This is a genomic window from Robertmurraya sp. FSL R5-0851 (genome assembly GCF_038002965.1).
Classification (GTDB): domain Bacteria; phylum Bacillota; class Bacilli; order Bacillales; family Cytobacillaceae; genus Robertmurraya_A; species Robertmurraya_A beringensis.
This window is the reverse complement of record NZ_JBBOOE010000001.1, coordinates 4,376,827-4,492,169: the sequence shown is the minus strand read 5'-3', so window position 1 is coordinate 4,492,169 and position 115,343 is coordinate 4,376,827. Positions and strand designations below refer to the sequence as shown.

At 39.3% G+C, this 115,343-nt stretch carries 113 protein-coding genes and 1 pseudogene (2 of these 114 only partly in view); 100 read left to right on the top strand and 14 right to left on the bottom strand.

Annotated elements, in window-relative coordinates; genetic code table 11:
* The 5 genes from pulA to MKX65_RS22900 all read left to right on the top strand — a co-directional run.
* Positions 1-4,522: the 3' portion of a type I pullulanase gene (gene pulA, locus MKX65_RS22920; RefSeq protein ID WP_340905830.1), read on the top strand. Its footprint begins 2,789 nt before the window's first position; only the last 4,522 of its 7,311 coding nucleotides appear in the window; its start codon lies off the left edge, out of view; the stop codon is at positions 4,520-4,522.
* Positions 4,523-4,731: 209 nt separating this feature from the next.
* Positions 4,732-5,586: an ROK family protein gene (locus MKX65_RS22915; RefSeq protein WP_340905828.1), complete on the top strand. Its 855-nt coding sequence runs from the start codon at positions 4,732-4,734 to the stop codon at positions 5,584-5,586.
* A gap of 102 nt (positions 5,587-5,688) precedes the next feature.
* Complete coding sequence (locus tag MKX65_RS22910; RefSeq protein WP_340906370.1) at positions 5,689-6,252, top strand: class D sortase; 564 nt, start codon at positions 5,689-5,691, stop codon at positions 6,250-6,252.
* Positions 6,253-6,397: 145 nt separating this feature from the next.
* Positions 6,398-6,697 carry a hypothetical protein gene (locus MKX65_RS22905; protein ID WP_340905826.1) on the top strand — a complete coding sequence of 100 codons (300 nt, stop codon included), beginning with the start codon at positions 6,398-6,400 and terminating at the stop codon, positions 6,695-6,697.
* A gap of 151 nt (positions 6,698-6,848) precedes the next feature.
* Positions 6,849-9,080 carry a cell wall-binding repeat-containing protein gene (locus MKX65_RS22900; protein WP_340905824.1) on the top strand — a complete coding sequence of 744 codons (2,232 nt, stop codon included), beginning with the start codon at positions 6,849-6,851 and terminating at the stop codon, positions 9,078-9,080.
* Between the two features lie 46 nt (positions 9,081-9,126).
* Here MKX65_RS22900 and MKX65_RS22895 read toward each other — a convergent pair whose 3' ends face one another.
* The gene (locus tag MKX65_RS22895; RefSeq protein ID WP_340905822.1) at positions 9,127-9,741 is read right to left on the bottom strand and encodes a PH domain-containing protein; all 615 of its coding nucleotides are present in this window, start codon (positions 9,739-9,741) and stop codon (positions 9,127-9,129) included.
* Between the two features lie 127 nt (positions 9,742-9,868).
* Complete coding sequence (locus tag MKX65_RS22890) at positions 9,869-10,063, bottom strand: hypothetical protein (RefSeq protein ID WP_160545808.1); 195 nt, start codon at positions 10,061-10,063, stop codon at positions 9,869-9,871.
* 480 nt (positions 10,064-10,543) lie between these two features.
* Between MKX65_RS22890 and MKX65_RS22885 the strand changes: the two genes are divergently transcribed.
* The 5 genes from MKX65_RS22885 (at position 10,544) to MKX65_RS22865 (ending at position 15,771) form a co-directional block, all read left to right on the top strand.
* The gene (locus tag MKX65_RS22885) at positions 10,544-11,371 is read left to right on the top strand and encodes an N-acetylmuramoyl-L-alanine amidase family protein (protein WP_340905819.1); all 828 of its coding nucleotides are present in this window, start codon (positions 10,544-10,546) and stop codon (positions 11,369-11,371) included.
* A gap of 425 nt (positions 11,372-11,796) precedes the next feature.
* Positions 11,797-12,453 carry a 5-bromo-4-chloroindolyl phosphate hydrolysis family protein gene (locus MKX65_RS22880; protein ID WP_340905817.1) on the top strand — a complete coding sequence of 219 codons (657 nt, stop codon included), beginning with the start codon at positions 11,797-11,799 and terminating at the stop codon, positions 12,451-12,453.
* Entirely contained in the window at positions 12,450-13,649 is a 1,200-nt protein-coding gene (locus MKX65_RS22875) for a toxic anion resistance protein (RefSeq protein WP_340905815.1), read from the top strand. The genes MKX65_RS22880 and MKX65_RS22875 overlap by 4 nt, the downstream gene beginning before the upstream one ends.
* Positions 13,650-13,892: 243 nt before the next feature.
* Positions 13,893-14,555, top strand: a complete 663-nt coding sequence (locus MKX65_RS22870; RefSeq protein WP_340905813.1) for a hypothetical protein — start codon at positions 13,893-13,895, stop codon at positions 14,553-14,555.
* A 16-nt stretch (positions 14,556-14,571) separates the two neighbouring features.
* Entirely contained in the window at positions 14,572-15,771 is a 1,200-nt protein-coding gene (locus MKX65_RS22865; protein WP_340905811.1) for an efflux RND transporter periplasmic adaptor subunit, read from the top strand.
* A 62-nt stretch (positions 15,772-15,833) separates the two neighbouring features.
* On the opposite strand, the gene MKX65_RS22860 is transcribed toward MKX65_RS22865, so the two are convergent.
* A complete protein-coding gene (locus MKX65_RS22860; protein WP_340905809.1) occupies positions 15,834-16,679 on the bottom strand; it encodes an N-acetylmuramoyl-L-alanine amidase family protein in 846 nt (281 codons plus the stop codon).
* A 135-nt stretch (positions 16,680-16,814) separates the two neighbouring features.
* On the opposite strand from MKX65_RS22860, the gene MKX65_RS22855 reads away from it, so the two are divergent.
* Positions 16,815-18,818, top strand: a complete 2,004-nt coding sequence (locus tag MKX65_RS22855; protein WP_340905807.1) for a penicillin-binding transpeptidase domain-containing protein — start codon at positions 16,815-16,817, stop codon at positions 18,816-18,818.
* A 60-nt stretch (positions 18,819-18,878) separates the two neighbouring features.
* The gene (gene gloA2, locus MKX65_RS22850) at positions 18,879-19,265 is read left to right on the top strand and encodes an SMU1112c/YaeR family gloxylase I-like metalloprotein (RefSeq protein WP_340905806.1); all 387 of its coding nucleotides are present in this window, start codon (positions 18,879-18,881) and stop codon (positions 19,263-19,265) included.
* Positions 19,266-19,304: 39 nt separating this feature from the next.
* On the opposite strand, the gene MKX65_RS22845 is transcribed toward gloA2, so the two are convergent.
* Positions 19,305-19,628, bottom strand: a complete 324-nt coding sequence (locus MKX65_RS22845; protein ID WP_340905804.1) for an 8-amino-7-oxononanoate synthase — start codon at positions 19,626-19,628, stop codon at positions 19,305-19,307.
* A complete protein-coding gene (locus MKX65_RS22840; protein WP_340905803.1) occupies positions 19,625-20,542 on the bottom strand; it encodes an HD-GYP domain-containing protein in 918 nt (305 codons plus the stop codon). Before MKX65_RS22840 ends, MKX65_RS22845 begins: the two co-directional genes overlap by 4 nt.
* A 306-nt stretch (positions 20,543-20,848) precedes the next feature.
* On the opposite strand from MKX65_RS22840, the gene galE (MKX65_RS22835) reads away from it, so the two are divergent.
* On the top strand, positions 20,849-21,838 hold the full coding sequence (galE, locus tag MKX65_RS22835; RefSeq protein WP_340905802.1) for a UDP-glucose 4-epimerase GalE: 990 nt from the start codon (positions 20,849-20,851) through the stop codon (positions 21,836-21,838).
* A gap of 47 nt (positions 21,839-21,885) precedes the next feature.
* On the opposite strand, the gene MKX65_RS22830 is transcribed toward galE (MKX65_RS22835), so the two are convergent.
* On the bottom strand, positions 21,886-22,941 hold the full coding sequence (locus tag MKX65_RS22830; RefSeq protein ID WP_340905800.1) for a C40 family peptidase: 1,056 nt from the start codon (positions 22,939-22,941) through the stop codon (positions 21,886-21,888).
* Between the two features lie 158 nt (positions 22,942-23,099).
* Positions 23,100-23,879, bottom strand: a complete 780-nt coding sequence (locus MKX65_RS22825) for an SGNH/GDSL hydrolase family protein (RefSeq protein ID WP_340905798.1) — start codon at positions 23,877-23,879, stop codon at positions 23,100-23,102.
* Between the two features lie 192 nt (positions 23,880-24,071).
* Between MKX65_RS22825 and MKX65_RS22820 the strand changes: the two genes are divergently transcribed.
* The 18 genes from MKX65_RS22820 to galE (MKX65_RS22735) all read left to right on the top strand — a co-directional run bounded on the left by MKX65_RS22820 (position 24,072) and on the right by galE (MKX65_RS22735) (position 45,135).
* Positions 24,072-24,809 (top strand): YveK family protein, encoded by a 738-nt coding sequence (locus MKX65_RS22820; protein ID WP_340905796.1) that lies wholly within the window; start codon positions 24,072-24,074, stop codon positions 24,807-24,809.
* On the top strand, positions 24,799-25,503 hold the full coding sequence (locus MKX65_RS22815) for a CpsD/CapB family tyrosine-protein kinase (RefSeq protein ID WP_340905795.1): 705 nt from the start codon (positions 24,799-24,801) through the stop codon (positions 25,501-25,503). Before MKX65_RS22820 ends, MKX65_RS22815 begins: the two co-directional genes overlap by 11 nt.
* 90 nt (positions 25,504-25,593) lie before the next feature.
* Positions 25,594-26,358: a tyrosine-protein phosphatase gene (locus MKX65_RS22810; protein ID WP_340905794.1), complete on the top strand. Its 765-nt coding sequence runs from the start codon at positions 25,594-25,596 to the stop codon at positions 26,356-26,358.
* Positions 26,359-26,476: 118 nt separating this feature from the next.
* Positions 26,477-28,297, top strand: coding sequence for a polysaccharide biosynthesis protein (locus tag MKX65_RS22805; RefSeq protein ID WP_340905793.1), 1,821 nt, complete (start codon positions 26,477-26,479; stop codon positions 28,295-28,297).
* A gap of 234 nt (positions 28,298-28,531) precedes the next feature.
* Positions 28,532-28,900, top strand: a complete 369-nt coding sequence (locus MKX65_RS22800) for a type II secretion system protein (RefSeq protein WP_340905792.1) — start codon at positions 28,532-28,534, stop codon at positions 28,898-28,900.
* Positions 28,901-30,062: 1,162 nt separating this feature from the next.
* Positions 30,063-31,073, top strand: a complete 1,011-nt coding sequence (locus tag MKX65_RS22795; RefSeq protein ID WP_340905791.1) for a virulence RhuM family protein — start codon at positions 30,063-30,065, stop codon at positions 31,071-31,073.
* Positions 31,074-31,213: 140 nt separating this feature from the next.
* The gene (locus MKX65_RS22790) at positions 31,214-31,528 is read left to right on the top strand and encodes a DUF6329 domain-containing protein (RefSeq protein WP_340905789.1); all 315 of its coding nucleotides are present in this window, start codon (positions 31,214-31,216) and stop codon (positions 31,526-31,528) included.
* A 929-nt stretch (positions 31,529-32,457) separates the two neighbouring features.
* Positions 32,458-33,573, top strand: coding sequence for a DegT/DnrJ/EryC1/StrS family aminotransferase (locus tag MKX65_RS22785; RefSeq protein WP_340906368.1), 1,116 nt, complete (start codon positions 32,458-32,460; stop codon positions 33,571-33,573).
* Positions 33,573-34,217 carry a sugar transferase gene (locus MKX65_RS22780; RefSeq protein WP_340905788.1) on the top strand — a complete coding sequence of 215 codons (645 nt, stop codon included), beginning with the start codon at positions 33,573-33,575 and terminating at the stop codon, positions 34,215-34,217. The genes MKX65_RS22785 and MKX65_RS22780 overlap by 1 nt, the downstream gene beginning before the upstream one ends.
* Positions 34,214-34,834 carry an acetyltransferase gene (locus tag MKX65_RS22775; protein ID WP_340905787.1) on the top strand — a complete coding sequence of 207 codons (621 nt, stop codon included), beginning with the start codon at positions 34,214-34,216 and terminating at the stop codon, positions 34,832-34,834. Before MKX65_RS22780 ends, MKX65_RS22775 begins: the two co-directional genes overlap by 4 nt.
* The gene (locus tag MKX65_RS22770) at positions 34,834-35,928 is read left to right on the top strand and encodes a glycosyltransferase family 4 protein (protein WP_340905786.1); all 1,095 of its coding nucleotides are present in this window, start codon (positions 34,834-34,836) and stop codon (positions 35,926-35,928) included. The genes MKX65_RS22775 and MKX65_RS22770 overlap by 1 nt, the downstream gene beginning before the upstream one ends.
* A gap of 42 nt (positions 35,929-35,970) precedes the next feature.
* On the top strand, positions 35,971-37,065 hold the full coding sequence (locus MKX65_RS22765; RefSeq protein WP_340905785.1) for a glycosyltransferase family 1 protein: 1,095 nt from the start codon (positions 35,971-35,973) through the stop codon (positions 37,063-37,065).
* 55 nt (positions 37,066-37,120) lie between these two features.
* Complete coding sequence (locus MKX65_RS22760) at positions 37,121-38,335, top strand: glycosyltransferase (RefSeq protein ID WP_340905784.1); 1,215 nt, start codon at positions 37,121-37,123, stop codon at positions 38,333-38,335.
* Positions 38,307-39,416 carry a glycosyltransferase family 1 protein gene (locus MKX65_RS22755; RefSeq protein ID WP_340905783.1) on the top strand — a complete coding sequence of 370 codons (1,110 nt, stop codon included), beginning with the start codon at positions 38,307-38,309 and terminating at the stop codon, positions 39,414-39,416. Before MKX65_RS22760 ends, MKX65_RS22755 begins: the two co-directional genes overlap by 29 nt.
* Before the next feature lie 544 nt (positions 39,417-39,960).
* The gene (locus tag MKX65_RS22750) at positions 39,961-41,223 is read left to right on the top strand and encodes a hypothetical protein (protein WP_340905781.1); all 1,263 of its coding nucleotides are present in this window, start codon (positions 39,961-39,963) and stop codon (positions 41,221-41,223) included.
* Between the two features lie 115 nt (positions 41,224-41,338).
* A complete protein-coding gene (locus tag MKX65_RS22745) occupies positions 41,339-42,349 on the top strand; it encodes a glycosyltransferase family 2 protein (RefSeq protein ID WP_340905779.1) in 1,011 nt (336 codons plus the stop codon).
* Positions 42,350-42,511: 162 nt separating this feature from the next.
* On the top strand, positions 42,512-43,969 hold the full coding sequence (locus MKX65_RS22740; RefSeq protein WP_340905778.1) for a flippase: 1,458 nt from the start codon (positions 42,512-42,514) through the stop codon (positions 43,967-43,969).
* Positions 43,970-44,139: 170 nt separating this feature from the next.
* Positions 44,140-45,135 (top strand): UDP-glucose 4-epimerase GalE, encoded by a 996-nt coding sequence (gene galE, locus MKX65_RS22735; RefSeq protein ID WP_340905776.1) that lies wholly within the window; start codon positions 44,140-44,142, stop codon positions 45,133-45,135.
* Between the two features lie 101 nt (positions 45,136-45,236).
* On the opposite strand, the gene MKX65_RS22730 is transcribed toward galE (MKX65_RS22735), so the two are convergent.
* Together MKX65_RS22730 and MKX65_RS22725 are read right to left on the bottom strand one after the other, a co-directional pair.
* Entirely contained in the window at positions 45,237-45,635 is a 399-nt protein-coding gene (locus MKX65_RS22730) for a hypothetical protein (RefSeq protein ID WP_340905774.1), read from the bottom strand.
* Complete coding sequence (locus MKX65_RS22725; protein ID WP_340905773.1) at positions 45,632-46,291, bottom strand: zinc ribbon domain-containing protein; 660 nt, start codon at positions 46,289-46,291, stop codon at positions 45,632-45,634. The genes MKX65_RS22730 and MKX65_RS22725 overlap by 4 nt, the downstream gene beginning before the upstream one ends.
* 191 nt (positions 46,292-46,482) lie before the next feature.
* Here MKX65_RS22725 and MKX65_RS22720 point away from each other — a divergent pair, with 191 nt between their 5' ends.
* The 4 genes from MKX65_RS22720 to MKX65_RS22705 are packed head-to-tail and all read left to right on the top strand — an operon-like array spanning position 46,483 to position 49,424.
* Positions 46,483-46,998, top strand: coding sequence for a DUF6431 domain-containing protein (locus MKX65_RS22720; RefSeq protein ID WP_160549921.1), 516 nt, complete (start codon positions 46,483-46,485; stop codon positions 46,996-46,998).
* A gap of 44 nt (positions 46,999-47,042) precedes the next feature.
* Positions 47,043-48,398 (top strand): DDE-type integrase/transposase/recombinase, encoded by a 1,356-nt coding sequence (locus tag MKX65_RS22715; protein ID WP_160549919.1) that lies wholly within the window; start codon positions 47,043-47,045, stop codon positions 48,396-48,398.
* Positions 48,391-49,191, top strand: a complete 801-nt coding sequence (locus tag MKX65_RS22710) for an ExeA family protein (protein ID WP_340902837.1) — start codon at positions 48,391-48,393, stop codon at positions 49,189-49,191. Before MKX65_RS22715 ends, MKX65_RS22710 begins: the two co-directional genes overlap by 8 nt.
* The gene (locus MKX65_RS22705) at positions 49,188-49,424 is read left to right on the top strand and encodes a DUF5348 domain-containing protein (RefSeq protein ID WP_169102663.1); all 237 of its coding nucleotides are present in this window, start codon (positions 49,188-49,190) and stop codon (positions 49,422-49,424) included. The genes MKX65_RS22710 and MKX65_RS22705 overlap by 4 nt, the downstream gene beginning before the upstream one ends.
* Before the next feature lie 104 nt (positions 49,425-49,528).
* Here the strand turns inward: MKX65_RS22705 and MKX65_RS22700 are convergent, their stop codons facing one another.
* Both MKX65_RS22700 and MKX65_RS22695 read right to left on the bottom strand, forming a co-directional pair.
* Positions 49,529-50,257, bottom strand: a complete 729-nt coding sequence (locus tag MKX65_RS22700; protein ID WP_340905771.1) for an ImmA/IrrE family metallo-endopeptidase — start codon at positions 50,255-50,257, stop codon at positions 49,529-49,531.
* Positions 50,229-50,636 (bottom strand): helix-turn-helix domain-containing protein, encoded by a 408-nt coding sequence (locus MKX65_RS22695; protein WP_264806988.1) that lies wholly within the window; start codon positions 50,634-50,636, stop codon positions 50,229-50,231. The genes MKX65_RS22700 and MKX65_RS22695 overlap by 29 nt, the downstream gene beginning before the upstream one ends.
* 182 nt (positions 50,637-50,818) lie before the next feature.
* Between MKX65_RS22695 and MKX65_RS22690 the strand changes: the two genes are divergently transcribed.
* The 43 genes from MKX65_RS22690 (at position 50,819) to MKX65_RS22480 (ending at position 89,320) form a co-directional block, all read left to right on the top strand.
* Complete coding sequence (locus tag MKX65_RS22690; protein ID WP_340905769.1) at positions 50,819-51,043, top strand: hypothetical protein; 225 nt, start codon at positions 50,819-50,821, stop codon at positions 51,041-51,043.
* 180 nt (positions 51,044-51,223) lie between these two features.
* A complete protein-coding gene (locus tag MKX65_RS22685; protein ID WP_340905768.1) occupies positions 51,224-51,553 on the top strand; it encodes an rRNA biogenesis protein rrp5 in 330 nt (109 codons plus the stop codon).
* A gap of 49 nt (positions 51,554-51,602) precedes the next feature.
* Complete coding sequence (locus MKX65_RS22680) at positions 51,603-52,766, top strand: DUF2800 domain-containing protein (RefSeq protein WP_340905767.1); 1,164 nt, start codon at positions 51,603-51,605, stop codon at positions 52,764-52,766.
* Positions 52,767-52,783: 17 nt separating this feature from the next.
* Entirely contained in the window at positions 52,784-53,329 is a 546-nt protein-coding gene (locus tag MKX65_RS22675; protein WP_340905766.1) for a DUF2815 family protein, read from the top strand.
* A gap of 5 nt (positions 53,330-53,334) precedes the next feature.
* Entirely contained in the window at positions 53,335-55,287 is a 1,953-nt protein-coding gene (locus MKX65_RS22670; protein WP_340905765.1) for a DNA polymerase, read from the top strand.
* 242 nt (positions 55,288-55,529) lie between these two features.
* Positions 55,530-56,663: an IS110 family transposase gene (locus tag MKX65_RS22665; protein WP_160549954.1), complete on the top strand. Its 1,134-nt coding sequence runs from the start codon at positions 55,530-55,532 to the stop codon at positions 56,661-56,663.
* A gap of 171 nt (positions 56,664-56,834) precedes the next feature.
* Positions 56,835-57,632 (top strand): phage antirepressor, encoded by a 798-nt coding sequence (locus tag MKX65_RS22660; RefSeq protein WP_340905763.1) that lies wholly within the window; start codon positions 56,835-56,837, stop codon positions 57,630-57,632.
* 16 nt (positions 57,633-57,648) lie between these two features.
* On the top strand, positions 57,649-57,828 hold the full coding sequence (locus tag MKX65_RS22655) for a hypothetical protein (protein ID WP_340905761.1): 180 nt from the start codon (positions 57,649-57,651) through the stop codon (positions 57,826-57,828).
* Positions 57,812-60,217, top strand: a complete 2,406-nt coding sequence (locus tag MKX65_RS22650; RefSeq protein WP_340905758.1) for a virulence-associated E family protein — start codon at positions 57,812-57,814, stop codon at positions 60,215-60,217. The genes MKX65_RS22655 and MKX65_RS22650 overlap by 17 nt, the downstream gene beginning before the upstream one ends.
* 252 nt (positions 60,218-60,469) lie before the next feature.
* Positions 60,470-60,748, top strand: coding sequence for a VRR-NUC domain-containing protein (locus MKX65_RS22645; RefSeq protein ID WP_340905757.1), 279 nt, complete (start codon positions 60,470-60,472; stop codon positions 60,746-60,748).
* Entirely contained in the window at positions 60,745-62,124 is a 1,380-nt protein-coding gene (locus tag MKX65_RS22640; RefSeq protein ID WP_340905756.1) for a DEAD/DEAH box helicase, read from the top strand. The genes MKX65_RS22645 and MKX65_RS22640 overlap by 4 nt, the downstream gene beginning before the upstream one ends.
* A 20-nt stretch (positions 62,125-62,144) precedes the next feature.
* Positions 62,145-62,576 (top strand): DUF1492 domain-containing protein, encoded by a 432-nt coding sequence (locus MKX65_RS22635; RefSeq protein ID WP_340905755.1) that lies wholly within the window; start codon positions 62,145-62,147, stop codon positions 62,574-62,576.
* Positions 62,577-62,776: 200 nt separating this feature from the next.
* Positions 62,777-63,130, top strand: coding sequence for an HNH endonuclease (locus MKX65_RS22630; protein ID WP_340905754.1), 354 nt, complete (start codon positions 62,777-62,779; stop codon positions 63,128-63,130).
* Positions 63,131-63,477: 347 nt separating this feature from the next.
* The gene (locus tag MKX65_RS22625) at positions 63,478-63,915 is read left to right on the top strand and encodes a helix-turn-helix domain-containing protein (protein ID WP_136378654.1); all 438 of its coding nucleotides are present in this window, start codon (positions 63,478-63,480) and stop codon (positions 63,913-63,915) included.
* Positions 63,905-65,149 (top strand): site-specific DNA-methyltransferase, encoded by a 1,245-nt coding sequence (locus tag MKX65_RS22620; protein ID WP_340905752.1) that lies wholly within the window; start codon positions 63,905-63,907, stop codon positions 65,147-65,149. The genes MKX65_RS22625 and MKX65_RS22620 overlap by 11 nt, the downstream gene beginning before the upstream one ends.
* Positions 65,150-65,220: 71 nt before the next feature.
* Positions 65,221-65,418 carry a hypothetical protein gene (locus tag MKX65_RS22615; protein ID WP_340905750.1) on the top strand — a complete coding sequence of 66 codons (198 nt, stop codon included), beginning with the start codon at positions 65,221-65,223 and terminating at the stop codon, positions 65,416-65,418.
* Between the two features lie 7 nt (positions 65,419-65,425).
* Entirely contained in the window at positions 65,426-65,740 is a 315-nt protein-coding gene (locus MKX65_RS22610; protein WP_340905749.1) for a DUF6329 domain-containing protein, read from the top strand.
* A gap of 125 nt (positions 65,741-65,865) precedes the next feature.
* Positions 65,866-66,618 (top strand): hypothetical protein, encoded by a 753-nt coding sequence (locus tag MKX65_RS22605; RefSeq protein ID WP_340905748.1) that lies wholly within the window; start codon positions 65,866-65,868, stop codon positions 66,616-66,618.
* Complete coding sequence (locus MKX65_RS22600) at positions 66,611-66,850, top strand: hypothetical protein (RefSeq protein ID WP_340905747.1); 240 nt, start codon at positions 66,611-66,613, stop codon at positions 66,848-66,850. Before MKX65_RS22605 ends, MKX65_RS22600 begins: the two co-directional genes overlap by 8 nt.
* Entirely contained in the window at positions 66,843-67,055 is a 213-nt protein-coding gene (locus MKX65_RS22595) for a hypothetical protein (protein ID WP_340905746.1), read from the top strand. The genes MKX65_RS22600 and MKX65_RS22595 overlap by 8 nt, the downstream gene beginning before the upstream one ends.
* Before the next feature lie 62 nt (positions 67,056-67,117).
* Positions 67,118-67,333, top strand: a complete 216-nt coding sequence (locus tag MKX65_RS22590; RefSeq protein ID WP_340905745.1) for a hypothetical protein — start codon at positions 67,118-67,120, stop codon at positions 67,331-67,333.
* 73 nt (positions 67,334-67,406) lie between these two features.
* Complete coding sequence (locus tag MKX65_RS22585) at positions 67,407-67,880, top strand: phage terminase small subunit P27 family (protein ID WP_340905744.1); 474 nt, start codon at positions 67,407-67,409, stop codon at positions 67,878-67,880.
* 2 nt (positions 67,881-67,882) lie between these two features.
* On the top strand, positions 67,883-69,427 hold the full coding sequence (locus tag MKX65_RS22580) for a terminase large subunit (protein WP_340905743.1): 1,545 nt from the start codon (positions 67,883-67,885) through the stop codon (positions 69,425-69,427).
* A gap of 26 nt (positions 69,428-69,453) precedes the next feature.
* Positions 69,454-70,677, top strand: coding sequence for a phage portal protein (locus MKX65_RS22575; protein WP_340905742.1), 1,224 nt, complete (start codon positions 69,454-69,456; stop codon positions 70,675-70,677).
* A gap of 3 nt (positions 70,678-70,680) precedes the next feature.
* Complete coding sequence (locus MKX65_RS22570; RefSeq protein WP_340905741.1) at positions 70,681-71,367, top strand: head maturation protease, ClpP-related; 687 nt, start codon at positions 70,681-70,683, stop codon at positions 71,365-71,367.
* Between the two features lie 13 nt (positions 71,368-71,380).
* Complete coding sequence (locus tag MKX65_RS22565) at positions 71,381-72,574, top strand: phage major capsid protein (RefSeq protein WP_340905740.1); 1,194 nt, start codon at positions 71,381-71,383, stop codon at positions 72,572-72,574.
* Between the two features lie 9 nt (positions 72,575-72,583).
* Positions 72,584-72,799, top strand: coding sequence for a head fiber protein (locus tag MKX65_RS22560; RefSeq protein WP_340905737.1), 216 nt, complete (start codon positions 72,584-72,586; stop codon positions 72,797-72,799).
* A gap of 13 nt (positions 72,800-72,812) precedes the next feature.
* Positions 72,813-73,124, top strand: a complete 312-nt coding sequence (locus MKX65_RS22555; protein ID WP_340905736.1) for a head-tail connector protein — start codon at positions 72,813-72,815, stop codon at positions 73,122-73,124.
* Entirely contained in the window at positions 73,121-73,456 is a 336-nt protein-coding gene (locus tag MKX65_RS22550) for a head-tail adaptor protein (protein ID WP_340905735.1), read from the top strand. The genes MKX65_RS22555 and MKX65_RS22550 overlap by 4 nt, the downstream gene beginning before the upstream one ends.
* A 4-nt stretch (positions 73,457-73,460) precedes the next feature.
* Positions 73,461-73,895: an HK97 gp10 family phage protein gene (locus MKX65_RS22545; RefSeq protein WP_340905734.1), complete on the top strand. Its 435-nt coding sequence runs from the start codon at positions 73,461-73,463 to the stop codon at positions 73,893-73,895.
* Entirely contained in the window at positions 73,892-74,236 is a 345-nt protein-coding gene (locus tag MKX65_RS22540) for a hypothetical protein (RefSeq protein WP_340905733.1), read from the top strand. The genes MKX65_RS22545 and MKX65_RS22540 overlap by 4 nt, the downstream gene beginning before the upstream one ends.
* On the top strand, positions 74,237-75,118 hold the full coding sequence (locus tag MKX65_RS22535) for a major tail protein (RefSeq protein WP_445677935.1): 882 nt from the start codon (positions 74,237-74,239) through the stop codon (positions 75,116-75,118).
* 14 nt (positions 75,119-75,132) lie between these two features.
* Positions 75,133-75,543, top strand: coding sequence for a hypothetical protein (locus tag MKX65_RS22530; RefSeq protein ID WP_340905732.1), 411 nt, complete (start codon positions 75,133-75,135; stop codon positions 75,541-75,543).
* 11 nt (positions 75,544-75,554) lie between these two features.
* Entirely contained in the window at positions 75,555-75,731 is a 177-nt protein-coding gene (locus MKX65_RS22525) for a hypothetical protein (protein WP_340905731.1), read from the top strand.
* A gap of 34 nt (positions 75,732-75,765) precedes the next feature.
* Positions 75,766-78,366 carry a phage tail tape measure protein gene (locus MKX65_RS22520; RefSeq protein ID WP_340905730.1) on the top strand — a complete coding sequence of 867 codons (2,601 nt, stop codon included), beginning with the start codon at positions 75,766-75,768 and terminating at the stop codon, positions 78,364-78,366.
* Positions 78,367-78,381: 15 nt separating this feature from the next.
* The gene (locus tag MKX65_RS22515; RefSeq protein ID WP_340905728.1) at positions 78,382-79,536 is read left to right on the top strand and encodes a hypothetical protein; all 1,155 of its coding nucleotides are present in this window, start codon (positions 78,382-78,384) and stop codon (positions 79,534-79,536) included.
* A 3-nt stretch (positions 79,537-79,539) separates the two neighbouring features.
* Positions 79,540-80,598 carry a hypothetical protein gene (locus MKX65_RS22510; protein ID WP_340905727.1) on the top strand — a complete coding sequence of 353 codons (1,059 nt, stop codon included), beginning with the start codon at positions 79,540-79,542 and terminating at the stop codon, positions 80,596-80,598.
* Between the two features lie 88 nt (positions 80,599-80,686).
* A complete protein-coding gene (locus tag MKX65_RS22505; RefSeq protein WP_340905726.1) occupies positions 80,687-81,115 on the top strand; it encodes a phage holin family protein in 429 nt (142 codons plus the stop codon).
* The gene (locus MKX65_RS22500) at positions 81,099-82,073 is read left to right on the top strand and encodes an N-acetylmuramoyl-L-alanine amidase (RefSeq protein WP_340905725.1); all 975 of its coding nucleotides are present in this window, start codon (positions 81,099-81,101) and stop codon (positions 82,071-82,073) included. The genes MKX65_RS22505 and MKX65_RS22500 overlap by 17 nt, the downstream gene beginning before the upstream one ends.
* Before the next feature lie 229 nt (positions 82,074-82,302).
* A complete protein-coding gene (locus MKX65_RS22495) occupies positions 82,303-83,919 on the top strand; it encodes a recombinase family protein (protein WP_340905723.1) in 1,617 nt (538 codons plus the stop codon).
* Entirely contained in the window at positions 83,912-85,576 is a 1,665-nt protein-coding gene (locus MKX65_RS22490; protein WP_340905722.1) for a recombinase family protein, read from the top strand. Before MKX65_RS22495 ends, MKX65_RS22490 begins: the two co-directional genes overlap by 8 nt.
* A gap of 121 nt (positions 85,577-85,697) precedes the next feature.
* Positions 85,698-88,880: a recombinase family protein gene (locus MKX65_RS22485; protein WP_340905721.1), complete on the top strand. Its 3,183-nt coding sequence runs from the start codon at positions 85,698-85,700 to the stop codon at positions 88,878-88,880.
* Entirely contained in the window at positions 88,877-89,320 is a 444-nt protein-coding gene (locus MKX65_RS22480; RefSeq protein WP_340905720.1) for a hypothetical protein, read from the top strand. The genes MKX65_RS22485 and MKX65_RS22480 overlap by 4 nt, the downstream gene beginning before the upstream one ends.
* A gap of 259 nt (positions 89,321-89,579) precedes the next feature.
* On the opposite strand, the gene MKX65_RS22475 is transcribed toward MKX65_RS22480, so the two are convergent.
* Entirely contained in the window at positions 89,580-90,554 is a 975-nt protein-coding gene (locus MKX65_RS22475; RefSeq protein ID WP_340905718.1) for an Abi family protein, read from the bottom strand.
* Between the two features lie 304 nt (positions 90,555-90,858).
* On the opposite strand from MKX65_RS22475, the pseudogene MKX65_RS22470 reads away from it, so the two are divergent.
* The 15 genes and pseudogenes from MKX65_RS22470 to MKX65_RS22400 form a co-directional block, all read left to right on the top strand.
* A pseudogene (locus MKX65_RS22470) lies at positions 90,859-92,031 on the top strand (terminase large subunit); the annotation flags it as partial.
* A gap of 145 nt (positions 92,032-92,176) precedes the next feature.
* A complete protein-coding gene (locus tag MKX65_RS22465) occupies positions 92,177-93,271 on the top strand; it encodes a phage portal protein (RefSeq protein ID WP_445677934.1) in 1,095 nt (364 codons plus the stop codon).
* A 3-nt stretch (positions 93,272-93,274) separates the two neighbouring features.
* A complete protein-coding gene (locus MKX65_RS22460; RefSeq protein WP_340905717.1) occupies positions 93,275-93,961 on the top strand; it encodes a head maturation protease, ClpP-related in 687 nt (228 codons plus the stop codon).
* Positions 93,962-93,977: 16 nt separating this feature from the next.
* Positions 93,978-95,171, top strand: coding sequence for a phage major capsid protein (locus tag MKX65_RS22455; protein WP_340905716.1), 1,194 nt, complete (start codon positions 93,978-93,980; stop codon positions 95,169-95,171).
* A gap of 10 nt (positions 95,172-95,181) precedes the next feature.
* Positions 95,182-95,403 (top strand): head fiber protein, encoded by a 222-nt coding sequence (locus tag MKX65_RS22450; RefSeq protein ID WP_307148776.1) that lies wholly within the window; start codon positions 95,182-95,184, stop codon positions 95,401-95,403.
* Between the two features lie 13 nt (positions 95,404-95,416).
* Positions 95,417-95,728, top strand: a complete 312-nt coding sequence (locus MKX65_RS22445; RefSeq protein WP_307148775.1) for a head-tail connector protein — start codon at positions 95,417-95,419, stop codon at positions 95,726-95,728.
* Positions 95,725-96,087, top strand: coding sequence for a head-tail adaptor protein (locus MKX65_RS22440; protein WP_340905715.1), 363 nt, complete (start codon positions 95,725-95,727; stop codon positions 96,085-96,087). The genes MKX65_RS22445 and MKX65_RS22440 overlap by 4 nt, the downstream gene beginning before the upstream one ends.
* Positions 96,088-96,091: 4 nt before the next feature.
* A complete protein-coding gene (locus MKX65_RS22435) occupies positions 96,092-96,526 on the top strand; it encodes an HK97-gp10 family putative phage morphogenesis protein (RefSeq protein WP_340905713.1) in 435 nt (144 codons plus the stop codon).
* Positions 96,523-96,867, top strand: coding sequence for a hypothetical protein (locus tag MKX65_RS22430; protein WP_307148772.1), 345 nt, complete (start codon positions 96,523-96,525; stop codon positions 96,865-96,867). The genes MKX65_RS22435 and MKX65_RS22430 overlap by 4 nt, the downstream gene beginning before the upstream one ends.
* On the top strand, positions 96,868-97,749 hold the full coding sequence (locus MKX65_RS22425; protein ID WP_445677933.1) for a major tail protein: 882 nt from the start codon (positions 96,868-96,870) through the stop codon (positions 97,747-97,749).
* A gap of 20 nt (positions 97,750-97,769) precedes the next feature.
* Positions 97,770-98,195: a hypothetical protein gene (locus MKX65_RS22420; RefSeq protein ID WP_307148771.1), complete on the top strand. Its 426-nt coding sequence runs from the start codon at positions 97,770-97,772 to the stop codon at positions 98,193-98,195.
* 11 nt (positions 98,196-98,206) lie between these two features.
* Entirely contained in the window at positions 98,207-98,383 is a 177-nt protein-coding gene (locus MKX65_RS22415) for a hypothetical protein (protein ID WP_340905710.1), read from the top strand.
* 161 nt (positions 98,384-98,544) lie between these two features.
* Positions 98,545-98,823: a hypothetical protein gene (locus MKX65_RS22410; protein ID WP_340905709.1), complete on the top strand. Its 279-nt coding sequence runs from the start codon at positions 98,545-98,547 to the stop codon at positions 98,821-98,823.
* A gap of 64 nt (positions 98,824-98,887) precedes the next feature.
* On the top strand, positions 98,888-101,488 hold the full coding sequence (locus tag MKX65_RS22405) for a phage tail tape measure protein (protein ID WP_340905708.1): 2,601 nt from the start codon (positions 98,888-98,890) through the stop codon (positions 101,486-101,488).
* 15 nt (positions 101,489-101,503) lie between these two features.
* Positions 101,504-102,655 (top strand): phage tail protein, encoded by a 1,152-nt coding sequence (locus MKX65_RS22400; protein ID WP_340905707.1) that lies wholly within the window; start codon positions 101,504-101,506, stop codon positions 102,653-102,655.
* 163 nt (positions 102,656-102,818) lie between these two features.
* Here the strand turns inward: MKX65_RS22400 and MKX65_RS22395 are convergent, their stop codons facing one another.
* Together MKX65_RS22395 and MKX65_RS22390 are read right to left on the bottom strand one after the other, a co-directional pair.
* A complete protein-coding gene (locus tag MKX65_RS22395) occupies positions 102,819-103,076 on the bottom strand; it encodes a hypothetical protein (protein ID WP_307148767.1) in 258 nt (85 codons plus the stop codon).
* Between the two features lie 30 nt (positions 103,077-103,106).
* Positions 103,107-103,817 carry a hypothetical protein gene (locus MKX65_RS22390; RefSeq protein ID WP_340905705.1) on the bottom strand — a complete coding sequence of 237 codons (711 nt, stop codon included), beginning with the start codon at positions 103,815-103,817 and terminating at the stop codon, positions 103,107-103,109.
* Positions 103,818-104,088: 271 nt separating this feature from the next.
* Between MKX65_RS22390 and MKX65_RS22385 the strand changes: the two genes are divergently transcribed.
* The 7 genes from MKX65_RS22385 to MKX65_RS22355 form a co-directional block, all read left to right on the top strand.
* Positions 104,089-105,150, top strand: a complete 1,062-nt coding sequence (locus tag MKX65_RS22385) for a hypothetical protein (protein WP_340905704.1) — start codon at positions 104,089-104,091, stop codon at positions 105,148-105,150.
* 376 nt (positions 105,151-105,526) lie between these two features.
* Entirely contained in the window at positions 105,527-105,949 is a 423-nt protein-coding gene (locus tag MKX65_RS22380) for a phage holin family protein (RefSeq protein WP_340905703.1), read from the top strand.
* The gene (locus MKX65_RS22375; protein ID WP_340905702.1) at positions 105,933-106,913 is read left to right on the top strand and encodes an N-acetylmuramoyl-L-alanine amidase; all 981 of its coding nucleotides are present in this window, start codon (positions 105,933-105,935) and stop codon (positions 106,911-106,913) included. Before MKX65_RS22380 ends, MKX65_RS22375 begins: the two co-directional genes overlap by 17 nt.
* 238 nt (positions 106,914-107,151) lie before the next feature.
* Positions 107,152-108,759 carry a recombinase family protein gene (locus MKX65_RS22370; RefSeq protein ID WP_340905701.1) on the top strand — a complete coding sequence of 536 codons (1,608 nt, stop codon included), beginning with the start codon at positions 107,152-107,154 and terminating at the stop codon, positions 108,757-108,759.
* A gap of 15 nt (positions 108,760-108,774) precedes the next feature.
* Entirely contained in the window at positions 108,775-110,412 is a 1,638-nt protein-coding gene (locus tag MKX65_RS22365; protein ID WP_340905700.1) for a recombinase family protein, read from the top strand.
* A gap of 114 nt (positions 110,413-110,526) precedes the next feature.
* Positions 110,527-113,901, top strand: coding sequence for a recombinase family protein (locus MKX65_RS22360; protein ID WP_340905699.1), 3,375 nt, complete (start codon positions 110,527-110,529; stop codon positions 113,899-113,901).
* Positions 113,902-114,056: 155 nt separating this feature from the next.
* Positions 114,057-115,343, top strand: the 5' portion of a protein-coding gene (locus MKX65_RS22355; RefSeq protein ID WP_340905698.1) for a hypothetical protein. The gene runs 99 nt beyond the window's last position; the window shows 1,287 of its 1,386 coding nt (coding positions 1-1,287); the start codon lies at positions 114,057-114,059; its stop codon lies beyond the right edge, outside the window.

Here is a 115,343-nt window from a genome sequence, read left to right as displayed (position 1 = left end):
CTTTACGAACCGTCCATCCGAAAGCATTAACTACGTGACCGCGCATGACAATTTGAACCTATGGGATAAAATGATGAAGGTCGCAAATCAAGATATCACGACCGATCCTCACGCGATCATCACGGAAGACAACGCACTGCAAAACGAATGGGTCAAACGCAGCCTACTAGCGAATGGCATCGTGCTTACATCACAAGGGATTCCATTCCTCCATGCAGGGGAAGAAATGCTGAGAAGTAAATACGGTAACCACAATAGCTATAAGAGTCCAGACAGCATCAACCAAATTCGTTGGGAGCTGAAGGACCAATACAAGCCAGTGTTCGATTATTACCAAGGCTTGATTGAGCTACGTAAAGCGCATCCAGCGTTTAAAATGAACACAAAAGCAGCAATTGAGCAAAATCTGCAAGTGTACAAAACTGACGACAATATCGTCGCATTCCAGTTGAAAAACTATGCGAACAACGATTCTTGGAAAAACATCGTCGTCATTTACAATGCAAACAACGCAGCGAAGGAAGTTAGCCTTCCATCCAGCACGTCCTGGAATGTGGTAGTCGACGACCAAGCAGCCGGTGTCGAAACACTTCGCACGATTAATGGTGCAACAGCAACCGTCGCTCCATTATCGATGATGGTGCTGTACGATGAGGCGGAAGGTGAATACACACCAACGGTCACAAGCATTGAAACGAGCACAACCAGCTTTGCGATCAACCCAGGCACAACGAAAACAATTACGGCTTATGTGAAAGACCAAAAGGGCCGCATCATGCTCGACCAAAACATCACATGGACATCTTCCAATCCAGAAGTAGCAAAGGTGGATGGCGGGAAAGTCTCCTCTGTGAAAAATGGGACAGCAACGATTGTTGCCGCAGTGGGTGAGGTGAAGGCGGAAATTGAAGTCACGGTGGCCACACTCGCACCGAAGACGATCACAATCTCAGGTGATAAATCCGTCTATGAAACCTACACGGCTCAGCTATCCGCGCTCGTTCGTGACCAGTTCAACCAAGAAATGCTTGGGGCAAAGGTTACATGGACATCGTCTGATGAAGCAATAGCCATCGTGGATGGAACGGGCAAGGTATCAGGCCTAAAGCCAGGAACCGCAACGATCAAAGCAAAAGCAGGCGACGCAGAAGCAACCCTTGCATTAACGGTAAAGAAAAACGTGAAACGTTATGTGCGCGTAAAATACGTAAGACCAGACAAGGACTTCACGGACTGGAATATCTGGGTATGGAATACAGGCGTGAAGAACGATCAAATCGACTTTACGGAAATCAACGGGGACACAGCGATTGCCAATATTGAAATCGCACCAACAACGGAGTCCATCGGCTTCCTCATCCGAAAAGGAACGGACTGGGCAACTGCGAAAATTTCACCGGACAGTGACGACCATGTGGTGAAAATCGACCGTGATGAAGTGATTACAAAGGTAACGGTGGTCACAGGTGTCGCAGGTCAAACCGTTGTACCAGCAGTCAAAGGACCCATTTTAGAAGATGGAAATGTAACGTTCTACTATCGTGATGAAGAGCTGTACCAAAACGACATGTTGCACACGATTGAAGGAGTGAAGGTGAAAGTCGGAGCGCAGGAATATGTGATGACGTATGACGAGAAGAATGAGTACTTCTACTATACGTTGAAAAACCTCGACCCAGGCACCTACGAGTACAGCTTCCTTGTGACAAAGGACGGCGAAACAACTGAAGTGACCGATCCGAAAAACACGGTTGATGGCAAGTCGGTCATTGTGTATACCGTGCCAAAGGTGACCATAGAAGGTCAAGTCTCACCAGTGAAAATACAGCATAACGAAAATGCCGTTTTAAAAATCAACGTGACAACGGAAGAAGAGGTTACTTTTAAAGAAATGTACGTGGATTTGGCGCCATTGGGTGGAAAATCCAAGCTCATGATTGACCCGCAGCTTCAAGCAGTCACCATCGGAGTGAAGGATTCGGTTGCTGCAGGAATCAAGAATCTGACCGTAACCGCGGTGGACGAATTCGGAAACCGTCACAATCAAACGGTAGCGGTGGAAGTTGCACCACGCACATACCAAGGAGATCTTGACTTTGATTGGGATGAAGCACGAATTTACTTTATGCTCACCGACCGTTTCAAGGATGGAGATTCAAGCAATAACCCGGTTGGTTACGACCCAGAACATAGTGAGGCGTACCATGGCGGGGACTTCCAAGGTATCATTGATAACTTGGATTACTTAGATGACTTAGGCATCAACACCATCTGGATTTCACCAATCGTTGATAATATCGACTTTAATAAGGGTGTCGATTTTACAACAACCGAAGGCTTAGATGCAAAGCAATACGCTTACCATGGCTACTGGGCAAAGGACTTTACATCTCTAGATGAAAGCCTCGGTGACATGGAAACATTCAAAAAGCTAATTGAAAAAGCGCACGACAAAGGCATCAAAATTATGGTGGACGTCGTGTTAAACCACGCTGGTTACGGAATGGATTCCATCGAACCGAACTGGCAGGGAGAAGCAGGTCTACCAACGGCTGAAGAGCAAGCAGTGTTAAAGGATATGCTTCGTACTGAAATGGAGGACCCAACCGTTCGCGGAGAACTAGACGGACTTCCTGACTTCAGAACCGAAGACCCAGCCGTTCGTGCCAAAATCATTGAATGGCAAACCGCTTGGTTGGAAAAAGCAAGAACAGATAGCGGAGAAACGATTGACTACTTCCGTGTCGACACCGTGAAGCACGTCGAAGAAACTACTTGGATGGCGTTTAAAAACGCGCTAACCGAAATCAGACCGAGCTTCAAAATGATCGGCGAATATTGGGGAGCAAGCGTCACGAATGACGGTGGCTACCTACGCTCTGGACAAATGGACTCGTTGTTGGACTTTGATTTTAAAGAAAAAGCAAAGAACTTTGTGAATGGAGACATTAGCGGGGTTGAGTCATATTTAACCGAGCGCGATGCTCATATCGACAACACGTCAACACTTGGACAATTCTTAAGCTCGCATGACCAGGACGGCTTCTTGTCCGAGTATGTGGGTGGCGATGTTGGCAAGCTAATGGTCGCAGCAGCCCTGCAAATTACATCTAAAGGTCAACCAGTGATTTACTACGGAGAAGAGCTTGGCAACTCCGGCAAATCAAGCTGGGAATCTAGCAATGGCGTCGTATCAGCATTTGCACAAAACCGTGACGGAATGCCATGGGAAAAGCTTGAAAGTGGAGACGAAACAGCGGTTAAGCTGCATGACCATTATGCCAAGCTACTAAATATTCGTGGTGACTACTCGAAAATCTTCTCGAAAGGGACCCGAATGATGGTTGCTGGTGGAAACGAGGAGAAGTACTCCATCACGAAGCGTGAGTACCTTGGAAAGAAAGTATATGTTGGATTGAACACAGCAACGGAAGCCACGAAGGTCACTTTTGCAGTGGACTTTGAGCCAGGCACGGTGCTTGTGGATGAGTATAGTGGAGTGAGCTATACGGTTTCTGATGCGAAGGATGTTGCAGTGAATCTTGCAGCTCGTGATGCGGGTGGAACGTTTATTTTAGCTGAGGCTGCATCTACTGGGGAGCCGGGGGATGGCGACGGGGAAGATCCAGGAGATCCTGATGATGGTGAGAATCCGGGTGATGGTGGAAATAATCCAGGAAACCCTGGAAATGGAGGCAATAATCCGGGAATACCGGGCAATCCAGGTAATGGAGGAAATAATCCAGGAACACCGGGTAACCCAGGTAAAAGTGGAAACAATCCAGGCAATCCGAATAACCCAGGAAACCCAAATGTTCCTGGCAACCCTGGAAAGCCAAACAACCCAGGCCAAAACAACCTAGTAACAAAGCCAACAGTGAAAAACGGAGTTGCAACGGTTACAGACGCTGAAGTTACACAGGTAGTTCAAAACGGTACAATTACTGTTGAAGTGAAAGAAAAGAATGCAACAGTAAGCTTTACTGCTGAACAAATTAAAGCGCTCAAGGAAAAAGGGGCAAAGATCGTGTTTGCGAATGGGGAAGCCTTGCTAACCATCCCAGCTTCCATTCTTCCAAACGGTGCAGTAAAGATCGAAATGAAGCAAATGAAAAAGGTCGATGGTGCAGTAAGTGAAGTGTACGATTTTAACATTTACGATGAAAAGGGCAAAAAGTACACGAAGTTCAGTTCACCAATCACGATCACCTTTAATGTAGGAAAACAGTCTAACCCAGAAGGTCTAGAAGTCTACTATTATAATGAAGAGGCGGATAGATGGGAGCTTGTTCCGGGTTCCGAGTACAAAAACGGGCAGGTAAGTGTACCAACAACCCACTTTAGTAAGTTTGCGGTTTTTAATAAAGATGTAACTAAGGTAGCGTCAGCGACGAAAACAGGAAAGGCATTGCCGAATACAGCAACTAATCTATTTAACGTATTGTTGCTAGGAGTGGCTCTACTCTTTATGGGGGTGACCCTGTTGGGAGTTAGCAAAAGAGGTAGATTGAAAAGAAACTAGATTTTAAGAGTAAGGGGGTCCCTCGATTTGAGGGATTCCCTTTTCACTTAAGTGGGAAGCTTGAGGATACTTTGGCTTGGTGAAGAAAAAAATTGAGTACCTTGTTGCTTTGTTAATTCAACATCAGAATTTTTAGCAAATGTTAATGCTTATGTGATACGCTTTCACATAAGAGCTATAGGTTAAAAAACGAAATTGGGAGGAATAGTATGTTAGCTGCTATCGAAGCCGGTGGAACTAAGTTTGTTTGTGCTGTAGGAGATGAGAAAGGGAATATTATCGAGAGAATTCAGATTCCTACCACTGTTCCAGAGGAAACCATTCCTAAGGTTATTGAGTTTTTCCGGAAATTTCAGGTGGATGCAATCGGAATTGGCTCGTTCGGTCCGATTGATGTCAACCAGGACAGCCCAACTTATGGTTATATCACATCCACACCTAAATCGGGTTGGAAGAATTACCCGTTTGTCCAAGCCTTGAAGGATGCGTTCCATGTTCCTGTTGGATTTAATACCGATGTCAATGCTGCTGCATTAGGGGAGGCGACCTTTGGTGCGGCAAAAGGGCTGGATAGCTGTTTGTATATAACGGTCGGGACAGGCATTGGGGCTGGAGCGATTGTTCAGGGGCAACTGCTTCAGGGGATTTCTCATCCTGAAATGGGTCATATTCTGGTGCGACGCCATCCGAATGACCCGTATCAGGGGAAGTGTCCGTACCACCAAGATTGTTTAGAGGGTCTAGCATCTGGTCCGGCAATAGAGGAGCGATGGGGGGCAAAAGGTGCCGAATTGGTTGATCGGATTGAAGTATGGGATTTGGAAGGGTATTATCTGGCCCAATCGATTATGCAATACATTTTGATTCTTTCTCCGAAGAAAATTATCCTTGGAGGAGGCGTAAGTCATCAAGAACAAGTATACACTTCCATCTATAAATATTTACCAGAGCTTATAAATGGTTATGTTTCATTACCGGACCTTACAAGCTACATTGTTCGGCCAGGTCTCGGGGATGATGCAGGGATTGTTGGAGCACTTATGCTGGCACATAAGGCGTTTTAAGAAACTTCTCTACAAGCTGGGTAATCTCTAATTGAGAGATTTCCCTTTTTTTTCAATAGGTTGCTATAATGAAGTTGAAATTCATTAAGGGGGTTTGGCAGAATTAAGTATATCATTTATCTTTTCATTCTCTTAGGACTAGGGATCACTGGATATGCAGGTTATCAGATTTGGCATTCAAATATACAAGCAGACAAATCGCTGGAAGAAGCTAAAGGAATAGTGGAAAAAGCTTCATCAGAAAAAATTGACGATGAAAACTTCAACCCTATTACTGGGGAAGTAGTAGGGTTACTCTCGCTTCCAAAAATAGAATCAGAGTTAGCGATTGTTGAAGGCACAGAACCGGACGAGCTCGAAAAAGGTGTAGGTCACTATAAAGGCTCATTTTTTCCAGGGCAAGGAGGACAAATTGTTTTATCAGGTCACCGTGATACGGTCTTCAAACGTGCAGGGGAGCTCGAGCTTGGTGATGAGCTCGTCATGAAAATGCCGTATGGAAATCTAGCCTATGAGATTGTGAATACAAAAATCGTTGATGCTGACGACACAAGCATTATTACGTTACAGGAAAAGGAAGAGGAGCTTATCCTTACCACTTGTTATCCGTTTGGGTATATTGGGGATGCTCCTGAACGGTATATAATTTATGCCAAAAAGAAATGAACGGAGGATATCTAACTCTCCGTTTTTATTTATGTAAATTATTTATTTAAAAAATATTTACAAAAATCAGGAAAAACCATAATATTTAGACTTGATAATAGAAACCAAATAATAACTATTTCGTCTAATATTATGAGGTGTCGAAATGATGAGATTTATAGTCTTCATATTATTTTGCTTAAGTTTAACTGCTTGTTCAAGTCCAGAGGAAGTATACTTGGAGGGGTACGTTACTGATCGAGGAAAAAAAAGCGTAGATGTTGAACTTGTCGGGGCAACCAGCCACAATTCAAAAAACATTACTGTAAAGGTAAACAATAGCGATATGTTGTCCCATGTAGATAAGGGAGAAAATATATTGGTAAAATGCAATGGAATTAATTGGTGGTCAAATCCTCCGGAAACAGAGGCAATCACTTTAGAAACCATTAGTTTTGATGAATGAGTTTTATAGACGATAAGTAGCCCGCTACAATGGTGCACGGCTTCTTTCCATTGTTGAACATGTCAACTGGTATACCTTCTCTCTTTTAATGATTCTTGAATTCAATTACAATAATACACAGTGAATAAATAAGAAAGAGAGTGTAAATCCATTGAATTTTTTACGTGTCTTAATTTCCTTAACTATTTTGATCTCACTTTTTCCAATAAATAAAACAGAGGCATCTAGTAATACAGGTGTTATTCCCATCAATTGGAGTTCTTTTACTAATGGCAATCCTGCTGATGAAAATTCTCAACGAATCCAACAAATCTTATTAAATACCAACCAGTATGGATTAACCACCTGGTGGAGCACCTCTAAGAATTTTGACGAGCAAACAGGGTCTTATTTAAACTTTGGAGGCAAATCAGAGAATGAGATTCGGCACCCAGCTGCTATGTCACTTGGATTAGCAACTTCATTAGCATTCGATCTTTATGATTCAGGGGTTACCAATATTTCTGAAACAGAAGCACAAGGGAAAACTGTAAAATTAGTATCATCCCTTGCCTATCGTCATAAAGCAAATACAACTGGCGGTTGGGGTGACGAGTGGCAGTCGGCACACTGGGCTTATTTTTCAGGTTTTTCTGCATGGCTCATTTGGGATAACCTATCAGGTACTGACCGTGAATATGTTCGGAAAATGGTTGAATATGAGGCGAATCGTTTTAATGACTATGTGGTTCCTTATATGAATACAATCGATGGAATAATCTTATCTCCAGGGGATACGAAAGCGGAAGAAAATGCGTGGAATGCCCAAATTTTGCAATTGGCCACAGCTATGATGCCCAATCATCCCAACTGGAATATCTGGATGAATAAAAATATCGAGTTGATGGTTACTTCAGCTTCTACACCGTTAGATAGCAATAATAACACGGTCATAAATGGAAAGGCCGTGAAAGACTGGGTAAAAGGAAGCAATATAAATGAAGATGGTACCGTGATAAATCATGGATTTATACATCCTGATTATATGGAGTTTATCGCTTTTAATAATACTTCAGCTTTACAATATACATTAGCTAATATGCCTACACCTGAAGCTGCTTTTTTTAACTCTGATTTAGTATATAAAGGTCTTGTAGAAAAGAATTTCTCGAGTCCGCCCTATGAAATACTAGGAGGAACCATTTATAGAGAAGGTTCTTCCGATATCTATTTCCCTCAAGGTAATGATTGGGGTACTGGACGCAGAATGAACTTTGCTACATTGGATATTTTCGCCAATGTATTTGGTTATGATGATTCGTTAAACAAAGGTGGAGACTATTGGGAGCCTCTACATGCACAAAAAGTATTAGAAATGCAAAGTCGCCATTCAGATGGACACACGTATAGCAATAACAGCGAGGACAACTATCAAGGGAAAGAAGAGTGGATTGCTCACCATGCAGCTTGGGCATGGATGGCGAAATGGGTGGCTCATTCAGGTAAGTTTACTGAGACTAACGAGGCATTTCTTCCTAGCTATACAAGATTAGGTGGTGCTACTCGCTATGAAACAGCTGAAAGAATCTCAAAGGAAGGTTGGTTAGTGGCAAAAACTGTGTATCTTGCTCGCGGAGATGCATTTCCAGATGCATTAGCAGGTTCACCTTTGGCTTATCAGAGCAACTCACCGATCTTACTGACTCAAAAGAGCCAGCTTTCCGATGCCACCAAAAGGGAGATTCAACGACTAAAAGCTGAAAAAGTAGTCATATTAGGTGGGATCGAAGCCGTTGGAAAGGCAGTAGAGGATCAACTGATTAAAATGGGCCTTAAGGTTGAGAGAATTGCTGGTAGCACACGATATGAGACAGCTCGCAAAATCGCAGAGAAAATAAGTAATCCGTCTAAAACAGCCATGATTGTATACGGTTATAACTTTCCAGATGCTTTATCAGCAGCTACGATAGCTGCGAAAAATGGTTATCCTATTCTTTTAACCGATACAAATACTTTACCAGGCGATACGAGACAAGCTCTAAATGGTATAACAAAAACGTATGTCATAGGTGGGAAAAGCGTAATATCGGACAATGTATCAAATGGTGTGCCTGCCTCAAAACGAATTGGTGGAGAAACTAGGTATGAAACAGCAGTGAGTCTAATTAAAGAGTTTAATTTGCAACCAACAGAAATATTTATGACTGATGGTTGGGCATATCCTGATGCACTCACAGGATCTGTGTTGGCGGCAAAGAAAAATGCCAATTTGCTTTTGGTTGAAAAAAACAAAGTACCTACCGCTACACAAACTTTAATGGATCAATATAATATTCAAAGATTAACGATTCTTGGTGGAAACCAAGCTGTATCAGATGCTGTGGTTCAATCACTATTGAAATAAGGAAGAAAGAGGAGGCTCAATGAGTCTCCTCTTTCTTTTGTGAAATTTAGTTATTAATATACTTCTCAAACACATCACCAAAGTCTTTCTCATGATACTGCTCACGAATCGAAGTTAGCCAATTAAAGCCAAACTCAGTTAACTCTTTGTACTGTTCGGAAAGCTTTAGTTCCTCTGTACGAGAGTTTTGTAGAATTGCAACAGCCTTCTCTAGACTCTCGTTTGCTAAGTTAGTTACAACCGAATTCTCATAAGTAGTCTCAGAGATTCGTAGTAAAGCCTTATACAAATCCTTAAGCTTTTCAATTTGATCCTTTTGAACATCAATATCAAATTGAACATCGCCTAATCGGAACTTAATCTCCACATCCATATCAAGCTTTCCGGCAGTTTCTAATGTTACGTTCGAGATCTTGTGTTGAGAATAGGGGTAACGATACAATGTGCGCTTAGAGGAAGCAGCACTTTGACCATCCACATGAATTAATGCCAAATTCGTAAAGCAATATTCATCCGCCTTTGTCTTGATCAAGAAGTAAATTCTTTCATTGTCCTCATGCATGACGTAATCGTCAGCATCTGTCTTGTCAAAATCCTTTGGTTCAATAATTTTTCCAATATCCGATAAACCTAATGCATCAGCAGCTATTTTTTTGAACAACCCCATCATCCTCCTGTAAATTATGTACTATTCCATTTTAATTCCAAATGGAGGAATTATGAATACTTTTTCCATGTGAAAACTAAAAACCAGACCCAATTTGAATTGAGTCTGGTTAGAAATATTATTAAAATTTTTTCTTTCCTGCTAAAAACATCAATCCATGATAGATAAGAGCTAAAGCAAAAATAAGGACAGTTAAAACTCCAATGCCATCGATTAGTGGATCAAGAGGCGCCAAGAAACCGCTTACAGGAACGCGTAACAATCCAAAACCAGCAAGCATAGCAGCTAAGAATAATAAAGGATAACTATTCAACATAAATCCCTCCTTTCAATAGTATGTATATTCATGTAGTGGGACACATGTTAATAAAGTTCACAAAATATTGCTGAAAAGGTGGAATATTTACAGGCTAACTAGCATAGTGAGTAAATGTCATAAGGAAAATAGCTGGTTAATTAAGCTGAGGTATTACTTGAAGTCATTGCCTGTGACCGAAAGCTAATGGCTTTTAAAATAAAGATCTTGTCTTGAGCAGTAAGCATTTTCCAGCTTTTGACCTTAATCTTCATAAGACCACTCCTTTGTATTTGTCACTTCAACCTAGGTATCAAGTACTCTTTATTTACCACCTATCATTTGTAATTAAACAAACAATACTTCTACAAAGTCAGACAAATAGGACAAGTTATCGCCAAAATACCGTATATATTTAAAGGTAATATAATCCGCATTTGCCTAGTTTACTTTCACACCAAGCAAGGGAAAAGTAAACAATAAACTGTTGAGGTGATATATATGGTGAAGATTTTTATTGATCCAGGTCATGGTGGAACAGATCCGGGTGCGGTAGGAAATGGTATTCAAGAAAAAAATATTACTCTACAAATCTCCAATAAATTAAGAGAGATTCTAATAAATGAATATGATGGTGTATCTGTTAGGATGAGTAGGTCTGGAGATGAAACTCTTACCTTAAATCAAAGAACGAACATGGCCAACCAATGGGGAGCAGATTTTCTTTACTCAATCCATATTAACTCTGGTGGTGGCACAGGTTATGAGGACTATATATACAGAGGCCTATCTAGTAGTTCTCGTACTGCTCAAATGCAACGGACAATTCACTCGGAAATTATCGCAAGAAACAATATGAACGACAGAGGCATGAAGAAAGCCGATTTCCATATGCTTCGTGAAACCAATATGGATGCAGTACTTACTGAAAATGGCTTTATTGATAATCCGAGTGATGCTGCAAAAATGAAGAGTACTGCATGGATCGAGTCTGTAGCCAGAGGGCATGCAGTTGGATTAGAAAAAGTTTATAAACTCTCTAAGAAATCTCGAGTTCAATCTCTACCCCAAACAACAGCAACACCTGGAGTAATTAGATATATATATACCGGAGGCTTTGCTCATCAACCCTTACAGGATGTACACACTTACCTATTTACAACAGGTCATAACTTTGATTGTAAAAGGGGTGCAGACGGCTCAATTGTCTTTTTAATTGGTCCCTTTGATACTTCGCAACAAAACTATAGAGAATGTAAATACTTCCTTGATAAAGCTGGCCACTATAACAAATTATTAACAAGAGAAGAGGCCGCTAACTTTAGATGATTTCAAACAGTCTGGTACAAGAGTAAAATTGCAAGAGATTCATAATAAATGTAAGAAGCCCTTCTATTTAATTTATTTGAAGGGCTTTTTTGTATTTAAGAAAGTAAAGTATAGAGAACTAGCTGTCCATTCCACACGGACAAATATGGGGAAGTGTCCACGAGCGGTGACAGACACCCTAAAAAGACAAAACACCCAAAAGTGTCCACGGAGGGTGTCTGTCACCCGGTTTCTCCAGGTTCTCAGTCTTGAGACCTAGATGTAAATACAAAGGAAGTCCATTTTGAATATGGTCAATTTCGGTTATATTGGTTATAGAGAAATTTAATTGGTCAAAAACTAGATTCACGCAAACTTGAAACTTTTTTTACAATTGGTTCGTATTACTTAACATAGAAATTTCGAGAGGTCAGGAGTCGATTACAGTGAACTTCTTAATTGCATTGCTTATTTTTACCTTTGTTTCCATTCCAGCTTCCATTTTGACATGGCTAATTAGCTTTTTCGCTTTGAACAATGGCTTTCTTGCAGCATCAGGAATCTCAGTTGTAGCTGGTATCCTTACTTATATAATTGCTAATGGAATCGTAAAGGCAAAAACATTCAAGAAATATAACATCTCACGTAAAGAGTATGTATACATTAGAAAGAACCTAAAAGAAGCAAAGCCAAAGCTCCAACGTTTGAGAAAAGCATTCTTCCAAGTAAGAGACGTCGCTGCTTTTAAGCAACAGCTTGATACACTTCGAGTAGCAAATAAGATCTACTCCATTACTAAAAAAGAACCAAAGCGCTTTTATCAAGCAGAGCCATTCTATTATTCACACTTAGATTCAATGGTGGAGCTTGCAGAAAAATATGCCTTTCTATCTAGCCAACCAAAAAAGAACTCGGAATTACTTATTTCTCTTCAAGATACAAAAATTGCTCTACGTGACCTTTCAAACGTAATTGAAGAGGATTTAAACCAAGTGCTATCGAATGATATAGATAAACTCAACTTTGAGCTTGATGTGGTAAAGAAGATTACCCTCAAACCGAAGAATCTAGACCCGAATGAAGAAAGTAGGAGAATTAAATGACAGATCGTAACACAGAGCCGCAATTGCAGCGAGCAGCATCTAGCAGCAATATGTTAGACGATTTGCTCGGAAACCCATTTGCTGATCCGATTTCAGCACAGGACCAACCAATCCTAGCTACACAACAATCGGATAAGCCGTTAAAGCTAATTGATGTGATCCCACCGGAGAACAGGGAAAAGGCATTCCAGCTGGCGCAACAAATTGACCCGAAAAATCATCAAGCAATCATCACGTACGGAACACAAGCACAGTCTAAGCTAATGACTTTCTCGAACTCGATGATCGAGCATGTTAAAAAAGAAGACATTGGGGAAGTAGGGGAGATTCTCTCTGACCTGATGAAGAAATTTAATGAGGTAAACCCAGACGAACTAAAGCCGGAGAAACGCTCGATGTTCTCAAGGATGTTTGGGAAAATCCAAAACTCGCTACAAGAGGTGCTCTCGAAATACCAAAAAACAGGTGCGCAGATTGATCGAATCAGTGTAAAGCTAGAGCGCTCGAAAAACACATTAATGAGCGATGTGGTGTTTCTCGAAAAGCTATACGAGCACAACAAGGAGTATTTCCACGCACTAAACGTGTATATTGCAGCCGGGGAATTAAAACTTGATGAACTCAATCAAGCAACCATTCCAAAGCTTAAGCAAAAAGCTGAACAGACTCAAGATCAAATGGCATTCCAGGAAGTCAACGACATGATGCAGTTTGCGGACCGTCTAGACAAGCGTATTTACGACCTGAAGCTAAGCCGTGAAATAACCGTACAAAGTGCACCACAAATTCGCTTGATCCAAAACACCAACCAAGCACTGATTGAAAAAATTCAATCATCCATTATGACAGCAATCCCACTATGGAAAAACCAAGTAGCGATTGCACTGACACTAATCCGTCAACGAAATGCGGTTGAAGCTCAAAAGCAAGTCTCGAAAACAACAAATGAACTCCTTCTCAAAAACGCAGAAATGCTAAAAACAAATACAATCGAAACAGCAAAAGAAAATGAACGTGGCTTAGTCGATATTGAGACACTTAAGAAAACACAAGAAAACCTCATTCAAACGCTTGAGGAAACCATACGCATTCAACAAGAAGGTCGCGTCAAGCGCCGTCAAGCCGAACACGAACTCGCACAAATGGAAGACGAACTCAAACAAAAGCTACTAGATTGGGGTACCAACCCAAGATAATGGGGTGACCGACACCACCAAAAAAGAAAACAACTGTCCACGAAGGGTGTCTGGCACCCTTCGTGGACAAATTACCACATTTTGTACGTGTGGAATGGACACGGAATATTACCTTAACAGGGGATTTGCCACCTCCAAGTCGGAAGTGGTCTTTTTTTGTCGATTCCGTTTCCAAAATATATCAAATCAAGTAAAATAAATTGTAAGATTATCAAAGTATATGGCAAATATTGGAGGGAAAACATGATCTATCGTGTACAGTTGTTCCGTGGATTAAAAGACCCATACATCATCGGACACCAGTTAACAAAAGCAGAAAAGATGGAAGGAACATGGAAGTATACGATCATCCTTACCTTTGCTAGTTTCCTACTCTATTCAATTAGTGCATACCTAGGTATAGGGAGCGAGGGCTTATCAAAACAAATCTATCAGCTAACCAGTTCAGAGTACGAAGCAACAAAGCTTCTCTTTGCTGCTGGCCAAGTACTTATAGGGGTTCTCGGTACCCTTCTCTTTATCTTTATCCCTGCACTTGTCTTCTGGCTCTGTTCAGACAGCTACTATATCAAACTAGTGAATATCCAGCTGATCGTCACGACCATCATTTTACTTGAGAAAGCGATCAGTATACCGTTTCATTTCTATCTCGGTCTTGATGCGGTTTCACTTCCCTACTCTTTAGGAATCATTGCTCAATATATAACAGATTATCAATATATAATCCTGTTTTTAGCCCAAATAACTTTCTTTCAAATATGGGTCATTTTTCTTCAGTATACATACGTGAAAAACATAATTGAGCTAAACAACCGAATCGTACTAGCAATTGTCATCGCAACAAATGTCTTTATCTGGCTAGCACTTGCGCTATTTGCCTACATTGACTTTGAAAAAATACTATAAAGGAGTTGCTAGATTTATGAACTGGAAAAAGTGGACAGTCATCCTAGTTGGCGCTCTATTCATGATCGGCAATTTCTATCTAATATACAAAAAGGATAGTGACATCAAGAGGCTTAGCTACGTGGATTCATGGACAACCATCAAGGAGCAGAACTTAGTAGAATCAAAAACAGACAAAGGTTTAACGAAACCAGTTGAAGAGGAATATATTTATTACGAAGAGAACACAGGTGATTTTGAAGCCTTTCTAGTAAAAGAGGGGGAACAAGTTGAAGAGAATACACCTATTTTAGAGCTTTCATCTGTCAATATTGATGCGGCAATTTCTCAAAAAGAGTTAGAAATATCAAAGCTAGAGGATGAAATTACAGCACTAGAAGACAATATTGACAGTTTAGATAATTTATTAAGTGACATAGAGAGTTCAACGACCGAGGAGAATCAATCCTCTAACAAGATTATGGCGAACTCATTAGAAATTGAAATTTATGAAAAGGAACTACAGTTAAGTAGGCTGGAGGCGGAACTTAACAAGCAAGAAACAACACTAGCGAGTTTTGATGGAAACTTATCGAGTCTTACCATAAACAGCAAAATTTCTGGTACTGTCAAGGAAATTCGTCATGATTTAAATAATCCACTTGTTACGATCACATCTAATGACATACTGGTAGAAGCGACACTGCAGGAAAAAGAAGTTGCTACTATTGATGAGGGAATGAAGGTGTTTGTAACTTCTAAACTACAAAAAGACAAAATAGAAGGAATAATCGCAAGCATATCAACTCTTCCAAAGAACGAGCCAAAGGAAGGGAAAGAAACAGAGTACAAATACCAGATTCAACTGAACGAGCAACCACAGATTCCCCTTGGTTCAAACGTTGACCTGAAAATAATCACAAATGAAGTTACAGATGCCCTTACTGTAACAACAAATGCTATCAAAGAAAAACAAGCAAAATCATACATGTATGTGATGATGGCAAACGGTACGATTGAAAGACGCCAGATTGAAACGGGACTACAACTCAACCATGTAAAAGAAGTCAAAGCAAATGCTGAAGAGGGGGAAAAAGTGGTTCTCAATGCGAACACGCTTATAAACAAAACAAAGTTCTATACCTCACTTCAGCCAAAGAAACTAAAGAAAAAAGATTTCAAGGAAATGGGTAAGAGGAAGGCATTGAAAACAGCATTAAAGGGATTTGTTAGTTAAATGAAGGGGAAAGCTAAGCTTTCCCCAAAAAAATAGCCCCGAACCATTCGAGGCAACTCAGACTATCTAATAACGGCACCCGTGCTAGGATGTCCATAAATTTTCACTCTTCCAAAGTCAGCGGTATCAATGATATAGGTGTCCGGTTCATTTCCGTTGGCCACAATTTGATACGACAGTCCACCAAACTTAGATGGTCTCAGTTGACCGATGGCATTTGTCCTAACAGGTGCATCATTTACTCGATAGATTCTCCAAGTATTTGCTGATGCTGGTAGATTTATTGTTCTGCCAGTTGAAGTAGAAGGGGCTGGTGAGGGTGCTGGTGCCGCAGCAGGAGTAGAGGCTGCTGGAGCATTCCCGTTTCTTGTCAGATTATAGATTCTTTCCAAGCCAACCACATGACCTCTAGCTACTTGCTCAATCCAAGCTGGATCCTTCATTTTTGCCGCATCACCGGCATTATCAATGAACCCGTTCTCTGTTAGTACAGCATCCATATTGGTTTCACGAAGCATATGGAAATCAGCTTTTTTCATGCCTCGGTCATTCATATTGTTTCTAGCTATAATTTCCGAGTGTATGGTCCGTTGCATTTGAGCAGTACGAGAACTGCTAGATAAGCGACTGTAAATATAATCTTCGTAGCCCATTCCTCCACCTGAGTTCACATGAACCGAATAGAGAAAGTCTGCACCCCATGAATTAGCAGCATTTGATCTTTGATTCAATGATACAGTTGTATCTCCCGTACGACTCATTCTTACCGACACATTTGAATACTCTCTTTCAAGAATGTCTCTCATTCTTAGACCGATTTGCAGCGTTACATTCTTTTCTTGAATTCCATTACCAACAGCTCCAGAATCAGACCCACCATGTCCAGGATCAATAAATATTTTGACCATTCATTTCACCTCTTCTTTTTTATAGTGTTCTTTTCCCTTTCAAAGGGTGTTCACAAACTAGACAAGCGCGGATTTATAAGTGAAATTTACAGGAATATGGTAAAATAGAACAATGAGGTTTAAAGGAGGAGAATCATGAAGAAGTCAATATGGCTCATAGCCATAATAGTACTATTTGTCCTGACGAGCTGTAATAAAGAGCCACAGCCAGAGGATCGTTTTGTAACGTATGTAAAGCTTTGGAATGATCAAAAGTTTGAGGAGATGTACAGCTATCTTTCGGCTGAAGCGAAGGAGAGCATTAAGAAGAATGAGTTTGTTGAGAGGTATCAAAAAATATACAATGACCTCGGCATCACCAACTTAAAAGTTTCTTATGAAAAGCCAACCGAAGAAAAGGAACGTGACAAAAAGGTCACAGAAGCAAGTCTTCCTTTTTCGGTTAGTATGGTTAGCATAGCCGGTGAGATCTCCTTTGAACAAGATGCTCGGTTAACAAAGGAAGAGCGAGAAGATAATACAAACTGGTACCTTAACTGGGATACTACATATATATTTCCTGATCTAACAGAAGGTGATAAGGTTGGGATTAACACAACGGCACCCAAGCGAGGAGACATTCTAGATAGAAACGGACTTGAGTTAGCAACAACAGGGACAGCACTTGAGATGGGAGTAGTTCCAAAAGACATTGAAGGACAGGAAGCAGCAGTTATTGAACAACTTGCAGTAGTTCTCGGTATGACGACAGAAAGCATAGAAAAAGCTTTGAATGCAAGCTGGGTTCAACCAGATTATTTTGTACCGCTAAAAACGATCTCTGAAAATGATACGGAGCTCAGAGCGCAGCTTGGCCAAATACCCGGTGTTCAGAGAAAAACTGTCGAAGCTCGCGTGTATCCATTCGGTGAAGCAGCTGCCCACCTGATTGGCTATGTTGGATCGATCACAGCTGAAGAATTGGAAAAACAAGATCCAGGCAAATACTCAGCGAATGATGTAATCGGTAAAAGAGGACTGGAACAGGTTCTGGAAAAACGTCTTAAAGGGGAATCAGGAGTACAGATTTTGATTCAAAAAGAAGATGGAACAGAAACGGTTCTAGCTGAAAAGCCTGTCAAAGAAGGCGAAAATATAAAGCTAACGATTGATGGGGCCGTTCAAAAGGATATGTATATCGAACTCCAAGGAGAGGCGGGAATGGGTTCGGCCATTCATCCAACAACAGGAGAAACACTCGCACTTGTGAGTAGTCCGAGCTTTGACCCTAACAAACTATCCCTTGGAGGAACAGCAGCTGATTGGAAAGCACTAGAGGAAGATCCAAAACAGCCATTGCTCAATCGTTTTAAAGCAAATTATGCGCCTGGATCTGTCATAAAGCCAATTACAGCAGCCATTGCCCTTCAAGCAGGAACAACAGATTGGGAAAAAACCATGCAATTGAGTGGGAAGCAGTGGCAAAAGGATTCCTCATGGGGAAGTTATTATGTCACAAGAGTGACCGATCCGAATGCACCAGTCAATTTAGCTGAAGCGCTTCTTTACTCGGATAATGTGTACTTTGCTCAAACCTCACTAGACCTAGGGAAAGATCAATTTGAACAAGGATTAAAAGCATTTGGATTTGAAGAAGAATCGGAATTCCTATTCCCATTAGAAACATCCACCTATGGAGACATGGGCTCCGAAGTGACACTAGCGGACTCAGGCTATGGACAAGGACAAGTCGAAATGAGTGTCCTTCATCTAGCTAGCACATACACCATGCTAGTAAACAACGGAAATATGATCAAGCCAACTCTTTTACTAGATGACGAAGATAGTCAGGTATGGAAGTCAAATCTTCTTGACCAAGAAAATGTAACAAAATTAAATGAAGCACTAAAGCAAGTAGTTGAGAATCCAAGAGGAACAGCAAATGCTGCCAAGATAGATGGTTACCCGCTAGCAGGGAAAACAGGAACAGCAGAATTTAAAGAAAAACAAAACGAAGCTGGCAAAGAAAATGGCTGGTTCGTAGCCTATAACACTGACAACCCAACTCTACTTGTTGCAATGATGATTGAAAATGTGGAAGGTAGAGGCGGTTCAAAGGTAGTCGTTGAAAAGGTAAAACGAGTGTTTCAAACAGAATAACTAAAATGGCCCCTCAGTAAAAATGGAGGGGCCGAAATTTTGAAAAGGCAGGGACAAGATATGAAACTAAACAAAATTCATCACATTGCCATCATTTGCGGCAACTATGAGAAATCAAAGGAATTTTATACTGAAATCCTCGGACTAACACCAAAAAACGAAGTCTATCGGCAACAGAGAGACTCCTACAAGCTTGACCTAGAGGTGAACGGCCAATACCAAATCGAACTCTTTTCGTTTCCAAATCCTCCAGATAGACCGAGCTTTCCTGAAGCGGCAGGGCTAAGACATTTGGCATTTGAAGTAGAGAATATTGAAGAAGCAGTAGAAGAGTTAGTCAAGAAGAGAATTGAGGTAGAGACGATTAGAGTGGATGAATTTACAGAGAAAAAATTTACGTTTTTTGCGGATCCTGATGGATTGCCTATTGAATTATATGAAAAGTAAAACCTCGGTATTTTTTACCGAGGTTTTACTTACTTTTAATTAAATTAAAACTACAGGAGGATCAATTCCTAAAACTGGTTGTCCGTTAACTGTTAGCCAGATATAATAGTGGTCTATTTCTTTATTAATAATTGTTTCAATCTTAGCAATCATAGCTTCTTGGACTTCAAATGAAATTCTAGCTGTCTCTTCACCAAGTGGAACACCCTTTAATCCTAATAAATCAGCAATGGCACGTGCTTCTTCATAAGAAACTTCTACATACTTATCGTTTTCTGGTAAATAAGCTGCTTTGGCAGGTGAAACTGCAATGCTGATAGTAAAAATTAATAATGCTACAAAAGAAAATAATACTTTTTTCACTTTTCACTCACTCCTAGTATACTATCTTTTAATTCTATAAACTTATCAACAACTTCGGGATGATACATAGTTCCACGACATTGTAATAATTCATTAAATGCATATTCTGGGGATCTTCTTTCTTGGTAGACACGATCGGTTGTCATCGCATCGAAGGAATCAACGACAGAAATAATAGCAGCTTCCATAGAAATTTCATCTCCAGTTAACCCTTTCGGATAGCCCTTTCCGTCAAATCGCTCATGATGCTGTTCTACAATTTTTGCAACTGATGCAAGCACAGGGATATTTGAACCTTCTAATAAATTTCTTCCAATAGTAGGGTGTTTTCGCATGGTAATCCATTCTTCATCTGTTAACTTCCCAGGTTTTTTTAATATATTTTCAGGGATTTCAACCTTTCCAACATCATGAAAAAAGGAAGCTAAATTTAGCTTGAGTATTTGCTCAGAATCCATTCCCATTGCCTCACCAATTATCATAGAAAGACGAGTAATTCTTGTGCAATGATTAAGAGTATATCCATCTTTAGCTTCAATGGACTTTACTAACTCTATCATCTCATTCACAATTTTACTGTAGCGATGGAAAATTGGCTGAGAAGTAACATAAAGGAACTCAGTAGTCCCAACGGCTTGGAAAGTATAAACCTCTTTTACAGGATGTTTAAGGAAAGAATCTCCAGCTTTTAGGTTAGGAACCTTTTCATTATAAGGGAAGGTTTTTAGTTCTCCACTTAAGACAAGAAGATATTCTAGAGCTTCCCAACCCTCCTCAGGCTCCAATGCCCAATTTGCGCCATTATCCAGTTTATGATGAATGATCTCGGTTGAACTGCTTGAGGCAAGTAAGGATACTTGCAAACCCTTTACTTGAACAGTCTCAATAAAATCTTTTTCATTTATATTAATCATTGAGAATCCTCATTTCTAGTAAAAATCTTACTACTTACTATATTACATCGGAGAAGATTCCTATTTTTTAATAGTATAACTTTAAAAAACTTCCAATCTACTAGGAAAAAACAATCATAAATCCATTATATAGAAAATGCATCTTTATTAAAAGCGAGAAATAAGAAATATATCCAAGAAGTTTGTGAATATTCACAAAAAGAGTAGTAATCCCTAAAGGGGTGTAGGTTGCTTCAACTAGAAATAGAGTGTAATATGTCGTTAGGTATTTTATCATAAATTGGAAATTTTAGGAGTTGTGGTGAAATGAAAATTTTAGTGACTGGTGGAGCTGGTTATATCGGTTCCCATACATGTGTGGCATTACTAGAGGCAGGACATGAAGTTATCGTAGCAGATAATTTAAGTAATAGTAAAATAGAGGCGTTAGATAAGATTAAGCAAATTACTAATAAAGAAGTAGTTTTTTACCAAGTGGACGTAACAAATGAATCAGAGGTTGAATCGATTTTTAACAATCATAAAATCGATGGGGTTATTCACTTTGCAGGTTACAAAGCAGTTGGAGAGTCGGTCGAGAAGCCAATTTCCTATTACTACAACAATGTTGTAAGTACATTAGTTTTAAGTAATGCTTGTTTGAAGTATGGAGTACAGCGCTTTGTCTTTAGTTCCTCAGCAACCGTTTACGGCGACAATAAAGTACCATTCGTTGAAACAATGGATCTTTTACCAACAACTAACCCGTATGGGGAAACAAAAGCTATGAGTGAAAGAATTCTAACGGATATTGTAAAAGCAAATCCATCCTTCTCGGTTGCATTACTTAGATACTTTAATCCAGTGGGTGCTCATAAAAGTGGTCTAATTGGTGAGGCTCCAAATGGTATCCCTAATAACCTCATGCCTTATGTAACTCAAGTAGCTAAAGGGAAACTAGATAAATTAAGGGTGTTTGGGAACGATTACCCTACTCCAGATGGTACAGGGGTTCGGGATTATATTCATGTAGTGGACTTAGCTGAAGGACATGTGGCAGCGCTAAACGATTTAACTACAGGGGTTAAAGTATTCAATCTAGGGACTGGTAAAGGTACAAGCGTACTAGAGCTCATTCATGCTTTTGAAAAAGCAAACGAGATCAAAGTTCCGTATGAAATTGTTGATCGAAGAGCTGGTGACATTGCTTCTTTTTATGCAGATACCCAAAAAGCTGAGAAAGAACTAGGTTGGAAAGCAAAGCTTGATGTAATTGATATGTGCAAGGATGCTTGGCACTTTGAAAGAAATCAATGATGAAAAGCCACGAATACCTTCGGGATATTCGTGGCTTTTGTTGCTGTCTAATAAAATCTCTTAAACCCATCAAATCGTTGCTTATAATACGAGTTGTCAAGGCTAGTAATCATAACACCCTTGGTTCCATCTGCGTGAATAAATTCATTGTTTCCGAGATAAATTCCCATATGAGAGATACCAGCTTTGTATGTATTTTCAAAGAATACTAGGTCCCCAACCTGAGGTTGGTCCACATAATAGGAACGACTATAGTAACCATCGGTAGAATAGCGTCCAATCTTCGTTCCAGTCTGATTGAATACATAATGAATAAAGCCGCTGCAGTCAAAGCCAGAAGGAGTGCTTCCTCCCCAAACATAAGGAACTCCCATCAGAGTTTTTGCAAAATCAACCACTGGTGTAGCCGTAGGTGTTGGAGTTGTTACCGCTTCTGTAGGTGGGGTTGAAGCACCCGCCTTACTTACTAGTAATTTTTGACCAACATAAATCCGATCAGAAGTTAGTCCATTAAGTGTTTTTAATTCTTGGACCGTTAGCCCGAACTGTGGAGCAATTTTCCCTAAATAGTCACCGCTTCTTACAATATATTCGCTTACAGATGGAGTAGTTGTTGGGGTCGTAACAACTGGTGTAACTGGCGCTGGTGTAGAAACAACAGGTGCAGTAACAGGTGAACTTACTGTACTAGAAGGGGCTGATACCACAAACTTCTGTCCAGGATAAATTAAATCATTTGTTAGGTTATTCCATTTTCTGAGATCATTTAAAGAAATATTATAGATTCGAGCAATCTTGCTTAAACTATCTCCAGCTACAACAGTATGGGTTTTTACTTCAGTTGTGGTTGGTGTAACAACTGGAGTCTGTACGGTTTGAGTAGGAGATGAAGCTTCGACCACCTTTAAAACCTGGTTAATATAAATCATATCAGTAGATAACTGATTTAAGGATTTTAATGACGAGACAGTGGTGTTGTGTTTCACTGCAATACGAGTCAAGGTATCTCCTTTTTGTACAGTATAGGTGCTAGCAAGTGCTTGAGTGGCAAAGGTAGAAGTTAGTAGAACAGCGGACGTAAGAGATACGACTTTTTTCTTCATTTTTTGACAAATCCTCCTAATCTATGAAAAATAACTACTTCTATCTTACCATATATAAGAGAAAATAGAGGATTTTGTTGGATAAACAGGATAAATGTTCTAGAAATTTTAAAGTGTACAAAAAAAGACAGCAGATAACAATATCTACTGTCTTTCATTTATTGGCTTATAAACCGTTGAACTAAGTAATCTGCCCAAACGCGATGTCCTTTTTCATTCGGTTGATTGTATTCATTTAAATATTCGCGTATTTGCTCAGACATAGGGTCAGGCCAACTTGTCCAGTGATCGAGATAGGGTATTCCTTGTGCCTCAGCGAATGCTTTTAACTCTTCTACTTGTGTTTTATAAAGCTTTGGTTGGTACAAGGGATTTGGAGGCTGGAGAATAAATGTTGTATTCGGATTCGATTCTTTTACCTCATTAATCACAGATGAGATATTCTCTAGGGTAGCTTCAATCGGAACAACCGCATTATCACTTAAGATAAAAGGCTCCCAGATAATCAGGTCTGCTTGATTCGCAATGAATTCTGCTTGCTTTCCAGATTCAACAAACTCTGATGTAGTTTCTGTGTAGGTCCTTGATTCAATAGAAATAACATTTTCTCCATATGTAGCTACCACTTCATTCTGAAATAAAATAGGCCAAGAAGATTCACCTTCACCTAGTTGTTCTGATCCAACAATAAGAATATGATAGGGACGATTTTCAGATAGAGCAGTTTGGAAATGCATTTTTTCTTGCTCAGACCAATTGGTTGTGTAATTTAGGACTGGCTCCACTTGCGCAAATGCTTCCGAACCTTCCTCCGAAACAGTAGCTTGTTGACTTGAACCACTTCCTGTTACTTCGGTTTTCTTTTGCCAATGTAAGTTCCCGAGAATAAGTAGAATCAAACATAAAAGTCCAATCATAGTGGTAAAAAAGGCTCGCAAAATTGATCACTCCTATTGATTTGTTAATTGCTGTAAATTTAAAAAGAGTAGTAGGATTTTATAAAAAAACAGTTATTATTAAGAAAGACGAAAAAATGATTCTACAAAATCATATAAAGTATGACAAAAACCACCAGATTTTACAACATTATATGATATAATACTATGAGTTTTTCATTTTAGGAGGATATGATGGAAGAGACAATAAGTTTAAAAGAACTATTTCTAACGTTAAAAAAACGTCTTAGTTTAATAGCTTTAATTACGATTCTATTTGCAACAATTAGTGGTTTGATTAGTTATTTTTACCTTACTCCGATTTATCAAGCATCAACGCAAATCCTTGTAAACCAATCAAAAAATGAACAAAACACTTACAGTGCTGGTGAAGTTCAGACCAACCTTCAATTAATCAACACGTACAACGTCATTATTAAAAGCCCAGCTATCCTAGATTTAGTCATTAAAGAACTTGATCTAAATATGACAACGGGCCAGCTAAATGGAAAAATTACCGTTCAAAGTGAGCAAAACTCTCAGGTAGTGACCATTTCTGTTCAAGACGCAGATCCAAATTTAGCAGCTGATATAGCGAATGAGACGGCTTCCATTTTCCAAGCAGAAATCAAAGACATTATGAATGTAGACAATGTTAGCATCTTAGCTAAAGCAGTAGTTTTAGACAATCAATCTCCAATTAAGCCGCAGCCATTAATGAATATCGCCATTGCCCTTATCGTAGGGTTGATGATCGGTGTTGGGTTAGCGTTTCTAATGGAGTACCTTGATAACACAATCAAGACAGAACAGGATATAGAGCAAACATTAGGACTACCTGTACTAGGTGCTATCCCAACCATTCAAGAAACCGTGCCAGAAACAAGCCGTTCAAGCAAAACACGTACAAGAGGTGAGAGAGTTGGCGTTTAAAAAAGAAAAAAAATCAAAGGTGTCGGACTTTAAGCGTAAGCTCGTAGTAAAGAACGATCCTAAATCTCCTGTATCAGAGCAATATCGTACGATCCGTACCAATATTCAATTTTCACAAATAGATAATGAAATCCGTACGTTAATGGTTACTTCATCCGGACCTGGAGAAGGGAAATCTACGACTGTAGCCAATTTAGCAACTGTGTTCGCTCAACAGGGAAATAAAGTCCTGCTGGTCGACGCGGATATGAGAAAACCAACCGTTCACTATACTTTTAGCATTACGAATACATTCGGGCTAACAACTGTACTAACCAAGCAATCCGACTTAGATGATGCCGTAACACAAATTGATACATCAAATTTATATGTATTACCTTGTGGGCCAATTCCCCCGAATCCATCCGAACTACTTAGCTCACGTTCTATGGATGAGTTTTTGGAGACAGCTTTAAAAGTGTATGATCTGGTAATATTTGACACTCCTCCTGTGTTAGTGGTGACAGATGCTCAGCTACTAGCGAATAAGTGTGATGGAACGGTGCTAGTTGTTTCATCAGGTTTCACAGAAAAAGAAAATGCGGTAAAAGCGAAAGAACAGCTAACCACATCAAAAGCCAAGTTATTAGGGGTTATTTTAAACAATAAGAAGCAAGACCAATCTCAATACTATTACTATTATGGTGGCAAATAGGAGTTAATTGCCAGTTTAATAGGCAAATGGTATGATATGTATCGGTATTGAATAATCTCAGATTAAAATATTTGGAGAGTAGTGAATGATATGATTGATATCCATTGTCATATCCTCCCATCTCTTGATGATGGAGCGAAGGATATAAGTGAGTCCGTTGCAATGGCAAGAGAAGCGGTAAAGGAAGGCATTGATACAATTATCGCTACTCCCCATCATAAAAACGGGCGTTATGACAACAATAAGCAAACGATTATTGAAGAGGTAACCAAGTTGAATGAGGTACTTCAGAAGGGACAAATCCCCTTGAAGATTCTCCCAGGTCAGGAAACGAGAATCTTTGGTGAATTTCTTGAAGAAGAAGAGCTTATTCATATCCTTCCATTAAATCAAACTCAATATGTATTCGTGGAGCTCCCTTCAGGTCATGTACCTAGATATACCGATCGATTACTATTTGATATTCAGCTAAAAGGATTAACACCGATTATCGTTCACCCAGAACGAAACACAGAAATAATCACGAATCCGGATATTTTATACAACCTCGTCAAGAAAGGGGCTCTTACTCAACTAACAGCTTCAAGTGTAGCAGGATATTTCGGGAAGAAAATCCAGAAGTTTTCCACACAGCTGATCGAGGCAAATCTTACTCATTTTCTAGCATCTGATGCACATAATGTGAATAATCGAACATTTTTGATGATGGATGCGCTAGATATCGTGGAGTCTAAGTTCGGAAATGACATGGTCTACTTCTATACAGAAAATGCAGAACTACTAATTGAAGGAAAGAACGTGATGAAAGAGATTCCAGAAAAAGTGAAAGTAAAGAAGTTTCTAGGAATCTTTTAATTGGAAGTCAATATCTAAGAAAAAATATATGAATTATATGTCTTTTCTTAGATATTTTTATGCTCATAACGCTTTAAAGCGTTACTACGAGCAAATATTTAGAAAGGGGAGGGTACGATTGTCTTTTCAAAAAAGGTTAACATTTTTAACCGTGTTAGACTCACTTATCGTTTTAACAGCCATCTATATAAGCTATATCATACTCCATCCGACAGTCCAGGTCTTTACATACAAGACCCTATTGATTAGTTCCGTTACCTTACTGGTTAGCCATCATATCTTTGCATCATATTATCGTTTATATCAGAAGGCCTGGCAGTATGCGAGTGTCGGAGAACTAGTAGCCATTGTGAAAGCCGTGAGCTTTGCGGTTATGTCAGCAGCAGTTGTTCAATTAGTTCTATTTCAGGACATCTATGTAAGGGCGTTATCTCTTGCATGGATGATGCATGTGTTATTGATCGGTGGCTCAAGGTTTTCATGGAGAGTATACCGAGATCGTTATATTAAGCCGAAAAGTGAACAAGAAAGAGCACTTATCGTTGGAGCAGGAGCAGCAGGAACTCTACTTGCGCGCCAATTATTAAATAATCAAGATGCGGGAATTGTCCCAGTTGCTTTTATCGATGATAATACACACTTACTAAAGCTTGATATACATGGAATACCTGTTGTTGGGACATCAGTGAGTATTCAAGAAGCAGTAGAAGAGTGGAATATTGATAAAGTAATCATTGCCATTCCATCACTTAGTAAAAAAGAAATGAATAGCATTTTTCAGGAATGCGCAAAAACCAAGGCGAAAACAGTGATTATGCCAAAAGTGGAAGATGTGATGATCGGACGAGTTTCTGTAAAACAATTCCGCGATGTTGAAGTGGAAGACTTACTTGGTCGTGATCCAGTCGAGCTTGATATGGATAGTATTTCGAAAAAGATTACTGGTAATACGATTCTTGTAACTGGAGCTGGTGGATCAATCGGTTCAGAGATTTGCCGACAAGTAAGTAAATTTCAGCCGAAAAAGCTTTTGTTATTAGGACATGGCGAAAACTCCATTTATCAGATTGATATGGAGATTAGAAACAAATACAAAAATGATTTTGAAATCATTCCGATTATCGCAGATATTCAAGATCGTCATCGTATCTTCGAGGTGATGGAACTACATCGACCAGATGTGGTTTATCACGCAGCGGCGCATAAGCATGTACCGTTAATGGAGTACAATCCAAAGGAATCTGTAAAGAACAATGTAATTGGAACAAAAAATGTAGCAGAAGCAGCAGATACGTTCTCGATTGGAACGTTCGTGCTTGTTTCTTCAGACAAAGCAGTAAACCCAACGAATGTGATGGGATCCACGAAGCGGATTGCTGAGATGGTCATTCAGCATTTGGCACAACATAGCAAGACGAAGTTTGTGGCTGTTCGATTTGGGAATGTACTCGGTAGTCGTGGAAGTGTAATTCCTTTATTTAAAAAGCAGATTCAAGCTGGTGGCCCAGTAACGGTAACACATCCGGATATGACTCGATACTTTATGACGATTCCGGAAGCTTCTAGATTGGTGATTCAAGCAGGTGCTCTAGCTCGTGGAGGAGAAATCTTTGTTCTTGATATGGGAGAACCGGTTAAGATTGTGGATCTAGCGAAGAACCTTATTAAACTTTCTGGATATACAATAGAAGAAATCGGGATTCAATACTCGGGAATTCGCCCCGGAGAGAAGATGTATGAAGAGCTTCTTGGGGATAATGAAGTGCATAGAGAAGCGGTGTTTCCGAAGATTTTTATCGGGAAGGCTGTTTTGGGTGGATATGAGGAAGTGGAGTATTTAATCCATGAGTTTGTTCAGATGACTTCTATGGAAATTCAGGAGTATGTTCTGGGATTAGCGAATAAGAAAAGTGTACAAGAAAATGAATTTGTAAGTTAAAGTGGTGCTTTTATTCTAGATATACAGACGTGGATTCGTGTATCTAGAAGGTTTTTTGTCATAAGAAGTTTGGTGATGTCTCCTTACCGTTATCAATGGGGGCACTCGGCTATGCTGTGGGTGGAAACGCCTTAGACACGTTGGTTGTCATGGGTATGGTGTGAGGTGGGGTTAGATGCCCTAATTATTTATTTTGAAAAACCTAATTTTAATAGTACATGGAGGTGTTTTTATATGACCTCTAAGAAGAAGACAACTATGCGTTTGTTGAAAGAGAAAGGATTCACATTGATTGAATTGCTGGTCACCATGGTAATATTAGGAATTATTGCAATGATTGCCGTTCCAAGTGTAGTTGAGTTGCTAGAGAAGGCTAAAGTAGAGGTTTGTTTAGCCAATCGGTTAGAGTTGAGAAATAATTATTTAACATATATTCAGCTTGAGGGGATTCAAGACTCGTTGGTTGTGTTTAATGAATATTTTAATAATTATGGTGATGAGATATGTCCTGAACATGGAGTGGTTATCTATAAAGATGGTGAGGTATTGTGTAGCATTCATTCTGAATCTGGTGAAGAGAATGAGGATGTTCCGTTTTTATAGAAATTATTATTCTTTGATGAGGTTAGAGGATTATCTTTGTTTTGTTTATGATTGTTTGCTTGATTTGAGGGAATTGGGTAGGTGGTTAGATCTGCATTAGCTATAGTATGCACAATTTTTGAGGTTATGGGGTTACTTTGAAATAGATCATATGGTTGTTTTTAAAGATATGGGTTCTGAAAAAGATTGAGAGTGTCGGGGTTTTTGGAGACCTGAAATATTGGGGAAAAGATTGAATGGAGAAGTGGAAGTCAGAATGGTCAAGAGATAACCACGACATATTGTGTTAAAAACATTGAAAAATCATGAAAATATACAATATATGGGTTTATCTAAATGACATAGTACTATTTTGTTAGTTTATAAAGATAAAATGGTTAAAATTGGGTGTTTTGATTTTGGAAAACGTTGAATTGACGGGCTTTTTAGTAACCAAAAATATGGAAAAATATTGAATGGAGTTTAGGGAAGTCAGAATGGTCAAGAGATAAACGCAACATATAGTATTAAAATCAGTGAAAAGTCACGAAATTATACAATATATGGGATTTATCTATATAACATAGTACCATTTTGTTAGTATATAAAGATAAAATGGCTAAAATCAGGTGTTTTGAATTTGGAAAACGTTGAATTGACGGGCTTTTTGGTAACCAAAAATAATGAAAAATATTGAATGGAGTTAAGGAAGTCACTATTGTTATTAGATAACCACAATATATAGTATGTTTTTAACGAAAATTCCATCAAATATACAATATATGGATTTTATCTAATCAACATATTACCATTTTGTTAGTATAAAAAGATAAAAAGGTCATTTTTCACCTAATTTTTGGAAGTCTAGAAATTGAAAACGTTGAATTGACGGGCTTTTTAAATTCCTGAAAATGGAAAAATGATTGAATAAACATTGGGAAGTCAGAATGATGGTCAGATAACGTTATAGAATGCTAGATACACCAAGGTTTAAGCCATTTTCTAAACAGTAACTAAGTGTTTAAAAAGGTTTTATGTATTACCGTTCAATCACAATTAACACAAATTGTTGTGATAATAAATGTATATTGAATGGTGATGATTGATTGGGGATTAATACATGAGTATGTATGGCAGGCAGGTAAAATATTAGCTAATCAATCTAAATAAACGGGGTGATCTAATGGATTCGAAAATAATCATGTATCAGACTGAAGACGGATTAACTAAAATAGAAACAAATTTTGATGGTGACACTGTATGGCTTTCAATAGATCAAATGGCAGAGTTATTTCAGAGGGATAAATCTACAATCTCGCGACATATAAAAAATATTTTTACTGAAGGCGAGCTTGAACGTGATTCAGTTGTTGCAAATTATGCAACAACTGCGACGGATGGCAAAACCTATCATGTTGACTACTATAACCTCGATGTTATAATTTCAGTCGGTTATCGGGTAAAGTCGCTTCGTGGCACACAATTTCGTATCTGGGCAAGCAGTATCTTAAAAGAGTATTTGAAAAAAGGTTTTGCTATGAACGATGACCTTCTTAAGAACGCGGGTGGGGGTAATTATTTTCAGGAACTTCTAGAACGCATTAGAGATATTCGTTCAAGTGAGAAAGTCTTTTATCGACAAATACTTGATATTTATGCAACAAGTATTGATTATGATCCCAAGGCATCGGAATCAATGGAGTTTTTTAAAATAGTACAAAATAAAATGCACTATGCAGCTCATGGTTATACAGCTGCAGAAATTGTTTATTTGCGTGCTAATGCAGACAAAGACTTGATGGGAATGACATCTTTTGATGGTAAGAGTTTAAGAAAAGCGGATGCCTCAATTGCCAAGAATTATTTAAGTGAAGATGAGATAAAGATTTTGAATAGATTAGTTACTGCTTATTTAGAATTTGCCGAGCTACAGGCAATTAGACAAAGACCTATGTATATGAAGGATTGGATAGGGAAACTAGATGACTTTATAAAAATGAGTGGAAGCGAATTGCTAAATCATGCCGGAAAAATTAGCCACGAAAAGGCAAAATATAAAGCAGAATTGGAGTATCAAAAATATAAAGAACGAAGCAAAGCTCAATTAACGCAAGTTGAGAGAGATTTTATTGACCATATGAAGACTGCACAGAAGCAGCTTGAACAAGGAAAAGGTAAAAATAGTGGGAGATAAAAACGGTAGGTTCTAAAAACGCTGATTTGATGGCTTTTTGAGTAAGGATATTTTAAAAACGGATTGAATCCAGATACAGAAGAAGAGGGGGAAGTTTAGTATTTATGAGATAGATCGCGATTTGAGGGAGTGATGATTAAATGGAATCTTTGTTTGGAAGAAAAGTTCGTAATCTAGTGGAGTTAAAGGAAATTACTGAAAATACTATGAAACTGGGGCAGCGCGGTCAAAGATATATCATAGTGAAAGAAGTGGAGTTGGATTACAATGATTTTCACAGTTTTGCGAATGACTTTTTTAAGGACCAGCCTTGGATCACTGGGGTAGCAGGTGGGGTGAATGAAAACTGGGAGATCCTCTGCATTAGAGTCGTTAATAAAGATACTGATGATAAAGTTCTGGTTAACAGCGAAGGCTACGATTATCCAAGATATACGGCAATTGAAAATAATTAGGTAGGGCATGGTTACAAACTAAGATGAAGAAGTGAAAATCAAATATAAAATATTACATCAAAATGGCTGTGCTAAATATAGATTCTAAAAAATACAACTTTTATAAACCTAGCCTGCATTCATCAATCGAAAATGTCCATAGTCAAAAGCGGGTCCTTTCTGACTGAGCAAAGCTTAACTGAAGTTGATGTAATTAAAATGTCTATGGGTATGTAGGTTTGTTGGAACATATGGTTTTTTGTGAAATGAGAGAGTATTGAATGGTGAGCGTATGACGATTAGATAAAGATAAAAGGCTGAAATTGAATTTGAAAACGTTGATTTGACGGGCTTTAGGGGCTTGTAAATAATGGTAAATTATTGAATGGTCGTTGGGAAGTCACTATCGTTATTAGATAACCACAACATATAGTATATTTTCCAGAGAAAAACCCTTGAAATATACAATATATGGATTATATCTATTATGCATACTGGTCTTGGGGTCACTATGGGGTAGATAAATTAGATAAAAAACAGCCTTTTGTAAATATATGGATTATGAAAACGTTGATTTGACGGGCTTTTTTAGTTTGAATATTCTGTAAAAGGATTGAGTAAAACTTGGGAACTGAGTATCGTAGTTAGATTGAGTGCTAGAAACCTTGCGGGATAAGGGGCTGAGGCGTTTTTAGTGAGATTTATAGATTGATTGAATGGTTTATATAATAGGAAGAAACTCGGTTAAGAGTGATTTTGAAGTCAATATCTATTTTGTATTTGCTTGGTAGATTGAATAGATATTACGAGGTGGCTATGCTTTATAGATAACAATTTTAGTGGTTTAGAAGTTGGTTGGAGTGATTGCCTTATAGATTCCAAGTAAGTCCTAATCTACTAAAATATTAACTTAACAAGGGAAGGAAGTCTAGAAGATGGAGTCGACAAAAGTGAAAGAAAGAATATTCCTCTCTTCACCACATATGAGTGATGAAGGTTTTGAAATGCAATATATAAAGGAAGCTTTTGATACAAACTGGATTGCACCCCTTGGTGAAAACGTAAATGGATTTGAAAGAGAGCTTGCTGAGAAGGTTGGTTCTAAAGCTGCTGCAGCACTGTCTTCAGGAACAGCTGCTATTCATCTAGCTCTTAAAGCGGCGGGAGTTGGAGAAGGGGATATTGTATTCTGTCCAACACTTACTTTCTCTGCTACTGCAAATCCAATCATCTATCAAAATGCAATTCCTGTTTTTATAGATAGTGATTATGAAACGTGGAACATGAGTCCTAAAGCCTTGGAACAAGCATTTGAAAAATATCCAGAAGTGAAAGCAGTTATTGTTGTTCATTTATATGGCTTATCTGCAGATATGGATAAGATAATGGATCTTTGTAAGAAACATAATGTTGCGGTTATAGAAGATGCAGCGGAGTCATTGGGTACTTACTATAAAGGTAAGCATACCGGGACTTTTGGTGACTATGGCATCTTCTCTTTTAATGGAAACAAGATCATCACTACTTCTGGTGGTGGAATGCTAGTTTCTAATAATGAAGAAAGAATTGCTAAAGTAAGATTTTGGGCAACTCAATCAAGAGATCAAGCAAGGCATTATCAACATAGTGAATTAGGATTTAATTATCGGATGAGTAATGTTGTTGCTGGGATTGGTAGAGGGCAACTTAAGGTGTTAGATCAGAGAGTTGCGAAGAAGAATTATATCTTAGAGTTTTATAAGAAAGAGCTTGGTGGGCTTGAAGGTGTTGAATTCATGCCTAGTAATGAATGGGATGAACCGAATTACTGGCTAAGTTCGATTACTTTGACTAGTAAGGTACGACCAACTGATATATTTAATGCATTGGAAGCAGAGAATATTGAGTCAAGGCCGGTTTGGAAACCGATGCATATGCAGCCTTTCTTTGAGAGGTATGATTTTATTGGAGAAGGTGTTTCGGAGAAGTTGTTTGAGAATGGTGTATGTTTGCCGTCTGATACGAAGATGACGGATGAGGATTTAAAAAGAGTTGTTAAGACTATTAAAGGGTTGTGGTTAGAATAATGAAGAATTCCAAAGGTGGTATTTATAGAAGGTTTGTAAAAAGACCGATGGATTTCACACTTTCTTTAATAGCTATTATTGTCCTTAGTCCGATACTTCTAGTAGTTGCAATTCTTGTAAGAACAAAATTAGGTAGCCCTGTTCTATTCAAGCAAAAGAGACCAGGGCTTAATGAAGAGATTTTTCTGATGTATAAGTTTAGGACTATGACTGATGAAAGAGATGATAAAGGGGAATTACTACCTGACAGTGTTAGGTTGACGAAGTTTGGTAGGTTACTACGTTCTACATCTCTTGATGAACTACCGGAGCTTTTTAATATTTTGAAGGGCGATATGTCCATAATTGGCCCTAGACCGTTATTGGTGCAGTATTTATCCTTGTATAACAATCATCAAAAAAGACGTCATGAAGTCAGACCAGGGCTATCTGGTTTGGCGCAAGTTAGTGGTAGAAATGCGATTAGTTGGGAAGATAAATTTAATCTCGATGTTGAGTATGTGGACAATGTAAAATTCATTGAAGATTGGAAGATAATTTTTTTAACTATAAAAAAGGTTTTCATTAGAGAGGGCATTAACTCAGAAACTGCTGCTACGATTGAGCCTTTTAAGGGAACCAAAAAGGAAAGAATGGAAATATGAAAAACAAACTTTTAATAATTGGTGCTAGCGGCCATGGAAAAGTTGTTGCGGACATTGCAATAAAAATGAATAAATGGAACAGTATTGCTTTTTTGGATGATAATAAAAGCATTAAGTCATCTATGGGTATAGAGGTTATTGGAACTTCGGAAGAGATTTTTACGCATTTAGATGATTACGAAATATTTATTGGTATTGGGAATAATGTTACGAGACAAAAGATTCATGAAATGCTAGAAACAGTTGGTGCTAGTATTCCCGCATTAATTCACCCGAATGCGGTAATCGGAAGTCGAGTGAAAATAGGGAATGGGACAGCTGTAATGGCAGGAGCAGTAGTTAACTGTTGTTCTAGAGTAGGGAAAAGTTGCATTATTAATACCGGCTCTACAATAGATCATGATAATACTATTGGGGATTTTGTTCATGTATCACCAGGAGCCCATCTAGCTGGTAAGGTATCAGTCGGTCAAGGAACATGGCTAGGAATTGGTACTGTGGTAAGTAATAATGTGAACATCACTTATGGTTGCACAATTGGCGCAGGTACTGTAGTTGTTAGGGATATTACTGAGGTTGGAACTTATTTAGGAACTCCAGCAAGGAGAGTTAGATAATGGCAAAAATATTAATTTTGGCTAATCATGATCTTGGATTATATAAGTTTAGAAAGGAACTAATTCAAGATTTAATAAATAGAGGACATAATATATATATTTCATTACCAAATGGGAAAATGGTAGATACAATGATTAATATGGGGTGTGAATTTGTCGATACCGATGTTGATAGGCGTGGGCTAAATCCAATAAAAGATTTGAAACTATTAATATCTTATCTGAAATTATTAAAAAAGGTTAAGCCAGACATGGTTGTAACATACACTATTAAACCCAATATTTATGGGGGTATTGTAAGTACAATTAATAAAATTCCATATGCCGTTAATATTACTGGCTTAGGAACTGCATTTCAAAATCATGGATTTCTAAAAAAAATAATTACTTTGTTATATAAGATATCTTGTAAAAACGCTAAGGTTGTATTTTTTGAAAATCAGGAAAATCAACAACTCTTTATTGAAAATAAAATTGTAAGAGAAGAAAATACATGTAAGTTAAATGGAGCAGGAGTAAATCTAGAGGAATATAGGTTTAGTGAATATCCAGAAGAAAATGGAGAAATTCGTTTTTTATTTATTGGTAGGGTAATGAAAGAAAAAGGTATAGATGAGCTTATAGAAGTGACAAAACGTATTAAGAGGGAATATAAAAATGTGTATTTTGATATAGTGGGTCCTTTAGAAGAAGATTATCAGGATATAATTAAAAATTTAGAGAAACAAAGGATAATTAATTTTTATGGGTTTCAGTCGGATGTAAAACCATTTATTAGAAATGCTCATTGCTTTGTACTTCCATCTCACCATGAGGGGATGGCAAACACTTTGTTGGAAAGCGCTGCTATGGGGAGACCAATAATTACTAGTAATATTCATGGTTGCAAGGAGTCTATTATAAATGAAAAAAGTGGATTTTTATTCACTGTAAAAGATAGTAATGATTTGTATTTAAAAGTAAAAAAATTTATAGAATTGTCATATCAAGAGAAGACGAAAATGGGTGAAGTAGCTAGAGCATACGTTGCTGAGATGTTCGATAAACAAATGGTTGTTCAGATGACTATTAATAAATTAATGAATAAGGAGTGACACTTGAAAAAATTATTCTAATTAAAAGGAGAAATTCATAAGATGACAATTCGTGTACTTCATGTAATACATGGGATGGGGAGTGGCGGAGCAGAATCACTAATAATGAACATTTATAGAAATATTGATAGAACAAAGATACAGTTCGATTTTTTACTCCGTTATGAAGAGAATATGTATTTAGATGAAATTAAAGCTCTTGGTGGTAAAATTTATAGAATGCCACCTTTCCCAAAACATGCATTAAAGAACTATATTGAAACAAAAAAATTTTTTGTAAATAATAAGGAGTATAAAATTATTCATGTACATGCTAATGCATTAATATACATGAGCGCTTTAATAATAGCAAAAAATTCAGGAGTACCATGTAGGATTATGCATAGCCATAGTACAAAAACTGGAAGGAAATTTTATAGAATCGTACATGAGATTAATAAACTTTTTATTGGAAATCTAGCTACAAATTACCTAGCCTGTTCCGGTATTGCTGGAGAATGGATGTTTAAAAATAAAAAGTATAAGGTATTAAAGAATGCAATCGAAACTAGCAAATTTATATATAATAAAAATGTACGTGAAGAGATACAAACAGAATTAAAATTAGAGGGAAAGTTTGTTATTGGACATGTGGGTAGGTTTTTATATACCAAAAATCATGAATTTATTATTGATATATTTAAGGAAATCTATGTTCAAAATAATAAGGCGGTTTTAGTATTAGTAGGTAGCGGTCCATTGGAACAGAAAATAAGAGAAAAAGTTATTAAGTTGGGTCTTAAAGATAACGTAATTTTTACTGGTGTCCGAAGTGATGTATATAGACTATTACAAGCTTTTGATATATTTGTGTTTCCATCTCACTTTGAAGGGCTACCAGTTACTTTAATTGAAGCACAAGCATCTGGATTAAGATGTTTTGTATCTAGTGAAGTATCAAATGAAGCTAAAATATCTGAGTTATTGGAGTTCATAGACTTGCAAAAACCAGCAAAGTATTGGGCAAATAAGATCCTGAAATATTCCGCTGGTTATGATAGAGAGGATATGTATAAACAAATAAAAACTTCAGGATATGATATTAAAGAATTGACTAAAAATCTAGAAGATTTTTATCTAAAACAACAAAACTATTAGTTGAGAGATCCATTTTGATTATGGAGTATAATTAATACTATTATAAGGAGGCAAAATGAAACTTCTGTTTGTGTATGAGTCTCTAAGGGTTTTTGAAGATAAAGAAGGAAATTATTATACCGGATGGAGTCAGAAAATATGGGATAGATACCTTAATACTTTTGATAATATGAGTATGATATGTCGAAAAGATACTAAAATATATGAATACGAGTTTGCTAACAATCATTTTGAACTCCTCGATAAGGATAGGATAAAGTTTATTGAAATTCCTGACTTACATTCATCATTAAAATCTTACTTAAATAAAAAGACACGTTTGAATTTATATAAAAAAATAGAGCAAGAGGTAAAAGCAAGTGATTATATAATTGTGAGGTTGCCTAATAAAATTAGTGTCATGACCATAAATTTGGCAAAAAAATATAATAAACCCTTCCTAGTAGAGGTGGTAGGATGTGCATGGGACTCTCTTTGGAATCATAGCTACAAGGGGAAAATATTAGCATTTTCAAATTATATGTCGATGAAAAAAGCATTAAAAAGTGCACCCTATGCTCTCTATGTAACAAATGAATTTCTACAGCAAAGATATTTGTGTGATGGAAAAACTATTGGTGTTTCAGACGTAACATTGCCTGAATTGGATGAAAGAGTGCTACAAAATCGCATACTAAAAGTTAATACCTTAAAAGATCTTCAACCAATTATAATTGGAACATTAGGAGCAATTAATGTGAAATATAAGGGACAAGAGTATGTCATTAAGGCTATTTCAAAGTTAAAAAAGAAGGGTTATAACTTCGAGTATCACATTGCTGGAGGCGGTGATAACAGTTACCTAAAGTCTATAGCAGAAAAATATGATGTACTTGATCAAGTGAAATTTTTAGGAGCACTTCCCCATGAAGATGTATTCCAATATTTAGATAATTTAGATGTGTATATTCAACCAAGTAAAACTGAAGGTTTGCCACGGGCATTAGTAGAAGCGATGAGTAGGGCTTGTCCTGTGCTTGGGTCGCGAGTTGGAGGTATACCTGAGTTAGTTAATGAAGATTTCACTTTTAATAACGGTAGTGTCAGCGAAATTTGTAAACTGCTCAAGAAAATAGATAAGCAGACTCTAAAAAAAGAAGCATTACGAAGTTTTGAAAAAGCTAAAGTATATGAAAATAGTTATCTTGATAAAAGAAGAACTTCCTTTTTTGAAGAATTTATAGAAAGTGTTGGGATATGCAATGATAAGAGTATTACACGTTGTAAATAAGATGAATAGAGGTGGTATTGAAACATTTTTAATGAATGTTTTTCGAAATATTGATCGAACTAAGGTTCAGTTCGATTTTTTAACCTCAGAAACAAGTACACCAGGTGACTATGATGATGAAATTTACTCTTTAGGAGGACGTATTTATCAAGTACCTAGCAGAAAACAAGGGGTGTTAAATAATATAAAATTATTAAATTCGTTTTTTAGGAACCATCCAGAGTATAAAATAGTGCATGCTCATTTAAGTTCATTAACCAATGTTTCATCATTAAGAGTTGCAAAAAAATATGGAGTTTCACGTAGGATTGTTCACAGTCACAATACAAAAGAAGGTGGAAGTAGCTTACACAAATATATCCATCGGTTTAATCAATTATCGCTTAAATCTTACGCTACAGATTTTTTTGCATGCTCTGACTTGGCGGCAAAGTGGATGTACCCTAATGAACTATTTTTGAATAAGGAGTTCATGGTAATAAATAATGGCATTGAAACAGATAAGTTTAAATTTAATATGAATGTTAGAAACCAAAAGCGTAAAGAATTAGGCGTTGAAAATAATTTTGTTATTGGTCATGTGGGGAGGTTTTTCTCGCAAAAAAATCATGACTTTCTGATTGATATTTTTAAAGAATTTCATGATAAAAATAGTGATAGTGTATTAATGTTAGTTGGTGATGGTGAACTTAGATCCAAAATAGAAAAAAAAGTTGATGCTCTTGGGTTAACTGGGAAAGTAATTTTTACTGGTGTTCGATCCGATATATCTGAATTACTTCAAGCTATGGATATTTTTGTATTTCCATCACTACACGAAGGATTGCCTGTTACTTTAGTTGAAGCACAGGCATCTGGTTTGCCATGTATAGTATCTAACAATATTACTAAACAGGTTAAAATTACTAATAATATACAATATATTGATTTAACAACACCCATATCAACTTGGGTTGAGGAAATTATGGAGAAACGAATAAAACATTCTAGAAGAGACGAAGGTCAGAGTATTATTAATGCTGGGTTTGATATAGAAATAGTTGCTCAAAACCTTCAAGATTATTATTTAAGTTGCAAGTAGTCCTTGGATTGATGACTTTTTATTCTAGAAATTTATTCGACTTTCGAAAACTAAAACAAGCAAGCTTTTACTTGATGTGACTGAATTGATATGAAATTTAGTTCAATGTTTGACTTTGTATAAATGATCCTAATGTTATTTGAGTGTAACAATGGTAGTAGGATTCTTAGAAGGATTACAAAAAGGTACCTTATTAATGACATTATGATCTGTGCAAATATTTAAAGTTCCAAGGTTATTCCCACAGATTTGTTACTTACAACTTATCTTTGCTAGGTATATTAAACTTCAATGGTAAAGACAATATAGAACTAATGGTTGAATACTCAATTTTCATTTGTTAGGTAAAACACGAAGGTCGTGTTCTACTAAGTAGTTTACTTAATAATTATTAACTTAGAGAATAGTAAGCTATGTCTTTATATTTACGCTATTTTCACCTGTAACATCATTATACCTCAAGTAAAGATTTTCCAAATTCACGCAAAAAATTATCATGCGTGAAATAGAATCAGATTTTTAAATAGGAGCTGGGAGAAGTATTATGCTTGAGTTCGTAAATTTTATAGCGTTTTTATGGCTTAGTTTATGTTTATTCTTCGTTATAAATAGATTATCAAAAGGATACAAAAATGTAATATTATTTGTGTACATAGTATATTACATTTTTTTCGCCTTTCCTTTACTTTTAGACTTTCTTATAGGTAAGCCTAATTACTATACTTTTCCAGGATTTAGGCTTGCATCTAGAGATACTTTGACAGAATATATATATTCAATATATTTATGTATTATTCCTATTATTTGGATATTGACCACTAGGATTAAAAGAAAACAAAAACAGATGAAGTCATTTAATTTAAATAACAATTTCTTCAAAAGGATTTATCCCATTATTTATTTTCTTTTATTTACTCCGATACTAGCTGTTCTTTTTTCACCAAATCCTATGGTTTATCTAGAATACGGGGCTGCTGTAAAAGGGTTACTTGTAAATGAAAGTGAAAACTATCATGTTATAGTTGATCTATCAGTTAACATAAGCATTCTTTCTGTTATCTGGTTGCTTATATTCAGAAAAAATAAAATTCGAAGATATATAATATTATTAAGCCCTATAATATTCCTTTGTATCTGGATTAACGGAAAAAGATCAATTGTTGCACTTATTGCAGTTGCAATAGGTTACATTTTATGGCAGAAAGGATACTTAAGAGGTATAAAGTTTTATATCGCCATTACTTTTGCAGTTATTATTTTTGCTTTATTCACTAGCCTTTATCAATCTAATCTCAGATATGAAAGCCAAGGAATTACTGACTTCTATGATATATATGAAAATGTTAGAGTTGACTTTGGTAGGGATGATGTAACTAAATTTGCTATTTATACAACTCTTTATCCTGAAGAGGGTAAAATTTTAGAGTATCCTGGGCAAAGTTTTTTATATGATATAACCATGTATGTACCAAGAGAATTTTGGCCTGATAAACCTTTACCGTATGCTGTCTATATGACTGCTGCTATTTTTGGATTATCTCCTGAATATATAGGTTGGGGAATGACAACTAGTATTCTCGAAGAAACAATTTCTAATTTTAGTTGGATTGGAATGTTAATTGGTCCGTTAATAATATCTTTAATTTGTCGTTTAGGTGAGGGGAGTAATCATGAATTAGTCTACCTTTTGACCGTCCTGATTGCTTCCTTACTCTTAGTTTTGCAACTAGCAGCTTTTGCGCCAGTGTTTTTCCTTTGGATTCTTTTATTACTCATCTATAGGCGGAAAAAACGTTATATGTTGTAAATTATTAAGATAAAAAGAGTTAAAAACATTTGGTGGCATACTATATTATACGTTAAATCATAGTACGGGGTTTTAGATAAGGTTATTTATGGTTGTAAAAACGAGGTGTTTTCTTATGTTAAGTAAAGTTTCTATTGTTGTACCAATTTATAATGTTGAAAAATATATTCATAGGTGTGTAGACTCGCTACGTAATCAGACATATAAAAATATTGAGATTATATTAGTGGATGATGGGTCACCGGATAATTGCCCCATTATATGTGACGAATATGCAAAAATGGATTCTAGAATAAGGGTAATTCATAAAGAAAATGGTGGGTTATCAGATGCAAGGAATGTTGGGATCGATAAAGCAACGGGAAAATTTTTATTATTTATTGATGGTGATGATTATGTTGAATTGAATATGGTTGAAAGGTCTATAGAGGTAGCACAGTCGAGTAATAGTAATGTTGTTATATGGGGGTTTTTCGCCGATTATGTAGATGATAATGAAACCTTAATAAAATCTGTGGTTCATAAACATGAATCAGGGATTTTTAGAAAAAGTGAATATAAGAATATATTAATTGGAAAGAATCTTATCGGTAATTTAGGATATGCTTGGAATAAAATGTATGAATTGAGTTTGTTAAAGGAAAATAATTTTAAATTTACAAGAGGTCTCTCACTAGTTGAGGATATTGTTTTTAATTCTTCAGTACTTTCTCATTGTGAGAAAATTGCATTTTTGGATGAACCTTTAATTCACTATATGCAGCGATCTAGAGTTACATTGGGTACTAAATTTTATGAAGATTATTTTGAAATTAAACAGAAAGGCATAGAAGCTGTTGAAAATCTACTTTTGGCTTGGAACCAAGAACCTAGAGTTATTTCCAAAATAATAGGGTCTTTGGTATTCGAATCAATAAGAACGACTATAGGTCAATTAAGTAGGGCTAACAATCTTTCTAAAAGGGATAGAAAAGAATATTTAGATAGGATTTTAAGTAATCCGAACATTTATGAAGTATTAGAAGATACAGAACTTGCTTCGCTAAAGGATAAGGGTATATATAAATTAATCCAATTTAAACAAAGTTATTTATTATTATTATTTTATAGATTACTTCAAAAATAATGGTCTATAACTAATTCTCTGTACCCATAGAGGGAATAATTGTCTATTAAGTGGTATTTACTTTTAGTAAATACTAATGTTACGGAATGTTTATAAATCCTTCTTAAGTAAAAGGTAAAAAATAAAGCTTCTTGAAAGATGTAAACAATAAGGTGGTACCTCTTGAATATAAAAAGAAATTATTTATATAATTTGGCTTTTCAAGTATTAATAATGATATTACCATTAATAACTGTTCCATACGTTTCACGGGTACTTAAACCTGAAGGTGTAGGAACTTTCGCCTATACAGATTCTATAGTTCGATACTTTATACTGTTTGGTATGTTAGGGATTGGAATTTACGGTAATAAAATGGTAGCAATGGTAAGGGATGATAAGATACAGTTAAGTAAAACCTTTTTTAGTATCTATTATTTGCAGTTGCTACTTACAGGCATTTCACTAATTGCTTATCTTATTTTTGTGATTTTCTTTTTTGATGAATATAAAGTTATAGCATTATTACAAACTTTAGCTTTATTAGCTTGTGTAATTGATTGTTCATGGTTTTTTAGTGGTTTAGAACAGTTCAAAAAAATTGTTACAAGAAATATCATCATTAAAATTGCCAGTTTAATTGCTATCTTTATTTTTGTAAAAAGACCGGATGACTTAATGTTATATACCGTTATATTAGGCCTTTCTACTTTCTTTGGGCAACTAGTCATGTGGATATCTGTAAAAGAGTATGTTATCCCTGTGAGAGTTAAATTTAGAGAAGTTATTGATCATACTAAGCCGACTTTAATTTATTTCTTGCCTCAGATTGCAATACAAATCTATTTTGCAATAGATAAAACAATGTTAGGTATATTTTCAGGTACTAGTGAAGTTGGAATATATGATTATGCAGACAAAGTATTAAAAATTGCTGTGGCTGTTGTTACCTCATTAGGTACCGTTATGCTTCCTAGAATGGCAAATGTTTTTGCTAAAGGTGATTTAGAAAAGGCAAACAGCTATATCACTAAATCACTTGATTTTTCAACACTAATAGCTATTCCGATTATGTTTGGATTAGCTGGTACAGCTAAGGAGTTCATTCCATGGTTTTTAGGAGAGGAGTTTAACAGAAGTGCTTCAGTTTTAATAATATTAAGTCCAGCTATTTTTTTAATGGCTTGGAGTGGTGTATTCGGAACACAATATCTGGTCCCGTTAGGTAAGATGAAAGAATATAATATTTCAGTGTATATGGGAGCTATAGTAAATTTAATTATTAATTTTATTCTCATAAGACCTTTTGGGGCAATTGGAGCAGCGATAGGTACGCTATGTGCAGAATTTGCTGTTGTTTTAGTACAAATAATCTTTACAAGAGATCAAATGGATATTAAAAAAATTGCGAAAAAATCTTCTTATTATCTTATAGCAGGAATTGTTATGTTCAGCATGCTCAGACTTATTGGAGAGGCAATGGGTAGTTCAATTCTAACAACTTTTATCCAAGTAATGATAGGTATTTTAATTTATGTTACAATTGTTATTATTTTCGAATCATATTCGAAGGAAGGGCTTATTTTAACTGAGATAAAAAAAGTATGGTTAAGGTTAAAAAATAAGACATCACACTTATAGTATCGAGGGGCTTCTTTAATACGAAGAGATAAATATGCAATCAATTAGATATTTATTCAGTGGCATTACACTTATTATTGTACCAATTAATATAATAATAAAATGTTGGGTAAAAGATAGTGTTTTCTTATACGTTTCTTTCAAATCCATAAAAGAAGGAGAATTATAAAATGAACATACTGGTAACAGGTGGTGCCGGATATATAGGTTCACATACTTGTATTGCACTACTAGAAGCAGGCCATTCAGTCATTATTGCTGATAATCTTTCTAACAGTAAGAGTGAAACTGTTATGAAAATCATGGATATAGTTGATAAAGAAGTTAATTTTTACGAGATTGATGTAACAGATGCAGAAGCTGTTGATATTATTTTCAGAAATTATAAGATTGATGGAGTTATTCATTTTGCTGGTCTTAAAGCGGTAGGCGAATCAGTAGAAAAGCCACTAGAATATTATTACAATAACATCGTGAGCACTATGGTTCTTACAAAAGCTTGTAAGAAATATGGTGTAAATCGTTTTGTATTTAGTTCATCAGCAACCGTGTATGGAGATAATAAAGTACCTTTCGTAGAGACTGTGGATCTACTACCAACTACAAATCCATATGGTGAAACAAAAGCCATGAGTGAGCGAATTCTTACTGATATAGCAAATGCAAATCCTTCTTTTTCAGTTTCAATTCTACGATACTTCAATCCAGTAGGTGCCCATGAGAGCGGACAAATAGGTGAGGCACCAAACGGAATTCCTAATAATCTTATGCCATATGTAACTCAAGTAGCAAAAGGTAAACTTGCGAAATTACGTGTGTTTGGAAATGATTACCCTACGGTAGATGGCACAGGAGTTCGTGATTATATTCATGTAGTGGATCTTGCTGAGGGTCATGTTGCTGCATTAGAAAATCTAACTGAAGGTGTTCATGTTTATAACTTGGGAACCGGAAAAGGTACTAGTGTACTAGAGTTAGTGAAAGCTTTTGAAGAAGCTAATGATATTGAAGTCCCTTATGAAATCGTGGATCGAAGACCTGGGGATATCGCTTCATGCTATGCCGATGCTTCAAAAGCAAAGAGGGAACTAGGCTGGACCGCTAAACGCGATATTATTGCAATGTGCCGCGATGCTTGGCGATTCGAGAAGAATTATAAGGAATAGGAAATATTAGTAAGAGTTTTTGGTATTCACCCGCTGGGCCTAGAGGGGCTTGGCGGGCTAATTTGAAGTTTACATTATAGAGAATTGTAATTTTAATTTTGTCAGAATGGCAAGTCATCATCACTCACAGGTAACGGAGGTGACGTTTGGTACTGCTGGTTAGCAAACGGATCGATAGGAATGACATTTGAATTAAACTGCTGATGACTAGATGCCTGTTCTTTTACAACATCCCACGGCTTGAGAATTCCTGTTTTATTAAAGGTAGTAGGGCGGCCGCAGGATTCACAAAAGCGAGCGTCACCGGGGTTCTGATGATAGATTGTATCGATTTGGTATCCGTTAGAGTCAAACTCGGGTTCACCTTCACAAACATTATACAAAGATATTCCACAAATCTTGCAGTGGCCGGCGTTTGTACTGAACACTTCATTTTCACAACGAGGGCACTCTACCACACGCATATTTTTATCAACTTGTACTCCATCATCGTAGATCATAGTATTAAAACCTCCAATTGATTGATTTCTGCAAAGCCATATTCCTTTATGCAAGTTTTCAGTAAATCTTCGTGCTTTTCTATCTCCTGCTTCTGCGCTGAATCGGCTGTAAAAACGATAAGCGAGTCATCATCCCGGATGGCTTTCGTACCGGAAAGGGATGAATAGGCCTCTTGGTTTTGTTCCCAAACATATACGGAAGCAATGATATAATCCCAATGTTCGTACTCGATATAATCTTCATATTTACCATTCTCGTAATCTAGTAAATCGGGAATCTCTATTTCTTTTAGGTATTCATAGAGCCCTCTACTTTCAAATACGGTCTGATCGCCACAAGAAGGACAGTAGCGGAATTCTCCGCTAAGATTGGTTTGTTCTGAAGGGCACTGGTTAATGAGTGGTGTCCCACAGATTTTGCAATGCTTTGCGTCTGGACTGAACTCATGGTTCTTACACACCGGACAAAACAGTAATCGCTTGTTCTCATCTACATCATACGATGGATAGAATAGGCCTTCTTGAAAGTCGGAATAGATATAGAAGATGCCAGGCCTTGGCAGGTGCACAAATGGAGTTTCGATTTTCGGGAGTTCCTTCCCGCAAATATGACAGTTCGCCTGGGAAGGGTCATCAATGTATGCTGTTTTTGACACTCTTAAATTACCGAAAGTTGACGGTATTGCCTGTCCGGAAGTGGTCGAGTATAATGTCCATGAATATATTCCGGAGAAAGGAAAAGACGACTCCCATAATGTATAACTGCGCCAACAGTTATACGGGAGACGTCCCACCAAAAAGTATATGGTTATTGTATCAGATTATAAGCTGATTGAAAACAATCTAACTGGAGTTTTTCGTTAGAGGTGCGGGGAGGATTCCTTCTCCATGTTGTGGGAAAGACATGTTGGTAATAGGATCTAAGAATCGTAAATCTATTGATCATTCAGGGCAGAGTAAGACCTATAACATCCGAAGACTAAGGTGCACTTGTTGCTGTACGATACATCATGAACTGCCGGATATATTAATCCCTTATAAGCGCTATGAAGCTGAATGTATTGAAAGCGTTCTCTCGAATCCATCCGACCATACTGTTCCAGCCGATGATTCTACTCTTTCGAGATGGCATGGCTGGATTCATGAATTTGTGGATTATTGGTTGGGGTGTTTAACATCCATCATGATCAGAACCAATCAAGGAAACATCCCTCTGGATTTCTCGTCCGAAAGTTCAGGGACTGCACTTCAAAGGATAGGGCGCTTGGCAGGAGATGCCAATGGATGGCTGACAAGAATTGTCCGGCCCATTGTAAATATTAATTTTTGGATACATACCCGTTCTGCATTCATTGTCCAATAACCCCTGATTTACACTCATGATAGACACAGAGAGGAGAGTGTATCATGAGGAATCATAAGAAATCAGAAGAATTGGCAGTGCAGCGTTTTCAGCTGATATCCCCTTTATTGGCAGAAGGACTTGATGCTGGAAAATTAAAAGAGTTAAAAGAACAGATTGCGAAAGCCAATGGCCTTTCAGAAAGAACTATTAGGCGATATTTAGCTCAATTTCGTGAGGATGGATTTGGGGGATTGAAGCCACAAGGAAGAAAAGGTTCTCAAAAGTCAGAAGCTATCCCTCCTCATATATTGGAACAGGCTATTCTTCTTCGAAAAGAAGTGCCAAGCCGTAGTGTGGCACAGATTATCCAGATTCTTGAATGGGAAGAATTAGCTGAACCAGGACAAATTAAAAGATCCACACTGCAGGAAAAGCTGACTGAAAAAGGATATAGTTCGCGACATATGCGCCTATATTCTCAAACTGGAGTTGCCGCCCGACGATTTCAGAAACGGCATCGGAACCAACTTTGGCAATCAGATATCAAATATGGCCCATATTTACCTATTGGTCCAAATGGAATCAAGAAACAAGTATATCTTGTCGCTTTTATCGACGATGCCACAAGGTTAGTGGTTCATGCAGCCTTTTATCCTACTCTAGATTCAAGAATCATTGAAGATGCATTCCGACAAGCAATCCAAAAATATGGTGTTCCGGAAGCAGTGTATTTTGATAATGGAAAGCAATATAGAACCAAGTGGATGTCACGCACATGTTCCAAAATTGGCACTCGTCTTACTTACACAAGGCCTTATTCTGCCGAATCAAAAGGAAAAATTGAAAGATTTAATAGAGTTATAGATTCATTTATTAGTGAAGCTGTCATCGAAAAGCCCAATACTCTAGATCGACTGAATGAACTTTTTCAGGTGTGGTTGACAGAGTGTTATCAGAATAAGCCTCACTCTGCACTTGGGGAGAAAATTAGTCCGGAAACAGCTTTTCGTTCGGACAGGAAAGCAATTCGCTTTATCGATCCTGATACTTTAAGCAATGCCTTTCTTCATTGCGAAACAAGAAAAGTTGATAAGTCAGGATGCATCAGTTTCATGGATCACAAATATGAGGTGGGTTTAACATTTATTGGACGACAGGTTGATGTTGTCTATGATCCTGCGAATATCGAGGAACTTACCATTGAGTTCGAGGGTTATACTCCTTGGAAAGCTAGAAAGCTTGTCATTGGGGAAAGAGCTGGAAAACGGCCTGAATTACCTGAGCACCTGAAGGTGCAGAGTGTTGACTCTTCAAGACTATTAAAGGCAGCTGAACGAAAGAATCAGGAACGTCAAATCGAACAAAAACCTGCCGTAACCTTCCGTGCTGTCTGGAAGGAGGATGATTCTCGTGTTTGAAACCTTTTATGAAATGGACAATACACCTTTTACCAGAGATCTACCAACAGACCAACTTTATGATTCTTCCATGATGCAAGAAATCCTTGGAAGGCTAAAATATGCAGCCGATAGACAGCTTTTTGCGGTCCTAAGTGGAGATAGTGGTACAGGAAAGACTACGACAATCCGTAAGTTTGTGAATAGATTAGATAAAGGAAAATTTCATGTCCTTTATCTATCAGATTCAAAATTAACCCCGCGCCATTTTTATAAAGGGCTATTGGAACAACTAGGCTCTGAAGCGAAGTTTTATCGAGGAGATGCGAAACGGCAGCTTCACCGAGAGATAGAATTGATGAAAGGTATACGAGGACTCCAGCCAGTTGTAGTAGTGGATGAAGCTCACCTTCTGGACCGGGAAATGCTTGAAGAAGTTCGTTTTCTATTAAACTTCAAAATGGATTCGCAAAGTCCGATGGCGCTTATTCTCGTCGGTCAAAGCGAGCTATGGGATCGACTTCGACTGCAATCATATGCAGCCATACGCCAAAGAATCGATATCCAATTCCAGCTAGGCCATCTCGATCGTGCTCAAGTTGAAGAATATGTATCTAGGCATCTTCGTTATGCCGGAGTTGATCAACCTATCTTTTCTGATGGGGCGCTTGATGAAATTCATCAGTTCTCTGGTGGTGCCGCAAGGCTCATTAATAAACTTTGTACACATAGTCTTTTATATGGCTCACAAAATGGTCGAAGAATCATTGATGATCATATGATTAAGCAAGTTATCCAGGGGGAACTTTCATGAAAAGCCGCTGGAAAGAAATGAACTACAACGCTGAGTTGGATTGTTGGGTTGTGTTTTGGGGAGATAATACAGGTTATAAAATGCGTTGCGGTGAATGGTTTGATCTCCATCTAGGAAATGGAAAGATTCTATCTTGCCGTTTGGAACTGGGTAGAGACTGGTACATCATTACTGGCAGAAATGAGATTAGGTTCTACCTTAAGAATAATGAAACGTATCACGTTGATTTGTAAGATTCTAGGGGAAGCATAAAGGTGCTTCCCCTTCATTTTGGACAGTGAATCCGTCAGTGTTGGGACAATTAGTAACGTCAATTTCGGGACATAATAAAACGCCATTAACAGTATGCACTGCAGTTACGACATATTCTGCATATCTTTGAAAAGTCCGGATACAGGCTGCTCCCATAGAACTTATCGATTCCATCTTTAATTGCTTGTTTGTGTTGATCTCTGTAAAAGAAAGGATAAAAATTCCTTAGTAATTCACGTTCTTCAGGCTGGTTATTCCAAGGGAATTTGTTTAAATGCTTTTCACATTTCTCCGAAGCGTTTTTAGAGATGTCGCAAAGAAAAGCAATCTCCTGTGCTTCCTTAATGCTAAACAAATGTAACAATGCATTAGGAGCCAATATCGCCTCAGCAAACCAGTGTGCTTCAACTTCTAATATACCGTACTGCTTTTTAGTCAATCCGCCACGATTTAATGCGGTTTCCTCAAAATCACTTAAGTGACCAAGAACAATATGACCAATTTCGTGAGCAATAGTCCAACGTATTCGTGACTCGGAATAGGTGTCATCATAAACAATTAAATACTCATTGCTACCCCTGAGAATCTGTGTTCTAGCTTCAATCCCTTTTTGTTTTAGGTTATATGGATCTTTATGGCCAGTTGCTCTTCGTAACTCCGACCAACTCTGCACATACCAATTGGGGCATTGCTCAATAATTTCAAAAGGATCGACAGGTAATTTACGGATATCCAATGCATTTAAAAGTTGGTACCCTTTCATCGTAGCATCCGAAAAACGAGGTTTATCGGGAATTTTTCTTGTTCTTTGCATAGGCTAAAAACATCTCCATCTGATCGACTAGGTCGTCGTAGTCCTCTTCCTCCAAATCTGAATTCCGCGCTAATCCATCCACAATTTTTTGGACGGTCTGTTGCTGCTTCTCTGTTTTTAATGTAGGAAATACCCGTTCAATGATAGGTATATCACCGTTTTCCTCTGTTATATATCCAGCAATTTTTAAAAGCTCTTCATTAGGTACGTCAAGTGCTGTTGCCAATGCATTGAGGACTGGAACTGATGGGTTCTTTCTTTCTCCATTTTCAATACGATGTACTTCTGTATGACTGATATCTGCTTCCGTTGCCAATCGCCTTTTTGACCAGTTTTTCGCCTCTCGTCGTTCTTTTATAAATCCACCTAGGGATTTCATGCATAGAGGCCTCCTTCGTTATTAATTGATTTAGTAAAGTTTTATTGACTATAGTATATAACATGTGTAACCTAAACGCAACAATTTCAAAAATACTGTGCTTTTCGTTGTATGTGCAATCGAAGGGTGCTATTATACAAATGTGGAACTTATAGGTTATTTCCGAGAGAGAGGTGAAACAATTGGTACCAAACCGTGATAGAGTGCTAGATTTGGTAAGAGAGAATGATTGGTCTGGTGGTGAGCTGGCAAGGCGAATGGGGGTCTCTAGAACAGAAGCCAATCGATTCCTTAATGGAAATCGGGTGGGTGGCAAGAAGACGATAGCTGGATTAATTAAAGCATTTCCCGAAGAACCGTTGGAACAGCTTTTTATTTTTCCACAAATGGAACCGAAAAACAACTAATATTCAAAAAGTGTGTTTATAAGGTATAGAGATTTATGGAGCCAAGGTAACTTACGTGGAGTAGCTCATTCGAGAGAAAGACTGGTTACAGAATACATTTGCAAAGAAGATGGACAAGTCATATTCGACAGTCTGCCGGTTTTTAAGTGATGAGCGAAATGAAGGAAGGAGAACAGAAAAATGAGTAAAACCAAGCTAATGCTTGATATCGTAAATGACTTACGAAATGTTGCAGGAAGTATTGAAACCCTGGCACTTTCATTTGGAAGTCAAACTGAGATTGCAGCAACAATGGAAAAAAAACAACCAAATAAAGAGAAGGAACCTACTAAACCTCCAAAAGCTAAACTACCAGTTTTTGAGGATGTCAGAGCTAAACTTTCAGCTCTAGCCCAAGACGGAAAACAGGTTCAAGTGAAAGAGCTTATTACGGGATTTGGAGCAAAAAAATTAAGTGATATCCCAGCTGAGAAGTATCCTGAACTGTTAGATAAAGCAGACAAGCTTTGATAAAGAAGAAAGCAACCAATCAAAGAGGGAAGGGGGATTCTTCTATTCCATGAATCATTCACAAAGAACACATGCCGTATTAAGCGCCTCTAAGGCAGACATGTATTTAAAATGTACACCAAGTATCCGACTGGGTGAACAATTCGAAGAGGAAACGAGTGTTTTTGCTAGAGAGGGCACCTTCATGCATGAGCTATCAGAAATTCGTTTGGCTTATTTCTTGAAACAGATGACAAAAACTCAGTTGAACAAAAAGCTGAATCAGATGAAACAAAGTGAATTCTACAACGGTGAAACTGAACAAGCTGTCCAAAGCTACATAGATATTGTCATCGAAAAAATAAATGAAGCTAGGGCAAGAAACAAAGACCCGCTCATCCTTATTGAGGAACGCTTGGACTTTAGCCCTTGGGTTCCAGAAGGATTTGGAACGGGCGACGTGGTGATTATTTCAGACGGAATTTTGGAGGTTGTTGACTTAAAAGGGGGTAAGGGAGTTAAGGTTTCCGCCGAAAACAACGCACAAATGAGGCTGTATGCATTAGGTGCCATTCATGGGTTTGGAATGTTGTATGACATCCAGACTGTATTGGTGACGATTATACAACCAAGATTAGATAACATTTCCACTGATGAAATACAGATAGATGACTTGTTGGAATGGGCGGAAAGTGAAGTCAAGCAAAAGGCGGAACTAGCATTTGCTGGCGAGGGGACATTTGTAGTTGGACCGCATTGCAGGTGGTGTAAGGCAAAAGCAACCTGTAGGGCTAGGGCAGAAGAAAATATGAAACTAGCATGCTTGGATTTCCAAAAGCCGCCACTACTGACAGATGAAGAAGTGGTCGAGGTTTTAACTTCTCTTGATGAATTGATCAGTTGGGCGAAAACCGTTCAAGAATTCGCCTTATCAATGTCAGTGAATGAAAACAAGCAGTGGCCAGGAATGAAACTCGTAGAGGGAAGAGGGAGTCGCAAATATAGCGATGAAGAAGCGGTAATCGCCACACTCACTGCTGCGGGATATGACAATAATGTCATTTACAAGAACACACTAAATACAATCACCGCACTTGAGAAAGAACTTGGTAAAAAAGAGTTTGAAGAGTTGCTTGGCTCTCTCGTTACAAAAGCACCGGGCAAGATAAAGCTCGTCCCTGAAGAGGACAAGCGACCAGAAATAAAAGCTTCACCAGAAGCAGATTTTCAATAATGAGGAGGAACTAAAACATGGTAAAAATTACGATTGGGACAAAAGAAGAACCGGTACGATTCAGCTATGCGAATGTGCATCAAGCAGTGAGTGTTAATGGAAGCGATCTGAAATATTCAGTGAGTATCATTATTCCAAAATCACATAAGGCAACAATTAAGAAGGTAAAAGATGCGATTCAAAAAGCGACTCAAGAAAATAAGGACAAATTCGGTGGTAAGGCACCTTCGAACTTGAAGAGCCCATTGCGCGATGGTGATGTAGACCGTGAGGATGATGAGGCTTATGCAGATTCATTCTTCATTAATGCAAATAGCAAGATTAAGCCAGGCATCGTGGATGCAGACTTAAATCCAATCATGGATCAAAGCGAGTTTTACTCAGGGTGTTATGGAAGAGTCAGTTTGACTTTCTACGCTTACAACGTAAATGGAAATAAAGGAATTGCGGCAGGGCTTCAAAACATTATGAAGACTACTGATGGAGATCCACTTGGTGGCCGAAGCAGTGCAGAAGCAGATTTTGCTGATGACAGTGACGATGATGAAGATATTTTAGGTTGATATCTATGAAACTGCTAGCAATCGATATTGAAACCTACAGTAAGGCGGACCTCGTGAAATGCGGGGTCTACGCTTACAGTGAATCAGCTGATTTTGAAATTCTCCTTTTGGCCTATGCGATTGATGATGAAGAGGTACAAATTGTTGACTTAGCATCTGGTGAGAAGATACCGGATGCCATTGAAAGAGCGATGACGGATCCAAAAGTGTTAAAAACAGCTTACAATGCAAATTTTGAACGAACGTGTTTAGCCAAGCACTTTAACAAACCAATGCCACCTGACCAATGGCGGTGTTCATCTGTTCATGCTTTAACGCTTGGTTTGCCTGGATATCTCGATGGGGTGGCCAAGTGCCTCAGGCTGAAGGAACAGAAGCTGAAGGAAGGGAAATCCTTAATTCGCTATTTTTCGGTTCCATGTAAACCTACCAAAGTGAATGAGGGGAGAACTCGGAATCTACCAGAACATGATCCTGATAGGTGGAACACCTTTAAACTTTACTGTAAACAGGACGTTGAGGTTGAAAGACAAATCCGAAAGAAACTAGAGGCTTTCCCTATTTCAAAAGTCGAACAGAAGCTTTGGGAGCTAGACCAGAAAATCAATGATGAAGGGGTTCTAATCGATAAAAGCCTAGTCATAAATGCTATTCAGGCAGATAGGGCGTTTCAGGATGAGCTATTCGATGAGGCTATCCTTTTAACAGGGCTAGAGAATCCAAATAGTCCAGTGCAATTAAAAGGTTGGTTAGTGAAGCAAGGAATAGAAGTAGATAGCCTTGCAAAGAAAAATGTGGAAGCACTAATGAGTGAAGTGGAAAACCCAAAAGTAAAGCGGCTGCTGGAACTGAGACAAGCAATGTCCAAAACATCGGTGAAAAAATATGAAGCCATGGAGCGTTCCGTCTGCCTTGACCAAAAAATTAGGGGATTGTTGCAATTTTATGGTGCGAGTAGGACAGGCCGTTGGGCTGGGAGACTTGTACAAATTCACAATCTCCCGAGGAACAGTATGGGCGATTTACACATTGCTAGAAGTCTTTTGAAATCCGGGGATTACGAAACGATAAATATTCTTTTTGATAGTTTGTCGGACGTATTATCGCAATTAATCCGAACAGCGTTTATTCCATCAAAGGGCAACCGTTTTATTGTAGCTGACTTTTCAGCAATTGAAGCAAGAGTGATTGCTTGGCTTGCAGGAGAGCGTTGGAGGATGGATGTGTTCCAAACGCATGGAAAAATATATGAGGCTTCAGCTGCTCAAATGTTCAAGGTACCTATTGAAACCATCGATAAAGGAAGTCCACTCAGACAGAAGGGGAAGATTGCGGAACTTGCTCTAGGCTACGGCGGTTCTAAAGGAGCGTTGATGCAAATGGGAGCCTTGGAGATGGGGCTATCGGAAAGTGAACTGCCAGAGTTGGTTTCTGCCTGGAGGGAAGCGAATCCGAATATTGTGAAGCTTTGGTGGAGCATAGAAGCTGCAGCAATCAAGGCTGTGAAAGAAAAAGTAGTAGTGAAAATGCATTATGGTCTTACTTTTCACTATGCAAAAGGGATTTTATTTATCACGCTGCCATCAGGTCGTTCCCTTGCATACGTAAGGCCCAGAATCGGCGTGGACGAGCGTTTTGGCAAAGAACAGCTTACGTATGAAGGAACGGAACAAGGCTCCAAGCAGTGGGGCAGGATTCCCACTTACGGTGGAAAGCTTACGGAGAATATTATTCAAGCCATTGCTAGAGATTGTCTAGCTGTATCGATGCTTCGATTGGATGAAGCGGGATACCATATTAATTTTCATGTCCATGATGAAGTCATTCTTAATGTTCCCGTTGGAACTGGGTCAATGGAAGAAGTAGAAAACATAATGGGTCAATCGATTGATTGGGCACCTGGGCTGCCATTGGGAGCGGATAGCTTTGAAACGGATTATTACAAAAAACAATCATGATCTTTCGCTCTTAACCCAGGAATGAAAATTGGTTCCCCACTCCATAATGTAGATACCACAAACAGTGAGTATATGACGTGGCTCTTATTGGTGGTCTTACCCTGTACAAAAAACTGTTGGAATGAATTTGGTGCACAACCCATTGTTAGCTCTCTCCTATGAGAGATGACTACGAACAGAAAAATGCTTAATTTCAAATTCATTCCACTGTTTGTGGAATATAATTCTGGAAGGTTGAACAAATGGAAACATTGTACAAACGGTGTGCTGGCTTGGATGTTCACTCAGAGACTATTGTAGCCTGTGTCCTAATGGGTGAATCAGAGGCAGACCTGGTAAAAGAAACTGAAACATTTCCTACTATGACTAAAGACTTGTTTCGGCTTCTAAAGTGGTTAGAAGAAAAACAGGTAACTCATATTGCGATGGAAAGCACTGGCGTTTACTGGAAACCTGTTTATAACATCTTAGAAGATTTTTTTGATATTACCTTGGCAAACGCACAAAGAATCAAAAACGTTCCCGGTAGAAAGACAGATGTGTCAGATGCAGAATGGATTGCCAAATTATTAAGACATGGATTAATAGAGAAGAGCTTTGTTCCTCCAGAGGACATAAGAAATCTAAGGGATCTAACTCGTCTCCGCAAGAAATGGATTGGTCATATGACATCTGAAAAGAATCGAATCCAAAAGGTACTTGAGACTTCAAATATCAAATTAAGTACAGTAATTTCAGATGTATTTGGAGTTTCCGGCAGGAAACTTTTAGAACAACTAATGTCTAATGGTTACTTAGATCAAAAAGACGTTGAACAAAGAATTCATGGTCGAATGGCTCATAAAAAACAGTCAATTACGGACTCCTTGTTTGGTACGATAAATGACCACCAATTATTTCTTATCAAACAATCTTGGATGCACATTGTCTATCTAGAAGAGTTAATATCAGATATTGAAAAAAGGATAGATGAAATCTTAAAAGACTACAAAGAAGAAGTGGATATCATTGTCACGATGACAGGTATTAAAAAAGATACAGCAGCTACAATAATTGCAGAAATCGGAGTAAATATGGAACAATTTCCTACTTCCAAACATATTGCTTCCTGGGCAGGACTATCACCAGGAAATCATGAAAGTGCAGGGAAAAGAAAAAGCACACGGACGGTGAAAGGAAACCCTCATATTAAGTCAGCACTTTGCGAAGCTGCGTGGGCAGCATCACGAAGTAAAAACACCAGGTTATCCGCTAAATATTGGTCACTAGCTGCAAGAAGAGGAAAGAAAAAAGCACTCGTTGCCATTGGACATCGAATGCTTACAATCATCTATCACATGCTAAAGAACAAAGAACCCTACCATGAGTCAACATAAATTAGCAGTATAGACAAAAGTTAAAAAAGATATTCGAGATACCATAAATTTAGGTACCTCTGCTTTCCTATTGCAAAAATTGCATTAATAATATCATTAACACAACTGATCTTGTTTAAACCCATATTTATTTTCACAGAAAAGATTAAATTGAACAGGAGGAAATTGATAATGAATAGATTACAAGTAGTTTCAAATGAGGTTTTTGGACAGTTACAGGTAATGGAGTTGGATGGTAAGGTATATTTCCCTGCAACGGATTGTGCAAAGATGCTTGGCTATTCCAATACGAAAGATGCTATCAAACGCCATTGTCGGTGGGTAGTGAAACACGACCTACCTCATCCGCAGAACGAAAAAAAGGTTATTCAGAAGAATTTTATCCCTGAAGGTGATCTCTATCGTTTGATTGTGAAATCGCAACTTCCGGCGGCGGAGCAGTTTGAACGTTGGGTGTTCGATGACGTGCTACCAGATATCCGAAAACACGGAATGTACGCTTCCGAATCATTACTTGATGATATTCTTAAAAATCCAGATCTCGGCATTAAACTTTTTACGGAATATAAGGAAGCTAAAGAAGAAGCAAAAAAGCTAAAACTTGCCAATGCTCAACAGAAACAAATTATCGGTGAGTTGCAGCCGAAAGCGTCGTATTATGATTTGGTTCTTCAGAATAAATCGATTGTACCTATAAGCATTATTGCAAAAGATTACGGTCTATCTGCAAGAAAACTGAATGCCCTTCTTCATGAGTTAGGCGTTCAATTCAAAATGGGAAAAACATGGCTGCTTTATCAAAAATATGCGGAGATGGGCTACACGCAATCAAAAACTCATGCCATCGATGCCGAAAGAAATGTAATGCACACCTATTGGACGCAAAAGGGACGGTTGTTTCTTTATGAGTTGCTAAAGAGAGAAAAAGGGTTAGTGCCACTAATCGAACGTTCCACCAAAACTGCCTAGCAGGGAAGTGTAGTGTATGGCAGATAAGGACACAGTAAGATTCTTAATGGATTTAAAAATGTGCAAGGGTGTGTTACCCAAACAAACGATGAAAACATTGAAAGGCCAGGCTCTTTCCGGTGATTTGGAAGGAGCCAAAAAAGGACTAGGTACTGTGTTACGAAGGAGGGCTGGTAGATGTGAAAGAGCTCAGTGAAAGAAGAGGCAATAGTTTAAAACACGATGCAAATCTTACAATTGCAACCGGAAGAAATCGAAAAGAACTGAACTGGAAAAATCGGGAGATGCTTTGGTCTGAGGTGGTTCAGAAGCTAAGTAGCACGATTCGAACCCATGAAACGTATGAGGAATATAAAAAGCTTTCCAAATCAAAGCAAGATGAGATTAAAGACGTTGGTGGATTTGTCGGTGGCACCTTAAAAGGTGGCCGAAGAAAACAGGACAGTGTGGTTTGGCGGCAGATTGTTTCCCTCGATGCTGACTTTGTGAAAGGGGACTTATGGGCATCTGTTGAGACCATGTTTGGCTACGGGTGCGCTATGTACTCTACTCATAAACACCATCTGAAGAATCCAAGGTTAAGGTTGGTCATTCCTTTATCAAGGCCAGTTACCGCCGATGAATATGTACCGATTGCAAGAAGGATTGCCGCTGACTTAGGAATTGACTTTTTTGATGATACCACCTATCAAGTGCACCGGCTGATGTATTGGCCATCAACATCATCTGATGGAGAGTTTGTTTTTAAAGTACTGGATGAGCCTTGGATTGATCCAGATGATGTGTTGGCGAGATATCTAGATTGGAGAGATTCTTCCTATTGGCCGGAAAGTTCTAGAACGGTTCATGAGAGAAAGAAGCTCGCTGATAAGCAAGGTGATCCGAAAGCTAAAGAAGGTGTCGTCGGTGCCTTTTGCCGAACGTACTCTGTCATAGATGTGATTGAGAAATACTTAAATGATATTTATATCCCCTGCGAAGATCCAAACCGTTACACTTATTCAGCTGGTTCTACAGCGGGTGGGTTGGTGATATACGAAAATGGTGACTTTGCCTACTCTCACCATTCTACTGACCCTATTGGTGGAAGGCTTTGTAACGCATTTGATTTAGTTCGAATGCATTTATTTGGTGAGCTTGATGAAACGGTGAAAGAAGGAACTCCTATTAATCGCTTGCCTTCCTATAAAGCCATGTTAGAGGAAGCTTTAAAGGACAAGCAGGTCAAACTGACACTCGGTAAAGAACAGTTAAGCTTTGCTGCTGATGATTTTGAAGATGAAGACATGGAATGGCTAACGGAGTTAACTAGGGATCAAAAAGGGAACATCGTCTCCAGTGCACCGAATGTCATCCTCATTCTTGAAAATGACCCAGCTTTAAAAGACCGAATCTCATTGAATGACTTTGTCCACCGGGTGGTCATAAAAGATGATTTGCCTTGGCGGGGTGTCGAACGGGGTGAATATTGGTCCGATAGCGATGATGCCAGTTTACGAAATTACCTTTACTCTATTTACGGCATTAAAGGAGCGGGGGTTATTGCTGACGCTTGGAGTGAAGTGGCGGTGAAGTATGCCTTTCACCCAATTAAAAATTATTTAAACGGTCTTGTTTGGGATGGCCAGGAGCGGATTGAAACCTTATTGGTAGATTATCTTGGTGCTGATGATAATGAGTGCGTCCGAACATTTACTCGAAAAATTATGCTTGCAGCAGTGACAAGGATTTATAGACCTGGTGCCAAGTTTGATTACTGTGTGGTACTTGTTGGCCCTCAAGGTGTGGGGAAAAGTTACATTATTAAGCTAATAGGAAAAGAATGGCACTCGGATTCCTTGATTACTGTGAAGGGCAAAGAAGCCTATGAACAGCTTCAGGGTGCATGGATTTTAGAAATGGCCGAGCTGACGGCAACGAAGAAAGCAGATACGGAAGCGGTAAAGCATTTTATTTCTAAATCCGAGGACACCTTTCGAGTCGCTTATGGCAGACACAATGAAACGTTTAAGCGGCAGTGCGTGTTTTTCGGAACGACCAATGATTATGATTTTTTAAACGATCCTACCGGGAACCGCCGCTTTTTACCCATAACGGTTAATGGTGGCGGAAGGAAAAACATGTGGGGTGATTTGACGGAAGAGGAAGTTGACCAGATTTGGGCGGAGGCAAAGGTGCTGTATGAAAAGGGAGAGAGCCTTTCTTTAAGTAAGGATATTGAAGAAAAGGCTTATGAACTTCAGGCTGCTCATACTCAGGAAAATCCGATTGCGGAAAGCATTAGAAAGTATTTAGAAACTGCGGTTCCGTTGAATTGGTATGAACTAGATATTGGTACTAGGAGAACCTATTTGCATATGGATCAGGGTGAAAGTCAACCAGAAAAAACAATGAAGTTAAATAAGGTGTGTGCTCAAATGGTGTGGGAAGAGCTATTTCAAAAAGATATATCCATTATGACCAGATATGATGCCAAAGAAATTAATATGATTATTCAGCATACACCAGGCTGGAAAAGAGTAAGCTCTATTCGTTTTGATAATAATTATGGAACACAAAGAGGATTTAGAAGAGAGGATTTGTAAACAGGTAAACTTTGAAATCATTTTAATGTTTACAACAAACTCCTTATATCCTCTATCTATATACTTTGTAAACATGATAAACAACTATATCTATATAAGAAGAAATAGAGAATTACATATATAACCTATACACCCTAATAGCCATATATGTATAGATTAACTATTTTTATGTTTACTTGTTTACGAGAAGGTTGAAAGCCTTATGGATACTAAGTTTTGAATGTAAACATTTATTTTAGGGGTGACGGACAGATGAATGAAGTGAGTATCGAAAAAAGGCTAAAAAAGAAAGTGAACGAAAATGGCGGGTTAGCATTAAAACTTGTGTCGCCCGGTTTTGCAGGTGTGCCTGATCGGTTGGTGCTCTTTCCTGGTTCAAAGATTGCTTTTGTGGAATTAAAGGCACCAGCTAAAAAGCTACGGGCCTTGCAGCAAAAACGAAAAAAGCAGCTGGTAGGCTTAGGGTTTAAAGTTTTTAAGATTGATAGCTACGAGGCGGTCGATCGAATGCTAGAGGAGATGGTCCTTTGAAATATAAACCGTATAATTATCAGTCTTATGCCACCCAATGGATTATCGATAAAAAGAAATCAGCTCTTTTCCTTGAGATGGGAATGGGAAAATCAGTGTCAACACTGACTGCGATTTTGGAGCTGGTGTATGACTACTTTGATGTGGCGAAGGTTCTAGTCATTGCGCCGCTTCGAGTAGCCAGTACAACTTGGGAGGAAGAAGTGGAGAAATGGGATCACTTGAAGGACCTCCGAATTTCAAAAGTACTTGGCAGTGAAAAACAAAGAGTAGCTGCTTTATATAAAAAAGCTGACATCTACATCATCAATCGAGAGAATGTCACTTGGCTCGTGAATTGGTTTGATGCCGATTGGCCATTTGACATGGTGGTCATTGATGAATTATCCAGCTTTAAATCTTCAAAAGCCCAACGGTTCAAATCGTTAAAAAAGGTGAGGCCTTTTATTAAACGATTGGTTGGATTAACAGGAACTCCGGCACCAAACGGGTTGATTGATTTGTGGCCACAGATTTATTTACTCGACGGTGGAGAGCGATTGGGTAAGACAGTCACTGGTTATCGGGAAAAATACTTCCTTCCAGATAAGCGAAATCAAATGATGGTCTACACTTGGAAGTTAAAAGATGGAGCGGAAGATACCATTTATGAAAAGCTATCCGATATTTGTGTGAGCATGAAAGCCAAGGATTATCTCGAGTTGCCTGAACGAATGGACAATGTAATACCCGTTGAATTGCCGAAAAAGGCGAAAGAGCAGTATGACCGATTAGAAAAAGAATTGATTTTATCGATTGAAGAAGCCGATGTCTTAGCTGGATCCGCAGCAGTACTGGCGAATAAGTTATTACAAGTAGCTAACGGTGCTGTTTACGATGAAGATGGAGATGTGAAGCATATTCATGATGAAAAGCTAAAAGCTTTGGATGAATTGATGGAAGCAGCAAGTGGGAAACCAATGCTTGTGTTTTATGGTTACCAACATGATAAAGACAGGCTTTTAAAACACTTAAAGAAACTAAAGCCGAGGATCCTTCAAACAGATCAAGATATCAAGGATTGGAATCAAGGGAAGGTTCAAGTTTTGTTAGCCCACCCAGCATCTGCTGGTCATGGGCTTAACCTTCAAACGGGTGGAAATATCATCATCTGGTTTGGGCTCACTTGGAGTCTTGAACTTTACCAACAAGCAAATGCAAGATTATGGCGGCAAGGTCAAAAACAATCGGTCGTGATTCACCACATCATTGCCAAAGACACCATTGATGAACGAGTGATGAAAGCACTGGAAGATAAAGACATAAGCCAAGCGGCATTAATGGAAGCGGTCAAAGCAAGAATGAATCAATATAAAGAGGGTTTACCTCATGGATAGAATGACAGGAGGAATTGCCGGTGAACGCAAAAGAATATTTATCCCAGGCTCTTCAGCTGGATCAAAGAATAAACAGTAAACTTGTACAAGTGTCGATGTTACGAGAACTTGCTTTAAAAACAACATCCGTCCTTCAGGATGATAAAGTACAAAATACAAAACAACAATCACCGATGGAGAGTGCTCTCGTTAAGTTAATGTGCCTTGAAGAGGAAATCAATGACGACATTGATCAATTGATTGATTTAAAACGTGAGTTGGCAACCTTTGTATCTGAAATTGAGAATCAATCGTACCGATTACTTCTTGAGCTTCGTTATCTTAGTGGTAGCACTTGGGAAGAAGTCGCTGCTATCATGGGGTATGATGTACGGTGGGTCTATCGGTTGCATCGAAAGGCATTGAAAGAAGCAACGGAACGATTAGAAAGTAGCCCGGTGGAATGCATATGAAAAAGAAGATTATTCACAACACCCTTGAAGGATCAAGTTCCTTTAAGGGTTTTTGTTTGGAATTAAAAACACGCCATGAAAAGCCATTATAAGCCACCCTCTTCCTGTGATAGAGTATAAGCTATAGAAATAGAATGATACAGCCCTTGAAGGACTTACCTTCGGGGCTTTTTTAATAGGATTAAACGGAGTTGAGAGCAATGCCAAAGAAACCAAAGAAGCCGTGCAAACACAACGGTTGTCCTTTGTTAACGGATGACAAGTACTGTGAGTTTCATGCAAAGCTTCATGTAGATGATAGAGCGAACGCAAGCGAGCGTGGTTATGATAGCCGTTGGAGGAAGGCAAGCAAACGGTTCTTGAACGCCCATCCTCTTTGCAAACACTGTGAACAGAAAGGAAAGATGACTCAAGCGACGGTTGTTGACCACATCAAACCTCACCGAGGAGACCAGAGACTGTTCTGGGATGAAAGCAACTGGCAACCTTTGTGTAAGAGATGTCACGATCGTAAGACAAGAACAGAAGATCAGTATCCAGTTTACTCTTTTTAAGAGACCCATAGGGGAGGTCAAATCTCTACAACCATTTATATGGCGACCGCGCGCCCCCTTCACGTGAATTTTCGCGGAATTAAACAAGGGGGGTTACTCTTGAAGGACTGAATATGAGCTTCGCCTCAATGGTGGTAAGGGTTTGGAGTGCTTTTCATTTTGCGAAAAGGTACGATTGAGGAAATGATAAAAATGGCGTTCGTCCCTTGGCGGGACTGGGTTTTAACAGTTTTAATCGATAAACAAAAAATACGAACGAAACGCATGTTTTGGCTTGTTGAATAGCTGAATTATGCGTTTTTTTATTGTCTTTTCAAATACTGTTTACGCAGAAAGGAGTGGGAGCGGTGACTGAAGGCGAAAAACAACAAATCTATGCACTAAGGCTCAAAGGTGTTGGTTATAAAGCGATTGCTGCAGTGTTGGGGAAATCCCGTGATACTGTGCGTATTTTTTGTAAGCATAATGGCCTTGATGGCGACGCAAAAGTTGTTTCATTAAATGTGAAAGAACAAATGAAAAACCATGTGCTCTGCTCCTCCTGCGGTAAACTGCTTAAGCAAAAGGGTCGAGGAAGAGTTCGGAAGTTTTGTTCAGATGAATGCCGCCGTAAATGGTGGAATGAAAATCCTCAGGCACGAAAGAAAAGGGAAACCGCTACTTATAACTATACGTGTCCACAATGCGGGGGAAGTTTTAGTTGCTACGGAAATAAGAAGCGGAAGTTCTGCAGCCATGATTGTTATATCAAATATAGATTTTGGAGTGAAGAAGATGGAATTTAAAAAGCTGCCCATTGATGATTTGATTCCTGCTAGTTATAACCCTAGGAAGAAACTGAAACCGGGCGACAGTGAATTTGAAAAGATTAAAAACAGCATCGAGCAGTTTGGCTATGTAGAGCCTGTTATCGTCAATCAGGATATGACGGTGATTGGAGGACATCAACGAATTACCGTTTTAAAGACATTAGGTTTTACGGAAATAGACTGTGTGGTCATCGATGTTGATAAGACGAAAGAGAAGGCTCTAAACATCGCTTTAAATAAAATCAGCGGTGAGTGGAATAAAGAGCTGTTAGCTGACCTGATTCAGGATTTACAATCATTGGATTATGATGTTGCCTTTACGGGTTTTGACCCACCAGAAATTGATCAGCTGTTTAACGAGGTTCATGATAAAGACATTAAAGAAGATGATTTTGATGTTGAAAAGGAGCTATCTGAACCAGCCATAGCTCAAAAAGGTGATGTGTGGTTACTTGGGAGACATCGTTTAGTGTGTGGAGATAGTACAGACCCGGAAGTTTATGAAGTTCTTATGAATGGTCAGAAGGCAAATCTTGTCGTAACGGACCCTCCGTATAATGTAAATTACTCTTCACAAGCGGGTAGTATCCAGAACGATAATATGAAAGATGAAGAGTTTTATAACTTCTTGCTAAAAGCCTATAAGAATATGGCTGCTAGTATGGAAAAGGATGCATCCATCTACGTGTTCCATGCTGACACGGAAGGTTATAACTTCAGGAAGGCATTCAAGGATGCTGGCTTTTACTTATCTGGTGTTTGTATCTGGGCCAAGCAAAGTTTGGTTCTTGGTAGGAGTCCTTACCAGTGGAAGCATGAACCGATTTTATTTGGCTGGAGAAAAGATGGAAAGCACAATTGGTACGCAGATCGAAAGCAGAGCACCATTTGGAATTTTGATAGACCTTCTAAAAATACAATCCACCCAACCATGAAACCAGTTAGTCTATGCGCCTACCCTATTCAGAATAGCAGCATGAGCAATTGCATCGTTTTAGATCCTTTTGGTGGGAGCGGGTCCACTCTTATGGCTTGCGAACAAACCAACCGAATCTGCTATACGATTGAACTGGATGAAAAATATGCAGATGCAATTGTCAAAAGGTATATCGAACATGTGGGGACAGATGCAAATGTGTTCTTAGAAAGGGACGGACAAAAGCTATCGTATTCAGATGTTCCTAAACCTGTATTTGATGAAATATTATAGACGAACAAAGTTGCTATGCTTCAACGTGTATGGCAATATGCTACTACCTTGAAGAGATTGGAGGCAGAGTGATGGAAAGAAATCAAAAACCATCGGTCAAACTTATCGGCGAAGATGGCAATATCTTTTCTATTCTTGGACGAGTCAGCAGGGCTCTAAAAGAAAATGGAAAAGAGGAACAAACAAAAGAATTGAGTGAGCGTGTGATGGCATCTAGCTCCTACGGTGAAGCCCTCCAAATCATCATGGAATACGTTGAGGTGGAGTGATGATGAAATGAAAGCATTGTTTGGAAGGAAAGTTAGCAATCTAGCGGAGCTGAAGGAAATCACTGAAGAAGCCATCAAGCAAGGACAGCGGGGTCAAACATACATCGTAACAAAAGTAGTGGAGTTAGAAGACAGCGATTTTCATAACTTTGCGAACGACTTCTTTAACGACCAGCCTTGGATCACACGAGAAGATGGCGGAGTGAATACGAATAGGGAGGCTCGATGCATTAGAGTCATCAATAAAGAAACTGGTGAAACAGTTTTAGTAAACAGCGAAGGCTATAGTTATTCAAGATACACAGCAATTGAAAACGATTAGAGTGGGGCCTTCTTGGGCCTTTTTCTATTGGTCTATAAATATACGCATTTTGGTCAGGAATGACTTGCTATTACCTGTGTTTAGAGTGATATATGTACTACACCAAAACACAGGAGGTAATGAAAATGGATCGAAAAGAAATGGTCAAAAAGCTAGGAGAATTTTTAGGAGTAAAACCAAAGTATCTCAATGCTCCAACCTTTGCCTACGAAATTGTAACGGAAGAAGAAACCTACACCATTGACAGGCAGGGAACGATTACAACCTCAGCCGAAGAAGTGAAAACTTTTGAAGAGATTATTAACCCGCCAGAGCCTGAAGAAGAAACCAGTGTAGAACAGCCAGCGATTCTTGAATTGGATGGGATTGAGGTAACACTTCCGCTTGAGGGCCACACCGGAAACACATTAAGAAACCTAGTAAACATGCTTTATAGTAAACAGCACCTGATCATGATGGCCTTTGAAACAAACGAGCCGCTGATGGATGAAACCTTTCCAGAAGATTTGAGTGAAAGAGAAACGGGTACCTTTGATGCTTTTAAGAAGGCACATGATGAGCTTGGCCTTGAAAGGATCCCCGGATTGGCTTTCGATTTTGAAAATGAAACATTCACTATCAAACTGGCGGTGCAAAACTTGGATTCAGAAAAGGTGGCGGCCCTTCAAGACCTCGCCGCATTCATCAACCAAAATGCAAAAAAGCAAAAGCGAGCCACTTTCAAACGAGCTCAGGATGACAATCCAAAATATGCCTTTAGGACTTGGTTGATTCGCCTAGGGATGAATGGGCCAGAGTATAAAACCACGAGAAAGGCACTCCTGCAAAACCTTGAGGGAAGCGGGGCCTTTAGGAAGGTGAGTGAACCGAATGAATGAGGAAATCTATCAAGCCATGATTCAAGGACTTAAGGCAACCATCATTGAAAAAGAGGTCGTCCTTGGCGAAGCGGATGCTAAAGAAGGAGTCCTTACTATTCTCGACTTGCTAGAGGATTTGGACCAATTTTGGAACAGTGAAGAGGACTTGGATCCGAACGCTAGCGTCCTTGAAACATTCATTGAGGAAACAAGGAAGAAGTACAGTTCTGAGGTGAAGCAAGATGGATAAGTTTTTCTCACAAACACATTGTGATCGCTGTGGCGGCAGCTTAAAAAGCGGACGGATTATGTCTATGTACAATACCGATTGCATTTGCTTAAGTTGCAAGGATAAGGAATCCAAGCGGGCCGATTATGGTGAGGCGGTCGAAGCTGAACATAAGGAAATTAAGAAGGGCAATTACAATTATAAAGGCATTCAGAGCGATAATTAACTTGATAAACCCTGTGTTTAGAGTGATGTATAGACATACCAAAACACAGGGAGGTTGTTTTAATGACCAGAGATATGGTTCAGATGCTACAAGGGAATGTTGATGCAGTGAGAGGAATGGAACTGCTACTTCAGCAAAAGCGAGAATTGAAAGAAGCGGGATACAAAGAAAATGAGATGTATCTTTTGCCGGGAATGCTAGTCCTACAACTTGAAGATGGGGAAGTACGCTGGATGGTTTTTGAAGGAGAATTCAAGATGGAAATATGGAAGAACTAAAGGAATGAATCAATTGGAGTCTATCAGGAGGTAGGCTCTTTTCTTATGCCAAATTTGAAAGGAGGTGGCGCCTGTGGCTCAACGTGGAAGGAAACCCAAGCCAACTGCACTGAAGGCCTTAGAAGGCAACCCAGGGAAGCGAGATCTGAATCAGAAGGAACCGAAGCCTGAAAAGAAAGCACCAAGATGCCCATCTTGGCTGGAACCAGAAGCCAAAAAAGAGTGGCGAAGAATGGTCAAACAACTAGAGCAATTAGGAATCCTGACTGAAGTAGATATGGCTGCCTTTGCTGGATATTGCCAAGCCTATGCCAGATGGAAAGAAGCTGAAGAGTTTATCACCAAACATGGAACCATTGTCAAAACCCCTTCAGGATATTGGCAACAGGTGCCGCAGGTTTCCATTGCCCAGAGCTATTTAAAAATCATGAATCGGTTCTGTGAGCAGTTCGGATTAACTCCTTCATCGAGAAGTAGAATTGTGGCGGACAAGCCAATTGACGCTGATGATCCGATGGAATTCATGCTCTTTAAAGGTGGTGGCTAAGGTTGTATGACGAGAAAAAAGCCCAACATGCCGTCAACTTTATCAATTGTCTAAAACATACGAAGGGGCAGTGGCGTGGAGTTCCTTTCGATCTTTTGCCTTGGCAGGATGAAATCATCCGAGATATTTTTGGTACGGTTAAGGATAATGGCTATCGGCAATACAACACTGCTTACATTGAAATTCCAAAGAAGAATGGGAAAAGTGAGCTCGCCGCAGCGGTTGCCCTATTAATGACATGTGGTGATGGTGAATGGGGAGCGGAAGTTTATGGATGTGCTTCTGATCGCCAACAGGCATCGATTGTTTTTGATGTTGCCGTTGAAATGGTGGAGCAGTCCCCCGCTTTGAAAAAAAGAATCAAACCTGTTATGTCCATGAAACGATTGGTTTACAAGCCAACGAACAGCTTTTATCAAGTACTATCAGCTGAGGCTTATACGAAGCACGGTCTTAATGTTCATTCCGTTATTTTTGATGAACTACACGCCCAACCTAACCGTGAGTTATTCGATGTTATGACTAAAGGGTCTGGTGATGCACGGTTGCAACCACTCTTTTTCTTGATTACGACTGCAGGAACGGATCGAAATTCGATTTGTTATGAAGTACATCAAAAAGCGATGGACCTTTTGGAAGGAAGAAAGATTGATCCAACATTTTATCCAGTGATTTATGGAATTGAAGATAACGATGATTGGTCTGTTGAAAAGAACTGGTACAAAGCCAATCCATCTCTTGGCCATACCATTGATATAGAGAAAGTAAGAAATGCTTATATAAGTGCAAAGGAAAACCCAGCCGAAGAAAATATCTTCCGGCAGCTGCGGCTAAATCAATGGGTAAAGCAGTCAACCCGCTGGATGCAGATGGAGAAATGGGATGCTTGTGATGATCCTGTTGATTTTGATAGCCTTCGTGGAAGAGAATGTTATGCTGGCCTTGACTTATCAAGTACAACGGATATTACAGCATTTGTGTTGGTTTTCCCACCAAGGACAGAAGATGAGAAATTTATTGTACTTCCTCATTTTTGGATTCCAGATGAAAACCTAAAGTTGAGGGTAAGGCGAGACCATGTTCCTTATGACGTTTGGGAAAAACAAGGTTATATCAAAACGACTGAGGGGAACGTCATTTATTATGGCTTTATTGAAGCTTTTATTGAAGAACTTGGGAAAAAATATAACATAAAAGAAATTGCGTTTGACCGTTGGGGTGCCGTACAAATGGTGCAAAACCTAGAAGGGATGGGTTTTACCGTTATTCCATTTGGACAAGGGTACAAGGATATGTCACCTGCTTCAAAAGAGTTGATGAAAATAACCCTCGAGAAGAGAATCATTCATGGTGGAAATCCAGTATTAAGGTGGATGATGGATAACATTTTTGTTAAAACCGACGATGCTGGGAACATAAAGCCGGATAAATCGAAGAGTACTGAACGAATTGACGGTGCTGTGGCTATGATTATGGCGTTGGACCGGGCTATTCGGAATGAGAATCGAGAGAGTGTTTATGATGGTCGGGGGATTTTAATCTTATAAATTGCTGCCAGCAAGGAGGTGTGTGAATGAAAATACCATTGATATCTAGACTTTTTCAATCAAGAGATGGTCCAAAGAACAGCTTTGTGGGTAGTACCTACAGCTTTTTCTTTGGTGGTACCACAAGTGGAAAAACAGTCAATGAAAGAACAGCAATGCAAACCACTGCAGTTTATGCCTGTGTACGAATTCTAGCAGAAACCATTGCAAGTCTCCCGCTACATCTATACAGATACACTGACAATGGGAAGGAAAAAGCAGTAGAAAACAGTTTATATTACAAGCTCCATGATGAGCCAAATGCCGAGATGACTTCGTTCGTGTTTAGAGAAACACTGATGAGTCATCTTTTATTATGGGGAAATGCCTACGCCCAGATTATCCGGGATGGCAGAGGAAATGTACTATCTCTTTATCCTTTACTTCCAGATAGGATGGCGGTAGATAGAACTTCTACAGGGGAACTTTATTATGAATACCGAAAAGACACGGGTTCGGTCATCCTTCGAAGTGAGGAAGTGCTTCATATTCCTGGGCTTGGCTTTGATGGACTAGTTGGTTATTCACCGATTGCTATGGCTAAAAATGCGATTGGAATGGCCTTGGCAACCGAAGAGTATGGAGCTAGGTTCTTCGCTAATGGTGCCAATCCTGGTGGTGTATTAGAACATCCCGGTGTGGTTAAGGATCCATCGAAAATACGGGAAAGCTGGAATGCAGTTTATCAAGGATCTAACAATGCCCATCGAATTGCTGTCCTTGAAGAAGGGATGAAATTTCAAAGTATCGGTATTCCACCAGAACAAGCACAGTTTTTGGAAACAAGGAAGTTTCAGACTGAAGAAATTTGCCGGATTTTTAGAGTTCCACCTCACCTTGTGGCCAATCTAGATAAAGCGACTTTTAGTAATATTGAACATCAATCGATTAGCTTTATCGACAATACAATCATGCCTTGGGTAACTAGAATTGAACAGTCCATGAAGAAGGCCCTGTTAAGTGAAACAGATAAGAAGGAATACTTTATCAAATTTAATCTGAATGGGCGACTCCGAGGAGATGCAGGTTCAAGAGCGCAATTCTATCAAATCATGCGGCAAAACGGAGTGATGTCTGCGAATGACATCCGAGAACTAGAAGAGATGAACTTAATCCCTGAAGAGCAGGGTGGATCCAAGTACTTAGTGAACGGGAATTTTGTAGATATGTCAAAGGCCGGAGCATGGACAGAAAAGTATGAGGAGGGATAAGCCATGAGAAAGTTTTGGAACTGGGTCAAAAACGAAGATGGCCGGACACTATTTCTTGATGGTGTCATTGCTGAAGAGACATGGTTTGGCGACGAAGTCACACCGAAGCAATTTAAATCTGAACTATTCAATGAGAGCGGGGATATATCCATTTGGATTAATTCTCCTGGGGGTGATGTGTTTGCCGCTAGTCAAATTTATAACATGCTGATGGATTACAAGGGTCATGTCACTGTAAAAATTGATGGGATAGCTGCAAGTGCTGCTTCCGTTATTGCGATGGCGGGTGGAGAAGTGCTAATGTCGCCTGTTTCAATGATGATGATCCATAATCCGATGACGATAGCTTTTGGAGATACAGCTGAAATGAAAAAGGCCATTCAGATGTTGAGTGAGGTAAAGGAAAGCATCATCAATGCCTATGAATTGAAAACGGGTTTACCTAGGACAAAGCTATCAAGCTTAATGGATGCGGAAAGCTGGTTCAATTCCAAAAAGGCAATGGAGCTTGGCTTTGCTAATGGCATCCTTTTTGCAAACGAAAGTGCCCAAGCTTCTCCAGAAGAAGGAATCATCTATAGTCAGATGGCTGTGGTGAATTCATTTTTACACAAGCTGCCGCAAAAGGAAAAGAAAACAGGTACTGATATCAGCATTTTAGACAAGAGATTAGAACTCTTGAAATATTAAGGAGGAGATTTGGATGAGTAAAGTTTTAGAACTACGTGAAAAACGAGCAAAAGCATGGGAAGGTGCGAAAGCCTTTCTTGATTCGAAAAGAGGAGAAAATGGACTACTTTCCGCAGAGGATACTGCAACCTATGAAAAGATGGAGACAGAAGTCGTTAATTTAGGGAAAGAAATTGACCGATTAGAACGACAACAGGCCATTGATTTAGAACTTTCCAAGCCAATCAATCAACCGATTACTTCTAAACCAGCGGGTGTTGAAGGGCAAAAAACAGGACGAGCAACCGATGAATACAGAAATGCATTCTGGAGAGCGATGAGAAACAAAAGCAATTATGATGTACAAAATGCATTAAAGGTTGGAACGGATTCTGAAGGGGGTTACCTAGCTCCGGATGAGTTTGAACGTACCCTTATTGAATCTTTAGAAGAAGAGAACATCTTCCGCTCATTAGCGAAGGTCATCACGACTTCTTCAGGTGATCGGAAAATTCCAGTCGTTGCCTCAAAGGGAACAGCTTCATGGGTGGATGAGGAAGGCTTGATTCCTGAATCAGATGATAGCTTTGGTCAAGTTTCCATTGGGGCTTATAAGCTTGCAACGATGATCAAAGTATCAGAAGAGTTATTGAACGACAGCGTATTCAATTTAGAAGCGTATATTGCAAAAGAATTTGCCAGACGGATTGGTGCTAAGGAAGAAGAAGCGTTCTTTGTAGGAGACGGCACCGGAAAACCGACTGGCATTTTTAATGCAACGGGTGGCGCTGAACTTGGGGTCACTGGTACCTCTACAACCGCCATTTCAGTTGATGAGATTATGGATTTATTTTATTCATTAAAATCCCCTTATCGTAAAAAGGCTATCTTTATTATGAATGATGCGACAGTCAAACTGATTCGAAAATTGAAAGATGGAAATGGCCAGTACCTATGGCAACCATCCATTCAAGCGGGACAACCTGATACGATTTTAAATCGACCAGTGAAAACTTCCGCCTACGTACCAACGGTTGAAGCGGGAGCCAAGACCGTTGCATTTGGTGATTTCGGATACTATTGGGTAGCGGATCGCCAAGGTCGTTCCTTCCAGCGGTTAAATGAACTGTATGCCGCAACGGGCCAAGTTGGATTTAAAGCCACACAGCGGGTTGACGGGAAACTAATCCTCCCTGAAGCAATCAAAGTGCTGCAACAGAAAGGGTAGGTGATAGCCATGAGTAATGTAAAAAATTATACGGAACAAGGCGGCGAGAGAACAGTTATCGGTGGGACTTTGGAAATTGCTTCTGATGGGAAACTTCTATTCGATGGAGCTCAATTACAACCTGCGGTAAATCAAAAGGATTCTACTGCGACTGATGTTGCTGGTCTTGTTGCCGATTTTAATGCTCTTTTAGCCAAACTAAAAGCGGCTGGTTTGATGAAATAAGGGGGATTCAGTGATGGAGGATTTATTGCCAAAGGTAAAACAAAACCTAATCCTAAACCATGATGAAGATGACACCCTGCTTTCCAGCTTTATCACTGCCGCTGTTTCCTATGCAGAGAGTTATCAAAAGAAACCAGATGGTTTTTATAAAGAAAACCCAATGCACCCAACCACTGAACAGGCTGTCATTATGCTATCATCCCACTTTTTTGAGAGTCGGGATGGTAGCACTGGTGGCTTTTTTGCTGACAATGTGGAAGCGAGTAAACAAGTGTGGAATGTGGTTAATATGCTTCTCCGTCTAAATAAGGACGTGATCATATGAGTATTGGAAAAATGAATAGTTTTATAGAGATACATGAAGAAGTATCAATTAGGGATGAGGAAGGGTTTGTCTCGAAACAGGAGCTCCTCGTCACATCCATGAGGGCCTACAAGGAAAATCAGCATGGAAGTGAAGCATGGAAAAACAGGGCTAGCTTTAGTGAGGCTAGTTCTCTTTTTCGTTTTAGAAAACCTCGTGGCATAGAAATTACAACAGATTTGATTATTGTTTGTAAAGACCAACGTTACAACATTTTAAGTGTGGAGGATATCAAAGAGCGTGGGATGTATATGGAAGTGCTAGCACAAAGAATTGCAGGTTCGAAGGGGTGATTGGATGGCAAGAGCAGCGGTGAAAATGCCTGATGAATTTTTAGAAAAAATCTCAAAGCTCAATCGTCACTTTGATGAAATTGTTCCAAGAGTGCTAGAAAAAGGATCCAAGCCTGTTATTCAAAAAGCAAAAAACAATCTAGCAGCGAGAATTGGTCAAGGAACTAAGGAGCCATCTCAATCCACCGGGGAATTGTTAGCCTCACTTGAAACGACAAAACCTGTTCAAGATGCAAAAGGAGACTGGAATCTTCGTGTTGGTGTACCTACAACGAAAGATAGCAAAGGTGTTTCCAATGCTTTGAAAGCAGCCGTTATCGAATACGGAAAATCCGGTCAACCACCGAAACCATGGTTAAAACCAACCAAATCGGCTACGAGGAAAGCCTGTATAAGTGCCATGGAACAAGCATTGGATAGGGAGATTGAAAGATTATGAGTTTGTTAAAGGATTTAGTGGAGCTACTTGAGCCCATTGGAGTTCCAATTGAAACAGGCTTTTTTTCTAAAAAGCCACCTGAAGAGTATATCGTCATTACCCCAATGTCGGACAGGTTGGATTTTTATGCAGACAACAAGGCCCAATCCGTTATCGAAGAAGCAAGGCTTTCTCTTTTTACTAAAAAGAATTACCAGGCATTAAAAAAGCAATTAACAAAGGCTCTTTTAGTTGGAGAGATAACAATAACCGACCGGCAATATATCGGATTTGAAGATGATACTAAATATCATCACTATGCGATTGATGTACTAAAAGAATATGAAATGGAGGAAGGGTAAATGGCAACTATAGGATTGGATCGTTTGTATTACGCCAATATCACAGAGGACGAAAATGGCACCGAAACCTATGGAACACCGAAAATCCTCGCCAAAGCGATGACCGCCGAGCTAAGTGTGGAACTAATTGAAGCAATTCTTTATGCGGATGATGGAGCATCTGAAGTGGTAAAAGAATTTAAGAGCGGGACGTTAACACTTGGTATCGATGATATCGGTGCATTAGTAGCCCAGGATTTAACAGGAAGTAAAATCGACAGCAACAATGTCGTGGTTTCAAGAAGTGAAGATGGTGGGAATCCTGTGGCGATTGGGTTTCGTGCCAAGAAATCAAATGGAAAATACCGTTACTTTTGGCTTTATCGGGTTATTTTTAGCATTCCCACGACCAACCTTGCGACAAAAGGGGATTCGATTACGTTTAGCAGTCCCACCATAGAAGGAACGGTGTTTAGACGAAATAAGCTGGATGGTGAAAATAAACATCCATGGAAGGCAGAAGTGACGGAAAGTGACAATGGTGTTTCCTTAGAGACCATCAATAATTGGTTCAAAACTGTCTATGAGCCTGATTTTACACCCGTCACACCCATGATTACAATTCTTACGCAGCCAGCTGAATTGACGGATGTGGTAGAGGGTAGCATTTCTGGTAGTCTATCAGTGGTTGCAAGCACAAATACGATTCATCCTGTTACTTATCAGTGGTATGAAAATACGGTGGAAAGTACAACTGGTGGAACAACTATTAATGGGGAAACATCAGCAAGCTTTAACATTCCAAAGGATCTGACAGCGGGAACTTACTACTATTACTGTGTGCTGAATTCAACTGGTGCAAGTGCCGTTAAGTCGAATGTTGCGACAGTAAATGTTACATAGGGGGATGATGGAAAATGGGAAATGAAGCGATAGATATTGATTTTGCCGCTGAAGAAAGAAGTGCGGTCATTGAAGTTGGTGGATTGGAATACAAATTGATTCTAACCACAAAGGCAACAAAGGAAATCGCCAAACGCTATGGCGGTCTTGAAAATCTCGGAACAAAACTGATGAATACGAAAGATTTTGAAATGGCTTTAGATGAAATCGTTTGGCTCATCACGTTGTTAGCGAATCAGTCGATCCTAATTCATAATTTACGAAATAAAGATTTGAAGAAAGACCTGCTAAAAGAGGAAGAAGTTGAATTGTTGACTACTCCTTTTGAGCTGGCAGAGTACAAAAACGCAATTATGGCCAGTATGTTGAAAGGTACAAAACGGCATATACAGAGTGAACCATCAAAAAACGTGGAGGTCGGGTAAGTGATGATGAATTGTTTATCCGACTTCTTTATTATGGAACAGCTCAGCTAGATCGAAGAGAAGAAGAAGTGTGGCTGATGCCGATGGGTTATTTAATGGATTTATGGGAATGTCATAAACAGTTTACTGGCATTGCTAAACCAAAGCAGGAGCTTTTTATTGATGATGTGATTCCAGTGGGGATTTAGGTAGGGATACTTTGCGAAGAAGGGAGGTGGAGTCGTGGCTGATAATTTTGGCCTCCGCATTGGTGTTGAGGGAGAAAAAGACTTTAAAAATGCTTTGAGGGATATCAATCAAAATTTCAAAGTATTAGCCAGTGAAATGAAACTTGTAACCTCGCAGTTTGACCGACAAGACAGATCCATTGAAGCTCTTACAGCAAGAAATGGAACGCTCACCAAGTCAGTAGATGCCCAAAAAGACAAAATCAGCACGTTAGAAGCCGCATTAAGAAATGCTGCAGATTCATTTGGAGAGACAGACAAACGAACCCAAAACTGGCAAATTCAGCTGAATAACGCAAAGTCTGAACTGATGAAGATGGAGCGGGAACTTGAGAATAACAATCAAGCCATACAAGAGTTGAATGAAGGGTTCAATGATGCTGAAGGAGAAGTTGAGGAGTTTGCTGATGAAGTACAGAATGCAGCGGATCAGACTGAAGATGCTTCTGGTCGTTTTGAAAAGTTGGGTGGCGTTTTAAAAGGAATCGGAGCAACGATTGGTGCAGCGGTAGCCGCTATTGGAACCGCTGCGGTTGCTACAGGGGCAAGCCTGATTAAACTTGGTGATGAGTACAACATGGCCGTCAATCAAATTTCTGCTTCAACTGGCGCAACAGGTGCCGAACTAGAAGAGCTGGGAGAAATTGCTCAAAATGTGTACAAACATAATTTCGGTGACAGCTTGGATGATGTGGCAGTAGGAATTTCAGAGGTACAAAAGATAACCGGACTCATGGGTGAAGAGCTAGAAAAAGCCACCGAGTCCGGTTTTGCTTTGAGGAAAACTTTTGACTTCGATATGCAGGAATCGGCAAGGGCAGCCAGTGCTCTTATGAAAAACTTTGGCATCTCTGCAGATGAAGCCTATAACATTATTGCTGTTGGTGCTCAAAACGGTGCCGATAAAAATGGCGATCTATTAGATACCTTGAATGAATACTCCGTACAATATGCTTCACTTGGCCTTAGTGCCGATGAATTTATTGCTAGTTTAGTAGCGGGGGCAGAAAGTGGAGCTTTCAGTATTGATAAGGTTGGGGATGCCGTAAAAGAATTTAACATCCGGGCAAAAGACGGTAGTAAGTCAAGTATGGAGGCTTTCACTGCTCTTGGGCTTAATGCAGAAGAAATGACGAAGCAGTTTGCTCAAGGTGGGGAAACAGCCAATGCCGCCTTTTTTAGTGTCATTCAAAAACTTCAAGAAATTGAAGATCCGCTTCTTAAAAACACAATTGGTGTGCAGTTGTTTGGTACACAGTTTGAAGATTTAGAAGCTAGTATATTACCAGTTCTTGGTGGGATAAAAGATAGTACCATTGCAAGCGGAGACGCACTGGCCCAAATTACAGAGGTCAAATACGATAACCTGACTGATGGCATTGAGGGGGTAAAACGCTCCTTACAAGGCGTATTTTTGCCTGCTGTGAGCGAAGTGTCTGCAGGGATCACTGATTTATTTTCTGGCTTATCGAATGGGATTAATGAAGCAGATGGGGATTTTGAAAAAATTGCAGAGGTGATTGGCGAGACTGTCGCCGGTATTACAGAACTTATCACAGAGCAATTGCCTCAGTTCGTTACGTTAGGACTTCAAATTATTATGTCCTTAGTTGGTGCAATCGTAGAAAACCTCCCAATGATCATTGATTCCGCCATGCAAATCGTGACGACTCTACTCCAAGGGATTATAGAGGCTCTACCTCAAATCACAGAAGGAGCACTTTACCTTGTTCTTAGTTTGGTAGAGGGTATTCTCGCCAACCTCCCTGCCTTAATCGAAGCTGCATTAACTATGGTCGTGACTCTAGCAACTGGGATTGGTGAGGCTTTACCTAACCTTATTCCATCCATAGTATCAGCGATTCTATTAATTGTAGAAACGATCATAAACAATCTCGACATGGTTTTGGAGGCGGCTTTTAAAATTATAGAAGGTTTAGCCGTAGGAATTATCAATGCTCTGCCTAGACTCATAGAAGCATTGCCAGCTATTATTTCATCAATCATTACCTTTATTACCGGGAATATCCCTAAGATTATTGAGTTGGGTATTTCATTGATCATTCAGTTGGCAGCGGGATTAGTCCGAGCTATCCCTCAGCTTGTGGCGCAATTACCGCAGATTATTTCTGCAATCATCGTTGGAATTGGAAAAGCGGCTGTTTCCATCGGTCAAGTGGGAGTGAATATTGTACGTGGGCTTTGGAATGGGATTGCTTCCATGATTGGCTGGATAAAAGATAAGGTTAGCGGTTTTGTCGGTGGCATCGTTAGTAGTGTAAAAGGTGTCCTTGGGATTCGTTCACCTTCACGAGTTTTTGCTGGTATCGGTGAAAACATGGGTGAAGGGATTGGTGTTGGTTTTTCAGATGCCATGAAAGGTGTGGAAAAGGATATGGAAGAAGCCATTCCTACTGACTTTGGCCTTGACCTCAATAGCGAAGTAAGCGCTACTGCAAAAGGGACGGATGGAACCACATTCGATGTCACGATTCCACTTACGATTGACGGCAATGTCCTAACAAGAATTATCGCCCAGCTTCAGTGGAATCGAAATACAGTAACCGTTAGAAACTTAGGAGTTGCAGGTTCGTAAAAGGAGGGCAGATTGGTGATTGACATTTATGCGGGGAATACACTCATTCAATCCATTCGAAAGGTCATGACTGCGAATGTAAGAGAGACACTCGAGGGAGAGTTTACCTTGTCCTTTACTGTGCTAGCCAAGTCTGCTCTTGCTTTAAAAACGAAGCAACTCGCTAAGCTAAATAATCAGTATTTTGAAATTGTACAAATAGCGAAGTCGTTACAAGGTAGCCTTCCAGTCTGTTCTGTCACGTGTGAGCATGTCTCTTACATTTTAAATGACGAGATTTTTAATATAGATGCGTTTGATTTTACGGGAGCTCCTGCGGCTGGATTAAATCAGCTATTATCAGGAACTCCTTTTTCAGCCGGAACAGTAGATTTTACTGAGAGCTGTACAATGAAAATTAATCAGGAAGTATCAAGACGGGCAGCTTTGATGCAGTATATCGCTATCCTTGGTGGCGAAATAGAATACGATGGCTACAAGATTAATATTCGCAAACACCGGGGCAGTAGCGACTATCAACTCGTAATGGGTAGTAAAAACGTCACCAATGTAGCTGTATCCCACGATTCTCGAGAAAATGCTTCTTCATATGATATTTCTTTTTTCAAACTGATGAGTCTAGCAGTAGGGGATAATGTCCATATCGTTTTCAAGCCTCTTGGTATTGATGTCAAAACGAGGATCATCTCTTTAGAATACAATCCTTTTTATCGATATGACATTCGGGTTGAGGTTGGACGCTATAAGCCTAGCATTTCAGATACTTTTTATAGAATTGAAAGTTCCATGAGTAAAGTGGAAAGTTCGCTCACTGATGTTGGAAGTTCAGTTGAAGGGCTTCAATTTAAAATGGACCAGCTCGGAGTATCCTACACCATTGTAAAAAGTCTGTCTGTGGATGCGGGCTTTATTAATGTGACCTATGAAGTGGAAAAGGGAGATACCCATCAATATCACGCAAAATACAACTACACAACGGATAGCAATGGAAGAATTACAAGTATTACGTTAGAGGATATTTTTTCAGAGCTACTGTTGAAAGAGGTATCAACTTTATTGGTGGATACTTCGAGATTTGAAATTACGTATGTCGATGGTGAAAAGGCTAGTTATACCTACACGACCGATAGTAGTGGTCGGATTACTGGAATTAAAAAGGTGGTGGGATAGGGCATGAGTTATCATAGTAATTTTAATAATACACTAGCCATCTGGACTGCTTTTGGAGGCAGGGGTGAACTCATTCTTCCCATCCCCACCTTAAGTTGGCAAAGGAAATATTATAATGATTTTGGCTATACCAAGTATGGAAGTGAAACAAGAATTGATGTTCACGACAATGGGAACGCACAGATTGCCGTGTATCGTGCAAAGACCCCATATATGTCCTATTACAATAAAGCCACTGGAAAATGGACCGTGGTGAATGTTTCTTGGTGGAATAACGGTGCCCCAGAAATTTTATGGGCAGGCGATGGTGTGTTTTTAGCCAAAATTATAGGCTTGGCCAATATTATCGCTTCATTTGATGGCATCACCTGGTATAATGCTGGTTACTGTCAGGGGGCACAGAACTCCATGACCACTGGAGCATATGACAGCAATAGGGGAGCCGGAGTGGTTAGTTGGTGGTATTATAAGTCTCCCGTATATTACAACTTTGCTTCATTAACACAAAGAGTGGCTTGGACTTTGGTAGGTGCTGACGGGACTTCCGTTCCTATTTTTAGCTATATGACAGCACATAAAGGAAGATTTATCGGAATCGTTGGAGGTGATCGGTCGATTGCATCGGCAAGCACTTCAAGCCCTGGTTCTTGGTCTACGACTATTTCAGAGGATTTAAATACATATTATATGTATGTCCGCTCGGTTCACGATAAACTTTTCGTCATGAAATATCGATATGTTAGTGGAATCTTTCATGTGAATTTGTGTGTCATGAACGATAGTGCTACGGAGCTGACGGAAACAAACCTATCGCATGTCGGAAATCTAGCCAATAACAAAATTCCGAATCCACAGAACATCATCTGGATGGAGGATTGGGGGAAATATGCTCTTTTCAATGAAGGCATGCTTTATGTATCGGCTGATGGTCTGACTTGGGAAGGAGTCGAACAACCGGGATTTACAACAACTAATTCGGATACATTCGGTGGAGCTATTTATGTTCCTGGGGATGGGTTTTATGTGAAAGCCAGTGGTTATGTGTATTATGCTCCGTATTAAATAATGAAAATACAGGCGCTTTGTGGCTCTCTTGTCACAGGCGTCTTTTTATATAGATTAAAACGGATTGGAGAGCGAGGGGAGAAACATGGCAATAAAAGAACTTTGGATTGTTTTACAAACGGTAATTGCTGCAGTGGGCGGTTGGTTGGGCTGGTTCCTTGGGGGACTTGATGGATTTTTATATGCTCTTATTATTTTTGTCATTGTAGACTATATTACTGGAATTATGGTGGCCATTATTAATAAAGAGCTTTCCAGTGAAATTGGTGCTCGAGGGATTTTCAAAAAGATCCTTATTTTTATACTTGTCGGGATAGCTCATATCATTGACAGCCGACTGATTGGTGAGGGCAGTGTTATTCGAACAGCCGTCATCTTTTTTTATCTCTCCAATGAGGGCATCAGCATAATGGAAAATGGCTCAAGAATCGGGCTTCCAATTCCACAAAAATTGAAAGATGTCTTAGCACAATTACATGGCAAGGGAGAAGATAAGAATGAAACTAAACGCTAAATATATGACAAGAAACGATTGTTTTACAGTTGGGAAGAAAATCTCACCAAAAGGAATTATGGTTCACTCGACTGCAACTCCTGGTGTGATGGCAGCAGACTGGTTTAGTCGCTGGAATAAGTCGTACAAGTCGGGTGAAACCAATCGTCAAGTTTGTGTTCATGCTTTTGTTGATGATAAAGAAGTATGGCAGTACTTACCTTGGAACCATAGAGGTTGGCATTGCGGTGGTACAGGGAACAATACGCACATAGGTTTTGAAATTTGCGAACCGGGTGGCTTTTCTTATGGTAAAGGCTCAACGATGGTTGGCTACAATGTTGCAAAGAACGAGTCCTATTTTAGAAAGGCTTGGCAGAATGCAGTAGATCTTTGTGTGATGCTTTGCCAGGAATATGAATTAACAGAAGAAGATATTATTTGCCATTCTGAAGGAGCAAAAAAAGGTATTGCAAGCAATCATGGGGATGTGATGCATTGGTTTCCGAAGCATGGGGAAAGCATGAATTCCTTCCGTGCGGCTGTTAAAGTTGCGCTTAATAAAACAGGCGGTAAACCTACTATTAATCAATCAACATCTATTCAGGTGGGAGATGTGGTGGAGGTAAAATCTTCAGCAAGTACTTATTATCCCGGTGGTGCTAGTATCCCAGCTTGGGTCAAAACTGGCTCTTATCATAAAGTGACCCAGATTATTTCGAATGGTAAGCCAGTTGTTAAAGGCGGTAAGAATTGTGTGCTATTAGGTAAAAAGGTCGATAAGAAGACGAATAAGGAATCTGCAGGGATTATGAGTTGGATTGATGTAGGTGCTTTGAATGTTGTTAAATCTAGTAAGCCTCCAGACAATCAAAAACTTTATAGGGTGCAAGTGGGGGCCTTCACCAATAAAGGGAATGCAGAAACATTACTAAAGAAGTTGAAATCTGCCGGATTTACTGATGCATTTTTAAAATAAGGCTATACAAAATAGGGCTGGTATGTGCTGACATATCGGCTCTTTTTTATGGATTTTTATCTACTTATTCTCTTGCTATTTAGCCCCTTCTAAGTGATATATACTATAACCCAAAAAGCTGAAGAACCTTGATACAAAGCGACTTCAGCAGATTTTTTTGGGAGCCATGATTGAATAGAAGAAGCCTAGTGTTGAGAAACGAGGATGAAAATTGAAAGGAGGCAACAGCATGGCAGAAGCATTATTTGGTTCATTTGGACAAGGAGTTGGTGGTATTTCATTAATGGAGCTACCTCCAGAGAAACCTAAACAACTGAGAGTGGCTGCATATGTACGAGTCAGCAGCCTTTCAGATGAACAAGAAGGATCTTTTGATAACCAAAAAACGCATTACACTCAATTAATTCGCTCCACACCGGGTTGGAAGATGGTTGACATTTATACAGACCATGGACGAACAGGAACATCGATGGCTAAAAGGCCAGGATTTAATCGAATGATACGGCACGCTACCGAAAAGAAAATTGATCTTATTCTTTGCAAGTCGGTATCAAGATTTGCGAGGAATGTACTTGACGCAATTAATACGATACGGAAACTGCGACAACTTGGAGTGCGCATTATATTTGATAAAGAGAATATTGACACAGATGATATGGCAAGCGAGTTTATTTTGACCATGCTTTCCGCAACAGCACAGGAAGAAAGCAGAAGCATTTCGGAGAATATAACTTGGGCTAAAACTAAGAGGTTTGAAAGAGGTGAACCGATCTTTGTAAAGAAACTCGGCTATGAACTAAATGAAAGAAAAGAGTGGGTTGTAGTAGAAGAGGAAGCCCAAATTGTTCGAGAGGCTTTTAATGAAATCTTGAACGGCAAGACACTCTCCCAAATATGCAAACAGTTCATCAGAAAGAAATATAAAAAAACGAACGGACGCACAGACTGGTCATCACCAACCTTAAAGTTAATGCTACAAAACAGTGATTATACGGGGGATGTTATTTGCCAAAAAACATATGTGGAAGATCACCTTTCTCATAAACAGCAATTAAACACAGGTGAACGAACTCAATATTTCATCGAGAACCACCACGAACCCATTGTAAGTCAAGAAGTATTTGAAGCAGTCCAAAGAGAACTGGAGAGGCGCAACAAACCAAATCCTAATAAAAAGACGAAACGCTATCCACTATCGAGCAGAATCCAATGTGGAGTTTGTGGAGGAAATCTGCACCGATTTGTCTGCCGAGAGAGAGTTACATGGCGTTGTGAAAATAGCAGAAAAAGCAAAGAGCTTTGTAAGATGCAAGGAATCCAAGAAACGATAATTTTAAAAGCAATGCAAGAAGCTTTTCTCGAACGCTATCGGTCAATAAGGAAGGTAATTGATATAGATCGTATGCAAAAGGACCTGACTAGGGCAGTCGCCGCAAGAGATTTTTCTTACAACCAACTGCGCTTAGATTTAGAACGGATTTTATTAGAAGAAAATGTAGCCCTTATAAACGCCAATGGAACAGAAGCAGAGAAATCAAAAGAAGTACTTGAGGAACTGTCACGCAAACGTGAAGCTATTGAGAAGGAGTTAAGAGTAAAAGAAGAATGGTGGGAACTTCTGGATCAGGATGTCGCTTTTCGCAAAGCAGCACTAATAAAGCTTAGGGAAATGGATGCAGTTAGAAATCCAATAAAACTATTACATGAAGAGATGAAACAAACTGCATTTTTAAGGGCATGGGTAGTTCGCATAAAAGCGATATCACCAATGTCCTTTTGTATGCATTGGATTGACGGTAAAGAAACCATTATTGATTTTGGGAAAGGAGATCATGATATTGACTAACCATCAAAGCCCTTCAAGGGTTCGGATAATTCCGGCAAAGGCTAGAACGAGCCGGACGGAAGCGAATCCTGGTGGACAAAAGAAACGGATTGCAGTTTATGCCCGAGTATCCACTGACTCAGAAATGCAGGCAAGCAGTTATGAACTCCAAGTGGATCATTACAAAGATTATGTAAGTAAAAACCCTGCTTGGATACTCGCAGATGTGTATGCAGATGAAGGGATATCAGGGACCTCGACGAAGAACCGTACAGAATTTAATCGAATGATCCAAGACTGTGAAGAAGGGCGGATTGACTATATTTTGACCAAGTCAATCAGTCGCTTCGCGAGAAACACTCTTGACTGCATATCAATTATCAGGCGTTTGAAGAGTCTAAGGCCAGCCGTGGGTGTTTTCTTTGAAAAGGAAAATATTGACACATTAGATTCAAAGTCAGAGCTTTTCCTAACGATTTTATCCTCAATGGCACAGGAAGAAAGCCGCAGCGTAAGTGAAAATACGAAATGGGGCGTTCAGAAGAGATTCCAACAAGGTATCGTACACATGCCGACTACCTTCTTCTTGGGCTATGATACCGATGAGGACGGAGAAATTGTGATTAACGAGGAACAAGCTGAAGTAGTCAGACGAATTTTTCGAGAGTATTTAGAAGGAAAAGGGTGTCCAAGCATTGCAAAAGGCCTAACAAGAGATGGATTAAAGACAGGAAAGGGAAATAAAACGTGGACGTCAGATGCGGTTTATAAAATCTTGAAACAAGAGAAGTACCAAGGCCACTGTTTAGCACAGAAGACCGTTACGATTGATTTTTTATCGCATAAACGCGTTCGCAACCGAGATATTCAACCACAGTATTTTGTAAAGAACACCCACCCAGCCATTATCAGCGAAGAAACCTTTGAAGCCGTTCAACAAGAAATGAAAAGGCGAAGTTTGATGATGCGGGACCCGGATAACAAATACCGGCAGCACTTTAGCGGACACAGCCCATTTTCCAATCAGTACTATTGCGGAGAATGTGGAAGGCCGGTGATACGAAGAAGGATGACTTCAAGCAGGAAGGGGGAGAAGTATTACATTTCTGCATGGCAATGCCGAGTGACTGCAGGGCTAGATCGAGACTATAAAGATTGTAAAACAAGTTATGTTCATGAGACAGACCTTGAAAATGCCTTTATGAAAATTATGAGGGGAATGAAAGAAAACCTCGATGAAGTAATAGAAGAAGCGAAACAAGCCATTCAAAAAGCATCCCTCTCGCCACCGGAACAACAACGGCTGGAGGAGTTGAACACGCAAATTGAAGCGATAACCGACCGCATTAGTGACTTGGCTGCAAGAGAGTCCGCCACCAGCGATGCCATTTACGATGCGACATTAAGGCACTTGATTTATGAACAAGAAATTCTCCAACAGGAGCGGGACAGCCTAGAGGACAACATGCAAGAACAACTTTATTTAGAAAAGCAATTTCAATCGCTCCTAGTCTTATTAGAAGAAACTGAGAAACTAGAGGACTTTGATGTAACGCTTTTCAAAAAGACAATCGAACGGGGCATTATTTATAAGGAACGAATAGTTGAATTTCAATTTAAATGCGGGGTGAAACGGACCCTCTGTGTAAGAGAACGAAAGACACCCAAGAAGAAATAAGCAAAATTTAATCAAATAAACATAAACCTCTTTCCACCCATAAAAAGAACTTGAAAGTTCTCGGGATGTGAGTGATAGATGGACACGAGCCATTATCACTTATAGGAAAGGGGTTTTTATATTGGATGAAATTCAAAAAGGTATGTGGGTCCGAACGTTGTGGGATCCAGTCAAGGCAAGGGAAGAAAGTCCGTTAATCGGAAACCATGAAGTGAAGGTAGCTGCTTATTGTCGAGTAAGTACAGATTTAGAAAAGCAACTGCATTCGCTAGAGAACCAAGTGCAACATTATACGCATCTCATTCGAAGTAAGCCGAACTGGAAGTTTGTTGGTGTGTATTTTGATAACGGCACGAGTGGTGGGAATGCCAATAAGCAGAAAGGGTTACAACGACTTATCCGCCACTGCCATGAAGGACGTGTCGATTTTATTTTGACCAAAAATGTGTCTCGCTTCACACGGAATGCGGAGCATCTTATCACGATTGTAGAAGAGCTAAAGGCGAAGGGAGTCGGCGTGTACTTTGAAGAGCAAAAGGTAGATACCTCGGTTGAATACAATCAATTTCTGCTAAGCACCTATGCAGCTCTGGCACAAGAAGAAATTGAAACGATCTCCGCCTCTGTCAAATGGGGCTATGAAAAAAGTTTGCAAAAAGGAAAGCCAAAGTTTGTAGCGACCTACGGCTATCGTAAAATCACAAAAGATGGACAGCCCACCCTTGAAATCAACGAGGAACAGGCAGGGGTAGTTCGTTTGATATACGATTGGTATTTACAAGATTGGTCCATCCAAGACATCGTGAGAGAACTTATACGTCTGGAGATTCCAACCATGAAGGGCGGAAAAGTGTGGAGGACAAAAAGTGTTAAATATATGTTGCAGAATCCTACCTATACCGGTAATAAGGTTGCCAGACTTCATTCTATTGATTTGTTTACCAAGAAAAAAACGATTAACAAGGATGACCCCATTACGATTGAAAATACCCATCCAGCCATTATCAGTATTGATGTCTTTGATCGGGCTCAGGAAAAGTTTAGTTTGGACCATAAATCTCCACGTAAGCGACCTACTCCCACAGAACCACATGCTTTTCAGAAACAAATCATCTGCCAGCATTGTGGAAAACTTATAAGAGTTCATAAAAGGAAGATCGGTAATATCTGGCGGTGTAATGCAAGAAAAGCTGGTGTTTGCGAGGGACCAGAATTACAAGAACATCAATTACAAACCATGATGCTAAAGGCTTTTGAGAAAAAGTTCTTGAAAGATGAAAATGTTCAAATCGGTGCTTTAAAGAAAATCCTGACCGTTGCCAATCAACAAGACCATTTCGAGTTCCATCGGTTAAAGTGGCTGACGGAAATGGAGATGGCTCGAACTACGGATACCGATGAAGAGCTGAAGGAAAAAGAAGAAGCGTATCGTGCATTTGAAGTGCATATTGAAAGCATAGAAGAAGGACGATCTTATCGGACCAGTACCATTCGATGGTTGGATTCCATTCAGAATATGGAGACTTTTTACGAACAAGTTACTCTAGAACATTTGAGAGCATGGATTTTAAACGCATCGGTAACTACTGAAACAGACTATGAGGTGAAATGGTTGGATGGAACGGTGACGACCATAGGCTCACCATTAATAAAAGATATAGACTCATCACCGACTGAAGAAAGCCAAAGAACAAAGGAGGTGACTTCTGAATTGAAAATACTGAATGAGAAAGGCGATTTGCTTATTAAGGAAAAGGAACAAAAGAAAGCATCGATTCCAAAAAGAGAAGTACAGAAGATTGAACCCAACAACAGTAAAGCGATATTGCAGACGATTGAAGCATCGATGGAGGGGGTGAATAAACAACCTTCTTCCCAACTAAATACTATAGAACCGTTGCGAACAGCAGCTTATTGCCGTGTTTCAACTGACCGTTTAGAGCAGCAATCAAGCCTGAAAACACAGGTCGCATACTATACTTATTTGATTTGGAAAAACCCAAACTATCAATTTGCAGGCATCTATGCAGACGAGGGAATATCGGGGCGTTCAATGAAAAATCGGGATGAATTGAATCGGCTCATTCAAGAATGTGAGCGTGGGCGAATTGACGTTATTTTGGTTAAGTCCGTTTCCAGACTAAGCCGAGATATTCAAGATACATTGGAAATCACGAGATATCTTCGTCAGCTTCCTAATCCAACCTACATCTACTTTGAACGTGAAAATATATGGACTTCGGACCCTCAAGCAGACCTTATGTTATCCATTTTCGGAAGCATTGCACAAGAGGAAAGTATTAGCATGGGTAGATCCTCGGCTTGGGGCATCCGCAGTATGGCCAAGCGGGGTATTATCCATCAGAAAAGACCGAACTATGGTTATACGATTGATGATAACTACCGTTGGCACATAGTGAAAGAAGAAGCGAGCGTGGTCCGGCGCATCTTTAGAGAAGTAAGAAAAGGAGTCACAGTGTCTCAAATCGCAGTGGATTTAAGTGAAAAAAAGCTTCCGAGCCCAACTGGTAATTTAACCTGGGGAGTAAGAACGATTACAAACATTTTAAGAAATGTAGTTTATAAAGGGGATATTTTATTCCAGCAAACTGTATCTCTTCAAAACGGTCAAAAGAAAATCGTTCCAAATGAAGGGCAAGAACCTCAATATTATATTGAACAACATCATGAACCGATCATTTCAAAGAAAAAATGGGAGGAAGTACAGAGGATATTAGATGAGCGAGCGGAAGAGGTAAAGAAGAAACGTTCAGCTCCCTTGCCAGAAATTAATGAAAATAAAAATGAAACATTCTTAGGGAAGATGAATTGTGGGGAATGTTCCAAACAAGTGGTCCATTATGTGAAGAAAAGGCCGAAAAAAGATGGTGACTATTATCAACATTTCTGGGTCTGTTACCGAGCGGGCTATCCACACTATCATGTTCATGATCCTTGTGATTCGATGGCTTTTAAACAAGACTATTATGAACAGCATTTTAGACACCTTTTAACAAATATTTATGAAGATTCCACTTTCTATCAAAAGGCAGAGCAGGCGATTGAACAGTTGGACTTATCCCCTGAAGAGAAAGTCAAAGAAACGCACCTAGAACAAGAAGTGAACGTATTAAATCAAGAACTTTATGAGGTGGTCGATGAAAGCCTTCATGGTCAGGGTCGAGATACAGAACGAGTGGACCAATTGACTGAAAAGCTATGTGCCATGTATGAGAGTCTTGCGGCTTTTCGAGTTGGAAGGAGAAAGCGGAAGAAGAACGAAAAACACTCAAGCGTTTTATGAAAAACTTGAAGGCTTATATAAAAAGTGAATCAAAAGCCTTTCCCGGCGAGATTTATACAGATGTTGTGGACCATGCGGCTGTATATAAAGATGGCAGCATTGTGTATCATTTGCGCTTTGGGTTGGAATGGACGACCGACGAGGTGTATTCTACTTTTCAGGAACAATGTGAAAGGGAGCGGCGGGCGAAGGCAAAAGCAAAATATGAAGCATTTTTGAAAGGGCCAGAAGTGGCTGCTCTTCTCGAATACTGTCATGAACCTAGGACGGTGAAAGAGATGTTGACATTTATGTTGGAAAGAAAACAAATGGGGAAAACAACCCTTGTCGATCGAGTGGTTATGCCTTTGTTTAAAGAAGGGACGTTTGAGCGCTTCAAAGTACAGGGACAAAGGAAGAATATCAGGGAGTATGCGTATAGAGTAAAGGAAAATAGGTAATCTGCTAATCTAGCAATCTATTAAAAATGGATTAGATTCCATTGGTTATGGGCTGGATGGATAAATGCATTGGAGAAGTATTGCGGAACCCATTGAGTAGGCTTGTGCAGAGCCACTTGGTGGGTTTTTAGTAATATTTTTAGACAAAATTAAAAGAGGACCAGACGCATCCAGTCCCCTTAAGTGTAAGCCGAAGCTGTACACCGCTATTAGTTATATATTATGATACTACAGTTTGTCCTATTCGTAAAGTACAAGCCTAAATATAATTCGTTAAGCTAGTTATTTTGTTTCTAAAATCGGACCCCATTATAGAGGTGTGAACCGGTATTGGTATGGCATCTCTAAGCTTTTCAGATTCCGCATGAAACTTTCGAACAATTTGTTTCAATTCAGTTTTGGTTACTCCAAGTTTTTTAAGAAGAAAAATCACAATGATAAAGTAATCCACAATGTTATCAAATGTAATATTTGTAATACCAGTCTCGCTTTGCAAGTATTCCTTCAAGCGTGAAGGCGGGTTTGTCTTTTTGAATCTGCAATCAAAGACAACGGAGTTATGTGCAACAGCATTACGCAGTTCCTTAATTAGAAAAATGATATCTTCAACAATTCTACCATTTTGATTATGGTTAGTTGTATGCATGCCTAAATCCTCTGCGATTGCAATCCTTGTGTCCTGGTTTAAACATTGTAAGAAAAAACCGAATTCCCCAAGATTAATTACCTCAAATATTGCCCATAGTGGTATCGGCTTATTGGTATGGAAAAAGTGTGAAATTACGGCTTTTTGTTCTGAGTAATTATAACTGATTTGTTGGTGGATTTTATTCCTTAAATCAAGCCGTTTTTTCATTTTATCCCTATACTTACTATTACCCGTATTTTCTTTCTTATAATCATTTAATAGGTGTGAAAAAACAAAATCAAAGTCTACCGGCCCTATTCCAATCAGGGTATTTAGTGTATAATTTTTAATTGCTGTTTCAATGAACATGATTCGTGGATATAAAATCGTTTTAAGGTTTGTATCAAATTCATAGACACCAACGACTTCATCGAAATTGGTGAATGGTATTTGATTACTGGCATGACCAATAAAACGATATCCTTTGTATCCGTGATAGTAACCTAAATTCAACAAATCCCTTTTCTGTTTGCTGCCACTAATTTCAATGCCATGCTTGTCCCTAAGGTGACGCATTAACCCATTGGTTGTTTTTCCTCTTACCAAAATATATCCGCTCCCATATAAAACTATTAACTTAATTATAAGGGTTATTTTATGAAAAAACTATAACTCTATATCAATAGGGATTGTAGGAGAGAAATCTTCATTAATTATATAGTAGAAAAAAGACCAATCAGGCTCATCTCCAAACTAGGAGGTGGGCCATTTTTTTGCGTTTTATGGGGTGAAATTCGCTATAAAAATGAACCGAGGAATTAGAAGGAAAGAGGAGTGAAATTAACCGTCTATTATATAGTAGAAACTCGGATATTTTAATCTATATTTTGCGTATTTTTATCCATCCCGCTCCACGGCGCGTCTGGTCTATAAGCCAACCAACAGTTTTTATCAAGTACTATCAGCTGAAGCTTATACGAAGCACGGACTCAATGTTCATGCGGTTATTTTTGACGAATTGCATGCCCAACCGAATCGAGAGCTATATGACGTTATGACGAAAGGGTCTGGAGATGCTCGCCTCCAGCCGCTCTTCTTTTTGATTACGACAGCGGGTACTGACCGAAATTCGATTTGTTATGAAGTGCATCAAAAAGCGGTGGATATTTTAGAAGGAAGAAAGGTTGACCCGACTTTTTATCCAGTAATTTATGGAATTGATGATAATGATGATTGGACTGCTGAAAAGAACTGGTATAAAGCCAATCCATCCCTTGGCCATACCATTGACATAGAGAAAGTAAGAAATGCGTTTATTAGTGCAAAAGAAAATCCCGCCGAAGAAAACATCTTCAGGCAACTGAGGCTCAATCAATGGGTGAAGCAATCGACCCGCTGGATGCAGATGGAGAAGTGGGATGCTTGTGACGATCCGATTGATCTTGATAGTCTTCGTGGAAGAGAATGTTTTGCAGGGCTTGACCTTTCAAGTACAACAGATATTTCCGCCTTTGTGTTGGTTTTTCCACCTAGGACAGATGACGAGAAATTCATTGTTCTCCCTTACTTCTGGATTCCCGACGAAAACCTGAAATTGCGGGTAAGGAGAGATCATGTGCCCTATGACATTTGGGAAAAGCAAGGTTACATCAAAACAACTGAGGGTAACGTGATTCATTATGGATTCATTGAGGCATTTATTGAGGAGCTGGGAATGAAATACAACATTAAGGAAATTGCCTTTGACCGATGGGGAGCAGTTCAAATGGTACAAAACCTAGAAGGGATGGGCTTCACGGTCGTTCCATTTGGACAAGGGTATAAGGATATGTCGCCAGCATCAAAAGAGTTGATGAAAATTACCCTTGAGAAACGAATCGTTCACGGTGGAAATCCGGTTTTACGATGGATGATGGATAACATCTTTGTGAAAACAGACCCGGCGGGCAACATTAAGCCGGATAAAGAGAAAAGTACAGAACGAATTGACGGTGCGGTGGCATTGATTATGGCATTGGACCGGGCGATTCGGAATGAAAATCGAGAGAGTGTTTATAATGGGCGGGGGATATTGATTCTCTAATTTAGGAAGTGAAACTATGAAAATACCGTTTTTATCAAAACTATTTCAATCAAGGGCCAGCCCCCAAAATAATCTTTTTGGCAGTACCTACAGCTTTTTCTTTGGTACGACCACAAGCGGGAAAGCGGTCAACGAAAGAACAGCCATGCAGACCACAGCGGTCTATGCCTGTGTGCGGATTCTAGCTGAGACGATTGCTAGCCTTCCGCTTCATCTTTATCAGTATACCAATAACGGTAAGGAAAAAGCGCTGGACCACAGCTTATATTACAAGCTCCATGATGAGCCCAATTCAGAGATGACTTCGTTCGTGTTTAGGGAAACACTGATGAGTCATCTTTTATTATGGGGAAATGCTTATGCTCAGATTATCAGGGATGGTAGAGGCAATGTGCTTTCACTTTATCCGCTTTTGCCTGACCGGATGACGGTGGACCGAACTTCTACTGGGGAACTTTACTATGAATACCGAATGGACACGGGCACCGCAATCCTTCGAAGGGAGGAAGTCCTTCATATTCCTGGGCTCGGATTTGATGGTTTGGTGGGCTACTCTCCGATAGCGATGGCCAAAAATGCAATTGGAATGGCAATTGCGACTGAAGAGTATGGAGCGAAGTTTTTTGCTAATGGTGCAAGCCCCGGCGGTGTCTTGGAGCATCCAGGTGTCGTAAAGGACCCTGCCAAAATCCGAGAAAGCTGGAATGCGGTGTATCAAGGAAGCGGCAATGCCCATCGAATTGCAGTCCTTGAAGAAGGAATGAAGTTTCAAAGCATTGGCATTCCACCTGAGCAAGCACAATTTTTAGAAACAAGAAAGTTTCAGACAGAAGAGATCTGCCGAATCTTTCGGGTTCCACCTCATCTTGTGGCCAATCTTGATAAAGCGACCTTCAGCAATATTGAACACCAATCGATTAGCTTTATTGATAATACGATCATGCCTTGGGTCACTCGAATCGAACAGTCCATGAAAAAGGCGTTGTTGAGTGAGGCTGACAAGAAAAAGTACTTTATTAAATTTAATTTAAATGGGCGGCTCAGAGGAGATGCAGGATCCAGAGCGCAATTTTATCAGATCATGCGGCAAAACGGGGTAATGTCAGCGAACGATATCCGCGAACTGGAAGAGATGAACTTAATCCCGGAAGAACAGGGTGGAAACAAGTACTTAGTGAATGGGAATTTTGTAGATATGTCAAAAGCAGGTGCTTGGACAGAACAGTATGAGGAGGGATAAACCTTGAAGAAGTTTTGGAATTGGGTCAAGAACGAAGAAGGCAGGACCCTTTATCTTGATGGCGTCATTGCTGAAGAATCGTGGTTTGGTGATGAAGTCACACCGAGACAGTTTAAGTCAGAACTAATGAATGAGGGTGGCGATATCACCATCTGGATTAATTCGCCTGGAGGTGATGTGTTTGCAGCCAGTCAAATCTACAACATGCTCATGGATTACAAAGGTCATGTGACTGTGAAAATTGATGGAATAGCTGCTAGTGCCGCCTCGGTCATTGCGATGGCTGGCGGAGATGTTTTCATGTCGCCAGTTTCGATGATGATGATTCATAATCCGATGACCATTGCCTTTGGTGATACAGCTGAAATGAAAAAAGCCATTGATATGTTGAGTGAGGTAAAAGAAAGCATCATAAATGCCTATGAATTAAAAACCGGTCTTTCAAGGATAAAACTCTCACACATGATGGATGCGGAGAGCTGGTTTAACTCCAAAAAGGCAGTGGAACTTGGATTTGCCGATGGCATCATGTTTCAAAATGAAAGCGAAGAAGCCCCACCAGAGGAAGGAATGATTTATAGCCAAATGGCAGTTGTGAATTCATTCCTGCACAAGTTACCGCAAAGGGAAAAGAAAACAGGCACAGATATCAGCATTTTGGACAAGAGACTCGAACTCTTGAAATTTTAAGGAGGAGACAAACAATATGAGTAAAGTTTTAGAACTTCGTGAAAAACGAGCAAAAGCATGGGAAGCAGCCAAGGCATTTCTTGATTCAAAAAGAGGAGAAGATGGCATTCTTTCAGCAGAAGATACGACCACTTATGAAAGGATGGAAGCGGAGGTTGTGAATCTCGGAAAAGAAATCGACCGTCTTGAACGACAACAGGCCATTGACCTGGAGCTTTCTAAACCTTTAAACAATCCGATCACCTCAAAACCCACAGGAACTGAGGGGCAAAAAACAGGACGAGCTACCGATGAATACAAGGATGCCTTCTGGAAGGCGATGAGAAACAAAAGCAGTTTTGACGTACAAAACTCCTTGAAAATTGGAACAGATTCTGAAGGAGGTTACCTTGCTCCAGATGAATTTGAACGAACACTTATTGAGGCTCTAGAAGAGGAAAATATCTTCCGTTCCTTAGCCAAGGTCATCACCACTTCATCAGGTGATCGTAAAATTCCGGTTGTGGCATCCAAAGGAACAGCATCATGGGTGGATGAAGAAGGGTTAATTCCAGAGTCAGATGACAGCTTTGGTCAAGTTTCCATTGGAGCTTACAAGTTAGCGACAATGATTAAAGTATCAGAAGAGTTATTGAACGACAGTGTTTTTAATTTAGAAGCCTATATTGCAAAAGAATTTGCCAGACGGATTGGTGCCAAGGAAGAGGAAGCATTCCTCGTGGGAGATGGTACCGGAAAGCCGACTGGCATTTTTAATGCAACCGGTGGAGCTGAACTTGGAATCACAGCCGCATCAGCAACTGCTATTACTGTGGATGAGATCATGGATTTATTCTATTCATTAAAATCGCCATATCGTAAAAAGGCAATCTTTGTTATGAACGATGCCACAATCAAACTCATTCGTAAGCTAAAAGACGGCAATGGCCAATATCTCTGGCAACCATCTATCCAGGCAGGACAACCAGACACGATTTTAAATCGTCCGGTGAAAACTTCCGCTTACGTCCCAACGGTTGCTGCAGGAGCCAAGACGATCGCTTTTGGTGACTTCGGGTATTACTGGGTAGCTGACCGCCAAGGTCGTTCTTTCCAACGATTGAATGAACTATATGCCGCAACAGGACAAGTAGGGTTTAAGGCATCGCAGCGGGTAGATGGAAAGTTAATTCTTCCTGAAGCAATTAAAGTACTTCAGCAGAAAGCGTAGGTGAGGCTTAATGAGTAATGTAAAAAACTATACTGAGCAAGGCGGCGAGAGGACTGTTATTGGAGGCACTTTAGAAATTACTTCTGAAGGCAAGTTGTTGTTTGGAGGTACAGAAGTCCAACCAGCCGATAACCAAGCGGATAGTACAGCGGTGGATGTCGCTGGGCTAGTGGTGGATTTTAATGCACTATTAGCCAAGTTAAAAGCTGCCGGTTTAATGAATTCACAATAGGAGGTAAGCGGTGATGGAGAACTTACTCTCAAAAGTGAAACAAAATCTGATCATAGAACATAACGAAGATGATACTCTGCTTAACAGCTTCATCACCGCCGCTGTTTCCTATGCGGAGAGTTATCAAAAGAAACCAGAGGGCTTTTATGCGGAAAACCCAATGAGTCCAACGACCGAACAAGCCGTCATCATGCTATCTTCCCACTTTTATGAGAGTCGGGATGGGAGCACGGGCGGCTTTTTTGCGGATAATGTGGAAGCGAGTAAGCAAGTTTGGAATGTGGTTAATACGCTTCTCCGCCTTAATAGGGACGTGATCATATGAGCTTTGGGAAAATGAATAGCTTTATAGAAATATATGAGAATGTATCCATCAGGGATGAAGAAGGGTTTGTATCCATCAGGGATGAAGAAGGGTTTGTATCCAAACAAGACCTGCTTGTCACATCTATGAGAGCTTATAAGGAAAATCGCCATGGAAGTGAAGCGTGGAAGAATAGGGCTAGCTTTAGTGAGGCTAGTTCTCTTTTTCGTTTTAGAAAACCTAGAGGCATCAATATTACGACTGAATTCATCATTGTTTGCAAAGATGAACGCTATAACATATTAAGTGTTGAGGATATCAAAGGGCGGGGCATGTATGTGGAGGTACTAGCTGAAAAAGTAACTGGATCGAAGGGGTGATGGGATGGCAAGAGCAGCAGTGAAAATGCCGGATGCGTTTTTAGAAAGAATCTCCAAGTTAAACAATCGCTTTGATGAAATCGTTCCAAGAGTGTTAGAAAAAGGGGCTGAGCCCGTTATTCAGAAAGCAAAAACAAACTTAGCTGCTAGAATTGGACAAGGAACAAAAGAGCCTTCTCAATCCACTGGTGAATTGTTAGCCTCTCTTGAAGCGACAAAGCCTACGCAAAATGCAAACGGAGACTGGAATTTGCGAGTAGGAGTCCCGACAACAAAAGACAGCAAAGGAGTATCCAATGCCTTGAAGGCGGCCGTACTCGAGTATGGAAAATCAGGTCAGCCTCCTAGGCCTTGGTTAAAACCAACCAAATCAGCAACAAGAAAAGCTTGTGTTGAAGCGATGGAAAAGGCGCTGGAGAAGGAGATTGAAAAACTATGAGTCTTTTAAAAGACATCATGGACCTGCTAGAACCTGTGGGCATTCCAATTGAAACAGGTGTTTTTTCGGGAAAGCCTCCTGATGAATATATCGTCATTACTCCTATGTCAGATCGATTGGATTTTTACGCGGACAACCAGGCCCATAACATTATTGAGGAAGCAAGACTTTCACTTTTTACGAAAAGAAATTATCAGGCATTGAAAAAACAATTAACAAAGGTATTTCTAGCTGGAGGCATGACTATCACAGACCGGCAATATATCGGGTTTGAACATGATACGAAGTACCATCACTATGCAATAGATGTTTTGAAAGAATATGAAATGGAGGATGAGTAAATGGCAACGATAGGATTGGATCGATTGTTTTATGCCAACATCACGGAAGATGAGAATGGCAATGAAACTTATGGAACGCCTAAGATCTTGGCAAAAGCCATGACTGCCGAACTTAGTGTCGAGCTGATGGAAGCCATTCTGTATGCGGATGACGGGGCAGCGGAAGTAGTGAAAGAGTTTAATAGCGGCACGCTAACTCTTGGGATTGATGATATTGGCCCGCTGGTAGCCCAGGATTTAACAGGTAGCAAAATTGACAGCAATAATGTCGTGATATCAAGGAGTGAGGATGGTGGAAAGCCTGTGGCAGTTGGGTTTCGTGCAAAAAAATCAAACGGAAAGTACCGATATTTTTGGCTGTATCGCGTTATCTTTAGCATTCCTACAACTTCCCTTGCGACCAAAGGTGAATCGATTACCTTTAGTAGTCCCACCATAGAAGGAACGGTGTTTAGGCGAAACAAACTGGATGCAGAAAACAAGCATCCATGGAAGGCGGAAGTGACGGAAGGGGATAATGGCGTATCTCAAGAAACCATTACAAATTGGTTTTCCACCGTTTACGAGCCGGATTTTTCACCCGTTACGCCAACCATCACCATTACATCTCAGCCAGCTGATTTAACGGAAGTGGTGGCAGGAAGTATTTCTGGTAGTTTATCGGTGGTTGCAACGACTAACACTAGCAATCCAATCACGTATCAGTGGTATGAAAACACTGTTGATAGTACAGTCGGTGGAACCATTATCAATGGGGAAACATCAGCCAGCTTTGACATCCCAACTGATCTTACAGCAGGAACTTATTATTATTACTGCGTGTTAAGTTCTGTTGGTGCTAATAGTGTTACCACGACTGTAGCGACCGTGACGGTATCATAGGCTGGAAAGGATGATGAAAAGTGAGTAATAAAACTGTAGAGACGGCACCATTAGATATTGATTTTGCAGCAGAAGAAAGAAGTGCTGTAATTGATATTGGTGGTACGGAATATAAATTGATTTTAACCACAAAGGCCACGAAAGAAATCGCGAAACGCTATGGTGGCCTTGAGAACCTTGGTGCCAAGCTGATGAATACGAAAGACTTTGAACTTGCACTAGATGAAATCGTCTGGCTCATAACCTTATTAGCAAATCAGTCGATTCTCATTCATAATTTACGAAATAAAGATGCGAAGAAAGAACTGCTGACAGAGGAGGATGTGGAATTATTGACCACTCCTTTTGAGTTGGCAGAGTACAAAAATGCGATCATGGCCAGCATGTTGAAAGGAACTAAACGACATATTGAGAGTGAGCCATCAAAAAACGTGGAAGTCGGGTAAGCGATGATGAATTGTTTATCCGACTGATTTATTATGGCACGGCCCAATTAAATCGAAGTGAAGAAGAAGTGTGGCTTTTGCCTTTAGGACATCTGATGGACTTATGGGAATGCCATAAGCAGTTTACTGGAATAGCTAAACCAAAGCAGGAAATCTTCATTGATGATGTGATTCCGGTGGGGATTTAGGGGTCTGGAAAAATTTTTTCAATAGCTAAAAAGTGCCCTGAGTCCTTGGAAAATCAGGTTTTTTCTCCTATCACACCACAAATCACAATACACAGTCACAGTCTTGACTTACAAAAAAGTATTTGTGATACAATCCGAAAAAAGGGAAAGGGGTTGTAGTGATGGAGATTCCAAAGCTTGAGGATTTTATGAAAGAGATTGATAGACTGAAGGTAGATGCAAGGGAATGTGGGGAAAGCAGCATTGAAGTTTGTAGTGGTACGCTCCATAAAATGATGGGAGATCATAAAGGGAAGAATGCTAGAATGGCCAGCTGTTGTAGAGCAATGTATAAGAGCATGAAACCTGGAGATGAAGTCGTTCAATTACCAAATCCAAAGGCTGGTAATACGGAAACAAAGGGATTTGGTTCTAGATTAATCATTCGTTACTATCTGTAACAGAGCAATAGGCACTCTATAAAAGGGTGTCTTTTTTATGCCCTAAATGAGAGGAGGTGGAGTCGTGGCAGATAATTTCGGGCTTCGGATCGGTGTTGAAGGGGAGAAAGATTTTAAAAATGCGTTGAGGGATATCAACCGGAATTTCAAGGTGTTAGGCAGTGAAATGAATCTTGTTGCTGCTCAGTTTGATAAGCAAGATCAATCTCTTGAAGCGTTGACTGCTAGAAACAGTGTTCTGAACAAGTCCGTAGATGCTCAGAAAGAAAAAATCGAAACATTAGAAGCTGCTCTTAGAAATGCTGCTGAATCATTTGGAGAAACGGACAGACGAACACAAAACTGGCAGATTCAGCTGAATAATGCGAAATCCGAATTAATGAAGATGGAGAAGGAGCTTGATAATAATAACCAAGCCATTCAAACGCTGAACGAGGGGTTTAATGAGGCTGAAGATGAGGCAGAGCAGTTTGCGGATGAGGTACAAAATGCCGCCGACCAAACAGAGAATGCCTCTGGTCGTTTTGAAAAGTTGGGCGGTGTTTTAAAAGGAATTGGGGTAACGATTGGGGCAGCCGTAGCCGCCATTGGTACTGCCGCAGTCGCTGCTGGGGCAAGCCTTATCAAGCTCGGTGATGAGTACAATATGGCGGTCAATCAGATTTCTGCCTCCACAGGTGCTACCGGGGCAGAGCTTGAGGAGTTAGGTGAGGTTGCTCAAAACGTGTACAAGCACAACTTTGGTGACAACTTGGAGGATGTGGCCAATGGGATTTCTGAAGTACAAAAGATAACCGGACTTATGGGCGAGGAACTTGAAAAAGCCACAGAGTCCGGCTTTGCTTTGCGGGATACTTTTGGCTTTGATATGCAAGAATCAGCCAGAGCTGCAGGTGCTCTTATGAAAAACTTTGGGATTTCCGCCGATGAAGCTTACAACATTATTGCAACTGGTGCTCAAAATGGGGCCGACAAAAATGGCGACCTGTTAGATACCTTGAACGAATACTCCGTTCAATATGCATCACTCGGGTTAAGTGCAGATGAGTTTATTGCTAGTTTGGTTGCCGGTGCAGAAAGCGGTGCTTTTAGTATTGATAAGGTCGGGGATGCAGTTAAAGAGTTTAATATCCGAGCAAAAGACGGTAGTAAGACGAGTATCGAGGCTTTTACCGCTCTAGGTCTTAATGCAGAAGAGATGATGAGCAAGTTTGCTGAAGGTGGAGAGACCGCGAATGCTGCTTTTTTCACTGTGGTTGAAAGACTACAGGAAATTGAAGATCCGCTCCTCAAAAATACGATTGGTGTTCAGTTATTTGGTACGCAGTTTGAAGATTTGGAGGCCAATGTACTACCTGTTCTTGCAGGCATCAAAGATAGCACCATTGCAAGTGGGGATGCATTGAATCAAATCAAAGAAGTGAAATATGACAACCTAACCGAGGGGCTTGAAGGTGTGAAGCGTTCCTTACAAGGGGTGTTTTTACCTGCTGTCAGTGAAGTGTCATCAGGGATAACGGACTTATTTTCGAACCTTACGAATGGTATCAATGCAGCGGAAGGGGATTTCAGTAAAATTTCAGAGGTTATTGGTGAAACCATGAGGGGAATAACCGATTTGATCGCTTCACAGCTTCCACAGTTGGTGACATTAGGGCTTCAAATCATCATGTCGATTGCGGGAGCGATTATTGATAATCTTCCCACCATTATCGATTCAGCTATGCAAATTGTCACGACATTGCTTCAAGGAATTATCGAAGCACTTCCTCAGATAACAGAGGGGGCATTATACCTCGTTTTGTCATTAGTAGAAGGAATTCTTGCTAACTTACCAGCCTTGGTTGAAGCTGCTTTAACCATGATTATTACGCTTGCGACTGGAATTGGAGAAGCTTTACCGAATCTCATTCCTTCTATTGTTGCAGCCATTCTTTTAATTGTAGAAACCATCCTGAATAACCTCGATAAGGTTTTAGAGGCGGCTTTTAAAATTATTGAAGGATTGGCGATGGGACTGATTAATGCCTTACCTAGATTAATCGAAGCTTTGCCAACCTTGATAGCAACGATTATCAATTTTATTACAGCCAATCTACCAAAGATTGTTGAAATGGGGATTAAGCTTATTATTCAATTAGCAGCTGGACTAATTCGAGCTATACCTCAACTATTGGCGCAATTACCAGCCATTGTTTCTGCCATTCTTGTTGGAATTGGAAAAGCCGCCCTTTCAATTGGACAGGTTGGAGTAAACATTGTCCGAGGTCTTTGGAATGGAATTGCTTCGATGGTTGGGTGGATCAAAGAAAAGGTTAGCAACTTTGTCGGTGGCATTGTGAGTAGTGTCAAAGGTATCCTCGGAATCCACTCTCCTTCAAGAGTATTTGCAGGAATTGGTGAGAACATGGGGGCAGGAATTGGTGTAGGGTTTACAGACGCTATGCGAAATGTAGAAAAGGATATGGAAGGAGCCATTCCGACCGATTTTAACCTAGACATGAATAGTGTGGTGAGTGGCGTTGAAGGTGGAAATAGCGGTGCTGCATTTGATGTTACGATTCCCTTGACTATCGATGGGAATGTGTTAACTCGAATTATTGCACAGCTTCAATGGAATCAGAACACGGTCACTGTTAGAAATTTAGGAATCGCTGGCTCGTAAAAGGAGGGCAGATTGGTGATTGAAATTTATGCGGGAAACACGCTCATTCAAACAATTCGTAAGGTCATGACAGCGAATGTCAGAGAAACACTTGAAGGGGAATTTACTCTATCCTTTACTGTTCTAGCCAAGTCTGCCCTCGCTCTAAAAACAAAGCAGCTGGCCAAGCTAAACAATCAATATTTTGAAATTGTTCAAATCAATAAATCGCTTCAGAGCAGCTTACCTATTTGTTCGGTGACATGTGAACACGTGTCATACATTTTGAATGATGAGATATATAAAATAGATACTTTTGATTTTACAGGTGACCCGGCAACTGGTTTGAATCAGCTTCTTATAGGGACGCCTTTTTCAGCTGGAACGGTTGAATTTACAGAAAGCTGTACGATGAAGATTAATCAGGAGGTCACAAGGAGAGCGGCTCTCATGCAGTATATTGCGATTGTCGGTGGTGAAATCGAATACGATGGCTACCAGATTAATATTCGACAACACCGTGGTAGCCTGGATTATATACCTGTAATGGATACAAAAAATGTGACCGATGTTTCTGTTTCTCATGACTCCAGAGAAAATGCTTCTTCGTACCATATTTCCTTTTTTAAGCTGCAAAATTTATCAGTCGGTGATCATGTGCACATTGTTTTTAAACCTTTAGGAATTGATGTGAAAACGAGGATTATTTCTTTAGAATACAATCCCTTTTATCGCTATGATATCCGAGTGGAGGTGGGAAACTACAGGCCGAGCATTTCAGATACGTTTTATCGAATAGAAAATTCGTTAAACACTGTGGAGAGCTCATTGAATCAAGTTGGAAATTCTGTAGATGGACTGCAATATCAAGTCGATCAGCTGGAAGTTTCGTACACGGTTGTAAAGGAACTCTCCATTGATGCGGGCTTTATTAACGTCACGTATGAAGTAGAAAAAGGGGATACCCATCAATATCATGCACAATATTCCTATACAACAGATACGAACGGTAGAATCACAAGTATTACCTTAGAGGATATTTTTTCAGAATTGTTGCTGAAGGAAGTATCCACATTGATGGTAGATACTATGAGGTTTGAAGTGACGTATGTGGATGGAGAAACGGCAAGTTATAATTACACGACAGATAGCAGTGGAAGAATTACAGCAATTGAAAAGGTGGAATGATGTGCAGTGTAATAATGATTGCAAAATAAAAGATAACTTAGCCCTGCATCATTGGTAGCGAGGGAAGTTATCTTAATATCTGTATGACTTTCCAGACCTGCAAAAAAGCCGCAGTGGGAAAAGAAAACTTGCTTATATAGTATTTCTGGCTGCTTTAGGTGAATTAAACAGTCTCTATTTCTTTTTTGTCCATGGCATCAACAAAATCAGCTACGGATTTTACTAATGTAGAGGCTTTAAAAGTCCGTTGTGTTCTTTTAAATGTAGCTAAATCTCTTGATCCGTAAACACCAAGGCTCACTTTGGGATTTACACTTTTGATCCGTTGAAGAGCTTGTTTTGCTTCTGCACTTGTCGATAATTCCAGAATAACTTTTGCTTTAGTACCACGGTGTGTTGAACAAATGTAAACCTTACTCATTATTACCACCCTTTCTTTTGGAATTTTTTATTAGAATTCATATCCAAAGTCAATCGAATAAGCTTTTTCGTATAAATAGTCAACATAAGACTTTGTTCCAATATCTCCTGGAGCAGAAGGAACATTTTCTAACCATTGCCTTAGTGAAACTGCATAATCAGTTAAGAATTCATCATCTTGAGTTTTATATATATTATCATGTAGATAGTCATTTAACAATGCGTCTGGTCGTGTCCAAAATTGGATTTCAATGGGGAAAGCCAAGTTATGTTTCATTCTAATGTTAACATGGATGCCTTTGTACCCATCATCGTTACTCTTTCCGCTTCTTTGGTCATGAATACGGCAGTCAATATTATCGGAAGGGCAACTTTCTGCAAAATTATTTGCAATCTCTAACAGCCCATTTGAATCTGTTCTTATTATGAATCTAAACCCAATAATGTCATTACATACTTTATAAAGTTGTCTGACTTGTGTTTGATTCATTAGTTTATTTTGGATAGAATTTTCTGTTTTGTAGCGATATAAGAAATCAACTTCTTGGTTGATATTATTCATGTCTTCTTCTAAGTGCATGATTTCATCTAAAGTATCAACAATAAGTTTATCTTTCTCTTCTATAATCGTGTTAAATAAATCGTCATCATACTCGCGTAATTTTTTTGCTAAGCTAAAGCTCAATCCATGACGTTTATAAATATTTTCAATGCTATACCAAATTTTATCAAAAGGTACCATAATAATCCTCCGAACAAGGTAAAACGATGTATATAAATATTTTATCACAGTACCTATGTGATGCGCTTGTCTAAATACAAGATTCTCTTATTATTACCATATTCAATAAAATGAATTCAAGTTAACCATTTCTATAGGAGTATTTAACTTGCAATCAAAAATTTACTTGTTGCAGCCACTTGCCCATACGAGTAAGTAATTCATTTGGAAATGCCCTCATTATTTCAGTTGGTTAGGGGGGGATTTTTATACTCAAACGGAGGAGGAATTCATGAGTTATGAACGGAATTTTAATAATACAGTAGCCATTTGGACCGCTTTTGGCGGCAGGGGCAGCATCATTCTTCCTACACCCACTTTAAATTGGCAAAAGAAATACTACTCGGATTTTGGGTATACACAATACGGTAGTGAAACGAAAATAGATGTGCATGATAATGGAAACGCTCAGATTGCTGTTTATCATGCGAAAACACCGTATATGTCCTATTTTGATCAAACCACTAAGCAATGGACAGTGGTTAGTGTCTCATGGTGGAGCTATGGAGCACCTGTTATCTTGTGGGCAGGTGATGGTGTGTTTCTCGCTAAAATTACAGGATTGGCGAATATTATTGCCTCCTTTGATGGTATCACTTGGTATAATGCGGGTTATTGCCAAGGGGCTCAAAACTCGATGACGACAGGAGCCTATGACACCAGCCGAGGTTCTGGGGTTGTCAGTTGGTGGTACTATAAATCGCCTGTCTACTACAGCTTTGATTCATTAATGGATAGAACAGCATGGACATTAGTGGGGGCTGATGGAACTTCTGTACCGATTTTTAGCTACATGACAGCACACCAAGGGAACTTTATCGGCATTGTGGGTGGTGATAAGTCTATTGCTATCGCAAGTTCAGCAACCCCAGGATCATGGACGACAACCATTCCAGAAGATTTAAATGAAACACATTATATGTATATTCGCTCGATTAACAATAAACTGTTTGTGATGAAATATCGTTATGTGAGTGGTGTCTTTCATGTGAAACTCTGCGTGATGAATGACAACGCCACTGAGATTACGGAAACCAACCTTTCTCATGTTGGAGATTTGGCTGATAACCGTATCCCTAATCCAGAAAACATCATCTGGATGCAAGATTGGGGAAAATATGCTCTTTTTATGGAAAGCATGCTATATGTGTCTGTTGATGGTCTAACATGGGAAGGGGTCGAGCAGCCGGGTTTTACAACAACCAATTCAGATACCTTTGGTGGAGCAATCTATGTTCCGGGAGATGGATTTTATGTGAAGGCGAGTGGGTATGTGTATTATGCGCAGTATTAAAAGCAATAGAAAATTTAATATGCACCAAGTTCACTTGTTAATGGTTTTATGGTAATCTAAAGCTGTAATAATGGTGGTTAGGCACCAGAAAAACTTGATATTCTTCCTGGACTACGGGAGCCAGGTCGCTGGCAGGCAGCAGAAAAACTTGTCATTTATGATCAAACGTTTATGTGTCACTGGGCAAGCAGTGTATTAACCTGATATTCTTACCAGACTAGGGGAGATGGTTCGTTGGCAAGCAACAGAAAAACCTAACATCTTAATTTTATAATCGATTTGGAAGAGTTAGAGTTATTTCCGTCGACAATGTAGGGATTAGAAAATTTTCTAGTCCTTTTTATTTTGCAAAAAAAAGTTGGGAGGGAATAAGTAAATGAAAGAGTTATGGACGTATTTACAAATAATGATTGCTTCATTGGGAGGATGGTTAGGGTGGTTTCTGGGTGGTCTAGATGGTTTTTTATACGCCCTCATTATTTTTGTCATTGTAGACTACATCACAGGACTGATGGTTGCGATTATCAATCGTGAGCTTTCCAGTGAAATAGGTGGTCGAGGAATCTTAAAGAAACTTCTTATTTTTATTCTAGTTGCTATTGCACATATCATTGATAGCCGTTTGATTGGTGAGGGCAGCATCATTCGCACAGCCGTCATCTTTTTTTATCTTTCAAATGAAGGGATTAGCATCATTGAAAATGCTGCAAGAATTGGACTTCCGGTACCTCAGAAATTGAAAGATGTCTTATCTCAATTACATGGTGAGGAGGGAAATAAGAATGAAACTAAGCACTAGGTTTATGACAAGAAATGACTGTTTCACAGCGGGAAAGAAAATCATTCCAAGAGGTATTATGGTCCACTCCACTGCAACACCAGGAGTCATGGCAGCAGATTGGTTTAGCCGGTGGAATAAATCCTACAAAGCTGGTGAAACAAGCAGGCAGGTCGCTGTTCATGCTTTTGTTGATGATCAAGGGGTGTGGCAGTACTTGCCTTGGAATCACCGAGGGTGGCATTGCGGAGGAACAGGGAACAATACGCACATTGGCTTTGAAATTTGTGAGCCGAGTGGTTTTTCTTACGGGAAAGTATCTACGATGGTTGGCTACAATGTTTCAAAGAATGAGGCCTATTTTAGAAAGGCTTGGCAAAATGCCGTGGAGCTTTGTGTGATGCTTTGCCAACAATATGATTTAACAGAGAAAGATATTATTTGTCATTCAGAAGGAGCTGAAAAAGGAATTGCAAGTAATCATGGGGACGTCATGCATTGGTTCCCGAAGCACGGAGAAAATATGGATTCCTTTCGGGCAGCAGTGAGGGCAGCTTTAAATAAATCACCGGATTTACCTACAGGGATTCAGGTAGGGGATTTGGTAGAGGTAAAAGCATCAGCCAATTCCTATTATCCCGGTGGGGCAACCATTCCTACTTGGGTAAAAACTGATTCATATCATGAAGTGTCACAGGTTGTTTCAAATGGGAAGCCTGTTGTAAAAGGGGGTAAGACCTGTGTACTCCTTGGCAAGAAAGTGAATAAAAAGACTGGGGTAAAATCTGCGGGTATTATGAGTTGGATTGATAAGGATGCCCTTATAATCATCAAAGGCTTTGCTCAAGGAGTGGCAAAACCAAGTGGAGCGCAGAAATACTATCGGGTACAGGTAGGAGCTTTTGCTGATCAAGATAATGCTGAGGCACTTTTGAAAAAAGTAAAATCAGCTGGATTTCCTGATGCTTTTATTAGATATCAATGAAAATAATTTTGCTATTTTGGACTGGTATGTACGGACATATCGGTCCTTTTTTAATGGAATTTATCTAATTATTCTCTTGCTATATACCCCAGTTTGAGTGATATATACTGTAACCCAAATAGCTGAAAACCTTTTAACCATGCGGGTTTCAGCAATGTTTTTTAAAAACTAGGCTGATTGAATGGTTAAATGACTATTACCTTAATAATCAGGTAGAACGAAGGAAGGAGGAAGTCAAATGGGAGAAACCTTGTTTGGCCAAACATTGACAGACAATGGAGAATTAAGTGAGTTTACATCAAATTACCTACTAACAAAGCAAGGAACTGAAGTAAAGTTAAAACCTTTGAAGGTAGCAGCTTATGTGAGAGTTAGTACCCTCTCGGATGAACAGGAAGATTCATTGGAGAATCAAACTAGCTACTATGCTAGACATATTCGTTCAAACCCAAATTATAGAATGGTAGGAATTTATACGGATCACGGAAAAAGTGGGACATTAACTTCAAGCCGCTCTGGATTTAACCGATTAATTCGACATGCACTGGAAGGAAAAATAGACTTGATTCTTTGCAAAAGTGTTTCCCGCTTTGCGAGAAATGTTCTGGATACGTTGGAGACAGTTCGAATGTTGAAGGAGAATGGGGTCAGATTAATCTTCGAAAAAGAAGATCTTGATACCGAGAACATGCAAAGCGAGTTTATATTAACGATGATGGCGGCAGTGGCTCAAGAAGAAAGTCGCAGTATTTCCGAAAATATCAAATGGGCTAATGTCAAACGGCTGGAAAGAGGGCAGCCAAAGTTTCATCGTGTACTTGGGTATGGTCAAGATAAATATAAAAATTGGATAGTTAATCAAGAAGAAGCAGGTATTGTGAAAGAGGCATTTGAACTATGTGTTGAAGGGTACACACCACCAGAGATTGCTAGAATCTTTATAAGAAAAGGCTATAAAACTATTAAAGGCAAGAATGAGTGGTCTGGAACAGCGATAAGGGAAATGCTGAAAAATATTAATTATGTTGGCGATGTTCTGGGGCAGAAAACTTATAGTAAGGATCACATAAGCCATGCATCTATAAAAAACAAGGGCGAGAAAAATTTATACCTAATCAGTGATCATCACGAACCAATTGTGGATAGGGAAACTTTTAAAAGAGCTCAAGAAAAACTGAAGCAAAGAGCTAAGCCAAATAAGGAAGGGAAAAGGAATAGATACCCCTTATCTAGCAGAATTGTATGTGGAAAATGTGGTGGAAACTTGCAAAGGTTCGTATGTAGAGGGGTAGTTACGTGGAGATGTGGAAAAAGAACTAAGAGCCATGAGCTTTGCACGATGGAAGGCATTAAAGAGGAATATGTTCATTCAGCAATGTTAGCGGCATTAAAAGCAAAGTATGAGCCAACGGAGCAAGATGAGGAACCAAGAAAAACTATCCTTAAAATGATGAAGGATATAAATAACATCGAAATAAAAGGTGATGCCGAATATAACCAACTTCGCATTAAACTGGAAAAAACCCTTTATGAAGAGAGTAATGCACTCCTTGAAGGGCAAGATGAGAAAATTGAGTACTTAAGATCTATGAGGATTGCAACAGAGCTAGAAATAAAGGAAAAAGAGGAGTGGTGGAATCTTATTGAAGCTGATACGGACTTAAGAAAAAACGTATTTGAAAAACTAAGAAACATGTCTTTTACAAGTATATCCTTTGATAGCTTAGTGGAAGAATTAAATGAAATCGAATGTATGAGAGCATGGGTGATACGTGTAAAGGCACTATCACCTTTTCTATTTTCTTTCACATTTGTGACCGGGGAGAACATAGAAGTGGAATTTTAAAGGAGTGGAACAAAATTGAGTGAAATACGTTCACCTAAAGTTAGGGTTATACCTGCAAAAGTTAGGACAGGACGAAATGAACCCAATGCAGGCGGTGTAAAAAAGCGGGTAGCCGCATATGCAAGGATTTCTACAAATGACCCATCCCAAGCGGGAAGTTATGAACTCCAGGTTGCTCATTACACGGAATTTATTCAAAGCAATCCAAACTGGGAGTTAGTGAAGGTATACTGTGATGAAGGTATATCTGGTACTTCAACAAAAAAGCGGCTAGGATTTCAAAATTTGATAAATGATTGTGTTGAAGGAAAAATTGATTATATCTTGACTAAGAGCATCAGTAGATTTGCCAGAAATACTCTAGACTGCCTCAGATATATTCGTGAGCTGAAGGCATTAGGAATTGGCCTCTATTTCGAGAAGGAAAATATTGACACCCTGGATACTAAGAGTGAATTATTTCTAACCATTTTATCTTCAATGGCCCAAGAAGAATCACGGTCAATTAGTGAGAACACCCGCTGGGGAATTAAGAAACGATTTCAAAGAGGCATAGCGCATATTCCAACAACTTATTTCTTAGGCTACGATACAGATGAGAATGGAAACCTAGTCATTAATGAAAAAGAAGCAGCGATAATCAAGCGGATCTATTACGACTTTTTGAATGGAAAAGGGACAGTAACTATTGCCAAAGAATTAATGCGGGATGGGATATTAACCGCAAGAGGAAATAAAACATGGACCTCCGATTCCGTTTATAAAATATTAACAAACGAAAAATTTTGTGGCAATGCACTTTTACAAAAAACGGTAACTGTAGATTACTTAACCCACAAACGCATCCGAAATGACGGAAGAGAGCAACAATATTTTATTCGAAACCATCACCCCGCCATTATTCCAGAGGAAGATTGGAATGCGGTCCAACAGGAGATGAAAAGAAGAAGTAATATGTTTAGAAACCCGGATGGGAAATACAAACAGGCTTATTCAAATAAATCTTGTTTCTCCAATATTTTATTTTGCGAGGAGTGCGGCCATCCCATTGTTCGCCGAAGGCTTACTTCGGAAAGGAATGGAGAGAAGTTTCTTTATACCGCATGGCAATGCAGAACCAGGATCCACCCCAAGAAATATAACGTAAATTGTAAAGCGAAATTTGTTTGGGAATCTGCACTTGAACGTGAATTCATGGCATTACTCCAAGACTTAAAGGAAAGAAAGGAAGAATTGATTCAAGAAGCTCATAAAGTCATTAAAGAATATGACTTAAGTTCAGCTGAAAAAGCTCGCAAAATGAATCTCGAAGCCCAAATTGAACAAATCAACGAACGAATTTCAGAGCTAGCCGAACAAAGTAACTCTACTGTCGCAAGTGTTTATGAAGCCTCTATCAACCATTTATACTATGAACAAGAGTTGCTTCAGTCCGAACACGATGAACTGAGTAATAAGCAACAAGAAAGTAAACATATGGAGCGGCATTTGGAGACCTTACTTACCTTCCTATACGAACTTAATGAGTCAGAATTTAATGAGGACATTTTTAGACAGGTTATTCAGCGAGGCACCATCAACCACAATCAGAAAGTCACGCTGGAATTTAAATGCGGGATTAAAAGAATGTTCATAGCTCTACGACAAAAATAAAATTTTAATAGAAACAAACCCCTTGAACTTTTATTGAGGATGAGTGATAGATAACATACCTTCAACAGATGAAGGAAGATCATTATTCTGATAAAAGGGAAGGGGTTTTTGTGTTTGTCGAAGGACATTCTAAAAGATTATGAATGGAACGAGGTTCTGTGGAAGCCATTAAAGCGGGAAAAGAATGGCTTAATTGAATCGGAACGTAATATGGTCCAGGTAGCAGCTTATGTTAGAACAAGCAAAAAGATTAGTTCACAAATGCAGTCTTTGGAAAATCAAATTGATTATTTTACCCGATTTGTCCAAACAAGCCCTCATTATAAATTAGTCTCCATTTATTACGATGAAGGTGTCTCTGGCACCAAAATGAAAAATAGGTTAGGGCTTACTAGATTATTGAGGCATTGTAGAGAAGGGAAAATTGATTATATTGTTGCAAAAAGCATTTCTAGGTTTTCAAGAAATGTGAAAGAACTTATGGAATTGGTGCGGGAGTTAAATGAACTGAAAGTAGGTTTGTATTTTCAAAAGGAAAATCTCGATACCTCCAAGGAATTTAATGAGTTTTTACTAGCGACCTATGCTGCTCTTGCTCAAAATGAGGTGGAAACGCTCTCGCATAATGTTAGTTGGGGGTATGAGAAAAAAGCATTAAGAGGCTCACCGAAGTTTGAAAGAATTCTTGGATATCGTGTTACCTATCATCAAAAAAAGACTTATATCAGCGTTGATGAAGAAGAAGCAAAGATTGTAAAGAAGATCTATGAATTATTTCTTGGAGGAGCTGCACTTAATGAAATTGCACGTTATTTGATGCAAGAAGGGATTCAAACCTCTAAAGGAGGCACGATTTGGGATGGGTCAGTTGTTAAAAAGATACTCACCAATGTGGCCTATACCGGAAATCGATATGCCTACTTTCAAACAAATTCCCTTTTGGAGAATGGGAAACCGACGGATGTACCGAGCTACTACATTGAAAATAGCCATCCAGCTATTATTGATTCAGCCATGTTTGAGGAAGTGCAAAAACGGTTTAAACCAGCAGAGCGTAAAAAGAAAAATAAAAAAGCGGATTTCCGGTCGTTATCAGGACGAGTTATGTGTGGAATATGCGGATGTAATTATCAGTTCTTAACCGACTATGCGACACCTTGTTGGCGGTGCAGGGGGAGTAAAAGTGGGATTTGTGATTCTATTAAAATGTATGAGTCAGAGATTCTTGGCATGATGAAAACAGCTTTTCGAGAACGATTTAACAGCGATTCTTTAGCCCTAAGGGATATTTTTGATCCGATGAAGCGTCTTCATGAACACGATTACTTCGAACATCGACGATTACTATATTTTAGCGACATTCGCCTTGTTAAAGAAGAAGAGAAAATAGCATCAAAAGAGGAAATGGATGTTATTACAGCTAAAAAACATCAGCTAGAAGAAGAGTTTTTTCACTTTGAGAGATACGTCAAAAAAATAGAAGAAGATAGACCTTATCGTGAAAAATCCCTCTCGTGGATGGAAAGCCTTCAATCACTAGAAGAATTTTTCGAGAAAGCCACCATTGATTATTTTCGGGCATGGGTCGTGAACATGACCATATATTCAAATGATACGTTTATTGTTCATTGGTTTGACCAAGAAGAAACAAAGGTTGGTGAAGGTCCTATGCCGGAACCACCTAAAACCTTGAGGAATCAAAAGAGAAAAGAAAAATCTATACCACAAGACATTGAATATGAAGGGAAGGGGGAGGGTGATGTGCTTGTTGCGCCCATTAAAAGAGATGCGAATTCAACATCGCCTGTTAGTTTAACAAAGCAAATTAAAAAAGAAGAAAAGAATATGTGGAAGGTTGAACAGTCACTTCAAACGCAAACGAAACAACAAACGCTCAGAACGGCTAGTTATTGCAGGGTCTCAACAGAACAGGATGCCCAACAAATCAGTCTGGAATCACAAGTCGCGTATTATACTTATTTGATTTTGAAGAATCCAAAGATGAGCTTTGCCGGTATTTTTGCGGACAAAGGATTATCAGGAATACAATCTAAAAATCGAACAGAATTTAATCGTTTGATGCAAAAGTGTAAGCAAGGAAAAGTTGATCAAATTTTGACCAAGTCCATATCAAGATTTGCGAGGAATACGGTCGACGCTTTGTATTATGTGAGGATGTTGAAGTCGCTCAATCCACCAGTTTACGTGCATTTTGAACGCGAAAATATTCATACAGCCGATAAAGATAGTGATTTAATGTTAACGGTTCTTAGCAGTATGGCTCAAGAAGAAGCTGTCAACGTGGGAACTAGTAGTCAATGGGGTAAACAGAAGTTAGCCGAAATAGGGATAGTAAGGCCAAGTCGATTTCCGTATGGCTATACTCCTGATGAACATAAGAATTGGTGCATCGAACCCAAACAAGCGGCAGTGGTGAAACGCATATACGAATCTTATACAGCAGGAAAAAGCATCGGACGTATTGCTAGAGAGCTAAGCGAGGATGGTATTGAAACGGCCAATGGAAATAAATATTGGCATCCGAACACAGTAGGAAAAATGTTAGCATCACCCGTTTACAAAGGTTGCATACTTTATCAACAAACATATATAAAAGATCCATTTACGAGGAAGCAAGTCGTCAATCAAGGGGAACTGCCCCAATATTATATCGAGGACCACCATCCACCTATAATTACACCGGAAGATTGGGAGAAGGTCCAAACCATCCGAAAGTCGAACCAACCTAAAGTAACTCGTTCCTCAGTCAATGCTCAACATCCATTTCGCCAGAATTTTCGGTGTGGTGAGTGTGGAGGGGTTATCAGTCAGTACGAAAGTTACGATAGACAAAAGGATGCAAACAAGAAGAAAGCTCGAAGCTATTGGAGGTGCCGTGTCGCCAATGGTAAAAACTTTTCCGCTACATGCACTTCCCAAAGTTTTAGAGAAGAGTATGTTGAGCATAACTTTATGAGTGCTTTGTTGGCCATGAAGGCCGATGATCGACTAGAACAAAAGGTAAGAGAGGTAATTGAGAGGACCAACCTTACAACAGAAGAACTCGCCGAAGTAAAAGAGATAGAAGCGGTAATGGAACAACTCAATCAAGAACTGTATGAGGCAGTAGATGAAGAGCTTAATCAAGCGGGACAAGATACCAAGCGGGTCGAAGCACTAACAAATGAAATTGTGAAGTTGAAAAATCAGCTTGATGCTTATGAAGAACGGCGGGAACTAGTTGCAAAATATCGTGAGGAATTCAAGTGGTTAGTGAATGAATTAAAAGAAATAGATGACTTCAATCCTCTAAAACAACGTACCCCTTTCCGGACGGACTTATTTGAACGGATTGTTGAAAGTGGAGTGATTCACTCAGATGGTCGAATTGTATATCAATTAAAGTTAGGTGTTGAATGGGAGGAATACTTGGAAGAGAAATGCTCCTACAAACTAAAGGTGAAGAGAAAACGGAAGAAAAGAAAATAACGGGAAACAAGCAACCCACCGAGTTGGCGTCTAGGTTTTAGATGGCTACTTGGTGGGTTTATTTTATTGCTAGATTAATAGGAACTTTGTCTTTTATAATTTATAAACATGGTAAAATTAGTTAATAGGAATTTTATGAGAGGAGAGTAAATAAAGTGGCTAAAAAGAAATCTAGAAATAAAAAGGGAGCTAGGAAGAAACAGAATAAAAGACAAATCAAAGACAATTATAGTTTTAAGGAAATGGATATGACCTTTGAAGGTGCAAGAGATTTTCAACAATTATATTTATTAGCAAAACAGTTCGGGTTTAGGGAACCGAAATTTGAAGAAGCATTTCAACGATTTGAAGAGTCTTACAAACAATATAGGGCATTAAAGGTTATACCGGACAGGTTCAACCATTTCTTTGCTAAAAAAGGTTGGATTGCATTCGAGAATTTAAGCTTTCCTTTAATGGAAAAGTGTGTCCAACTTGCAGAACAGGGAAAGCCTGATGAAGCAGAAGATGTTTTAGTTGAATATTTTACTAGTAGGGAGCAAGTAAATTTTTTAGCCACAAGACTTATGGCTTTAAAAGAATTCAGTCCTAGAAGGGCTTTGTTGTCAAATGCCCTAGAAGATCACTTTTGCGAAAGATATCATGCAAGTGTACCTTTATTTTTGATGATGATAGATGGGTTCGTGAACGACTTTGAACATATTGGTTTCTTTGCAGAAAATGTTGAACTTACAGTGTGGGACACGATTGCAGCTCATGATAGTGGTCTAGGTACCATTGCAAAAATATTTGGCAAAAGTCGCAAGAAAACAACAGATGAGGAAGTTACATTACCATTTAGAAATGGAATTTTACATGGCAGAGATTTAGGTTATGCCAATAAAAAGGTTTCCTCAAAAGCACTTTCTACATTACTTGCATTAAGGGATTGGGCAGACGCAATTAAAGCTGGGAAAAAAGGAATCGATAAAGAATTTGTCCCACCAACATTTGAAGAGTCAATGCAACAGGTTGCAAGCTCATTAGAACAATTTCAGGAAAATCAAAAACAGCGTGAGCATATGAACAATTGGGTAAAAAGAGATTTAACCGTTGGGGAGGATTTACCTGAAAAGGGAGATGTCAATGATTATACCGAAAACACTCCGGAAAGGGCTCTGATAGGGTTTCTCTATTATTTAGAAAAGAAAAACTTTGGATACATGGCAAAGATGGTATCAAAACATTTTACAGAAGATAAAACAAATGGAAAACTAGCAGGTGAACTCCATGAAGTTTTTGAAAAAAAGAAATTGATGGATTTTAAATTAGTAAACATTTATGATAACGCACCTGCCATTAGTGAAATAGAAGTGTTACTAGAATTCGAAAGAGAAGAAGACAACACTCATTTTGAAGTATTACATAAATTTAGAATGTGTTATGAAGATGAAAATGGTGAA

Coding starts and splice junctions, on each gene's coding strand:
- MKX65_RS22915 (WP_340905828.1), top strand. CDS start 4,732: ATGTTAGCTGCTATCGAAGCCGGTGGAACTAAGTTTGTTTGTGCTGTA.
- MKX65_RS22905 (WP_340905826.1), top strand. CDS start 6,398: ATGATGAGATTTATAGTCTTCATATTATTTTGCTTAAGTTTAACTGCT.
- MKX65_RS22890 (WP_160545808.1), bottom strand. CDS start 10,063: ATGTTGAATAGTTATCCTTTATTATTCTTAGCTGCTATGCTTGCTGGT.
- MKX65_RS22885 (WP_340905819.1), top strand. CDS start 10,544: ATGGTGAAGATTTTTATTGATCCAGGTCATGGTGGAACAGATCCGGGT.
- MKX65_RS22875 (WP_340905815.1), top strand. CDS start 12,450: ATGACAGATCGTAACACAGAGCCGCAATTGCAGCGAGCAGCATCTAGC.
- MKX65_RS22870 (WP_340905813.1), top strand. CDS start 13,893: ATGATCTATCGTGTACAGTTGTTCCGTGGATTAAAAGACCCATACATC.
- MKX65_RS22865 (WP_340905811.1), top strand. CDS start 14,572: ATGAACTGGAAAAAGTGGACAGTCATCCTAGTTGGCGCTCTATTCATG.
- MKX65_RS22860 (WP_340905809.1), bottom strand. CDS start 16,679: ATGGTCAAAATATTTATTGATCCTGGACATGGTGGGTCTGATTCTGGA.
- MKX65_RS22855 (WP_340905807.1), top strand. CDS start 16,815: ATGAAGAAGTCAATATGGCTCATAGCCATAATAGTACTATTTGTCCTG.
- gloA2 (WP_340905806.1), top strand. CDS start 18,879: ATGAAACTAAACAAAATTCATCACATTGCCATCATTTGCGGCAACTAT.
- MKX65_RS22840 (WP_340905803.1), bottom strand. CDS start 20,542: ATGATTAATATAAATGAAAAAGATTTTATTGAGACTGTTCAAGTAAAG.
- galE (WP_340905802.1), top strand. CDS start 20,849: ATGAAAATTTTAGTGACTGGTGGAGCTGGTTATATCGGTTCCCATACA.
- MKX65_RS22830 (WP_340905800.1), bottom strand. CDS start 22,941: ATGAAGAAAAAAGTCGTATCTCTTACGTCCGCTGTTCTACTAACTTCT.
- MKX65_RS22820 (WP_340905796.1), top strand. CDS start 24,072: ATGGAAGAGACAATAAGTTTAAAAGAACTATTTCTAACGTTAAAAAAA.
- MKX65_RS22810 (WP_340905794.1), top strand. CDS start 25,594: ATGATTGATATCCATTGTCATATCCTCCCATCTCTTGATGATGGAGCG.
- MKX65_RS22800 (WP_340905792.1), top strand. CDS start 28,532: ATGACCTCTAAGAAGAAGACAACTATGCGTTTGTTGAAAGAGAAAGGA.
- MKX65_RS22795 (WP_340905791.1), top strand. CDS start 30,063: ATGGATTCGAAAATAATCATGTATCAGACTGAAGACGGATTAACTAAA.
- MKX65_RS22790 (WP_340905789.1), top strand. CDS start 31,214: ATGGAATCTTTGTTTGGAAGAAAAGTTCGTAATCTAGTGGAGTTAAAG.
- MKX65_RS22780 (WP_340905788.1), top strand. CDS start 33,573: ATGAAGAATTCCAAAGGTGGTATTTATAGAAGGTTTGTAAAAAGACCG.
- MKX65_RS22775 (WP_340905787.1), top strand. CDS start 34,214: ATGAAAAACAAACTTTTAATAATTGGTGCTAGCGGCCATGGAAAAGTT.
- MKX65_RS22770 (WP_340905786.1), top strand. CDS start 34,834: ATGGCAAAAATATTAATTTTGGCTAATCATGATCTTGGATTATATAAG.
- MKX65_RS22765 (WP_340905785.1), top strand. CDS start 35,971: ATGACAATTCGTGTACTTCATGTAATACATGGGATGGGGAGTGGCGGA.
- MKX65_RS22760 (WP_340905784.1), top strand. CDS start 37,121: ATGAAACTTCTGTTTGTGTATGAGTCTCTAAGGGTTTTTGAAGATAAA.
- MKX65_RS22755 (WP_340905783.1), top strand. CDS start 38,307: ATGATAAGAGTATTACACGTTGTAAATAAGATGAATAGAGGTGGTATT.
- MKX65_RS22750 (WP_340905781.1), top strand. CDS start 39,961: ATGCTTGAGTTCGTAAATTTTATAGCGTTTTTATGGCTTAGTTTATGT.
- MKX65_RS22745 (WP_340905779.1), top strand. CDS start 41,339: ATGTTAAGTAAAGTTTCTATTGTTGTACCAATTTATAATGTTGAAAAA.
- galE (WP_340905776.1), top strand. CDS start 44,140: ATGAACATACTGGTAACAGGTGGTGCCGGATATATAGGTTCACATACT.
- MKX65_RS22730 (WP_340905774.1), bottom strand. CDS start 45,635: ATGATCTACGATGATGGAGTACAAGTTGATAAAAATATGCGTGTGGTA.
- MKX65_RS22715 (WP_160549919.1), top strand. CDS start 47,043: ATGAGGAATCATAAGAAATCAGAAGAATTGGCAGTGCAGCGTTTTCAG.
- MKX65_RS22705 (WP_169102663.1), top strand. CDS start 49,188: ATGAAAAGCCGCTGGAAAGAAATGAACTACAACGCTGAGTTGGATTGT.
- MKX65_RS22700 (WP_340905771.1), bottom strand. CDS start 50,257: ATGCAAAGAACAAGAAAAATTCCCGATAAACCTCGTTTTTCGGATGCT.
- MKX65_RS22695 (WP_264806988.1), bottom strand. CDS start 50,636: ATGAAATCCCTAGGTGGATTTATAAAAGAACGACGAGAGGCGAAAAAC.
- MKX65_RS22685 (WP_340905768.1), top strand. CDS start 51,224: ATGAGTAAAACCAAGCTAATGCTTGATATCGTAAATGACTTACGAAAT.
- MKX65_RS22680 (WP_340905767.1), top strand. CDS start 51,603: ATGAATCATTCACAAAGAACACATGCCGTATTAAGCGCCTCTAAGGCA.
- MKX65_RS22675 (WP_340905766.1), top strand. CDS start 52,784: ATGGTAAAAATTACGATTGGGACAAAAGAAGAACCGGTACGATTCAGC.
- MKX65_RS22670 (WP_340905765.1), top strand. CDS start 53,335: ATGAAACTGCTAGCAATCGATATTGAAACCTACAGTAAGGCGGACCTC.
- MKX65_RS22665 (WP_160549954.1), top strand. CDS start 55,530: ATGGAAACATTGTACAAACGGTGTGCTGGCTTGGATGTTCACTCAGAG.
- MKX65_RS22660 (WP_340905763.1), top strand. CDS start 56,835: ATGAATAGATTACAAGTAGTTTCAAATGAGGTTTTTGGACAGTTACAG.
- MKX65_RS22655 (WP_340905761.1), top strand. CDS start 57,649: ATGGCAGATAAGGACACAGTAAGATTCTTAATGGATTTAAAAATGTGC.
- MKX65_RS22645 (WP_340905757.1), top strand. CDS start 60,470: ATGAATGAAGTGAGTATCGAAAAAAGGCTAAAAAAGAAAGTGAACGAA.
- MKX65_RS22630 (WP_340905754.1), top strand. CDS start 62,777: ATGCCAAAGAAACCAAAGAAGCCGTGCAAACACAACGGTTGTCCTTTG.
- MKX65_RS22620 (WP_340905752.1), top strand. CDS start 63,905: ATGGAATTTAAAAAGCTGCCCATTGATGATTTGATTCCTGCTAGTTAT.
- MKX65_RS22615 (WP_340905750.1), top strand. CDS start 65,221: ATGGAAAGAAATCAAAAACCATCGGTCAAACTTATCGGCGAAGATGGC.
- MKX65_RS22610 (WP_340905749.1), top strand. CDS start 65,426: ATGAAAGCATTGTTTGGAAGGAAAGTTAGCAATCTAGCGGAGCTGAAG.
- MKX65_RS22605 (WP_340905748.1), top strand. CDS start 65,866: ATGGATCGAAAAGAAATGGTCAAAAAGCTAGGAGAATTTTTAGGAGTA.
- MKX65_RS22600 (WP_340905747.1), top strand. CDS start 66,611: ATGAATGAGGAAATCTATCAAGCCATGATTCAAGGACTTAAGGCAACC.
- MKX65_RS22595 (WP_340905746.1), top strand. CDS start 66,843: ATGGATAAGTTTTTCTCACAAACACATTGTGATCGCTGTGGCGGCAGC.
- MKX65_RS22590 (WP_340905745.1), top strand. CDS start 67,118: ATGACCAGAGATATGGTTCAGATGCTACAAGGGAATGTTGATGCAGTG.
- MKX65_RS22575 (WP_340905742.1), top strand. CDS start 69,454: ATGAAAATACCATTGATATCTAGACTTTTTCAATCAAGAGATGGTCCA.
- MKX65_RS22570 (WP_340905741.1), top strand. CDS start 70,681: ATGAGAAAGTTTTGGAACTGGGTCAAAAACGAAGATGGCCGGACACTA.
- MKX65_RS22565 (WP_340905740.1), top strand. CDS start 71,381: ATGAGTAAAGTTTTAGAACTACGTGAAAAACGAGCAAAAGCATGGGAA.
- MKX65_RS22560 (WP_340905737.1), top strand. CDS start 72,584: ATGAGTAATGTAAAAAATTATACGGAACAAGGCGGCGAGAGAACAGTT.
- MKX65_RS22555 (WP_340905736.1), top strand. CDS start 72,813: ATGGAGGATTTATTGCCAAAGGTAAAACAAAACCTAATCCTAAACCAT.
- MKX65_RS22550 (WP_340905735.1), top strand. CDS start 73,121: ATGAGTATTGGAAAAATGAATAGTTTTATAGAGATACATGAAGAAGTA.
- MKX65_RS22545 (WP_340905734.1), top strand. CDS start 73,461: ATGGCAAGAGCAGCGGTGAAAATGCCTGATGAATTTTTAGAAAAAATC.
- MKX65_RS22540 (WP_340905733.1), top strand. CDS start 73,892: ATGAGTTTGTTAAAGGATTTAGTGGAGCTACTTGAGCCCATTGGAGTT.
- MKX65_RS22535 (WP_445677935.1), top strand. CDS start 74,237: ATGGCAACTATAGGATTGGATCGTTTGTATTACGCCAATATCACAGAG.
- MKX65_RS22530 (WP_340905732.1), top strand. CDS start 75,133: ATGGGAAATGAAGCGATAGATATTGATTTTGCCGCTGAAGAAAGAAGT.
- MKX65_RS22510 (WP_340905727.1), top strand. CDS start 79,540: ATGAGTTATCATAGTAATTTTAATAATACACTAGCCATCTGGACTGCT.
- MKX65_RS22505 (WP_340905726.1), top strand. CDS start 80,687: ATGGCAATAAAAGAACTTTGGATTGTTTTACAAACGGTAATTGCTGCA.
- MKX65_RS22500 (WP_340905725.1), top strand. CDS start 81,099: ATGAAACTAAACGCTAAATATATGACAAGAAACGATTGTTTTACAGTT.
- MKX65_RS22495 (WP_340905723.1), top strand. CDS start 82,303: ATGGCAGAAGCATTATTTGGTTCATTTGGACAAGGAGTTGGTGGTATT.
- MKX65_RS22480 (WP_340905720.1), top strand. CDS start 88,877: ATGAAAAACTTGAAGGCTTATATAAAAAGTGAATCAAAAGCCTTTCCC.
- MKX65_RS22465 (WP_445677934.1), top strand. CDS start 92,177: ATGCAGACCACAGCGGTCTATGCCTGTGTGCGGATTCTAGCTGAGACG.
- MKX65_RS22455 (WP_340905716.1), top strand. CDS start 93,978: ATGAGTAAAGTTTTAGAACTTCGTGAAAAACGAGCAAAAGCATGGGAA.
- MKX65_RS22450 (WP_307148776.1), top strand. CDS start 95,182: ATGAGTAATGTAAAAAACTATACTGAGCAAGGCGGCGAGAGGACTGTT.
- MKX65_RS22445 (WP_307148775.1), top strand. CDS start 95,417: ATGGAGAACTTACTCTCAAAAGTGAAACAAAATCTGATCATAGAACAT.
- MKX65_RS22440 (WP_340905715.1), top strand. CDS start 95,725: ATGAGCTTTGGGAAAATGAATAGCTTTATAGAAATATATGAGAATGTA.
- MKX65_RS22435 (WP_340905713.1), top strand. CDS start 96,092: ATGGCAAGAGCAGCAGTGAAAATGCCGGATGCGTTTTTAGAAAGAATC.
- MKX65_RS22430 (WP_307148772.1), top strand. CDS start 96,523: ATGAGTCTTTTAAAAGACATCATGGACCTGCTAGAACCTGTGGGCATT.
- MKX65_RS22425 (WP_445677933.1), top strand. CDS start 96,868: ATGGCAACGATAGGATTGGATCGATTGTTTTATGCCAACATCACGGAA.
- MKX65_RS22410 (WP_340905709.1), top strand. CDS start 98,545: ATGGAGATTCCAAAGCTTGAGGATTTTATGAAAGAGATTGATAGACTG.
- MKX65_RS22395 (WP_307148767.1), bottom strand. CDS start 103,076: ATGAGTAAGGTTTACATTTGTTCAACACACCGTGGTACTAAAGCAAAA.
- MKX65_RS22390 (WP_340905705.1), bottom strand. CDS start 103,817: ATGGTACCTTTTGATAAAATTTGGTATAGCATTGAAAATATTTATAAA.
- MKX65_RS22385 (WP_340905704.1), top strand. CDS start 104,089: ATGAGTTATGAACGGAATTTTAATAATACAGTAGCCATTTGGACCGCT.
- MKX65_RS22380 (WP_340905703.1), top strand. CDS start 105,527: ATGAAAGAGTTATGGACGTATTTACAAATAATGATTGCTTCATTGGGA.
- MKX65_RS22375 (WP_340905702.1), top strand. CDS start 105,933: ATGAAACTAAGCACTAGGTTTATGACAAGAAATGACTGTTTCACAGCG.
- MKX65_RS22370 (WP_340905701.1), top strand. CDS start 107,152: ATGGGAGAAACCTTGTTTGGCCAAACATTGACAGACAATGGAGAATTA.